The organism is Pseudomonas sp. HY13-MNA-CIBAN-0226 (assembly GCF_040310305.1).
Lineage (GTDB): Bacteria > Pseudomonadota > Gammaproteobacteria > Pseudomonadales > Pseudomonadaceae > Aquipseudomonas > Aquipseudomonas gregormendelii.
This window is the reverse complement of record NZ_JBEOPS010000004.1, coordinates 115,122-226,158: the sequence shown is the minus strand read 5'-3', so window position 1 is coordinate 226,158 and position 111,037 is coordinate 115,122. Positions and strand designations below refer to the sequence as shown.

The following is a 111,037-nucleotide window of genomic DNA, read 5'->3' as shown; positions in this document are numbered from 1 at the left end:
AAGTGGAGTTGGCTTTGGCGACTTCGGCGAAGTCTGCGCCGCCCTCGATCTGGGTTTTCAGTTCGTTGCACTTGGCTTCGCTGGCAACGAGGATGTGACGGGCAGTAGCTTTAGGCATGGGAAAAACTCCAATCAATGTTCAGTAAAGTGGTGAGCCTACCGGATTCAGTGGCCCAATTCTTCTCAAAGTTCCATCGGTTCTATGAGGCGGCCTTGCGCAGGCAGTCCGCCGGTTCGGAGCTGTGGTTAGATTCGTTACGGCGAAAATGGGTGTGTGGGCATGTAAAGACGCAGGGTCAAAAGATCGCAGCCTCGTTTCACTCGTCAGCTCCTACTCAGCTCCTACTCAGCTCCTACGCAGCTTTTGCGCCGCCTCGCGCAGCAATTGCTCGGTTGCACTCCAGCCCAGGCACCCATCCGTGACCGACACGCCATAACGCAGGGACGCGCCCAGTGGCTGGCAGCCTTCGAACAAATGGCTTTCGATCATCATGCCAATCAGCGAGCGGTCGCCTTGCAGGCGTTGTTCGAGCACATCATTGAACACCGCCGGTTGCCGTAGCGGATCCTTGGCGCTGTTAGCGTGGCTGCAGTCGACCATGATCCGGGTCGGGATCTTCAAGCGACTGAGGTCACTGTTCACCTGGGCCACGCTGGTGCGATCGTAATTCGGGCCGCTATGGCCCCCACGCAACACCAGATGAGTGTCCGGATTGCCCGGGGTCTGGATGATTGCCGGGTGCCCCTGGCTGTCAACGCCGAAATGGCGGTGCGGGTGGGCGGCTGAGCGCATCGCGTCGCTGGCGACGCCGACGCCGCCATCGGTGCCGTTCTTGAAACCGACCGGCATGCTCAGGCCGCTGGCCATTTCCCGGTGTATCTGCGACTCAGTGGTCCGCGCGCCTATGGCCACCCAGCTCAGCAGGTCTTCGAAGTAGCCTGCCGCCATCGGTTGCAGCAACTCGGTGGCGACCGGCAAACCGAGCCGAAGCATTTCGCGCATCAATTCCCGCGACAGCGCCAGGCCGCCGGCCATGTCGTCGCTGCCATCCAGTTCCGGATCGTAGGCCAGGCCTTTCCAGCCAACGGTCGTACGTGGTTTTTCGACGTAGGCGCGCATGACCAGCAGCATCTCGTCACTGACTTCCGTGGCGAGGCGTGCAAGGTGGGCGGCGTATTCGAGGGCCGATTGCGGGTCATGGATCGAGCAGGGACCGACGATCACCAGCAAACGGGAGTCTTCACCGTTGAGGATCGCCCGGACTGCGTCGCGATGGGCGGCGACTTGCTGCGTCAGGGTGTTGCTGAGGGGCAATTGCTGTTTGAGTTGCAATGAGCTCGGCAGGCGCAGTGTCAGCGCTTCGTTGGCAGGGCTCAGGGTGGACAGCGGCATGGCGGAGACGGACGAGTTCATATTCAGGCTTCCTGGACGAGGGGCGGGTTCGTTCCCGCGCGCTCGGCCCTACTGGGGTGTTCGACAATTAGCCGGATTGGCTGCGTGTGTGTGCTTGCCACCTGTGGGTGACCGATCGGAGGCGGCAGGCTGTCCCGAGCGGAGGCTGGTAAATCGCCAGGCGGTAAAAATGTCGTAACGGTAATAAGTGGCGTAGTTCATCGGGTAATCCTCGTGGTGTCTGGTATGACGCTAAAAAATGTGTGGAGCTGAAAAAACAAAACCCCCGGTCGGGAGGCCGACCGGGGGTTGAGAAATCTCTGGTGGCGACCCGTTTCAAGTGGGCGCCGTGTGGGTATCAGGCGCGCCAGTGGCTAAACCAATACCCAAAATAAAAGCTGACCGGAGCGCAGGCGTCATTCACCCGGGCAGCCGCAACCGAGCGCAGGGCGCTGGCGGTACGAAGCTGTGCAAGGGTGTTTGTCATGGTCTGTCTCCGATGGATGCAGGGAGCTTACTAGAGGCGGGCAGGCGGTTTCAATCAGAAATTGCGCGCGGTCGCAGGATTCGCTGAAACGCGCAGACGACAAGCCTCCCAAGACGAATTGAAACTTTTTAGTTGGCGCTTGGCGCTAGGTCTGGGAGTCGCTTTTTGCTAAGGTGTCCGGCAACCAATAAGACCATTGCGTGAGGTGTCTGCTTGATTAGGGTGCTAGTAGTCGATGACCATGATCTCGTTCGTACAGGCATTACACGAATGCTGGCTGACATCGATGGCCTGCAAGTAGTCGGCCAGGCCGAGTCAGGGGAAGAGTCCCTGCTCAAGGCGCGCGAGTTGAAACCCGATGTGGTCCTAATGGACGTCAAGATGCCAGGTATCGGCGGCCTTGAAGCCACGCGCAAGCTGTTGCGCAGCCATCCCGACATCAAGGTGGTCGCGGTGACCGTGTGCGAGGAAGATCCGTTCCCTACCCGGTTGTTGCAGGCCGGGGCGGCGGGGTACCTGACTAAGGGTGCCGGGCTGCCGGAAATGGTCCAGGCCATCCGCCTGGTGTTTGCCGGGCAGCGCTACATCAGTCCGCAAATTGCCCAGCAACTGGCGATCAAATCGTTCCAGCCCACCAGCGATTCACCGTTCGACGCCTTGTCCGAGCGGGAAATCCAGATTGCGCTGATGATTGTCGGGTGCCAGAAGGTGCAGATCATCTCCGATAAATTGTGCCTGTCCCCGAAAACCGTTAACACCTACCGATACCGCATTTTCGAAAAGCTTTCGATCAGCAGTGACGTCGAGTTGACGCTGTTGGCGGTTCGTCACGGCATGGTCGATGCCAGCCTCTGAAATGACTGAAACTTTCGATCCCAGCGCTTTTCTGTCCACGGTCAGTGGGCGCCCCGGTGTCTATCGCATGTTCGACAGCGATGCGCGCCTGCTCTACGTCGGCAAAGCCAAGAACCTCAAGAGTCGGCTGTCGAGCTACTTTCGCAAGTCGGGGCTCGCACCAAAGACGGCCGCGCTGGTCGCGCGTATTGCCCAGGTCGAGACGACCATCACGGCCAACGAAACCGAGGCGCTGTTGCTCGAGCAGACGTTGATCAAGGAATGGCGACCGCCCTACAACATTCTGATGCGCGACGATAAGTCCTATCCGTATGTGTTCCTTTCGGATGGCCAGTTTCCAAGGCTCAGCATTCATCGCGGCGCAAAAAAAGCCAAGGGCAAGTACTTCGGTCCTTACCCCAGCGCTGGTGCCATCCGCGAAAGCCTGAGTTTGCTGCAGAAGACCTTTTTTGTTCGCCAGTGTGAAGACAGCTACTACAAGAACCGTACGCGACCATGCCTGCAGTACCAGATCAAGCGCTGCAAGGCACCGTGTGTCGGCCTGGTGGAGCCCGATGTGTATGCCGAAGACGTCAGGCACTCGGTCATGTTCCTGGAGGGGCGCAGCAATGCGCTGACCGATGAATTGTCCGCGGGCATGGAAGAAGCCGCGATCAATCTCGAATTCGAGCGCGCGGCTGAGCTGCGCGACCAGATCTCCCTGCTGCGCCGGGTTCAGGACCAGCAGAGCATGGAAGGCGGTACCGGCGACGTGGATGTCATCGCCGCGTTCGTCAACCCGGGCGGTGCTTGCGTGCACCTGATCAGCGTGCGCGGAGGCCGGGTCCTGGGCAGCAAGAATTTCTTTCCGCAGGTGGGTATCGACGAAGACGTTTCAGAAGTCATGGCCGCTTTTCTCGGGCACTACTTCATCAGCAGTCCCGAACGCGACTTGCCCAGCGAATTGATCGTCAACGTGGTTCACGAAGACTTTCCGACATTGATCGCCGCCATTGAAGAGCTGCGTGGTCGTGAGTTGTCCATCAGTCATCGGGTGCGTGGCACCCGAGCGCGCTGGCAGCAATTAGCGGTGACCAATGCCGAACAGGCCCTGGGCGCACGGCTGGCCAACCGGCAACATGTTGCAGCACGTTTCGATGCCTTGGCAGAAGTACTGAACCTGGACGAGCCGCCGCAACGCCTGGAGTGCTACGACATCAGCCACTCCAGCGGCGAAGCGACCGTGGCGTCTTGCGTGGTGTTCGGCCCCGAAGGGCCGATCAAGTCCGACTACCGACGCTACAACATTGAAGGCGTGACTGCAGGCGATGACTACGCGGCCATGCACCAGGCCCTGACCCGGCGCTTCAGCAAGCTGAAGGACGGGGACGGCAAGCTGCCGGACATCCTGCTGGTGGACGGGGGCAAGGGCCAGCTGTCGATGGCCCGGGACGTGCTCAATGAACTGGCGGTGCCGGACCTCATCCTGTTGGGCGTGGCCAAGGGCGCAACCCGCAAGGCAGGGTTTGAAACCCTGTACCTCAACGACGCCGCCCATGAGTTCACCCTGCGCGGCGATTCCCCCGCGCTGCACCTTATCCAGCAGATTCGCGACGAAGCCCACCGGTTTGCTATTACCGGTCACCGTGCCCGTCGTGGTAAAACCCGTCGGACGTCTACGCTGGAAGGCGTAGCCGGAGTCGGGCCAACCCGTCGTCGTGATTTGTTGAAACATTTTGGTGGATTGCAGGAGCTGTCTCGTGCCAGCATCGAAGAGATCGCCAAAGCACCCGGAATCAGTAAAAAGCTCGCAGAGTTGATTTATGCAAATCTGCACAGCGAGTAGAATGCCACCTCACCTCGTAGCCAGTTGTGCCGATGAATATCCCTAATCTGATTACCGTTCTACGCGTCCTGCTCATCCCGATCTTTATTTTGCTGTTCTACCTGCCTTACCAGTGGAGCTATATGGCCTCCGCGTCGGTGTTCGCATTTGCCGCCGCGACGGACTGGCTGGACGGGTATCTGGCCCGCCGTCTGGAGCAGAGCACACCGTTCGGGGCGTTTCTCGATCCCGTGGCCGACAAGCTGATGGTTGCTGTCGCGCTGGTGCTGCTGGTGCAAGAGCATGGCAATCTGTGGCTCACGCTGCCGGCAGCCGTGATCATCGGTCGTGAAATTGTCGTTTCGGCATTGCGCGAGTGGATGGCTGAACTCGGCGCCCGCGCTCATGTGGCGGTGTCGAACCTGGGCAAATGGAAAACCGCCGCGCAAATGCTCGCGCTGGTGATCCTGCTGGCCAATCCATCGGATTTCACCTTCTGGGTGCTGGTGGGTTACGCGCTGTTGCTGATATCTGCCGGCCTGACTTTGTGGTCGATGGTCCAGTACCTGCGGGCTGCCTGGCCACATCTGAAGACCGAGGTAGAAAAGAAATAAAACTTTTTTGAATCAAGGGGTTGACGGGGCTTCTGGATTCTATAGAATGCGCCACACCAAGACGCGGGAATAGCTCAGTTGGTAGAGCACGACCTTGCCAAGGTCGGGGTCGCGAGTTCGAGTCTCGTTTCCCGCTCCAAGTTTGTACACATTTGATGTTGCGCTACACGACACCAAATGTTTTGAGGCCGAGTAGCAAAATGGTTATGCAGTGGATTGCAAATCCACCTACGCCGGTTCGATTCCGACCTCGGCCTCCACTATTAAAAAACCCGTAACTCAGTGAGTTACGGGTTTTTTTTTGGCTTCCGGAAAGTGCGGTGGTTGAGCGTATCAGCCTTCCACGCCGCTTTTATGGCCCACCGTCCCCATGGGCAAGACCGGCGGTTGGCTGGGCAGCTTCCTTCTGTCGATTAACATGACCCGCAGCCAATGGGTCATTGGAAGCTCCACCAGGCGGTAAATACCGATTGCCACGATGCAGCACAGAGCGATACTTACGGGCGTCATCAGGTAGGCGAGGGCGCCAGGCTCGTCGAAAACATGGAATACCTTGTTGAAGACCTTCAGTACGTACGGGTGGAATAGATACAGGGAGTAACTGGCATCGCCGATCAATACCACCCACCCAGGCAAATTCAGCCCCGACAACCCGTGCACCAGTGTGAGAAATACAACTGCAGCCGGGATACCCCAGGCCAGCCCGCGTCCCAGCCAGTGGGTCAAGTCAACGGCAAAGGGCATGTACACCAGAGCAGCCAGGCCGATCAGGATGAGCACAGTGCGCGCGCCGTTAGTCGTGCCGTCGGCACGCCACGTGGCGGTGCGGGCGTAGAAAGCGTAGCAGCCCATGCCAAGGACGAACTCGGCGAGGATCTGCTGTGTGTAGAACTGGGCCACTAGCGCGTCAAGCGCCACCAGGTGGCCCGCCACCACTAAGGCCAGAAGCAGGGCCGAGCAAATGAGCAGGCGATAACGGTGGCTGATGGCCATGGAAGTGGCGAACAAGGCATAAAAGAACATTTCGTAGTTCAGAGTCCAGCCCAAGTACAACAGCGGCTGAACGTACTCGCCTTTCTGGTACGGAATGAAGAAGAGCGATTTAAGCAGCCCGACGCCATCGGCCGTAGTGTTGTCGAGCAAGCTCGGCAGCAACAAGGCAACTGCGAATACACCGAGGGTGCCGAGCCAATACAACGGAACGACACGGATAATTCTTTTAATAAAAAAGTGGCTGCCTGATTTAGCGGTGACCATGGCCATGATAAAACCGCTGATGACAAAAAAGATATCAACGCCCCAGTCGCCATTGCGAAACAACGGAATATGAAAAAACACCACGGCGAGTGCTGCGATAGCGCGCAGCATTTGAACGCTTTCGAGCTTGTCGGTTGGAGCCTGCAGCGAGGAATTCATGGCGAGACCCTGATCAGTGTGGCTCGGAAGGTGGCGTCGAATCAGAGGGGAAGGCGATATGGCTGGCGCAGTCTGATAATACAAATACGCTTGGCAGTAATACGTGCAAAGCAAACAATCGAAGAACCGAGCGTTAAACAGTTGCATAGCATCGAGTTGTCATAGACAACACGCCAACATGGCGGCTAATGATAGTTGCCATCCTCGAGATGACGACTTAACCAAATCGCGCGGCGTGATAACACGTTAGCAGCGCTCTTTGAAAGAGCAAGGCGGTTTGTGGAGTTGTGACGAATGGACGATCGACTCAATAATGACGCCAGAAAATAATCTCAGTACTCAGTACATCAATAGTGAGTGGTAAGTGCTACACCGGTGTTTCGTAAACAGCCACTATGCAATTTAAGCCCATCCGGTGCTTTTCGGCGCAATCAGCCGGGGGTGGAGCACACGTTGGAACCGTTGCAGGTCTCCCTCGCCAGCGCGCGACTGCACCTGCTGCTCGAGTATTGCGCTGTAGATCCATGATTTGCCAAGAGATTTAACCAGCGAGATTGCAAGATTTAGTCTCGAAAAAGAGGCTTGTGAACTTGCTTCACGCGGTCGGGATGTATATATTCCCACCTCTGCTGCACAAGCGTCGGATCTGCCAGGAGTGACTGGTGAAATTCAGGCTGCTTGACCGCGCTACCGCCCGAATGGCGAAACTGGTAGACGCATGGGACTTAAAATCCCCCGCTCGTAAGGGCGTGCCGGTTCGATTCCGGCTTCGGGCACCATATATATCAAGGGCTTGCATGAGATACTTCATGCAGGCCCTTTTTGTTGCGCCTCCATAAACACCTCGCCTTTCGCGTGAGGGTCGATGATCCAGGCCGGGCGAGGCGCAGCTGCTACTTGGCTTTCCAGCTGCCACCGCCGCTCTTGCAGTCGATTTTAGATTGCCGCAAATTCTCGGCTCCGTAATAGAACGGGGCTACCACGACACCTGGGCTCAGGCAGGCGAGCAAAAGCAGGATTTTTCTGTTACTCGGGATTGCCTCTGCGAAGCGTCCCAAAGCCAATTCGGGGGCATATGGAATTTGAAAAGCGCCTAACGGGCTCGTTCCATTGGATTGGGCGCCCACTGAATCCCAGGCAAAAAAATGACCCGCATGCGGGCGGGCCAAGGGGATTCATCAAAGGAGTGAATTCACTGTAGGGCACTCGATGTGAAAGAGGCGTGAAAAAACTGGCGCAAGACTCAGCGGTTAAACAGAGGTCAACCAAAATCGGGTAAGGACGCACACGGTGACGTCGCCGTTAATGCGTCCTGAATCAGAACAGCGCTTTCATCGGGGCGTCCAGTGCTTACTACCTGAAGCGCGGCAACGGCCTGTCAACCGGTCGCAGTGAGGACAGGGTGTTGCGGATCAGCGGCGTGTCTTTTTCAATGTCATTGAGCCGATCGCGGATTCGCAGGGCAGTTGGGTGCCCGCCTTGATGATCAACCCAGTCGGCAATTTCCTTGCACGCAGCCGCCAGTCGCGCCTGGCGTGAATCAAGCAGGGTAAGCAGGGTGGTGATGGACTCTTTTTCGGACATGACACACCTCCGTTCAAGAAACCTGGTAAATGGCAGCAAACAACCCGCAAGGTGCGAGCAGTCTGTCGATGGGTACGCCGCTCCGTCAGCGCTTCAAGTATAGACCCGTACTTCAGCCCTGTCGGACCGTCACACGGGACCTGTCGTTGAGACGCTGACATTCACGGCGCGCGTCTTCTTCCAGATCGAATCCGTCGCCGATGAAGCCGCGGGTGCGAGTGTCCGTCACCCTGTACCAGACCGAGGCATCGGGTGGCGCATGGCTGACTTCACCGGCTCGGCGTCCGTGGATGATGATCTTGTTGCACCGCTTGACGACGAATATGTCTTCCATGGCTCCACCGCGCAGATTCTTGTTCACATCAACTATAGAAGCCATTTGCAATCGTGCAAAAAATCCGCGGGGCCAAAGCTCTACGAGTCCGGCATATTCGGGGCCAGCAACCAGCCCTGCGGGTGCCATTTGAGGAGGTGGGTCGGCGCCAGCGCGGCGAGGAAATGTGCGTCATGGGAGGCTGCGACAATCGCGCCGGGAAAATTCTGCAGGGCTGTCTCAAAAGCTTCCACGGACTCAAGGTCAAGGTGGTTGGTAGGCTCATCGAGCAGTAGTAACTGCGCAGGCGTCTTGCCCCAGCACGCGATGGCGATGGCGGCCTTCAGGCGCTCGCCGCCGCTCAGCGAACAACTGGGTCGCGTGACTCGGTCGGCGTTCAGGTGTAAGTGCGCCAGGTGGTTACGCAGCCTGTCTTCTGGTATCGGGGTATCGAGCGCATGCAGTTGTTCCAGCACGCAGCGCTGGTCATCGAGTAGTGCCAGGTGCTGATCGAGCAAGGCGCTCGGGACGTGGGTCAGGCACTGACCGCTACGCGGGGCGATGTGCCCGGCCAGCGTGCGCAACAGGGTGGTTTTACCGCAACCGTTGGGCCCGCTGACTGCGATGCGTACCGGGCCTGCGATGGCCAAGGTCAGGCCGGCGGCCGTTCCTGCAGCGGCGTGGCCCATGTCCTCCACTGCGTATTGGGCAGTTCCGGCGTGGTTCAGGTGCACATCGACCAGTGTCAGTACCTGACGACCGGCCGGCACCCGGCTGCCGGGCAAGTTGACCAGGACACTTTCCTGGACCACAACGTTGGCGCTGGCATCGCGCACCCTGGCCGCCAGGCCGTCTTTGCGCGCTTGATGCCCCTGGCGAACCGGACCCATGGCATCCCTGGCCGCGCTCTTGATTTTCCCCCGCTCGAAGCCCGAGACGTTGGCGATGTCCGCTTTTCTTCGGGTGGCGGCAGCATGTCGCTGCACAGTGTCATGCTCGCGCTGCAGGCGGCTGGTCTCGCGTTTGCGCTCGGCGCGGGCCTGATCGAGCTCTGCGCGTGCCGCGGCTTGTTCAATCTCTCGCTGCGCCTGAAACTCGCGATAATTACCGCCAAAGAGCCTGGCGCCGAGTGGGCTGATTTCGACGATTCGGGCAAAACCGCTCAGCAGGTGTCGATCATGGCTGACCACGATCAGGCCGCCGCGCCACTGTGCAAACTGATTTGTCAGCCAACCGCGCCCCTGATCGTCCAGGTGGTTGGTGGGCTCATCCAGGACGATCAGCTGTGCCTCACCCAGAAACGCACCGATCAGAGCGACCCGCGCTCGTTGACCCCCGCTCAAGGTGTGGGTGGGCGTATCCGGGTTGACGTGGCAAAGCCCCGCCTCGTCGAGTTGCCTGCGCAGGCGGGCAGCCAAGTCCCAGCGCCCGGCCAGGGCTTGCAGGTCCGCCTCGTCGAAGTGCCCAAGCTCGACTCTGGCCAACGCTTGCAACACTTCACGAGTACCAGTGGCATCGGCGACGGTGTGTCCCGGTGCATCGGTAAACGATTGCGCCACATAGGCCACCTGACCCTGGACCGTCAGGGTGCCCGAGCAGGGTTGCAGCTGTCCGGCAATCAGGCGCGCCAGCACGCTCTTGCCACTGCCGTTGCGACCGACGATGGCCGTGTGGACGTGATCAAAGCTTAAATTGAGGTCGTGAAAAACTGTCTCGCCATCGGCGAATTGAAAGCCCAGTTGGTTCAGGGAAACGAGTGCAGGCAGACGCGTGACGTGAGTCATCGGCACCTCCGGAAAATGTCGAGAAGATCAACAAGCGCCGTGGGCGGCTTGTCGCGAACACATTTCTGGACGGCTTAGTTATTCACGTCAAAGGTCAACCTGAGAGAGCGGAGGTGGCTAGCCTACTCGCCCTTCGAGGGTTATCGCAAGTCGGCGTTCTGCGTGGCTTCGACCATTTTCTCCAGGAACATGGCCAATCCGACTTCCTCGGCTCGCAGCCCCTTGCGGGTTCTGGGCCTCGGCAGTTCAGCCAGGGCACCGAGGAGAAAATGCTCCAGTACCGCCGGATGGATGTAGCACTTACGGCACACCGCCGGGGTATTGCCCAGTTGTTTGGCGACATTTTTCACCATTTCAACCACGTGGCGCTTGGCGTCCGATTCCGGCTCCCAGTGCAATTCGCGCAACACCGACAACGCCAGCGCGCTGCCTGCCCAGGTGCGGTAATCCTTGGCGGTGAAGTCGGCGCCGGTGAGCGTTTGCAGGTAGGCGTTGACGTCTGAAGAACTCACCGTGTGGCGCTCACCGTTTTCGTCCAGATACTGGAACAGGTTCTGTCCGGGTATCTCCAGGCAGCGCTTGATGATTCGCGCCAGGCGCCGGTCCTTGACGGTGATCTGATGCTCTACGCCGCTCTTGCCGCGGAACTGGAACAGGATCGCACTGCCATTGACTTCAACATGGCGGCTGCGCAGGGTCGTCAGGCCGTAGGAGCGGTTGTCCCGGGCGTACTGGGTGTTACCGACGCGGATCAATGTCGCGTCAAGCAAGGTGATTACGGTGGCCATGACCTTGTCACGGCTGAAGCCGGGAGCCTCCAGCAGTGCTTCAAGTTGCTTGCGTAACTTGGGCAAAGCCAGGCCGAAATCTCTCAGGCGTGAGTATTTGTCGGCGTCGCGTACTTCGCGCCAGCGCGCATGATAACGATACTGCTTGCGACCCCGTGCATCACGTCCGGTCGCCTGCAGATGGCCGCGTGGATCGGCGCAGATCCACACGTCGGTGTAGGCCGGCGGCACCGCGAGGGCATTGATGCGTTTGACCTCGTCCGGATCGGTGATGCGCTGGCCGGTCGAGTCGAAGTAGCAGAACTTGCCGCGTAGTTTCCTGCGGGTGATTCCAGGTTGCGTGTCATCGACATAGTGCAGGTCGGGAGGCAACGCAACGGGCAGATCGGTATCGGGCATGGCGGTAGTCCTGGCTTGCAATCAATTGGCCGTTACAGCGATTGACCGCACGCAATCGCAGTGGTGCCGGCGAATTTAAGCCAGCACCGCCACCGCCTTGATCTGCGCCCACAATTGCTGGCCGGGGTACACACCCAACTGGTCCCGGGAGTAACGAGTGATGCGCGCCAGCAGCGGCGTGCCACCGGCTTCCAGGCGTATCAAAACGTGAGCGGCATTGTCTGCGGGCATTTCACTGATCACCGTGACGGGCAGGCGATTGAGAATGCTGCTGTGCTCGGCGGCGTTCAGGCTCAGGCTGACATCCCGCGCCTGCACCTTGCACCGCAGCGCCTGGCCCAGGGTCATTGGCGAGTGCGCCACGCGAATGTTCATGTCGCTGGCGGGCAGTTGCAGCGTCAGCAACTGGTAGTGGGCATCGTAGGCGCTGACCTGGCCCTCGATCACCACGCCAGCGTCGTCACCGAGTGCAAGCGGCAGGTCGAGACGCGCCAGGGTGGCGCCGATCGGGCCGCTGGCCAGGGCCTTGCCATCGCTTAGCAGAACAATATGATCGGCCAGGCGCGCCACTTCATCCTGAGAGTGGCTGACGTACAGCACGGGGATTTCCAGTTCGTCGTGCAAGCGCTGCAGGTACGGCAGGATCTCGTTCTTGCGCTGACTGTCGAGCGCCGCCAGCGGCTCGTCCATCAACAGCAGCCGGGGACTGGTGAGCAATGCGCGGGCTATGCCGATGCGCTGGCGCTCACCGCCCGACAGGTTGTGCGGATGACGATCGAGCAGATGGCCAATGCCCAGCAGATCGGTGGCGTGCGTCATATCAACCCGCCGCTGGGAGGCGGGAATGCGCTTGAGGCCGAACTGCAGATTGGCCAGCACCGACAGATGCGGAAACAGGCTCGCTTCCTGGAATACGTAGCCCAGGGCGCGCTTGTGTGCTGGCACGAAAATCCTCTTCGCGCTGTCTTGCCAGACTTCATCATTGACCTGGATAAAAGCCTGACCAGCCTTCTCCAGCCCGGCGATGCACCGCAGGCAGGTGGTCTTCCCGGAGCCGGAATGCCCGTACAGCGCCGTCACGCCACGGCCGGGCAATTGCAGGTCGACGTCCAGGGCAAACCCCGGATAGTCCAGTTTCAAGCGCATATCAATCATCGATCAGCTCCAGCCCGCACGGGTCTTGCGGCTGGAGTAGAGCGCCAGCAACACGGCAAACGAAAAGACCAGCATCGCCCCGGCCAGCCAATGGGCCTGGGCGTATTCCATGGCTTCGACATGGTCGTAGATTTGTACCGAGACCACCCGGGTTTTGTCCGGAATGTTGCCGCCGATCATCAGTACGACTCCGAACTCGCCGACCGTATGGGCAAAGCCCAGAATGGCTGCCGTGATGAAACCGGGACGTGCCAGGGGCAGGATCACGCTGAAAAAAGTGTCCCAGGGATTGGCCCGCAGCGTCGCGGCCACTTCCAGTGGCCGCGTACCGATAGCGGCAAAAGCATTCTGCAGGGGTTGCACCACGAATGGCATGGAATAGAGCACCGAGCCAATCACCAGGCCGGCAAAACTGAAGGTCAGGGTGCCGAGCCCGAGTGATTGGGTGAGCTGGCCGACAACGCCGTGGGGACCTAGCGCGATCAACAGGTAAAAACCAATCACCGTAGGGGGCAAGACCAGGGGCAGGGCGACGATCGCCCCGACCGGACCGCGTAGCCAGGAGGTGGTACGCGACAGCCACAACGCGATCGGAGTGCCGATCACCAACAGGATGACCGTCGTCAGCGACGCCAGTTTCAGGGTCAGCCAGATGGCAGCAAAATCGGCACTGGTCAGGCTCATTTAAAGTTGATAACCGTAGGATTTGATAACGGCAGCGGCTTTGGGCCCCTTGAGGTAGTCAACCAGCGCCTTGGCGGCTGGATTGTCCTTGCCCTTGTTGAGGATCACCGCGTCCTGCTTGATCGGGTCGTGCATGTCGCCCGGAACGATCCAGGCCGAGCCGCCGGACACTTTGCCGTTTTTGTAAACCTGCGACAAGGCGACGAAACCGAGCTCGGCGTTGCCGGTGGACACAAACTGGTAAGCCTGGGTGATGTTTTGGCCTTCGACGATCTTGGCTTTGACTTGATCGGTCAGGCCCAGCCGGGCCAGCACTTGGGTAGCTGCCAGCCCGTACGGCGCAGCTTTCGGGTTAGCGATGGCCAGATGCTGATACTGGTTATCGCTAAGGACCTTGCCCTGGTTGTCGACGTATCCGTCCTTGGCCGACCATAGCGCCAGGGTGCCAATGGCGTAAGTGAAACGTGAGCCCTTGACGGTATCGCCTTCGTTTTCAAGTTTCTGCGGCGTGCTGTCATCGGCTGACAGGAACACTTCGAAGGGCGCGCCATTCTTTATCTGGGCGTAGAACTGGCCGGTGGCACCGTAGGCAGCTATCAGCTTGTGACCGGTGTCTTTCTCGAAATCGGCAGCGATCGCCTGGAGGGGGGCGGTGAAATTGGCCGCGACCGCGACCTGGACTTCTTCGGCCTGGGCCGATCCAACCGTGCAGACAGCCACCAGGCTCATAAGGGCAGCAGGGGCAAAACGTGAGGCGCGAGGGGTCATGAACGGCTCCGTGACGGGCAGGTACAGCAGTGGGGACTAAACGCTATGTAGGGAAATATATAGCGAAAAACCCGCAAACGGAACTCGATTGTATACATGTTGCCCAGATCGACCCCGGTAGGAGCTGCCGCAGGCTGCGATCTTTTGATCTTGATCTTGATCTCTAAACCACGAGGATCAAAAGATCGCAGCCTGCGGCAGCTCCTACAGGGATGGCGGCGGCTTGAGGTCTAGTGGATCAGTTTCGCCAACCCTTCCTCTGCCAGTTTGCGGGTCAGCTCTGCCGTGCTCAGCTCCTTCCCGAGGGGAAACGCCTGACCTGCCCAGAGGTTGCTGAAGTCGGCTTCTCCCTTGGCGCGCAATGGCATCAACGCACCCCCGGCGAGCGGAAAGGCCGGGGCCTTGTCACTCATAGGCCCCAGCTCGCGCATCACTCGATTGAGAATGCCCCGTGCCGGGCGGCCGGTGAAAAGATTGGTCACGGCCGTGTCACTTTCCCTGGCGGTGCGCAATGCCTTGTGGTGAGAGGCGCTGACCTTGGCTTCCGGGGTGAACAGGTAGGCGGTACCGACCTGCACCGCGCTCGCTCCCAGCATGAACGCCGCCGCCACGCCACGGGCGTCACTGATGCCGCCTGCGGCGATCACCGGGATTTTCACGGCATCAACAATCTGCGGCACCAGGGCGAATGTACCCACCTGGCTACTCAGGTCGTCGCTGAGGAACATGCCGCGATGACCACCCGCTTCATTGCCCATGGCAATGATCGCGTCGCAACCGTTCTGCTCCAGCCAGATCGCTTCTTCGACCGTAGTAGCGGACGACAGCACTTTTGCGCCGGTCGCCTTGACGCGGTCGAGCAGTGACTTTTCCGGCAGGCCAAAATGAAAGCTCACCACTTGCGGGCGCAGTTCTTCAATGACTTCGCATGTCGCGCTATCAAACGGCGCGCGATTGGACACCGGCGTCGGCGCATCGAAGTCCACGCCCAGTTCGCGGTAATAAGGCTCCAGCAGATTCTTCCAGTCCCGGGCGCCTTGTTCGTTGGCCACGGGTGGTTGATGGCAGAAAAAATTCACGTTGATCGGGCGCTGGGTCTGCGCGCGAATGGCCTTCAGTTCTTCTCGCAGTTGGTCGGTGCTCAACAGGGCTGCGGGCATGGACCCCAGGCCTCCGGCGTTGCTCGCCGCGATCACCATGGCCGCACCCGTCGCGCCAGCCATGGGCGCCTGGATGATCGGCAGCTCGATGCCAAGCAGGTCAAGGATGCGGGTATCTGGCCATTGACTCATTTTGCGGGCTCTCCGGCGGGTAGGCAGGGCAGGGACAGTCGGGCTGGATTTGTACCAGCAATGGCGACGCCAAGGCCAGTGCTGGCGCAGCGCTCATTTCAAACAAGTCTCATGTCCAACAGCAGATTCGGGGCGTGCTTCGCGCTCCAGCAACTCTCGCTTGCGCTCCACGCCCCACCGATACCCCGACAGGTCGCCGTCACTGCGCACCACGCGATGACAAGGAATCGCCACTGCCAGATGATTTGCGCCACACGCCTGCGCTACCGCCCGGAAGGCTTTCGGGGCGCCGATCTGCCGGGCAATTTCAGCATAGCTGGCGGTGCTACCCGGCGGAATATCCCGCAGCGCCTGCCATACCCGCTCCTGAAACGCCGTGCCGCGCACATCCAGGGGCAAATCCAGGCCCAGGGCCGGGGCTTCGATGAAGCCGACGACCTTGGCAATCAACTGCTCGAACGCATGGTCAGCCCCCAGCAGGTTGGCCTGCCGAAATCGATCCTGCAGATCGCACACCAACTGATGCGGGTCGTCCCCCAGCAGGATCGCGCACACCCCGCGCTCGCTTTGCGCCACCAGGATCGCGCCGAGTGAGCACTGGCCCACGGCAAAAAAAATGTCGTTGTTCTGGCCGGCGGCACGGTAATCGGTTGGTTTCATGCCCAGTACACTATCCGCCGCTGCGTAGAAGCGGCTATTGGAGTTAAATCCGGCGTCGTAGAGCGCCTCAGTGACCGAGCCGCCATCGGCCAGGCGCTGGCGCACCTTGCGGGCACGATGGGCGGCGGCATAACCCTTGGGGGTCAGGCCAGTGATCGCCTTGAACACCCGATGGAAGTGAAAGCTGCTCATGCCTGCAGCCGAGGCGAGGTCAATGAGCACCGGCACTTGCTCGGCGGTTTCTATCTGGCGGCACGCCGCTGCTACAGTCGCGGCATGCTGCGCGGCGAGATCACTTTGATCCTTCGCCGCCCTTTTGCTTGGGCGATATCCTGCGGCCTGTGCTTGCTCTGCAGTATCGAAGAACTGCACATTCTGTGGATTGGGCAAGCGCGCCAGGCTACTGGGGCGGCAATAGACACCCGTGGTTTTCACCGCATAGACGAATTGCCCGTCTGCGCGCGGATCGCGCGCAACCACGGCAGCCCAGCGGGGATCGTCCTCGATGGGGCCAGTCGTCGAAGGAGTGGTCATGACTTCACCTGCATGGAAGGGTTTGATCCAGCTTAGGGGGTTGCGTCCTACGCAACACTCCGCGGCTTGCGATTGAACTCGAAAGGCTCACCGCGCCGCCCGGAAGGTGAAGTTGATGCGCTGCTCCCCCAACCGTGGATGCTGACCGTCCTTGATAGGCAATACCCCGTGATAGCGCAAGCGATCGACACCGCCCCATACCACCACATCGCCATGAAACAGCGACACCCTCTGGCATTTGTCACCGCGTTCGAATCCACCAAACAGGAAGACCGCCGGCAACCCGAGGGATACCGAGACGATTGGCGCTGCCATGGACGTCTCGTCCTTGTCCTGGTGCAATGACATTTTCGCGCCGGGGGGATACCGGTTGATCAGGCAGGAGTCGGGGACAAAGCCTGCAAACCCAGCTTCCAGGGCGGCTGCCTGGGCCAGGTGAAGAAACACCTCGGGCATTGGCGGCCAGGGCTTGCCGCTCGCTGGATCCTGGCGGCTGTAGTGATAGCCACTGCGGTCGGTGGTCCAGCCCCAGGTACCGCAGCTGCTCAGCGCGGCCGACATGGTGAAGCCCCCTGGGGTGACCATCTGCCGAAAAGGCGCGGCCGCGAGGACATCATCCAGCTCCGGCAGCAAGCGTTCAAGCCAGGGCAGGACGAAACCCCGCAGCACCCAGGATTGTTCGGCAATTTGCTCGCGCTTTGGCTGTTGCTCAGGTTCGTGGTCGGCGAACAGGTCCAGGGTGACAGAGCTCATAGGTGGTCACTCATCGAGACGATGATCAGCGATTCGGGAGATGCCGGCGTTACAGCGCCTTGCTCACGCTGATCTCGCTGATGACATCTTCGCCCTGGCCGTGAATCACGTCCAGCGCGGCCTTGGCTTCTTCGGCAGTGCCGTTTTCAAGCTGGGCGAACTCGAACCGGCGTTCGCCGTTGAGCTTGTATTTAATGACGTACTTGGTCGTCTGGGCCACGGTCATACCTGCAAGTCGGGAGGTGGAAATGCCACTCAGCTCAGTTTCGAGCTGGAGCGGCGGATGATCTTGATCGAGTGCGTGAGGGTCGGCTTGCGGGTCACGCTGATCGCCCGGTTGGTCACCGTGTCGATTGTGATGTTCCAGAAACCGGTGCTCGGTGCGGTGATGCGCGCCGGGAAAGTGTCGAACGCGCCGCCGTGGTACGTGTGGCGACCACCATTCTTGAAGCTGCGGAAGTTGGCGTCGTTCATCAAGCGGATGTTGCAGGTTTGCGAGCATTGAATGACGACGATGTCGTCTTCATTCAGGTGCTCGCGCTGGTGGATAAATTTCATGAGGCGCCTCCAGAAGGGCTTTTTCTACAAAATCAAAACGATAGCTGGGCAATTGGCGCAGTTTATCAGCCCGAACAGGTTATTATCCGGTCGCCTTGGTCCACTTTGGCAATAAATGCAGAATTTTGGACATCAATCAGCGATTAACGCAGGCAGCCTCGGAGAAAAACAGCATTTGTGCTGTCGGAGGGTCTTTATCGGAGGTTTTATATGAAGTGGGGTGTAGGGTTACTGCCGTTGGCGTTGGTGATCAGTGGTTGCGCAAGTGTTTCGGAGATCAATGAAACGCTGCCGACCATGAGCGTGATCTCCGGCAAGAAACCCCATGAATATGCGCAGTGCCTGACCGAAAAGCTTGCCAGCAGCCGTGGCGCCTTGCAGGTTGAGCCGCACAAGGATGGCGTGCGGGTTATCGTACCGCAGAAGTTTTCCTCGGGGCCGGCCGCCGTATTTGATATCGAGGACCGTTCCAGTGGCAGCAGCATCAAGCTGCACGAGCGCATTTCCAATGTGCCGTTGCGTCCCAAGGATGTGCGTAACGCTGCAACTGCCTGCATTTCCGGCTGATAGAATACCGCCGGTCAGCACTGATGCCGCCTCAGCGACGCTTTGGCGGCATTGTCATTTCTGGAGTCGAGCATGAAGCGAGAGCAAGTACGGGAACGTCACGCCGAAGGGAGTATTTCGGCCACCCATGTGATTCAGAATCCGGCGAACTCGGGAGAGTGGATCGTTTTTTTCAAGAAGAGCGCCGGGCGCAGTTACTTTCTGGTGGATGATAACGACGAAGTCGAGTCCTTCAGCCGTCTCGACGATCTGATCGAGACCGTTCGCGGCCTCGGGATCAAATTTGCGGAAATCCACATGTAGGGCAGGGTGCCTTACTTGCAGACCACCACCACACTGCGGTTTTTGAAGTTGCCGACGTCCACCCCAAGGGTCTTGTCGCTTTCCTTCAACGAAGGAGTGCCGTCGGTGCCGACGATCCGGTAGCCGGTGCCGGCGCAGGAGGCATCGGCTTTTTCATAGCAGGTGGCCCAGGAATTGGCCTCTCCGGAACAGTCGATGGCCAGGCCTTGTTCCCCGTTATTGAGGTAGGTGGTTTCAGAAGTGGCACAGCCGCTCAGGGCCAATACTGCAATCAGTGGCAAAAATTTATTCATGTCGTTGTCGTCGTCAGGATGATGGGGCTAAGCCTGTGACAGCGCTGGCATCAAAAGGTTATAGCCAAAGGCCACTTATTGCCGTCTTATCTAAAACAGGCGTCGCAAAAAAGCCCTGCGCGAGTCAGGGCTTGGGTGCGGCAGCTACTGATCAGCGTTTGTCTTTGCCACGTCGGCCAGTACTGGCGTGTTCCAGCTCCAGTACCGATGCTACCTCGATTGCCATTGCCTCGGTCGGAAAGGCCCCGGCGCCGACATCTTCACCGTTGGCACCCGCCACTCGCCATTCGCCAGGCTTGACTTGCTTGATCTGGTAACCGTTGACTATTTTTGCTTCCGACATGTATCTGCCTCGTTGGCTGGTTCAATTGGGCAATGATAACGCCAAATGCACTCACCGGGTGCTGATGGGCGTATGGTGGTGCGATTGCGCGCCGATTTTCCCCTCGGCGCACAGCGTCCAGCTTTTCTGCTATCTATTAGGAGGCGAACTGTTCTGGGGAACTATCCGACAGAATATTTCTCTATGATGGCATCGGTTAGCCAGTGCGGGGCATTGTAAGGTGCCCGCCGCCTGATTAGACTGCGCCGAAACTCGTACACACAGCCCTTACAAGGACTTTTATGATCAAGAAATGCTTGTTCCCAGCAGCCGGTTACGGTACTCGCTTCCTGCCAGCGACTAAAGCCATGCCCAAGGAAATGCTGCCGGTGGTAAACAAGCCACTGATCCAGTACGGCGTTGAAGAAGCCCTGGACGCTGGGTTGACCGAAATCTCCATCGTGACCGGTCGCGGCAAACGCGCGCTGGAAGACCACTTTGACATCAGCTACGAGCTGGAAAACCAGATCAAGGGCACCGACAAGGAAAAATACCTGGTCGGCATCCGCAAGTTGCTCGACAACTGCTCGTTCTCCTACACCCGCCAGACCGAAATGAAAGGCCTGGGCCACGCCATTCTGACCGGCCGTCCGCTGATCGGTGACGAACCCTTCGCCGTGGTACTGGCGGATGACTTGTGCGTGAACCTTGAAGGCGACGGCGTACTGACCCAGATGGTCAAGCTGTACAAGCAGTTCCGCTGCTCGATCGTGGCCATCCAGGAAGTTGATCCGCAAGAGACTCACAAATACGGCGTGATCGCCGGTGAGATGATCCGCGACGACATCTACCGCGTTCACAGCATGGTTGAAAAGCCAAAACCTGAAGATGCGCCGTCGAACCTTGCGATCATCGGTCGCTACATCCTGACTCCGGACATCTTCGATCTGATCGAACAAACCGAGCCAGGCAAGGGTGGTGAAATCCAGATCACCGACGCCCTGATGAAACAGGCACAAAACGGCTGCGTGATGGCCTACAAGTTCAAAGGCAAGCGTTTCGACTGCGGCGGTGCCGAAGGCTACATCGACGCAACCAACTTCTGCTTCGAGAACTTCTACAAGACTGGCAAGGCTTACTGATAGCCAGGCCTGCTTGTAATGAAAGCCACCTTCGGGTGGCTTTTTCTTTTTCAGCCCCCAAATAAAAGCCCAGTACTTGCCCAGCATGCGTGTGCAGGTATGCTGTTGACCTGCCGAGGAGATTGAAGATGGCCTACGATTTTGACCTTTATGTGATTGGCGCCGGTTCCGGTGGCGTACGGGCTGCGCGTTTCGCTGCCGGCTTTGGGGCCAGGGTGGCTGTGGCCGAGAGCCGTTATCTGGGGGGTACCTGTGTGAACGTCGGCTGCGTGCCGAAAAAGCTGCTGGTCTACGGCGCGCATTTTGCCGAGGACTTCGAGCAGTCGTCCGGTTTCGGCTGGACACTTGGGGAGGCGAAATTTGATTGGGCGACCCTGATTGCCAACAAGGACCGCGAGATCAATCGCCTCAACGGCATCTACCGTAACCTGCTGGTCAACAGCGGTGTGACCTTGCACGAGGGCCATGCCAAGATCGTTGATCCGCATACGGTCGAGATCAACGGCGAGCGCCACACCGCGGAGAACATCCTGATCGCTACCGGCGGCTGGCCGCAGGTCCCGGAAATCCCGGGGCACGAGCATGCCATCAGCTCCAACCAGGCATTCTTCCTGAAAGAGCTGCCAAAGCGCGTGCTGGTAGTCGGTGGCGGCTACATTGCCGTCGAGTTTGCCGGGATCTTCCACGGGCTGGGCGCCGACACCACCTTGCTGTATCGCGGTGACCTGTTCCTGCGTGGCTTCGACGGCGCGGTGCGCAAGCATTTGCAGGAAGAGCTGACCAAGCGCGGTATGGACCTGCAGTTCAACGCCGACATCGAGCGCATCGACAAGCAGGCCGATGGCAGTCTCAAGGCCACCCTCAAGGACGGTCGTGAGCTGGAAGCCGATTGCATTTTCTACGCCACGGGCCGCCGGCCGATGCTGGATAACCTTGGGCTGGAAAACACGGGCGTCAAGCTCGACCAGAAAGGCTTCGTCGAAGTTGACGAGCAATACCAGACCGCCGAGCCGTCGATCCTGGCGCTGGGTGATGTCATCGGTCGGGTCCAGCTGACGCCTGTTGCGCTGGCTGAGGGCATGGCGGTAGCGCGACGCCTGTTCAAGCCCGAGCAATACCGTCCGGTGGATTACAAAATGATCCCGACCGCGGTGTTCAGTTTGCCGAACATCGGTACTGTCGGCTTGACCGAGGAAGAGGCGCGGGACGCCGGGCATGAAGTGGTGATCTACGAAAGCCGTTTCCGCCCGATGAAGCTGACCTTGACCGAGTGTCAGGAGCGCACCCTGATGAAACTGGTGGTCGACGCGAAGTCCGACAAGGTGCTGGGTTGTCACATGGTCGGGCCCGATGCCGGTGAAATCGTTCAAGGTCTGGCGGTCGCACTGAAGGCCGGTGCGACCAAGCGCGACTTCGACGAAACCATCGGCGTCCATCCGACGGCCGCCGAAGAATTCGTCACCATGCGTACGCCGGTCGATCGTTAATCGGCTGTTGCAGCGTCTGGGGCTGTCGCAATGGCAGCCGCCAGGCGCATGCTTTCATCAAGGCTCGCCCGGGTCTTTTGCAGTTCTGTTTCCAATCCCTTGTTGAGCTGCGACTGATCTTCAACGCTCTGTTTAAGCGACTGGCTTTCCAGCAAAGCTGCGCGCAGGCGTTCCTGGAGGAGGGTGCGCTCGCTGTCGATGCGGTTGACTTGCTCCAGCAACTGATCCTGGCGGTTATGCGTGTGCTTGAGCTGTTCCTGCATCAGGCTCAGCTCACGCAGCGTGCCACGGTTCTCCGTCAGCAGGCGTTCATTGTCCCGATGCAGCTGCGTGATTTCGTCCTGGCGTATCAAGGCGCTCTGCTGGGCCTGGCGCAGCTCCATCTGAATTTGTTGTACCTGCCCTTCATGGCGGCGCTGCTCCTGCTCACGCTGTTCCTTGACCGCGTTGCGATAGTGCTCCAGCGCGTCGCGGGCGTGCAGGTGCTTTTCTTCCAGAGAGCGAATCTGCTCATCCTTGTCCTGCAAGCGCAATTCGAAATCTGCCAGCGCCTGGTTGAGTCCCGCGTTGCGTGTCTGCTCGGTCTGCAATAACGCGAGCGTGTTCTGCAGAGTGTCCGATTCCTGGGTGAGGGCCAGGGTTTGCACTTCGTATTGCTGTTGCAGCTCGGTATTGGCTTCCATCGCTTGGGCCAGCTGTGCATCCAGCGCCTTTTTCTGCTGATCGAACTGCGTGCGAGCCTGGTCAATGGGCTCCTGCGCCTGCTCTTTAAGCCGTTGGGCGAGGCGGGCTACCAGCCCTGCGAGTTCGTCATCGATCGGTTCGCTGGTCGCATCTACAGGCTCGGCAGCGTCGTCGAGCTCCTTCAAATATCGGTGAATAGTAGTCTTTGAGCCGGTATTGCCCATTTCTATGCGTACAGCGTCAATGCTCGGGTGTTCGCCCCGGGCAAGGATTGCCAGGCGTGCCGTTTGAACCACTGCTTTGTTAATGCCGCCGCGAGCCATGAGCTCTCCTACGATTTCGTACTGTGGTACATACCACTAAAAATCAATTGTACCATGATTCGATAATCAGAGATAATTCTTGAATACTCACATGGGATATATTGGTATTATCCCGTGTGATAAGCTTTTTCAGTAGTAAGCCGCCCCAAATCCGTACACAAAGCCCTGTAGGAGCGAGCTCGCTCGCGAAAACCCCGCAAGCGCCGCTGGCTAACTAACCCCCGCCATCGTTGACGACCATCGCGAGCAAGCTCGCTCCTACAGAAGCAGGCTCCATGAGCGTATTTTCCAGAAGGCAGGTTCCATGAGCGGGTTTGATCGTTCAGAAGGCAGGTCGCATGAGCGAGCTTGATCGTTACCTTAATGCCGCCACCCGCGACAACACCCGGCGTAGCTACCGCGCCGCCATCGAGCACTTCGAAGTCAGCTGGGGCGGCTTCCTGCCCGCGACCGCCGACAGCGTCGCGCGTTATCTGGTGGCGCATGCGGGCGTACTTTCGATCAACACCTTGAAGCTGCGCTTGTCGGCGCTGGCGCAGTGGCACAGCAGCCAGGGGTTTGCCGATCCCACCAAGGCGCCGGTGGTGCGCAAGGTGTTCAAGGGGATCCGCGCACTGCACCCGGCCCAGGAAAAGCAGGCCGAGCCGTTACAGCTGCAGCACCTGGAGCGGGTGATTGCCTGGCTTGAACGAGAGGCGCAGATCGCTCAGGCCGAACACGATCAACCGGGCTTGTTGCGCGCAAGGCGCGACACCGCGCTGATCCTCTTGGGATTCTGGCGAGGATTTCGCAGTGACGAGTTATGTCGCGTGCAGATCGAGCACGTCCAGGCCAGCGCCGGTGCCGGAATCAGCCTGTATTTGCCGCGCAGCAAGGGTGACCGTGACAACCTCGGCAAGACCTACCAGACGCCAGCGCTCCAGCGCTTGTGCCCGGTGCAGGCTTATATCGCCTGGATCAGCGCCGCCGCGTTGGTGCGGGGCCCGGTGTTCCGCGGTATCGACCGCTGGGGACATCTGAGCAAGGAGGGCTTGCACCCCAACAGCGTGATTCCACTATTGCGCCAGGCGTTACAACGCGCAGGCATCGCCGCCGAGCACTACACCAGCCATTCCCTGCGCCGGGGTTTTGCCACCTGGGCGCATCAGAGCGGCTGGGATCTGAAATCGCTGATGAGTTACGTCGGCTGGAAAGACGTGAAATCGGCGATGCGTTACGTCGAGGCCAGTCCGTTTCCCGGCATGACCCGCCTGGTCGAAAAGCCACTGGCGCCCTAGATTCCGTTTTCTTCTATTAATACTGTCGGCTAATAGCGAAAACCAATCAGTAGCATGAGCTTTGCCAATGAGCCATCGAGGGATTGGATAGGTAGGATTCATCTCATCAACTTTTCAACCCCTGACGGAGAGTCATCGATGCCTATCATCAACAGCCAAGTTAAACCGTTCAAAGCTGACGCCTTCAAAAATGGCGACTTCGTAAAAGTCTCGGACGCTGACCTGAAAGGCAAATGGTCGGTCGTATTCTTCTACCCGGCGGACTTCACCTTCGTTTGCCCAACCGAGCTGGAAGACCTGGCCGACAACTACGAAGCGTTCCAGAAGCTGGGCGTTGAAATCTACAGCGTTTCCACCGACACCCACTTTGCCCACGCTGCCTGGCACAACACTTCGCCAGCCATCGGCAAGATCCAGTACACCATGATCGGCGACCCGACCCACGCCATCTCCCGCAACTTCGACGTGCTGATCGAAGACGCTGGCCTGGCTGACCGTGGCACCTTCGTGATCAACCCTGAAGGCCAGATCAAGATCGTTGAACTGAACGATGGCGGCGTTGGCCGCGACGCTTCCGAGCTGCTGCGCAAAATCAAGGCTGCTCAGTACGTTGCTGCTCACCCAGGTCAGGTTTGCCCAGCCAAGTGGAAAGAAGGCGAGGCTACCCTGGCTCCGTCCCTGGACCTGGTCGGCAAGATCTAAGACTGTGAAAGCACTATCAGGGCGGGTTTCCGCACCTCAGTAAGCTGCAACCGCCCACTAAAAACGCCCGGGCGAGATTCGCTCGGGCGTTTTTTTATGCCTGCTTTATATGAATCCGAAAAAAGGAAATCGCCCGTATGTTGGACGCCAATCTTAAAGCCCAGTTGAAGTCATACCTGGAACGGGTCACCCAGCCGATCGAGATCGTTGCTTCCCTCGACGACGGTGCGAAATCCCAGGAGATGCTCGCGTTACTGAAAGACGTTGCCAGTCTTTCCAACCAGATTACCTTGCTCGATAACGGTGACGATGCACGCAAACCATCGTTCTCGATCAATCGCCCAGGTGCGGATATCAGCTTGCGGTTCGCCGGCATCCCGATGGGCCACGAATTCACCTCGTTGGTGCTGGCCTTGCTGCAAGTTGGCGGTCACCCTTCGAAAGCCAGTGTGGAAGTGATCGAACAGATCCGTTCGCTCAAAGGCGAGTTCAGTTTCGAGACCTACTTCTCGCTGTCCTGCCAGAACTGCCCGGACGTGGTCCAGGCGCTGAACCTGATGGCGGTGCTGAACCCGCATATTCGCCACGTGGCGATCGACGGCGCGCTGTTCCAGGCTGAAGTCGATGACCGTCAGATCATGGCGGTGCCGAGCATCTACCTCAACGGGGTCAACTTCGGTCAGGGCCGCATGGGCCTGGAAGAGATCCTCGCCAAGATCGACACCAGCGGTATCGAGCGTCAAGCCGAGAAAATCAGCGGCAAGGAAGCCTTTGACGTACTGGTCGTCGGCGGTGGCCCTGCCGGTGCGTCGGCCGCGATCTACGCTGCCCGCAAAGGCATTCGTACCGGTGTGGCGGCGGAGCGCTTTGGTGGGCAGGTGCTGGACACCATGGCCATCGAAAACTTCATCTCCGTGCAGGAAACCGAAGGGCCCAAGCTGGCCGTGGCCCTGGAAGAGCACGTCAAGCAATACGACGTCGACATCATGAACCTGCAACGTGCCGACAAACTGGTGCCGGGCAAGGAGGGGGAGTTGCACCAGATCCACTTCGCCAGCGGCGCCACCTTGAAAGCCAGGACCGTGATCCTGGCGACCGGTGCGCGGTGGCGTGAAATGAACGTCCCTGGCGAACAGCAGTACCGCAACAAAGGCGTGGCGTACTGCCCACACTGCGACGGTCCGCTGTTCAAGGGCAAGCGCGTGGCGGTGATCGGCGGCGGCAACTCGGGCGTCGAAGCGGCCATTGACCTCGCCGGTATCGTGTCCCACGTGACCTTGCTGGAGTTCGACGTACAGTTGCGTGCCGATGCAGTCTTGCAGCGCAAGTTGCACAGCCTGCCGAACGTAACAGTGATCACCAGTGCGCAAACCACCGAGGTGACCGGCGACGGGCAAAAGGTCAATGGACTGCGTTACAAGGATCGCAAGTCAGATGAACTTCGCACCGTCGAGCTGGAAGGTATTTTCGTGCAGATCGGTTTGCTGCCCAACACCGACTGGCTCAAAGGCACCATCGAGTTGTCGCCTCGCGGCGAGATCGTCGTTGATGCTCGCGGTGAGACGTCGATGCCGGGCGTGTTCGCTGCCGGCGACGTGACCACGGTGCCGTACAAGCAGATCGTGATTGCGGTAGGCGAGGGCGCCAAGGCTTCCTTGAGTGCATTCGATCACCTGATCCGCACCTCGGCCCCGGCATAAAAGCCGAGGGCTGAAAACACAAAAACCCCATGAGCGATCATGGGGTTTTTGCGTTTTGCACGAGCCAAATGTGGTTTGGTTTACATTGGGGCTGGCTGGATGATTTCCACCCAGTAGGCATCCGGATCCTTGATGAAGGCCAGGCTCTTCATGCGGCCATCGGTCAGGCGCTTCTGGAAGTCGCAGCCCAGTGCTTCAAAGCGCTCGCAGGCGGCGACGATGTCCGGGACCGAGATGCAGATATGACCAAAACCCCGCGGGTCGGTGTTGCCATTGTGGTAGGCAAACGCCGGATCATTCTCCGTGCCGTGGTTATGGGTCAGTTCCAGGATGCCTGGAATCGACTTCATCCATTCGGTGCGCGCAGCAGCGTCAGCCGGGATCTGGTCTTTGTCCACCAGCGCCAGGAAGTACAGGCTAAATTCCGCTTCCGGAAAATCGCGTTTTTCCACCAGTGAGAAACCGAGAATTCGCGTGTAGAAATCCAGCGACTTGGTGATGTCCTTGACCCGCAGCATGGTGTGGTTGAAGACAAACTTCTGCGTGGCAGTGTCAGGTTGGGCAGTGACGCCGGGGAAGGTATTCAAATCGTGCAGGCTCATGGGCCCTCCGGTCAATAAATGGGCTAGCGAATGGCAGCAATGATACGCAAGGGATCCGACATCACCAAACCCAAAGCGTCCGCTATTGCCTGACGGGCGGGGTGGGCCCAGACTTGTTGAATCAACCTTTGAGTACGACCTTGCGATGATTCGATTCTGTTTACTGATAAGCCTGCTGTCGGTAATCGCCGCCGCCCATGCAGAGCCCGCGCTGATCACCTGGCCCAGTGGCTGGGAAGTGGAGGCCGTGGCCCAGGCAGACGCTGCATCGAAAGTGTCGCGCCAACGTGCAGTAAAAAACGATGTGGGCGGTACCCCCGTGCTGGTGATGGAATTGACCATGACCCCAGTGGAACCCGGGCATCAGGTCAACCTGCAGGGCGTGTTGCTGGAGATGCGCAAGTCGCTGCAAAAGGACTTTTTCCAGGGCGGGTATCAAAGTGTTTGCAACAAGATCCACGACGCACGCTTGAGTGATTTGCAGGCGCTGGAGACAACTTGCACCGTCACCCAGAACGGACGACACGTGCTCTCTCAGACATTGGTCGCGGCCGTGGACGCGGATAACGCCTATGTACTTTCTTACGCCGGACAAGCCGAAGCGTACAAGGCCAGTCAGGACGAGATAGCTGCAGTTCGTAACAGTTTGAAACTTTAGTGGTGACTAAAAATTGGAGTAGGACAGCTCTAAAGAACTAAGCATAAAGTAGGTATCTAAACGTAAAAAAGCTATGCGTTGGCAGTAACACTGAAGGAGCGAGCTTGCTCGCGAAAAACGTCAACGATAACGCATGAGGCCTGACTAAGCGCGCTGTCTCTGAGTTCTTCGCGAGCAAGCTCGCTCCTGCAATGATCTTAGCCGCGAAGCCATGACTCAACCGTCGACGCCCCGTACTGTTCCTTCCATGATTTCAGGCCGCGGTGGTTGCCGCCCTTGGTTTCAATCAGTTCACCGGTGTGCGGGTTGTGATAGACCTTGAGCACGCGAGCGCGCCGGGTTTTCGGCGCAGACGCCCCCTGCAGGCCCGATTTTTCCGGGTTCGGATCGAGAATGGCGATCACATCCCGCAGGCTCTTGCCGTAGGTTTTCATCAGCCCCTGGAGCTTCTCTTCGAATTCCATTTCCTTCTTGAGTCCGGCGTCGTTCTTCAAGGTTTCCAGCTGCTTGAGCTGCTCCTGAAGGGCCTTTTCAGCTGCACGAAATTCAGCAAGTCTGGACAATATCTTCACTCCGATAGTTATGTGACTGATGCCAGCCGTAAATAAAGCTATAAGCCAGGCGCTTTGAAACGTCTCAGTGCTAATGGCTCGCTGGCGCATCTTTGTGCGAACAGTAAAAAGTGTAGTGGTTAATACGAAAAGAGTAAATCATGACTTTTTTACATGTAACAACAACCGCCTGTCGAAGTGTTCACGGGCGGCGTTCTTAGTATGCCGTTTGAGTCGATAAGTTAACGCCCTGTTAATGCGTTAATGAACTGTGCGCCCGGCATGGGTCGCGCAAACAGATAACCCTGCAGGAAGCCGACACCACGTGCGGTCAGATAATCACTCTGTTCTTCGGTTTCCACACCTTCTGCAACGATGTCCAGATTCAGCTTTACCGAGAGCTCGATGATGCTGTCGAGGATGTGCCGGGACAGCACGTCGGCGCCGATCATCGCGACGAAACTTTGATCGATCTTGAGGAAATCTACGTTGAACTGGCGCAGGTAGCCGAGGCTAGAATGGCCGGTGCCGAAGTCATCGATGGCGATTTTCACCCCCAGTTCATGCAGTTGTTCGAACAGCCTGTGAGTGATATCAGTGGGCTCGATCAGTTCTCGCTCCGTCAGTTCCAGCACCAGGCAGACTGAGCCCTGGGTGAAATGGCTGAGGAATTGGCGGCAATCGTTGATCAGTTGCAGGTCCTTGCAATGACGGGCGGTGATGTTGACGCTGATGCGCAAGGGTTGCTCGAATGCGCTGGCGATGGGCGCCAGCAGTTCGGCGGTTTGCTGCATCAGCGAGCGGGTCATGGGCACGATGAGCCCGGAGTGCTCGGCAAAGGGGATGAACAGGTCCGGCCGCACCAGGCCTTCTTTCGGATGGTTCCAGCGCATCAACACTTCGGCGCCAGACCACTGTTTACCGTCCCCCGACACGACCGGCTGGAAGTACGGAACAAACTCCCTGGCTTCCAGGGCCCGTTGCATCTCGACACTTGGCGACGTCGAGCGCTTCTGCAGAATGTGCCCGATCAGTCCGGACATCGCGCCAAAAAATATCAGCAGGCTGAACAGCGGAGGGTACTCGCTGCTGATGTAACGCCAGATCTCGCCTTCGCGCAAACCCGCAGTCACATGAAAGGCATAACGCTGCGAGTCCAGGGTGGTGTGCGCCACGGGCAGGACGGGCAGGGGGCCTTCGTGGATCTGCCCGTCGGCATCCAGCCATTGAGGACCTACTTGCAACAAAACGATGGTCTTGCGCCCGATCAGGCGCAGGATATTGCTCAGGTGGTAACCGTCCAGGATGCTCATCGCCCCCTGTTTGCCTTTGCTGAGTCGATACACCAGCAAAGCGGTATCAGGTGTCACCCGGTTGCCTTTCATCAGCAGTAACTGCCCGTGGCTATAATCACCCGGTGCTATTTTTTCGTGGGTTTCACCGAACAGCGAGCTGCAATAAATGGTGTCGTCCCACAACAGGTTCGTCGCGCGCACAAAGGGCCGGCGTGTGACTTGTTCGCGCAGGGCAAGATTGACGTCGGCACAGGGTTGCCCCGCCAGCGGCAGCAATTTTTCTGCGGCCTGGGCGGTGTTGTCGAGCATCAGGTCGAACTGGAGGACGGCTTCTTCGGCGGTCAGGCGCGAACCCTGTTCCAGAGTCCGCTGCGCTTGCAGGTAAAGAATGACGCCACCCAGCACGATGGGCAGCAGTGCGCTGAGCAGGGTCACGACAATCCGGGAGCTGCGTTTGCGGCGGGTCTTGGCGCTTAATGGCATTTTTGTAAACCCGGGTGACGGGATAGGGCTGTCAACGGCTGGCAGGACCATCACAGGCCCTCCAAAAGAGAGGCTGACAGCGGCCATGATAGTCGGCCTTTTGCCAGTCTGCCCGGAGGGATGCACCGCTTGCACAGCGGTGGTGAACAGGGATTTGATACACAGGGCGGACAAATATGTTTACGCTGTGTAGAATCGGGTTACGCATACAAGAATAATCGTCTTCTGGCAGCAGAAGCCTCGCCCGTCTTAACCTTGGGTCGACAATGAAGATATTTGGGTTTCAACTGATCTATGGTGACTTCCTCGCGCGCAGCGTGAGAGGTATCTCCTGCGCGCCGCCCGCCGACCTCAGCATCGCCAGCAACTAACATTTGTTAATTCTGAAAAGCATGATGAGGCGCCGACCATGGCAGATTTATACGAAAACCCAATGGGCCTGATGGGCTTTGAATTCATCGAATTCGCATCGCCAACCCCAAACACCTTGGAGCCGATCTTTGAGATCATGGGCTTCACCAAGGTGGCGACCCACCGTTCCAAGGACGTGCACCTGTATCGCCAGGGCGCAATCAACCTGATCCTCAACAATGAACCCAACAGCGTAGCCTCGTACTTCGCGGCCGAACACGGCCCGTCGGTGTGCGGCATGGCGTTCCGCGTCAAGGATTCGCAGAAAGCCTACAAGCGCGCGCTGGAACTTGGCGCCCAGCCGATCCACATCGAGACCGGCCCGATGGAGCTGCACCTGCCGGCCATCAAAGGTATTGGCGGCGCGCCGCTGTACTTGATCGACCGTTTCGGCGAGGGCAGTTCGATCTACGACATCGACTTCGTGTTCATCGAAGGCGTGGACCGCAATCCAGAAGGCGCGGGCCTGAAGATCATCGATCACCTGACTCACAACGTGTATCGCGGCCGCATGGCGTACTGGGCGAATTTCTACGAGAAGCTGTTCAACTTCCGCGAGATCCGCTACTTCGATATCAAGGGTGAATACACTGGCCTGACCTCCAAGGCCATGACCGCACCGGACGGCATGATCCGCATTCCGTTGAACGAAGAGTCGTCCAAGGGCGCCGGGCAGATCGAAGAATTCCTGATGCAGTTCAACGGCGAAGGCATCCAGCACGTGGCCTTCCTCAGCGACAACCTGATCGACACCTGGGACCGCCTGAAGAAGATTGGCATGCGCTTCATGACCGCGCCGCCTGAAACTTACTACGAGATGCTGGAAGGCCGTCTGCCGAACCATGGCGAGCCGGTTGATGAACTGCAAATGCGCGGGATCCTGCTCGACGGTTCGTCGGAGTCCGGCGACAAGCGCCTGCTGCTGCAGATCTTCTCGGAAACCCTGATGGGTCCGGTGTTCTTCGAATTCATCCAGCGCAAAGGCGATGATGGATTTGGCGAGGGCAACTTCAAGGCGCTGTTCGAATCGATCGAGCGTGATCAGGTTCGTCGTGGCGTGCTGTCCACTGACTGATTTGGTTTAGAACAAGAGATCGCAGCCTTCGGCAGCTCCTACAGGGTGAAAAAACCCATGTCGGAGCTGCCGAAGGCTGCGATCTTTTGCTTTCAAGGACGCCGCTGCCGCATCAAATGCTTGGACCCCTCAAACATCAACACCACCACTGCCAGCCAGATCGGTATGTAGGTCAGCCATTCCCCCTCCTTGATGCTTTCCCCCAGCAGCAACGCCACCCCCAGCAACAGCACCGGCTCAACATAACTGAGCAGCCCGAACAAGCTGAACGGCAACAACCGGCTGGCGATGATGTAGACCACCAGCGCCGACGCGCTGATAACCCCAAGCAGCGGAATCAGCAGCGACAACCACGGGTACTGATCAAACACCGCAAAGCCCTGATCGCCACTCTGCACAAACCAGAATGCCACCGGCAGGGTCAACGCCATGTCCAGCCACAGGCCGCCCAGGTTGTCTGACTTCAAGCGCTTTCGCAGGACAAAAAATGTCGGATAACCGACGCACACCAGCAGGGTAGCCCATGAAAAACCACCCACCTGGTACAGCTCGTTGATGACCCCGAGGCAGGCGAACACTACCGCGACTTTTTGCAGATAGGACAAGCGTTCGCCAAAGGCGATTCTTCCAGTGAGCACCATGGTCAGCGGCAACAGGAAGTACCCCAGCGAAACATCAAGGCTGTAGCCGTTGAGCGGCGCCCACATGAACAGCCACAGCTGCACGCCGAGCAGGGCAGAGGAGGCGACCAGGCCGGCAATAAGTTTCGGCTTGGCGATAAGTCGTCGCACCAGCTCGACCACCCGCTTCCACTCCCCGGACACCACCATGTACACAGTCATGCAGGGTACGGTCAGCAGCATCCGCCAGCCAAAAATCTCCACGCCGCTCAAGGGGGTGAGCAGCGAGGTGTAGTAATACATGACGGCAAACAGCACGGAGGCCGTGACCGATAGAGCGATACCTTTAGACAACGTGTCCTCGCGGCAGTGAAGGTATAACGGGGTATGGAGGATACGTGGTTTTCAGAATTTCTGTTGCCTGCCCCGATCGTCGATTTCACCACGGTACTGGCGCGTGGCGCGATTTGAGATAGGGTTGACTCAGGAACTCGCGCGATTGGAGAAATACATGCGCTATTCAGGCTTGACCCAACGCATCGCCGGTGAAGGCGCCGCGGCCTGGCAAATTCATAATCGCGCGCTGCAAATGCGCGAAGAGGGCGTCGACGTACTGCTGCTGTCGGTCGGCGACCCGGATTTCGATACACCCCGGCCCATCGTCCAGGCCGCCATCGACAGCTTGCTGGCGGGCGACACCCACTACTCGCAGGTGCGCGGCAGTCGGGGTTTGCGCGACAGCATTGCCCAGCGTCATCGGCGTCGAAGTGGACAGGTGGTGGACGCCGACCATGTGATCGTGATGCCCGGCGCGCAATGCGCGGTGTACTCGGTCGCGCAATGCCTGCTTGATCCGGGCGACGAAGTGATCGTCGCCGAGCCGATGTACGTGACGTATGAAGGGGTGTTCGGCGCGTGCGGGGCCACGGTGATGCCGGTGGCGGTGCGTCCGGAGAACGGCTTTCGGGTCGATCCGGCGGACGTGGCGGCCCGTATCACCCCCAGGACCCGGGCGCTGTTGCTCAACAGCCCGAACAACCCCTCCGGCGCCAGTCTGTCACTGATGATCTGGCAGGAACTGGCCTTGCTGTGTGTGCGACACGACCTTTGGTTGATCAGCGACGAGGTCTACGGTGATCTGCTGTACGAGGGTGAACATATCAGCCCGGCCAGTCTGCCGGGCATGGCCGAACGTACAGCGACCATCGGCAGCCTGTCCAAGTCCCACGCCATGACCGGCTGGCGAGTGGGTTGGGTGATCGGGCCCAAACTCTTGAACGATCATCTGGAGCATCTCTCGTTGAGCATGCTGTTTGGCATTCCGGAGTTCGTGCAAAAGGCGGCGCAACGGGCGCTGGATGAAGACCTTCCGGAGGTGGCGCTGATGCGCGATGAATATCGTCAGCGCCGCGACCTGGTGTGTACGAGCCTGAACCAATGCCCGGGTATCCGGGCCATTCAGCCCGATGGCGGAATGTTCGTGATGGTCGACGTGCGCGACACCGGGTTGTCCGCCCAGCATTTCGCCGAGCGGCTGCTGGAGGGGTATGGCGTATCGGTACTGGCGGGTGAGGCGTTCGGGCCGAGCGCGGCGGGGCATATCCGCATCGGGTTGGTGGTGGACCAGCGCAAGCTGGCGGATGCCTGTCGAAGGATTGCGCTGTGTGCAATCGACCTTCTGGAAGCGCGTCGGGCCTGAGAAAAGATCGCGGCCTGCGGCAGTTCCTGCAGGCGCTGCCGCAGGCTGCGATCGTTTGATCCTAATCTTTCCAGACCGAAGGATTCACCAGATTTGCCGGCCGCTCACCCGCCAAGGCGGCCAACAGATTGTCCACCGCACATCGAGCCATCGCCTCACGTGTCTCATGGGTCGCCGAGCCCATGTGCGGCGTTGCCACCACGTTATCCATCTGCAACAACGGCGAGTCCAGGTTCAGCGGCTCACGTTCAAACACATCCAGCCCCGCCGCGCGAATCCGCCCCGCACCCAATGCCTCGATCAACGCCGCTTCATCCACGACCTTGCCTCGGGAGATGTTGATGAAGATGCTTTGCGGGCGCATCAGGGCAAATTCCTCGGCGCCGATCAGTCGCTCGGTTTCAGCCGTCAGCGGCAGCGTCAGGCAGATGAAGTCCGCCTGTTGCAACAGCTCGCCCAGGCTGCGGTATTGCGCATTAAAACGCTGCTCTACCGCCGGTTTCGGCGAGTGGCTGTGGTAGATCACCGGCATGCCGAAACCGCAATGCCCACGCTGGGCCAGTGCCTCGCCGATGCGGCCCATGCCGATGATGCCCAGGGTTTTGCCGTGCACGTCGCTGCCAAAATGCGCGGGGCCGAGGTTACGACTCCATTGGCCTGCTCGAACCATGTTCGCCAGTTCCACTACGCGTCTGGCGGTCGCGAGAATCAACGCAAAACCGGTATCGGCGGTGGTTTCGGTGAGCACGTCTGGCGTGTTGCTCAGCAGGATGCGTCGCTCGGTCAGGTAGTCGATGTCGTAGTTGTCGACGCCCACCGAGACGCTGGCGATGGCTTCAAGGTCGGGCGCCAGATCCAGCAGCTCGGCATCCAGCTTCAGGCTGGCACCGAGCAAACCGTGGGCTCGGGGCAGGGCATCGCGCAATCGGGCGAGGCCATCGGCGTCGAGACTTTCAATCAGCGTCACTTCAGCCCGTTCGTGCAAACGAGCCATCAGCAGCGCCGAGAGTTTCTTGTATAGAACAACCTGCTTTTTCATTGTCGTCATCCAATCAGGAATGTGCGGCGGTGCGGGTTAATGCGACCGTGGGCCGCTCCCGGTCACTGGCGCCGGGCTTGAGGAAAATAGTCAGCACCACCGAGAGCATCAGCGCGCCGCTCATCAACAGGTAGGAAGCGCCGGGTGAACCCGTGGAACTGTTCAGATAGCCGACCAGGTAGGAACCGCCGAACGAACCGAGAGCACCCATGCTGTTGATCAGCGCCATCGCGCCGCCCGCCACGTTAGCCGGGAGGATTTCCGGGATGATCGCGAAGAATGGTCCGTAAGGCGCGTACATGCAGGCACCGGCAATCACCAGCAAGGTGTAGGACCACCAGAAATGTTCGGCGCCCAGGGCGTAGGATCCGTAGAAAGCGAACGAGGCGATCAGCAGTGGTGGCCAGACGAAGCGTTTACGTTTTTGCAGTTTGTCCGAGGCCCAGGACACCAGCAACATGCCGATGACGGCGGCCAGGTAGGGCAGCGCCGACAGCCAACCCGCTTCAATCATGTCCATTTGTGCACCGGCCTTGAGTATCGACGGCAGCCACAATACGAAGCCATAGACGCCGATGCTCCAGCAGAAGAACTGCAACGCGAGGATGATCACCCTTGGCGAGCGAAAGGCTTCGGCATAGTTTTTCACCGCCTTGATGCCGACTTGCTCGGCAGCCAAGGCGCTTTCCAGGTCGTGTTTTTCCTGGTCACTGAGCCATTTGGCCTGGGCCGGACGATCGTCGGCCAGGCGCCACCAGATGAAGGCCCACAGCACCGCAGGCAAGCCCTCGATGATGAACATCCAACGCCAGCTGTAGTGCTGGACCAGATACCCTGAGACCACCGACATCCACAGCATGGTCACCGGGTTGCCGAGGATCAGGAAGGTGTTGGCTCGCGAGCGTTCGGCGCGGGTGAACCAGTGGCACAGATAGATCAGCATCGCCGGCATCACCGCCGCCTCGACCACGCCGAGCATAAAGCGGATGACGATCAACCAATAGGCATTGGAGACGATTCCGGTCAGGGTCGCCAGGCCGCCCCAGAGGATCAGGCTGACGAAAATCAGTTTCTTCACGCTGTGTTTCTGCGCATAGATCGCCCCCGGCACCTGGAAGAAAAAGTAGCCGAGGAAGAACAGGGCGCCGAGCAGTGAGGACAGGCCCGGGGTAATCATCAGGTCGGCGGCCATGCCGGAGGCGGCGGCGAAGCCGTAATTGGCGCGATCCAGATACGCCAGACTGTAGGTGATGAACACGATGGGCATGATGTACCACCAGCGGCGGGCGGCGAGGGTTGCGGTTTTCATGGTGGTGCTCCTGAGCTTGTTGTTTTTGTCGCAGCAGGTAACGAATTCGAAATCTTCAGTGAATGGTCAGGCCTTATCGCGAGCAGGCTCGCTCCCACAGGGCATTTGGGTTGGAACCCGATCTTGTGTGGGAGCGAGCCCGCTTGCGTTGGCGGCCTCTAACTCAGCGCTCATCTCGGCCCGGGTAGGCAACCCCTCCATATCCCCCCGACTCTGCACCGCCCGGCTGCCAACCCAGTTGGCCCGCTTCACGGCCTCGGCAAAGCTGTGGTTTTCCAGCAAGGCGCTGATCATGCCCACAGCAAAGCCGTCACCGGCACCCACCGTGTCGACCACTGCCTGCACCGGCACGCCGGCGACAAAACCCTGATCCTGATGAGTTCGGTAATAGGCACCGTGCGGGCCCAGCTTGATCGCCACAGCCTCTACACCCTGGTCGAGGTAAAAAGCAGCGATATCGGCAGGGTCTTCGAAGCCGGTCAGCAACTGGCCTTCGCTCAAGCCCGGCAGCACCCAATGGGCGAGGGCTGCCAGGCGGTTGGTTTCGGTGACCATCTGTTGCGTGCTGGCCCACAGGCTCGGCCGCAGATTGGGGTCGAACGATACGCTGCGTCCTGCATCGCGCATGCGTGTCATCAATTCCAGCGACAGTTGCCGTGCGCTTGCCGACAGGGCCGCAGGAATACCGGTGGCGTGCAGGTGCCGGGCGTTCAGCAATTGGGGGACAATTGACTGCGGGGACAGGTGACTGGCGGCCGAACCACGGCGGAAATACTCCACTACCGGATCGCTGCCGTCCTCGGTGCGGGACTTGAGCTGGAATCCAGTTGGGTGCGCGGTATCAATGTCGACATGACGGCAGTCCAGTCCTTCCTTTTCAAGCGTGTCGATCACGAACCTGCCAAGTGAATCGGCACCGACCCTGCTAAGCCAGGCCACTTTGAATCCAAGCCGCGACAGGCCGATGGCGACGTTGCTGTCAGCCCCGGCGATGCGCTTGTGGAACCGGGTGATGCTGGCCAGGTCTCCGGGCTCTTCGGCGACAAACATCGCCATGGTCTCGCCAAACGACAGGATATCGATCTCAGACATGAGCGCTCTCCAGTCGCGATTGACCCAGGCGGGCGAGGGCGTCGACGTGTTCGCCGGTAAGTTGCGCGAGGTCGTCGCCCTGCAGTGGATACTCCACCGCCCGCATGACGCCTTGGGGCATGTGGCGCAGCAGTTGTTCCCATTGCTGCAGATCTGTTGCGGCGGGCGGTGTGGCAATCAGTTTGCCATCGGCCCGGCGCGTCACGGCCTTGCAGTGCACATAGCCGACGTGACGACCGAGCATTCGAGCGGCGCTTGCGGCGCACTGGTCCTGCCAGTGCCAGTTGCCGATATCGAAGGTCATTCTGATGGGCAGTTGGTGTTGCTCCACTTCGCCGAAAAAGCGCTGAAAGGGTTCGATGCGGCCACCGTGCAGGGTCTGGTCGTTTTCTACCAGCAGTTGCACGCCGCAGTGGCCCAGGGTACGGGCCAGACCTTGCAGGTCATTGTTATCAGTGAAATAACCCAGCGAGACTTTCAGCCATTTGGCTCCAAAGGCCTGGGCGCTGTGCAGGGCTGCCGTCAAAGCGGGATTAGGGTTTGAATGGCCCGCCAGCCATAGCTCCATGGGTGAGGAGTAGATGCTTTCCAGGCCATGGTTGGAGGTGGCTTGGGCCAGTTGCGTGGCGTGTTCGTGGGTCAGCAATTCCTCACGCCATTCAATGAGGGAAGCACCGGCGGCGGCGAGGATTTCGATGAAACTGCCTTGGCCTCGCTGGCGTACCAGTTCGGCGCCGTAGCTGGAAAGGCTGATGGAGACGGGTGATTTTTTCATTGTTATTTACCTCTGAAACCGGTTTCATTTTTGTACAAAAAAATAGTTTCTGGTGGGTGTTGCTGCAGGCTCCATCACCGGGAACTCCCGAGCGTCGAGCCCCGCACGATCAACTGCGCCGAAAAATCCAGCGTTCGAACCGGCCCAGCCTGCCCACGCAGTCGCTTGAGCAGGCACTCGAATGCACTTGCTCCAATTTGCGCGGTCGGCTGCGCAAGGGCGGTAATGCCACTGCCCACCAGCGGGTACCAATCCAGGTCGTCCAGGGCAATCAAGCCCACATTCGCAAACAGATCGCACTGCAGTTCCCGCAGTGCGTGGGTGCTGGCCAGTGCCGCAATGCCGTTGGCGCAGAAGAGCGCTTTCGGGCCGGGGCCAGGAGCGTCCAGGAAAGCCTTGAGATGAGCCGTGAGTTGGCTGCCGGTTTCGATAATTGCGCCTCGCAGTGAAGGCCGCTGGGCGACCTGCGATTTGAAACTGCTGACGCGCTCGATACGCGAACTGGTGCCGTCATATGGCTCGGTCACCAACAGTACATCGCGATAGCCCTGAGCTTCGAGGTGCTCGATGGCCATCTCGACCGCCTTCGAGTTATCCAGCCCGACCATGTCGCTTTCCAGGTGCTCGACCTTGCGATCCACCAGCACCAGGGGCATTTCCCGATGCAGTTCGTGCAATTCGTCGCGGTGATGGCCCAGGGTGTTAACGATCAAGCCTTCGATGTTGTACGAACGTAACAGGGCAAGGTGTTGGCGCTCCTGTTCGTCATCGCGATCGGTATTGCACACCACCAGGCTGTAGCCGTGCTGACGGCAGGCGGTTTCCACCCCGTGCATCACGGCAATCGAATAAGGGTTGCGGATGTCGGCCACCAGCATGCCGATGAGGCGCGTGCGTCCGCGCTTCAAGCCACGGGCCATCTGGTTTGGGCGGTAGCCCAGCTCGGCAATCGACTGCTCGATGCGCAACGCAATGGCATCGGAGAGCAAGCCGCGGTCTTCGCCAATGAATCGCGACACACTGGCCTTGGAAACCCTGGCGTGTTCAGCGACATCAAGCATGGTCACGCGGCTGCGCTGGGCGGCGGAAAAGTCGTTCACGGGTTGAAACCTTGTTATTGGATTTATAAGGCTGGGGCTTGGCGCTGAAACCGGTTTCAGGAAACACCAGGAATATGCCCTGCGTCAAGCCCCGGGCAAAATGTTCGTCGCCTTTTACCCAAACAATCCCGCCGCGATATTGATCGAAAAGCCCAATATCGCCGTATTAAATACAAATCCGACCAACGACTGCGCCAGCACGATCTTGCGCATATCGCGGGTGGCGACACCCACATCGGCGGTCTGCACCGCCACGCCGATGGTGAACGAGAAGTACAGGAAATCCCAATAGTTGGGCGTGGTCAGGCCCTCGGCGAATCGCAGTGCCGGGTCCTTGCCGCGCCAGGTGTAGAACAGGCGCGCGTAATGCACGCTGAATATCACGCCGATCAGCAGCCATGAGCCAATCACGGTCAGCGCAGTGAAGCCGTAGTGCAGCAGTCTGGTCGTGGTGTCCAGTTGCTTGCTGCCAGCCAGTTCGAAGGCGATGGTGGCCAGGCTGGCGATGGCGGCGATGCACACCACGAGCAGCACCAGACCGGCGTTTTCGTCTTCGACTTCAGCGATGCGCTTTACGTCAGGCGCTTTGGCGCGAGCGGTGAGCCAGAGCATCAGCACCAGGTAAGTCCAGACCCCGGCATTCCAGCCAAAGAGAATTTTGCTGATGATCGAATCGGCGGGAGCCAGGATGCCCACCGCAATGCCAAGGGTGGCGGCGGCGGACAGGCGCGGGTGGGTGCGGGCGAGGAAGGGCATAGCGGCTCACTGTAACAGGACGTCAGTGCACCATAGCGCGGTCCTGTTGCAGGAGCGAGCTTGCTCGCGATGGTCGTTAACGATGACGCTGGGAGCCTGACACCCAGCAGCGTTCTTGCGTTCATCGCGAGCAAGCTCGCTCCTACAACGGGGGGCGGCTATAGGTCCTTATGGCGCTTGCGCACCAGCTTCATCACCACCACAAAAAACACCGGCACAAACAACACCGCCAGGGTCGCGGTGATCATGCCGCCGATGACTCCGGTGCCGATCGCTTGCTGGCTGGCCGAGCTGGCGCCGGTGGCGATGGCCAACGGCACGACGCCGAGGATGAACGCCAGGGAGGTCATCACGATCGGCCGCAATCGCAGGCGTGCGGCTTGCAGGGTCGCGTCGATCAGGTCGTGACCTTCGTCATACAGGCTCTTGGCGAACTCGATGATCAGGATCGCGTTCTTCGCCGACAGGCCGATGATAGTGATCAACCCGACCTTGAAAAACACGTCGTTAGGCATTCCGCGCAACGTCACGGCCAGTACCGCGCCCAGCACGCCGAGCGGTACGACCAGGAGCACTGAAGTCGGAATCGACCAGCTCTCGTACAAGGCCGCCAGGCACAGGAACACGATCAGCAAGGACAATCCTAAAAGGATCGGCGCCTGGCTTCCGGACAGCCGTTCCTGCAGCGACAAGCCGGTCCATTCCTGGCCCAAACCCGCAGGTCCCAGCGCTACCAGGCGCTCGATCTCGGCCATGGCTTCGCCGGTGCTGTGCCCCGGCTTCGGTTCACCGGAAATGCTGATCGCCGGGTAGCCGTTGTAACGGGTCAGTTGCGCCGGGCCCTGTGTCCATTTGGCCTCGACGAAGGCCGACAGCGGCACCATTTTTCCGGCGTTGTTGCGCACGTGCATTTGCAACAGGTCCGCCACCTGGCTGCGCTGATCGCCTTCGGCCTGGACCACCACCCGTTGCATGCGCCCCTGATTGGGAAAATCGTTGACGTAGCTGGAGCCGACGGCGGTGGACAATACATTGCCGATTTCGGCGAACGACACGCCCAGGGCGTTGGCCTGCTTGCGGTCGACGATCAATTGAACCTGCGGTGCCTCGGCCAGGGTGCTTTCGCGCACGTTCATCAGGATTGGGCTTTTCTCTGCTGCCTCCAGCAACTCGGTGCGTGCCTGCATCAGCGTGGCATGACCGAGGCCGCCACGATCCTGCAGGCGGAACTCGAAACCACTGGAAGTGCCCAGGCCATCCACCGGTGGGGGCAGCACCGAGAACGCCACGGCGTCCTTGATCTGGCTCAGGGCGATGTTGGCCCGGTCGGCAATCGAGCTCGCCGAATCGTCGCTGCCGCGTTCGGACCAGTCTTTCAACGTGGTGAATGCCAGCGCCGCGTTCTGCCCGCTGCCGGAAAAACTGAAGCCGAGGATCACCGTACTGTCGCCCACTCCGGGCTCCTTGGCGTTATGCGCTTCGATCTGCTCGACCACTGCGACTGTACGGTTCTTGCTCGCACCCGGCGGCAGTTGTACGTCGGTGATGGTGTAGCCCTGGTCCTCCACCGGGAGGAACGAGGAGGGCAGGCGTACGAAGCAAATACCCAGGGCGATCAGCAGCACGCCGTAGATCAGCAGATAGCGCCCTGTACGTTTGAGCGCGTAAGCGACCCAGGCTTGATAACGTTCGGTCAGTTGCTCGAAACGTCGATTGAACCAGCCGAAGAAACCGCGCTTTTCATGATGCTCACCCTTGGCGATCGGCTTGAGCAAGGTCGCGCACAGGGCCGGGGTCAAGGTCAGGGCGAGGAACGCCGAGAACAGGATCGAGGTGGCCATCGACAGGGAGAACTGCCGGTAGATCACCCCGACCGAGCCCTGCATGAACGCCATCGGAATGAACACGGCCACCAGCACCAGGGTGATGCCGATGATCGCCCCGGTGATCTGCTGCATCGCCTTGCGCGTCGCTTCCTTGGGCGACAGGCCCTCGGTGACCATGATGCGCTCGACGTTCTCCACCACTACGATGGCGTCATCCACCAGTATGCCGATGGCCAGCACCATGCCGAACATGGTTAGCACGTTGATCGAGAAGCCCAAAGCCAACATGGTGGCGAAGGTACCCATCAGTGCGACCGGCACTACCAGGGTCGGGATCAGCGTGTAGCGAATGTTCTGCAGGAACAGGAACATCACCGCAAACACCAGCACCATGGCTTCGACCAGGGTGTAGACGACCTTGGTGATCGAGACCTTGACGAAGGGTGAGGTGTCGTAAGGGATCTTGTATTCAACGCCTGCCGGGAAATACCGCGCCAGCTCATCCATCTTGGCCCGCACCAGGGTCGCGGTTTTCAGGGCGTTGGCGCTCGGCGCCAGCTGCACGCTGACGGCGGTCGACGGCTTGCCGTTCAGGCGGGTGCCGAACTGGTATTCCTGGCTGCCGATTTCCACCCGGGCGACATCACCGATGCGCACGGTGGAGCCGTCGGGATTGGCCTTGAGCACGATGTCGGCGAATTCTTCCGGGGTCGAGAGCTGGCCTTTGACCAGAATGGTCGCAGTGATTTCCTGGGTGCTGCGGGTTGGCAAGTCGCCAATGCTGCCGGCCGAGACCTGGGCATTCTGTGCAACGATGGCAGCGTTGACGTCAGCTGGGGTCAGGTTGAAACCGATCAGCTTCTGCGGGTCGATCCAGATACGCATGGCTCGCTCGGAACCGTATAGCTGCGCCTTGCCGACGCCGTCCAGGCGCTTGATTTCGTTCATCACGTTGCGCGCCAGGTAATCGCTGAGCGCAGTCTGGTCGAGCTTGCCGTCGCTGGAGGTCAGGGTGATCAACAGCAAAAAGCCGGAGGACACTTTTTCTACCTGCAAACCCTGCTGGTTCACTGCCTGGGGCAGTCGCGACTCGACCACTTTCAAGCGGTTCTGCACGTCGACCTGGGCCAGCTCCGGGTTGGTGCCGGGCTGGAAAGTGGCCTTGATCGTCGCACTGCCCAAGTTGCTCTGGGACTCGAAATACAGCAGATTGTCAGCGCCGTTGAGCTCTTCCTCGATCAGGCTGACCACGCTCTCGTCGATGGTCTGCGCCGATGCTCCGGGGTAAACGGCATAGATTTCCACCTGCGGCGGCGCGACATCGGGGTACTGCGCCACCGGCAACTGCGGGATGGCCAGGGCGCCCGCCAGCAGAATGAACAGGGCGACTACCCAGGCGAAAATCGGGCGGTCGATAAAGAACTGCGGCATAAAAAAGCGTCCTGCTTACTGGCCAGAAACCTGGGCAAGTGGAAGAGGGGTGTCGTCGATCTGGACTTTCTCACCGGTACGGGCGTGCTGCAGGCCTTCGATGACGATGCGGTCGCCCGGCTTCAGGCCACCGGTGACGATCCAGCGATCGTTCTGCACGGCCCCCAGTTCAACCGGCTGCTGGCCGACGCGCTGTTCGCCATCGAGCAACAACACCTGGGCCACGCCGGCGCTGTCGCGCTGGATGGCCCGCTGCGGCACGCTGATGCCCTGCTGGTCGATGGCCTGTTCCAGGCGCACCCGCACGAAACTACCGGGCAACAAATCGAGATCCGGGTTGGGGAATTCGCTGCGCAGGGTGATCTGGCCGGTGCCCGGGTCCACCGTGATATCGGTGAACAGAAGCTTGCCCGGCAGCGGGTAGAGGCTGCCGTCGTCCTGGATCAGCGTAGCCTTGGCCTGGCCCTGACCTACCTGCTGCAACTGACCGGAGCGAAACGCACGGCGCAGGTCGTTGAGCTCGCGGGTCGATTGCGTCAGGTCGGCATGGATCGGGTTGAGCTGCTGGATCAATGCCAGGGGCGTGGTTTCGTTCTGCCCCACCAGGGCGCCTTCCGTGACCAGGGCGCGGCCGATGCGACCGGAAATCGGTGCAGTGACTGTGGCGTAGCCGAGGTTGAGGCGGGCGCGCTCGACCGCGGCCTTGTTGCCGGCGACGTCGGCAGCAGTTTGTCGCACGGCGGCCCGGGCGTTGTCGTAATCCTGGCCGCTGATAGCGTTGCCATCCACCAGCTGGGCGTAGCGCTGCTCCTGCAAGCGCGCCTGGAACGCGTTGGCCTCGGCCTTGCGCAGCGCAGCCTCGGCGCTATCGAGGTCAGCCTTGAACGGCGCCGGGTCGATACGAAACAGTACGTCCCCCTGCTTGACGTCGCTGCCTTCGCGAAAGGTCCGTTGCAACACCACGCCAGGGACCCGGGCGCGGACTTCGGCCATGCGCGGCGCGGCAATCCGCCCGCTCAGTTCGCTGGTAATCGACAGTGGCCGCGCCTCGATGGTTTCAATGCGCACGGTAGCCAGTGGCGCCGTCTCTTCGGCGATCGACGACTTGTCACAGGCGCACAGCGTCAGCGCAAGTGCAATCAGACTGAGCCTGGCGAGCAGTTTCTTTGACATGTATTACCCCAATAGTGACCCCCCGGCATCCTACGGGGAGGGGGCGAGAGTAGCGGTGAAGCTTTGTACGTGCAGTGTGAAATTGTGTAAGGGTTTTACTCAGGAGTGGGTGATGGCGTATATCCTGCAGGCCTTGATTCCTATTGCGTCTGTCATGCCGCTTTCGCGAGCAAGCCCGCTCCCGCAGTGGATCTGTGGTGTACACAGGATTTGTGTCCAACGAGAATCCCTGGGAGCAAGGCTTGCCCGCGATCGCAATTTCACAGTCGCCATCGCACTTTCTGGAAACACCCCATGCCCAACATCCTCCTGGTCGAAGACGACACCGCGCTCGCCGAGCTGATTGCCAGCTATCTGGAACGTAATGGCTACTCCGTCAGCGTGATCAGCCGTGGTGATCATGTGCGCGAGCGCGCGCGGCTCAATCCGCCGGATCTGGTGATCCTTGACCTGATGCTGCCGGGGCTCGATGGCTTGCAGGTCTGCCGCCTGCTGCGCGCCGACTCGGCGACCTTGCCGATCCTGATGCTCACCGCCCGGGACGACAGCCACGACCAGGTCCTGGGCCTGGAAATGGGCGCCGACGATTATGTCACCAAGCCCTGCGAGCCCCGGGTGCTGCTGGCCCGGGTGCGCACGCTGTTGCGCCGCAGCAGCCTGGGCGAGCCGCAGACCGCCAACGACCGGATCCTCATGGGCAACCTGTGCATCGACCTGTCCGAGCGCACCGTGACCTGGCGTGGGCAACTCGTGGAACTGTCCAGCGGCGAGTACAACCTGCTGGTGGTACTGGCCCGGCACGCGGGCGAAGTGTTGAGCCGCGACCAGATCCTGCAACGTCTGCGTGGCATCGAGTTCAACGGCACCGACCGTTCGGTGGACGTGGCGATTTCCAAGCTGCGGCGCAAGTTCGACGACACCGCCGCCGAGGCGCGCAAGATCAAGACGGTGTGGGGCAAGGGCTACCTGTTCAGCCGCTCCGAGTGGGAATGCTGAAGCCATGTTCAGAATCCTGTTCCGCCTGTACCTGGTCACGATCGTCTCCTACAGCGCGGCGATTTACCTGGTACCGGACCTGGTGATCAAACTGTTTCACGAGCGCTTTGTCAGCTACAACCTCGACTATTCCCGCGGCCTGCAAAGCCTGATCGTCAAGCAGTTTCATGGCGTGCCGCAGGAGCAGTGGCCTGGCCTGGCCGAACAGATGGACAAGGAGTTCGCGCCGCTGCACATCGTACTGTCACCCATCGACGACGCTGATTTCTCTCCGGCGGAGCGCCAACGCCTGCAGCGCGGCGAGAAGGTTGTGCGCATCGGTGACTGGGGCTGGCGCACCCTGGCGGTGGCGCCTCTGAACGAGCAAACCGTGGTCAAGATGGTGGTGCCGCCGGATCCGCTGGACGTCAACCTGTTGTACTGGAGCATTAACCTCCTGATAGGCGCGACCATGCTCGCCTGCCTGTTACTGTGGCTGCGCGCGCACTGGCGTGATCTGGAGCGCCTCAAGGGTACCGCCGAACGTTTCGGCAAAGGACAACTGAGTGAGCGCACGAATATTTCGCCGCGCTCCAACATCGGCAGCCTGGCGAACGTGTTTGACACCATGGCCAGTGACATCGAAAGCCTGCTCAACCAGCAGCGAGACCTGCTCAATGCCGTCTCTCACGAACTGCGCACGCCCCTCACACGCCTGGATTTCGGCCTGGCGCTGGCACTCTCCGATGATTTGCCAGCGGCCACTCGCGAGCGCTTGCAAGGCTTGGTGGCACACATTCGCGAACTGGATGAACTGGTGCTGGAGTTGCTGTCCTACAGCCGCCTGCAAAATCCTGCGCGTCTGCCTGAGCAAGTCGAGGTCTCGCTGGATGAGTTCATCGACAGCGTGCTGGGCAGTGTCGACGAAGAGCTGGAGTCGCCGGACATCGTCATCGATGTGTGGCTGCATGGCCAGCTTGAGCGCTTCAGCCTCGACCCACGCCTCACCGCGCGGGCGCTGCAGAACCTATTGCGCAATGCCATGCGCTATTGCGAGAAACGTATCCAGGTCAGCGTGCAGGTGCTGGCGCACGGTTGCGAGATCTGGGTGGATGACGACGGGATCGGAATCCCTGACGACGAACGTGAGCGAATTTTCGAACCCTTCTACCGGCTTGATCGCAGCCGCGATCGCGCCACCGGAGGCTTTGGGCTGGGCCTGGCCATCAGCCGTCGAGCCCTGGAGGCCCAAAGCGGCACACTTACGGTGGAGGCTTCGCCCCTGGGCGGCGCCCGGTTCAGGTTGTGGTTGCCGAACGTAGCATGAGATGGACGAACGGCCCCGCCAAGGGCCAGGGCCTGGTGCTGATTCAGCCTGCGGCGTCGCTGCCGTTTCAGGTTTTCGATGAGGCGTTGATCGCCTCGGCCAGATCCTGATAGGCCTCGCAGCGGGTGTTGCCGCAGATGGACTTGATCTGCTGCAACTGTTCCTGTGCCAGGTCCAGTCGGCCCTTGATCACATAGGCTTCGCCTAGGTATTCGCGGACCTGTGCATACTGCGGGTCAAGTTTGACCGACTGCAGGTAATAGCCGATGCCTTCGTCGGTGCGCCCCAGTTTGCGCGTGGCGTACCCGCGATAGTTCAGTGCCTTGGCGGTGTTGGGTTGTTTCAGCGTGTCGAGCAGCGCCAGGGCTTCTTCGTAGCGACCATCCTTGGCCAGGCGATAGGCGTAAGTGGTGCGGTCGGCGTCAGGCAGCAGGCTGCTGTCTTGCATCAGGCATTTTTGCTGCTTGCTGTCCCAGACCTGGCCTTTGGGACAATTGGGCTTGGCCGGCTCCTCGTCTTCGTCAGCGTTGGCGAAGGCAAGGGAGCTGGATAGCGCAGCGGCCAGCAGCAGGGGGGAGCACCAGGCAAGACGAGTATTCATGAGCCAATCCTCAGGGGTGATACTTATAGAACATCGCCGCGCCGGCAAATGTTCATTTCTTTGCAGCGCTCCCTGTAAGCAAAGCTCAAATGATGGTGTCCTGCCTGACTGCTGATCAGGTCAGCAGGCGGATCGGTGCTCCCGTTGCCCAGGCCTGGATGTCTTCAATCATCTGAGAAAAGAACAGCTGATAGTTCTGCCGGCTCACGTAGCCCACATGCGGTGTTGCCAACACAGTGTCGAGTGTTCGGAACGGGTGATGGGCTGGCAAGGGTTCTTGTTCGAACACATCCAGGGCCGCGCCGCCCAATTGCTGTTTTTGCAACGCCTTGATCAGCGCCGCCTCGTCCACGATCGGTCCGCGTGCGGTATTGACCAGCAGCGAGTGGGGCTGCATCCACCCCAGCGCCTCGGCGTCCACCAGCCCACGGCTGCGCTCGCTGAGTACCAGATGCACCGACAGTACGTCGGCCTGCTCGAACAACTGCTGCTTGCTGACATGAGTCACGCCGACGGCCGCCGCTCGCTCGGGGGTCAGGTTTTCGCTCCAGGCGATCACCCGCATGCCGAAGGCCTGGCCGAAACCGGCGACTTTCTGGCCGATGCTGCCGAGGCCCAGAATGCCCAAGGTCTTGCCGTGCAGATCGCCCCCCAGGCCTTGCTGCCAGTGGCCGGCCCGCAGGGCGTTGGCTTCGGCGAGCAGATTGCGCGTGGCCGCCATGATCAACGCCCAGGTCAACTCCGGTGCGGCGTGCTTGTAACTGTCGCTGCCGCAGACCTGAATTCCCAGGGCTGCCGCGGCCTTGAGGTCCAGGGCCGCATTGCGCATGCCCCCGGTCACCAGCAGCTTGAGGTTGGGCAGGCGGCGCAGCAGGTCTTCATCGAAGCGCGTGCGCTCACGCATCACGCAGATCACCTGGAAGGCCTGCAGGCGCTGAGCGAGGGTGGCGTTATCGGCCGGGAAGTCGTGAAGGAAACTCACCAGGCCAATGGCGTCCAGTGCTGTCCAGTCCACCACGTCGCGCGCCACGTCCTGCCAGTCATCGAGCACCGCAATCTGCACAGCCATTGGCCTTACCTCATCAAGGAACGGAGTTGGTCTTGCTTAACCAGGCGAGCAAGGCCTGATGAAATTTTTCCGGTTCTTCCATTTGCGGTGCATGGCCCATGCCGGGGAATTCCACCAGGGTCGACTGTGGAATCAGTTTGGCCACTTCTTTGCCCAGCACTTCGTAATGGCCGATTTTCGCCTTGACCTGCGGCGGTGCGATGTCCTTGCCGATGGCCGTGGTATCGGACGTGCCTATCAGCAACAGGGTGGGCACCTTAAGGTCCTTGAATTCGTAGTACACCGGCTGGGTGAAGATCATGTCGTAGATCAGCGCCGAATTCCACGCCACCTGGGTCTTGCCCGGCCCTTTGGCCAGGCCTGCATACATGTCGACCCAACGGTCGTATTCAGGCTTCCAGCGCCCGTCATAGTAGGTGCTGCGCTCGTAGTCGCGAATGCCTTGTGCGGTTACTTTCAGCTCACGCTCATACCATTGGTCCACGGTGCGATAGGGCACGCCGAGGGCTTTCCAGTCTTCAAGGCCAATGGGGTTCACCATGGCCAGTTGATCGACCTGTTCGGGGTATTGCAGCGCGTAGCGGGTGGCGAGCATGCCGCCGGTGGAATGCCCCAGCAGGGTCGCCTTCTGGATGCCCAGGGCCTTGAGCAGTTGCTGGGTATTGGTCGCCAGTTGCTGGAAGCTGTACTGATAATGTGCTGGCTTGCTTGAGGTGCAGAAGCCAATCTGGTCCGGTGCGATGACCCGGTACCCGGCTTTGCTCAGCGCCTTGATCGAGGTGTCCCAGGTCGCGCCGCAGAAGTTCTTGCCATGCATCAGCACCACGCTGCGGCCGTTGGCCTTGCCTTCGGCGGCGACGTCCATGTAGCCCATCTGCAGGGATTCACCTTGGGACTCAAAGGCAAAATGCTTCACCGTGTAGGGGTACTCGAAGCCCTGCAATTGCGGGCCATATTCCGGACCTTCGGCGTAGGCAAGAGCCGGCAGCGCAGCGCTCAACAGCAGGCCGGGCAGCCAGCGGGAAAAGGCGAGGGACATGGGTGAACTCCTTGGTAATCGACCGATCCTGGGACGGCCTCATTAGGGCAACATTAAACAGGCAATACGCGGGGCCGATCGTTCAACCGGCCAAGCCCAGGGTCGCCACGGCCACTACACCGTAACGCGCGCCCTTGGCGAAAGTGACAATCAGCAGGAATCGGCCCAATGGCTCACGCATTACGCCAGCCACCAGGGTCAGCGGGTCGCCGATAATCGGCAGCCAACTGAGCAGCAGCGACCAATGGCCATAACGCTGGTAGTGCACCCGGGCTTTTTCCAGGTGTCGGGGGCTCACCGGAAACCAGCGACGATCACGAAAGCGCTCGATACCGCGCCCCAGCCACCAGTTCACCAATGACCCCAGGACGTTGCCCAGGGTCGCGACCGCCAGCAGCACCCAAAGCCAGTACTTGCCGCTGAGCAGCAAACTCACCAGCAGGGCTTCCGATTGCAACGGCAGCAAGGTGGCGGCGCCGAACGCGGCGAGGAAAAGCCCCAGGTAGGCGCCGACAATCACTTGGCCGGATAGTCCGCCACCACCACGTCAGCGCCAGCCTTGTTCAGGCCGATCACCTGATAGGCGTCGCTCATGCCGTCCATTTCCATTCCGGGCGAACCCATGGGCATGCCGGGGGCGGCCACGCCCAGCAAATCGTCGCGCTTGCTCAAGGCCAGCACCTGATCGGCCGGCACGTGGCCCTCGACAAATTTGCCATTGATGAGCCCGGTGTGGCAGGACGCCAGGCGTGGCGGAACGCCGTGTTTCTGTTTGAACGCGCTCATGTCGGCCTCAACATGGTCCTCGACCTTGAAACCATTGGCTTCCAGGTGGCTGATCCACTTTTTGCAGCAGCCGCAGTTGGCGTCACGATGGACCTCGATTGGGATGAGGTCGGCGGCCTGGGCCAGGGAAGAAATGAACAAGGCGCTCAAGGCAGCCAGTCGCAGGTGGGTTCGCATGGGGAGTCTCGTCTCGAATTGCGGCCGGGAACATGCATTTTGACCTTTTTCGACGGCCAGGCCTTCAATGAGTGTTTCCAAGTGCTACAAAATGCGCAGGAAGGATCAAGGCGGATCCATCCTGAGGCAAAACCTGGGGTGCAACTGCACCGCAAACCATCGGTGCCGGCTGGAATCGAGTCCTGTAACATGATGACCCGCCTGTACCCCGACAGGCAGGCGGCTATATTTTCACGTTCAGGAATTACCCATGACCCAGTCACAACGTTTGAAGTATTCGATTTTGATCTCGCTGATAGTGCTGGCGATCATGTTTGGCTTGTCTTATCTGCAGAACACCGGCGTCATCGGCGAAAAAACCTTCCAGTACATCGCCATTGGCGTGGCGGTGCTGGTGGTGGTGATCAACGGCGTGATGCGTCGCAAGGTCAAGCCCTGAACGGCGCACACCGGATGCTTATTCGCCGTGCAATGCGGCGAATGCCTGGGGATTGAGGCTGTAGCTCTTGTCCGGGTTGAGGTTGATAACCCCTTCGCTGCACAAGCGTTTCAACACTTCGCGCACGCTGAGAAAGGACAGGGGGATATCCAGGTCCAGCAGTTGGCTGTGCACCCCGCGCACGCCCAGGGAACGCTCCTGTTCGGCGGCGCTCAACAGGGCGTCGATGACTTTGAGGCGGATCAGGCTGGTGCGCAGGCCGAAGCTCTTGAGCAGGACCCTGATGCGTTCGTTGCCATGGCGATCGGTACGTTGATCGAAAACGCCGGCACCAATGGATGTTCCCATTGGCGCAATGCTACCGTCCGTTGGCAGTTGCGAGTTGTACATGCAAAAACTCCTTTTCCGAGCTTTGTCCGGTAAATGATGGGTGCTCTCATTTAATAAGACGGATGAGATGGCCAAATCATGAAGGCTCAAATGTAGAAATTTTGTCGACGCCATGTCGGCAAGGTGTGAGCGGCCTTGAAGACGGGGTTGCAGGCGCTAAATTTTTGCCCGGGATTTTCGTTCTTGGGGGAAGGCCAGTCGCGTACGTACAGTCAATGACTGGCATTTTCGATCAGGAGCGAGCGTGATTATTTCCCGGCAGTTGACCCGATTGAGCCTTGCGGGTGTATTGGCAGCGGTGAACGTTGCGGCAAGCGCGCAGCCGAACGAGGCCACCGCAGATATCCGGCGCACCAGTTTTGGCGTACCGCACATTCGCGCCGACAACGAGCGCGGCCTGGGCTACGGCATCGGTTATGCCTATGCGCAAGATAATCTGTGCTTGCTGGCGAACGAGATTGTCACGGTCAATGGCGAGCGCTCGCGCTACTTCGGCCCGACCCAGTTGACCGTGGAAGAGCGGGAGAACCAGGTCAGCGACGTGTTTTTCACCTGGCTCAACACGCCCCAGGCGGTTGCCGCATTCTGGCAGGCGCAAACGCCCCCCGTGCGCGACCTGGTGGAAGGTTATGTGGCAGGCTTCAACCGTTCCCTGAAAGAAACCCGGGCCAAGGGCCTGCCCCCGCAGTGCCAGGGCGAATGGGTGCGCGACATCACCACGCAGGATCTGGTCAAGCTGACCCGGCGCTTGCTAGTCGAGGGAGGGGTTGGTCAGTTTGCCGAAGCACTGGCGGGTGCCTCGCCGCCCCAGGCAGGCGCTGCACAGGCCGGCCCGCCGGCTTCGTTCCAGGTGGCGTCCACGCGCCTGCAGCGTTTTGCCCTGGATCGCGGCAGTAACGCCGTGGCCGTGGGTAGCGAGCGTTCCTTCAACGGGCGCGGGATGTTGCTGGCCAACCCGCACTTTCCCTGGGTCGGCGGCATGCGCTTCTACCAGATGCACCTGACCATTCCCGGCCAGCTGGACGTGATGGGCGCCGCGTTGCCTGGGCTGCCGATGATCAACATCGGTTTCAACCAGCACCTGGCCTGGACCCACACGGTGGATTCGTCCAAACACTTTACCTTGTACCGCCTGCAGCTCGATCCCAAGAACCCGACCCGCTATTTGCTGGATGGCAACTCGCTGCCGATGACCCGGCAGACCGTGACGGTAAAGGCAAAAACTGCGGACGGTCAGGTGCAGCCGATGACACGCGAAGTCTACAGCTCGCGATTCGGCCCCGTGGTGCAATGGCCCGGCAAGCTGGACTGGGATTCGCAGTTCGCCTACAGCCTGCGCGATGCCAACCTGGAAAACGATCGGGTGTTACAGCAGTGGTACTCGATGAACCGCGCAACCAGCCTTGGCCAGTTGCAAGCGTCAGTGCACAAGATCCAGGGTATCCCCTGGGTCAACACTCTGGCCGCCGATGATCAGGGCCAGACGCTCTACATGAACCTTTCGGTCGTGCCCAACGTGAATGCCGCGAAACTGGCGGCGTGCAGCGACCCGCGCGCCGGCCTGCAGATGATCGTGCTCGATGGTTCTCGCAGCGAATGCGCGTGGGACATCGATCCCCAGGCTGTGCAACCCGGTATTTATGCCGCTGCCGACTTACCGCAACTGCTGCGAAAGGACTTCGTGCAGCACGCCAACGACTCGGCGTGGATGGTCAACCCGGCGCAACCGCTGACTGGATTCTCCCCGTTGATCAGCCAGCAGGAGCAGCCGCTGGGGCTGCGTTCGCGCTTCGCGCTGGAGCGCCTGCAGGCCTTGGCACAGGGGCGTATTGGCGCCGCCGACCTGCAACGCATGGTGCTGGATGATGAGGTCTACCTCGCCGGCCTGGTGATGCCGGATATGCTGCAGCTATGCGCTTCAGGCCAAGGGGCTGATGAGCAGCAACTCGCCGCGGTATGCAGTAGCCTCAAAGTCTGGGACCGCAGGGCGAATCTGGACAGTGGTATCGGATTTGTGCACTTCCAGAACCTGATGCAGGCGCTGCAGGAGTCGCCTGATGCATGGCGTGTGGGTTTCGATCCACAAGACCCGCAGCACACGCCGCGCGGGCTGCGGGTGGATGAGCCGCAGGTTGCCGAAACGATTCGTGGAGCGATGTTGGGGTCGTTGGAGCAGACGGCCAAAATGGGCTTGAACGAGCACAGTCGCTGGGGCGACATTCAGGTGGCCAGCAGTGGCGGGCAGCAGACGCCGATCCATGGCGGGCCAGGCACCTTGGGTGTGTACAACGCGATACAGAGCGTGCCCAGGAGTGACGGCCGGCTCGAGGTGGTCAGCGGCACCAGTTACCTGCAGGTGGTGACCTTCGATGAAAAGGGGCCACACGCCCAGGGACTGCTGGCGTTTTCGCTGTCCAGCGATCCCCAGTCAAAGCATTCGCGGGATCAGACCGAGGCGTTTTCCCGGAAGAAGCTCAGCGTCTTGCCGTTTACCCAACAGCAGATCGAGGCAGATCCGCAGTATCGGGTCGAGCGGATCAGTGAGGGGGATGGCCGGTAGGCGCGACCCTGTGAGAGCGAGTCTTTGCACATGAGCCTTTGGGAAACACTACGTGGGAGCGAGCCTGCTCGCGATAGCGGACTCACAGGCAGCAATGATGCCGAACCCGACAGCCTAATCGCGAGCCTGGTCGCTCCGGCAGGGGGCAAGTATCAGATTTTTGGGGCCTGTTGCGGCATGGCGTTGAGCACCGGGTTACCGTCCTTGTTGCGGGTCACGTACACCGGCAGCACCTTGGGCAGCGAGGCCACCAAAGAATTGAGCTCCTTGATGTTGTAGATTCCGCCGATCCGCAGCGCACCGGTGTTGTGGTCGGCGACCGCCAGGGGTTTGCTTAGATAGCGGTTGATCAAGGGCAGGGCGTTGCTCAGCGTCAGGTCATCGAGCACCAGCTTGCCGCTGCGCCAGGCCAGCGAGTTGTCGTTGTCGTAGGTCTGGCTGATGCGCGCAGTGTAGTCTCCGCGACCATAGCTGGCCTGCATGGCAGGACCCAGGCGCAGGCCATCACCTGGAAGGTCATCGTTACTGCTGACCAGCACCGAACCCTCGACCAGGTTCACCCGTACCTGATTCTCATACATCCAGACATTGAATTGAGTCCCGGTGACCCGAATCCGCCCGTCAGCGGCCTTCACGATGAACGGGTGGCTCGTGTCGTGGCTGACTTTGAAAAAGGCCTCACCCTTGTTCAAGGTAACGCGGCGCTGATCCTTGTAGTTGGTGAAAGTCAGGTTACTGCCCAGGTTCAGCTCGACTTCGCTGCCATCACTGAGGGTCACATGGCGCACCGTATCGCCCGCTTCAATGTGCTCGTAGGCATTGGGCAGCCAACCGAGGTTCCAGCCGCTGTAGGCGGCCAACGGTAGCGCCACCGCACAGACCGCTGCTGCAATACCGAAGGTTCGCCAAGGGGAGGCAGGCTTGAAGGGGAGGGCAGCCGCACCTTCGGTGGCCGGACGCGGCAGGTCACCAGCGACTTCCCAGATCTCCAGCATCGCTTCGTACTCAACCGCGTGCAGCGGATGAGCATCCCGCCACTGCTCAAACGCCAGGCGCTCTTGCGCGGTGCAGTCGATGGCATGCAGACGCATGCACCAGTGCGCCGCGGCATCGGTAATGGCGTCATATTCGGCTTGCGGAAGGGGGGTGTTGGTCATTGACTCATCCTGATTTCGTGCATTCTAACCTTTGCAGGAAGTCGGCGAGAACACCGTCATGGCAATTACCCATCAAACAGCAATGTTTTTCATTTAAACCTGCCGTTCAAAGGGCCGCCTGGTAAATAGTTATCGCCAAATTCCCCGCCGGGTCGGTTACATTAATCCGGTTGAACGCCGCCCGGTCGAAAGATTGACAGGCCGTGCAGCTCGCTTTGTTTAATCGGTTTGTTTGTCATTACACGCTGTTGCCCCCTCCAATAATTAATCTGGAGCTTCAGATGTCCGCGCCACACGAACTTGCCACGCCTACGGCTTCGCAAAATCTGTCTTTTGATGAATTGACCCAGTTACTGGAAAAGATCTTCCTGCGCCATGGCACCAGCGCCGACGTCGCCCGCACCCTGGCCCTCAACTGCGCGGGCGCCGAACGGGACGGCGCACACAGCCATGGCGTGTTCCGCATTCCCGGGTATGTATCGACCCTGCAAAGTGGCTGGGTCAACGGCCAGGCCATCCCGCTGGTAGAAGACGTAGCCTCAGGCTTCGTCCGGGTCGATGCCGGCAACGGGTTTGCCCAGCCTGCGCTGGCGGCAGCGCGCGCTTTGCTGGTGGAGAAGGCCCGCAGTGCGGGCATCGCAGTGCTGGCAATCCGCAACTCCCATCACTTTGCCGCGTTGTGGCCCGATGTTGAACCCTTTGCCTACGAAGGGCTGGTGGCTTTGAGCGTGGTCAACAGCATGACCTGCGTGGTGCCTCATGGTGCCGACCGGCCGCTGTTTGGCACTAACCCGATTGCCTTCGCCGCGCCACGCGCCGACGGCGATCCCATCGTCTTTGATCTGGCCACCAGCGCGATTGCCCATGGTGACGTGCAGATCGCCGCGCGCAAGGGCGAGCGTCTGCCAGCGGGCATGGGCGTCGACAGCCTTGGCCAGCCGACCCAGGACCCAAAGGCCATACTTGAGGGCGGCGCTTTGCTGCCGTTTGGCGGGCACAAGGGCTCAGCACTGTCGATGATGGTGGAGTTGCTGGCGGCAGCGTTGACAGGTGGTAATTTTTCTTTCGAGTTCGACTGGTCCAACCACCCCGGAGCCAAGACCCCGTGGACCGGACAGTTGCTGATTGTGATCGACCCGAGCAAGGCCGCCGGGCAGAGTTTTGCTGAGCGCAGCCAGGAACTGGTGCGGCAGATGCATGGTGCAGGGCTTAAACGCTTGCCGGGGGACCGCCGTCATCAACAACGGACCAAGTCAGCGGCTGGAGGTATCGAGCTGGATGCGCAGACATTGGACAATCTGCGGGCGCTTGCGGGGGACTAGAACTGCCTTAGGCTGAAACGCCGAAGCAGCTGGCAACGCCAGCCGCTTCGGAGGTTGCGCTTGAATCAGCGGCGGCCGAGCAGCAGTCCCACCACCAGGCCGAAACCTGCGGAGATCGCCACGGTCTGCCACGGATGGCCCCCGATGTAGGTCTCGGTGGCTTCTACGGCAGGCTTGGTCCGATCGCGCACGCTGCTGACCGAGTCCATGGCTTGCTGGAGTTTTTGGGCTACCTGTCCGCGAAGGGTTTCTGCCTCCTCACCGACCAGTGATGCGCTGCTCTTGAGCAGTTTGTCCGACTCTTCGATCAACGCTTGCAACTCGCTGAACGCTTGATCCTTGATTTGATCTTCGGCGATTTGCGCGGCAGTTTTCCGGGCCATTGAAGTACTCCTTGCTGATGGATGGACAGTGAACAATGGAGTGTAGAGCGGCAGGAAAAGTTGCAGGGATTTAGCGCGAAAATGTGGTCCTTGAGAAAATCCAGCGCAGGACATTTCCTACCAGGGTGTAAGATGTCGCCAATTTACACAGCAGGTAAACCCCATGAGCTTCAATCTGGCCGACAAACCCCTTTCCGAGCGCGCCGCGCTTGAAGATGAAAAATCCCGTCTGTTCGATCTCTGGCAAAGCAACCTGGGCAAAGCCAAGGGCGAGGCCGCACGGTTGTTTGGCGAGCGCGCCAAACGCAAAGGTAAATGGGCCGAGTGGGTCCGTTCCGAGCTCGACGCCATGTCGCCCCCGGAATTTGCCAACATGGTGCGCAGTGAAGTCAATCGCTTGATGGCTGCCAAGTAGCCAACCCGGCGCCATGGGGTAGCGCTGATCGCCGTGGACTTGGGCGAATCTCATTGCCTAGAGCGGCTGCGGACTACGATGACCCCAAGAGTTTTCTGACTTCGGCAATGATCAAGTCGATGTTGAATGGCTTCGCCAATACCGCATCAACCAAATCCGACTTGTGCATTCCAATATGTGCCTGAGCACCGTTCATCAGGATGATCGGCAACTGATCAGCGCAAGGAAGGCTCCGGACGGCTGTGGCGAATTCCAGGCCGTCCATGACCGGCCTCATAAAGTCGGTGATGATCAAGGCAGGCTGTTCTCTACCCAGAACCTCGAGCCCTTTTCGACCATTGCTGGCCGTAACCACCATGAACCCTCATCCTCCAGCGCGATGCTGAGAGTGTCGGCGATCAAATCCTCGTCGTCGACGACCAGGAGGGATCGTAAGAGCTGTCTCTTACTTTAAGAATGGATAGCGAGCGAGCATCTGGGGCAGGTAGCTCATCGTGGCTTCACCGCTGTAGAGTTGCCAGTTGCCAGTTGCCAGTTGGTATTGGTGACGAAACATCACGGTGGTCAGCCAAAGGCCAAGAGGCCAGGCCAGAATGCCGAGTATCAGCAGCAAAGCCCCAAGCAGGACCCAGGCTTGAATAGTCACAGGAAGTCCTCCGGAAACAGCAGCGCACAGCCGCGCGCCACCCCCACCAGGCTCATAAATAGCGCTCCGAATACTAAAAAGATGAAGTCCATGGCATTCCCGCCAATAATGAAGGAAGCCTGGTTTGATAAATAGTAAATTGTTAAAAGGATTGGGGGCGAAAGAATAAAGATCTTATAAAAATTAAAAGTAGCGTGGTTGGATCAGGGTAGGTTTTTAGTAATGGGTATTTTTCTTTGGCCGGGCTTCAGTTTGTCGCTTTTCCATGGAGGATTTCTGATAGTTGGTTTTGGTTGAGCGGTTACGGCTCAAATGCTCAAAAACAAAAGATGCCAATCCGAACAATCCGATAATTGAAATGATCATGATTCCCAGATCTGAGTTGCTCATAATATTCTTCCGTCGAAATGTGTTCCGGAGGATAAAATATCTATGGCGGAACTCAAGGTGATCTACGATTTCTTTACGATATTTTTGCTATTGCGCAGCCATCGCCAGTGATGGTCACTTTCGTGAAATAAGGAACATGCCAGGCTGACTGCGTCCATTAATGAGCCGGCTGCTCGTGGGCCTTGCACATTAAGGCAGCGTCCACAAAGACGCTGCCTTATGGCGGACTTGAGCGCGCTATTACATACGGAAAACAACCGCCCGAAGTGGACGGTTTTTTGCTACTCGCGTTACTTAATGGTCAAGCGCGACGGCCGTATGTTTTCCATCGACCAGGCGCTGGATGCCCAGCGGATTGGCGTCTTGCAGGGCTTCGGGCAAGAGGGCGTCGGGGTAGTTCTGGAAGCAAACCGGGCGCAGGAAGCGATCAATCGCCAATGTGCCCACCGAGGTCCCTCGCGCGTCCGACGTCGCCGGGTACGGCCCGCCATGCACCATGGTCTCGGTAACCTCTACCCCGGTTGGATAGCCATTCAACAGAATCCGACCGACCTTCTCTTGCAACAGCTCGGTCATCCAGCTGTATTCCAGCAGCTCGCCAGCTTCACCAAGGACGGTTGCCGTCAACTGCCCGCGCAGACCATTGAGCGCCGCGACCAGTTGCGCCTGGTCGGCGACTTCAATGACGATGGTGGCCGGCCCGAATACCTCTTCCTGGAGCAGTTCGTCACCGTTGAGCAGCAAGCTGACGTCGGCTTTGAACAATTGCGGTTGAGCCTGTTTACCCTGTTGCGGACTGCCCGCCAGATGTTCCACGCCCGGGTGAGCGAGCAGGTGTTGCAGACCCTTGCCATAGCTGGCCAGGGCTCCGACGTTGAGCATGGTCTGCGCCGGTTGATCTTTCATTTGCGCGGTGAAGTGCTGTAAAAACGCCGTGAAATCTGCCGACTGCACGCCGATGATCAGTCCGGGATTGGTGCAAAACTGCCCGCAACCCAAGGTGACCGAGCTGGCGAGTTCGTTGGCGATGGTTTCGCCACGCACCTTGAGTGCCTGGGGAAGAATGATCACCGGGTTGATGCTCGACATCTCGGCGAACACCGGAATCGGCTGGGGACGTTCCGCAGCCATCTTGCACAATGCGTTGCCACCTTTGAGAGAGCCGGTGAACCCCACGGCTTGAATCGACGGATGCTTTACCAACCACTCACCGACGCCCCCGCCGTAGATCATGTTGAAAACACCGGCGGGCATACCGGTGCGCTCCGCTGCACGCACGATGGCGTCCGCGACCCATTCGGCGGTAGCCATATGGCCGCTGTGGGCCTTGAACACTACCGGGCAGCCAGCGGCTAAAGCAGAGGCGGTGTCGCCCCCGGCAGTGGAAAATGCCAACGGGAAGTTGCTCGCGCCGAACACCGCGACCGGGCCCACGGCAATCCGGAACTGGCGCAAATCAGGGCGGGGCAGGGGCGTGCGATCCGGCAGGGCGCGATCAATGCGCGCGCCGTAAAAGTCACCGCGACGCAGCACCTTGGCGAACAGGCGCATTTGCCCGCTGGTGCGGCCACGCTCGCCCTGGATACGCCCGGCAGGCAACGCCGTCTCACGGCAGACGGTGCTGACGAAATCGTCGCCCAAGGCATCCAGTTCGTCGGCGATAGCATCCAGAAATTCAGCGCGGCGGGATGCTGGCAAATTGCGGTAAACCGTGTACGCGGCGCTGGCTGCTTTGGCTGCCGCGTCGACCTCGTCTTGCGTGGCCTGGATGAAATGGCCTGGTAGCGCTTCGCCTGTTGTCGCATCGAAACTTTGCAGATGCACACTACCCGCGCCGAGTCGCTGACCACCGATGTAGTTCTGACCGAGAATCTGAGTCATGTCAGGCTTCCTGATTGGATGATTAAAGAAAATTCGAGGCTCGACACCCGCTAAATCAAGCGGCTCCGCATCGTGCTGGACGACGGGAGCCGGAGTGCCGAAGTGAATGAAAGGTCTTAAGTGATCGCACCGATCTGCCACGGCACGAACTCGTTCTGGCCGTAGCCATGCTGTTCGCTTTTGCTTTTGTCACCCGAGGCGATGCGCAGCATCATGCGAAAGATGTATTCGCCGCGCTCCTCAATGGTCATGGTGCCGTCGGCAATCCCGCCGCAGTTGACGTCCATGTCTTCTTCCTGAGTTTCCCAAAGACGGCTGTTGGTGGCGAGTTTGATAGACGGCGAGGGCGCACAGCCATATGCCGAACCGCGACCCGTGGTGAAGGCAATCAGGTTGGCCCCGCCAGCTACTTGGCCAGTTGCAGAGATCGGGTCGTAGCCGGGGGTGTCCATGAACACCAGGCCGTGTGCCCTGACCGTTTCAGCGTATTCGTAGACATCGACAAGATCGGTGGAGCCTGCCTTGGCTACGGCACCCAGCGATTTTTCCAGAATGGTGGTCAAGCCTCCGGCTTTGTTGCCCGCTGAAGGATTGTTGTTCAGCTCGGCATCCATGCGCTTGCAGTAGGCTTCCCACCAATGAATACGTGCGATGAGTTTTTCACCGACTTTCTGGCTCACGGCGCGGCGAGTCAACAAGTGCTCGGCGCCGTATACCTCCGGCGTCTCCGACAGAATGGCGGTGCCGCCGGCCGCCACCAGGCGATCTACTGCATTGCCCAACGCAGGGTTGGCTGTGATGCCCGAGTAACCGTCGGAGCCGCCACATTGCAGGCCGATGATCAGGTGCTTGGCGCTGACGGGTTCCCGTTTGACTCTGTTGGCTTCTGCGAGCAGTGACTTGACTTGCGCGATGCCACTGGCAATGGTTTTCGAAGTGCCACCCGTGCCCTGGATGGTGAAAGTGCGCAGCGAATCGCTGCTTGTCAGACCCTGGGCCGCCAGCAGATCGGGAATCTGGTTGGTCTCGCAACCCAGGCCGATCAAGAGTACCGAGGCAAAGTTCGGGTGCACGGCATAACCCCCCAGAGTCCTGCGCAGCATGGCCAGTGCCTCGCCGCCCGGGTCGACTGCGCAGCCCACACCGTGGGTGAGTGCGACTACTCCGTCAACGTTGGGGTACTCAATCAGTGCCTCAGGGTGAATGTCGCGGCGAAAATAGTCAGCAATCGCCCGCGCCACAGTGGCCGAGCAATTGACCGACGTCAGAATGCCGATGTAGTTGCGCGTAGCCACACGACCATCGGAGCGCACGATGCCCATGAACGTTTCCGCCGTGGGCGCGGGATTGCCCTTGGCATCGATGCCAAACGCATAGTCCCGAGAGAAATCGCCCATCGCCACGTTGTGGACATGCACGTGTTGCCCCGCCTCGATGGGTTGGCTCGCGAAGCCGATAATCTGCCCGTAGCGACGTACCGGTTGGCCCACGTCGATATGACGCGCCGCGACCTTGTGTCCAGAGGGCACGGGCTCAAGCACCTGGATACCTTCGGCTTTAAGCTCCAGGCCTTTGATGAGCGGTTGCCGCGCGATCAACACATCGTCCAGCACGTTGAGTCTAATCACGGAATTAGCAGCGGTTTCACTGCCTGTTGTCGTTATGAGTTGCATGACGGTTCCCTCTGTTTTTCAGGTAGCGCAATGAATCGGACTGGGCAGGTCAAGCCAATCCACGCTCGCGATAATCAATCAGGCTGGAGAACAGCATCAGTCCGGACGCCATCACTACGAAGAAGATAAGCGCCAAGAAGTATGAGCCGGTGTATTGCACGATCAGGCCGATCAGGATTGGCACGATTACGCCAACCATATTGCCGCAGAAGTTCATGCTTCCCCCCAGTACACCCGCTTTGGACTGGCCACCGAGGATGGCTGGCAGGCACCAGTACATGCCGCACCAGCGAATGAAGAACAAGGCTACACAGAGCAGCGAGATGACAACGACCGCATCACCGCTGTAAGCCACGGCCAGAATACAGATGGCGGCAATGGCTGCGGAGCCTGCGAACATACTGCGCATGACTGTGTTGGGTTGACCGCCTGCAGCTTTCCACTTATCGGACAGCCAGCCACCAAACAGCTCGCCAATGAACCCACACATGAAGATAAGAAATGTCGCGCCACCCATGGCCTTGATGTCCAGGTTATGGGCTTTGTGCAGGTAGCTTGGCATCCAGGTCAGCAGGCCGTAGAACACGCTGTTGTAGCAAGCGTAGCCGGCGAACATTGCCAACACCGAACGGCTCTTGAGCAGTTCCTTAAGGATTGCCTTACGCCCACCGGTGGCTTTTCTGGCCGCTTCATTGGCATCAGTGATGTAAGCCAGCTCTGCAGCATTCACTTTAGGATGTTCGCTTGGATGGTTTCTGATGTACCACCATGCCCATATGCCTACGACCATGGTGCCAACGCCCGCGATGACGAAAGCGATTCGCCAGGAGTCAAACCAGGTGATCAACCCCGCGATGAGAATTGCCCCAAGTGCAGTACCCAGAGGGGCGCCGCCATCGACAAGCGTCGCTCCGCGACCGCGTTCATTGGGCGTCAGCCAGGCACCGTTGAGCTTGGCGCCGGCCGGCATGATCGGCGACTCTGCGACACCCAGCCCGATCCGTGTGATGAGCAAAGTGATCCAGTTGTGCGCGCCGCCGGCCAAGGCCTGAAAGAGGCCCCAGCCAACGGTGGCAATGCCAACGATGTTGCGGGTCTGAAAACGGTCGAGCAGCATGCCGCCAGGAATCTGCATCAGCGCGTACGACCAGAAGAACGCACTCAGCATCAAACCTTCCAGTGCCGGCGTCATGTTGAAATCAGCAGAAATCAGTGGCAGTGCAACTGACAGCGAAGCCCGGTCGATGTAATTGATGGCCGAGAGCAACAGCAGGAGCAGGAAAATCCTCCAACGCACAGTGGTTGGACGGGCGTTTGCGGCGGCAGCCGATGCAGTAGCAGTGACGACCTGTACATTGCCAGTGGTCATGTTCATCTCACTCTTATGTTTATTATGAAATGCATCCATTTCTAATGGCCCTGTTAAGGGCCTAACCCGTCACAGCGATTGTATTTCTCCAATGTTGAACGCTGCTGCGGCGACTTCGATGGTATTGCACAGCGGTGCTCCGAACTCGCTCATGCTGACTTCGAAACGATCGCCCGGTTGAGTCTTGATATTGTCTGCGACAGAGAGGGTGGCAGTGCCGAAGAAGTGCACATGCACATCGCCAGGGCGCAAGAACTGGGTGTACTTGAAATGGTGGTACTCAAGATTCTCCAGGCTGTGGCACATATTGTCTTCGCCACTGAGGAACTCTTTCTCCCACAGTACTTGGCCGTCGCGCCAGATGCGGCTGGTACCTGCCAGGTGCCGGGGCAGTTCACCGACGCGAAGCTCTGGCCCATAGGAGCAGTTGCGCAGCTTGGAGTGTGCCAGATACAGGTAATTGCGACGTTCCATGACATGGTCAGAGAACTCGTTGCCCAAGGCGAAGCCCACGCGGTACGGCTTGCCGTCTTCGCCGATCACGTACAGACCGGTCAGCTCGGGTTCTTCGCCGGCATCTTCTGCGAACCCCGGCGACTGGAAAGCCTGGTTCGGACGTACCACAATCGAACCATCACCCTTGTAGAACCATTCTGGTTGAGCTCCCACTGTACCCGCTGCGGGACGACCGCCGTCGATTCCCCACTGGAACATCCGGGCGGTGTCGGTTAGCGCGGCCTGATCGTCGAGTTTTTGCTGGTGCATCTTGTCCCGAGTCGAAGCGCTACCCAGGTGGGTTAGGCCAGTGCCGCTGATCAGGCAGTGGGCCGGGTCTTCATGGTCGAGTGGTGGCAGGACTCGGCAGGCTTCCAGCAGCTCGATGTAACTCTCGGCACCGAGTGCGGTGCCAACGGCCTGTACTTCCTGCAGCAGGCTGCGGCCATTGGCAATGGCGGCCAGGGCAAGGGCGCGTGTACTGCATGTGCCGTTGACCACCTGAATCGAGTCGCCCTCTACAACGCCGACACGACGCTGGCCTGCAGTGTCTTCAAACTGGATTAAACGCATGGTTGGGTCTCGGCTTGTTGTTATCGTTAAAGCCACTTTAAATTTCCAGGCTCTTGCTGCCTAATGAGAGTTACGACCCAAGCGATAACTTTCAGGTATACCCATGCTTCCGTCCTTTTCATCCATCGTCTCTCGCCTGCGGCTCAAGCAACTGCGGCTGTTGATCGCCCTCGACGAGCATGGCTCGGTTCGCAAGGCTTCCGAGATCATGGCGTTGTCCCAACCGGGCGCAACCAAGGCATTGCAGGAAATTGAGACAATCTTCGGCTCAAGCCTCTTCGAGCGCACGAGCAAGGGTTTGGAGGCCAACGACCTGGGGCGCTGTGTGATTCGTTATGCGCGCCTGATTCACACCGACCTCGAGCACCTTCGTGAAGAAATGGTCGGAATTCTCAAAGGGCACGGCGGACGCCTTGCGGTGGGCACCATCATGGGCGCCGTGCCGGCATTGGTGGACAGCCTCGCGCGCCTGCGCGATAAACAGCCGGAGCTGTCTATTGCCATTGTTGAAGACACCAGTTCGCGCTTGTTGAGCTTGTTGGACCAGGGGCGATTGGATGTAGCAATCTGTCGAACCAGCGTAAGCCCACGGCCGACCGCTTATCAAACCCGCTTCCGCGCACAGGAACCACTGGTAGTGGTGGCCAATCCGCGGCACCGACTTGCAGGAGCAGCGGCGCTGAGGCTCGCCGACCTGATGGACAGTCGCTGGGTAGTGTTCCCGGTCAATATGCCCATGCGCTTGACGTTAGAGCGTGAGTTTCGCCAGTTGGGATTGAGTTTTCCGCTCTACGCTATCGAAACCTCTTCGACATTTACTACGTTGTCCCTGTTACTGAAAGATCCGAACCTGGTTGCCGTCATGCCGAATGATGTTGCTCAGATGGCACTGGATCACGGTATGTTGGTCAAGCTGGCGCTGACCATCCAATCGACTAGCGAGCCCTATGAAATCGTCACTCGGCCGGATGTAGAGTACACGGCACCTATGGTTTTGCTGATCGACGAGCTGACCGGCGTAAGCGCTGATTCGGCAGCGCCTGTGACATAACGCAAGCTTCCGTGCCGGCGGAGTATCTGCTATCAAGCCGAGTCGCTCTGCCAGAGCAAATGAAAGGCAATTCGCCTCCGACTCTTGGCCAGGCGCAATACCACGACCTTCGATTACTCAGGGGGCTGATGCCCTTTCGTCATGCAACTGTCTTTGCCTGCCAACTCAGCTGACGTGCAAGATCAACGCTTGTTTGTCCACCGCACACAGAATTCAGCTGTCCGATTATCGATATTTGACGATATTTTGAAGAATGAGCGGGCCGCCTAGCCCTAACGTCGGTTGATGCTCGATCACCGAGTTCCTTGAGAGGCACTCCATAAGTATTCATCGCATCGATGACGATTTTATCGTTCCAGCACGCCATCTTCCGACCGATGTCCCGATGAGCGCTGAAAGGGATGGCCAGAATCACAATGTCCGCGCTCAAGGCCTGTTCGAGGGGCTGCGCAACGATGCTGTCGCCCAGCTCGACCAGCACCTTGCCCGGCCCAGCCGGGCGGTGGTTGATAGATCGGATAAAAATCAGTCCGATTGGCTAGCGTTCCAGCTTCGATTAAAAATGATTTTGTGAATTCGATCGGAGAAGAACTCAGCACGCTGCAGGCATGTGAAAAATTGCCTACAACAGGTTTGGAACGGATTGCTGTTCTCTTATAATGTTGATCAGTGTATGTAGTGCTGGGTGATTGTATCTACGACTACCGTAATATATATGGAATGGATCTTCCGCGGATGCGTGCTGTGGAAGTATCAATCTCAGTGTTTCAGACTTTAATTCCGGTGTTATTCGTGCTTCAAGCACATAGGCGATGCCCACGCCCGCTTTAGCGGCAGAGATAGTTGTGGCTGTATCATTGATGGTCACCAATCCTGGAACACGAATTTTCCTGCGCTCACCCTCAACCTGCAGCTCCCAGCGAAAGCTCGAGTTATCTCCCAAAAGTAGTTGAAGACAGGTGTGATGCTCCAGATCTTCTATGGTCATCGGCGCTCCGTGTTGCTCGACATAGCCTGGCGAGGCCACCAAAACCCAGCGCTGAGGCCCGCTCAACGGTAATGCGACCATGTCTTTCGGAACATGATGACCGTAGCGTATACCCGCGTCGTATCCCTCGGCCACAATATCAATGGGCCTGTTATCGACCACTACCGTAAGACGCACGCCTGGACAGCGTCGGACGAATTCAGGGAGTGCTGGTGCGATCAGCAGATCGGCAGCATCTGCAAATACATTGAGACGAATCTCACCAAGATTGCCAACGCCTGGCGCTTCAAACGTTTCAAGCGCGGCGCCGATCTTGTTGAAGCCATCTTCCAGACGCTCCGCTAAATCCAGCCCCAAAAAAGTGGGCGATACGGCACGACTTGTCCTGTTCAGTAACTTTGCGCCCAAGCGGTCTTCGAGCCGCCGTATGGCATGGCTCAAAGCCGAAGGAGTCAGGCCCAATTCTTTAGCTGCTGATTTGAAACTTCCCCATCGGACGATGGACAGGAAAACCTTCAGGTCTGCGAAATCGATGCGATTTTTCTGGGTCATGGATGAATAGGTTTCAAGGAGTTGATGAGCTGCTTTCAGTTTAGCCTGTGCGAATATCAGCACCCCGTCAACGACCTGATGACATCGCCAAACTACCGGGTGATCGGGAATATTCGCCAGTGGCGTCATGTAGGGCTAAGAGAAGAGGAAGCAGATATGCATCACCGAGTCATTGGACGCACGGGCAGAAAAGTCTCCGAAATTGGATTTGGTGCATGGGCCATCGGTGGAGCCTGGGGTGAGGTTTCAGAGTCTGATGCTAAAGCGGCACTTCACGGGGCATTGGACCAAGGCACAACGTTCATCGATACCGCGGACGTCTACGGTGACGGACGATCAGAGCGCATCATTGCAGATGTGATGAAAGAGCGAGGCGGGGAGCGGCCTTTTATCGCGACAAAAGCTGGAAGGAGGTTAAATCCTCATGTGGCTGAAGGCTACACGCGAGCGAATCTGAACGATTTCGTAGACCGCTCCCTGCGAAACCTGCAAACAGATTGTCTCGACCTTGTTCAACTTCATTGCCCACCTACCGAAATTTACTATCAACCCGATGTCTTTCAGGTAATGGAGGACATGATTACCGCAGGGAAAATACGTCACTACGGCGTTTCGGTGGAAAAGGTCGAAGAGGCTTTGAAGGCTATCGAATACCCTGGTGTCGTTTCGGTTCAGATGATCTACAACATCTTCCGTCAGCGGCCCGCTTCTCTTTTCATGCAAGAGGCTAAAAAACGTGGAGTTGGGGTTATCGTTCGCGTGCCTTTGGCTTCCGGTTTGCTAAGTGGGAAAATGACGAACGCTACTACTTTCGCTGCGGATGATCATCGCTTGTTCAATCGAAATGGGGAGGCGTTCGATAAAGGCGAAACCTTCGCCGGCGTACCGTTTGATGTAGCGCTGGAAGCCGTCGAGCGACTTTGGCCCTTAGTGCCGCAGGGCGTGACAATGGCGCAGTTTGCATTGCGCTGGATTTTGATGGAGTCCGGGGTGACGACTGTCATCCCGGGGGCCAAGAATCCACAGCAAGCCAAAGCCAATAGTGATTCGAGTGACTTGGCGCCGATTTCTGACGAGTCGATGCAAGCGGTTCGTGACCTGTATGAATCGAAAATCGCCTCTCATGTGCATCACCAATGGTAATTCATTGACTTGAAACCTCATTGGTCTTGAAAGGAGCGGCGGGCATTAACTCAGTAGACGCAGTCAGGCTTAGCGTCGCAATTGCGCCAATTGTTCCTTTAATCGTGCGACTTCACTTTCAAGTTCACGGACTCGCTCGCGAGCCTCAACCTCAACGCTGACGTCCTTCTGGATACCGATGAAGTACGTCAGTTGATCTGCGTCGTTAAACACAGGGGTAATCGACAGTTCGTTCCAGAAAGCGCTGCCATCCTTGCGATAGTTGCGAATGATTTGCCGGCAGGGGTGAAAGTTCTTTATCGCCTCCCGGATTGTTGCCAGGCCGCTTTGGTCGCGGTCATTACCCTGCAGAAAGCGACAGTCCTGGTAAAGGATGTCGTCAACACCGTAGCCCGTCAGGCGCTGGAAGGCGGGGTTGGCGTAGATCAGTATGTTCTCGTCGCCTTCCTGCTCTGCTACCACGATGCCATCGTTGGATGCTTCAACCATCAGTTGAAGCAGTTCTGCATTGATCATTTTCTGAGCCCCAGTGAATGTCACATCATTTTAGGACAACTTGGGGTTTCAAAATGCTTTCGACACAATTCGACAGCATTCCTATGACTGACCAAGGCGCCGCCAGCGAGAAAGGTATGCGCGGACAGGCGCGACCTTTGGTGTCAAGCTGGTCGCCCGATCAGTTGCAGGAACTCGTGGCGCGTAGCGGACGACTCGCGAAAGGCGCCCAGCATCACTGATGAGGTCATCACCGAGTTTTGCTTCTCCACGCCTCGCATCATCATGCACATGTGCTTGGCCTCTATGACCACAGCCACGCCGGCGGCATCGGTGATGTGCTGAATGGCGTCGGCGATTTGTTTTGTGAGGTTTTCCTGAATCTGTAAGCGGCGGGCAAACATATCAACCACCCGTGCGACCTTCGACAGCCCCAGTACTCTTCCGGTGGGGATGTATGCGACGTGAGCCTTGCCGATGAAGGGCAGCATGTGATGCTCACACAATGAATACAGTTCGATATCACGCACGATGACCATTTCATCATTTAGCGATTCGAACAGTGCACCGTTGATCACTTCTTCCAGGCTCATCGTGTAGCCGTTGCACAGGTATTGCATCGCCTTGGCTGCGCGTTTGGGCGTGTCCAGCAATCCTTCACGCTCAGGGTTCTCGCCTACGCTGACAAGAATTTCACGGTAGTGGTCGGCTAATGATGGGTTCATTTCTATTCCTCGCAGCCATGCTGCGGTTCATGTGACGGCCATCCTTGGCTTTAGGGGCGTTTGGGCTGCGTAAGATCTGACTCAGGAACACGAGCTTCGCCCTGTCACCTGTCGCTCAGGTTCTTCCTCAGGCCGTACCTGAGCGAAGCATCCTAGGGCTGCTTAGTTTTGCAGGTGAGATGCTCGCCAGGTACGGGTTTTGATTCCGGCACTGTGCAAGAGCTGTCGACACATCGACGGCGACCCTCTGGATGAGGCAACCAGGCCAAATGGGGGCGTAAGCGGCAGAAGAGGCGATAGCCTGCGGCGAGCAGCGGCCGGACTGCACGCCATGTCAGTGGCGTTGCCCAGAACCCCAGGCCGGCGGCTCGCCAACTCCATAGAGTGGCGTCCAGTCCGGTTACCCAGCGGCCATCGGCAAAACGGGCATGCAGCGAGGACTGCATTTGCTCGAGCGTAAACCCGAGTGTCCTTGCGTCGAAGGCATCACTGCTGATGTCTACAAACAGCAGTCGACTCCCTGCGGCGTGTCGGCGCAGGATCTTGATTTCACGCGCGCACAGCGGGCATGTACCGTCAAAGTACAGCGTCAGTGGCCAATGCTCTTTATTGTACATTGATGTCTATCTTGTATAGGTTCTGTACAAGATAAGCCTAAAAAAACCAACTGACAATCATGGTCATTCGTTTGCCGTGAAAATGATCCGCCCGCCCGCCGGGCAGCGTTCAAAGTAGAGATCACAAGAGCAGCAATAGCGCTGCGCGCGGCGGGCTGCACAGTCCTGCTCGGTTCAACTTCAAGCGCGGATCATCAAGCCACTCGCCGCAGTGCCGCGGCCATGCCGCCGCCTATCGCAGCCATGCCAACAACCAAACAGGGGAATGACACCCACCAAGGTATGGCGGCGGTCATCATGCTGAACTCCGACATGCCGCCAATGCTTGCGATCAGGTTGAGTGGAAGGAAAACCACGTTTATCAGGGTCAGGTTGCGCAGCGCCAGGTTCATGCCATTGTTCGCCAGATTGCCACGTGCCTCTATCAGATTCGCAAACACCTTGGCGTGGATCCTTGCCTGTTGGTAGCTCTGCTCGTTCTCGATAATCAGATCGTTGAGCGAGTCCAGTTGACTTGGGCCGAACCCGTGGCGCTGGCCATGGCTTCGAAGCAGGGCGAGTACTGCGCCATTGCTCTGAATGGCGTTCACGTAGTACACAAGGCTTTCGCTCAAATTGTACATCTGCACCAGTTGCTGGTTATCCATTGTGCGGCTGACTTGTTGCTGCACCTCGCGGGCCATCTGCTTGACAACACGCAAGTGGCCCAAATAGTGATGCACACTTTCAGCCAGCAGCGCCATCAGCACATCCAGAGGGCCGCTCAGCGCTGAGTCGCTCTCCAAACCTGCTAGAAGTGAGTTGCTCGCGCAGATCACCACCAACCTCTGCTCGCTCAACACCACTCCGAACGACGACACATTGAACGCTCGGCCATCGAAGCTCTCCGGTCGCTTCCAGATCAGGAACAGATGGTCTGGCTTGATCTCGATGCGCGCTACTTCGTCCGGGTCCAGGGATGACTCCAGCGCCTGGGCGCCGATCCCCAATTGTTCCCGGAGCAGCAACTGCTCGCCGGCATCCGGTGCGACGCACAGCCAGACACTGGCTTGATCGTCGGGCGCCTGGCACAGGTTACCTTCCTGAATGCTGTAGGCTTCGATCATCGCTTACCACGCCTGGCCGCGATGTTTGAGTTCCAGCCTCTGGATAAATGCTTGAAGCACCCGCCGATACAGCTCATCGCCTAATACGGCGTCTTCGGTTCCCGCATCCAGGTTAGGGTTGTCGTTGACTTCAATCACCAACACCCGGTCACCGGCTTGTTTAAGGTCGACGCCGTAAAGGCCATTGCCGATCAGCCGTGCGGTGTCGACTGCAAGTTGCACAACCTCTGGCGGCGCTTGCTCGATCGGGACGGCCTTGCACATGCCGTTTATTTCACCAGGCACGGCTTTGTGGTTGTAGATTTGCCAATGCCCCTTGGACATGAAGTATTGACAGGCATAAAGGTCTTCGCCGTTAAGCACGCCTACGCGCCAGTCATACTCCGTGTAGCAGTATTCCTGAGCGAGCAGCAGCACCGAATGCTCGAACAATTCCTGTGCTGCCGACGACAGCGCCTGCGCATCGGCGACTTTGATGACACCCCGCGAGAAGCAGCCGTCGGGAATTTTCAGTACAAGAGGAAAGCCCAACCGACGGCCTGCCTGCTCCAGTTCCTGAGGTCGATCCTTGTAGAGGATTTCCGTCGCTGGCATTCCCAGGCCGCGTCGCTTGAGCAGGTCAGTCAGGTACACCTTGTTGGTGCAACGAAGGATGGAAGATGGATCATCGATGACCACCAGACCTTCACTCTCGGCTCTTTTGGCAAAACGGTAGGTGTGGTCGTCTACGCGGGTAGTCTCGCGAATGAACAACGCGTCGAATTCTGCCAGGCGCGCATAGTCTTTTTTCTCGATAAGTTCGACATCGATACCAAGCTGTTTGCCGGTTTCAACAAATCGCTCCAGCGCCAATGAATTGGAAGGTGGCAGCGCCTCTGCGGGATCTTGCAATATTGCCAGGTCGTATCGAGCCATACGCTTGGACGCCGGTTGTCGCCATGTGCGCCGATTGAAGGCATCCAAGGCGTTGGCAAAAGCATGCTGTTGCTCATCACGCAGTTTGTGCAATGCACCGGGTTTGATTCCGGCAATCTGCCACGTCTCACCACGGCGAAATTCCACCAGCAAAATAGGGCAGGGGAACGCCTCAAAGAGCTGACGGCCGATCTCTTGCAGTGACTCAATGGTGGCTTTGCCAAAATACAATGACAGGGTAAAGGCTTCGGTATTGCCATAAGGATGGTTGGCCAGCGCCCGCTCCAGGGTGCGCTCAAGATCATCCAGACCCACCCCGTACAGCGCCTTGCGCGACAGCTCGCTGATGATGCGCACCGACGGGAACACCTTGTGCCCGCGCGCTTCGGCAAGCAAAGAGCAGTAGTAGCCTTGGCCCAGGTACTTGTAGTTGCGGCAGAGGTTGATCACCTGCGTGCGACCGGGGAGGTCGTCGCTGTGCTCAAGGTAATCCTGGGCGAGCATCAGGCTTTCACTGGGGAGGTAGCTGGCCCAGTCTTCCTTGCGTTCGACGAGGATCAGCAACTGGCTGCCTGAACGCCCCGTGCTGGGAGGCTCCTCGACGAGAGATATTGTGGAACGTTCCGATTTGTCCAATACTTCGTTCACGTTGGTTTGCACCGCTGACATGAGTAATCGATCCCTATTGAAGAACACGCCGCTTCAATAAATCACGGACATCCGGGTCTGTCCCGGTTCGTTACTCAAACATTACGGTGCCACCATGCTTTTTAACTTTCGCGTTGCAGCGACGGACGATATCGACGAATTGGTCGCGTTGGAACAGGAGTGTTTTACGCTTGATCGGTTGAGCCAGCGCAATTTTCATTGGATGGTCAGCCGTGCCAATAGTTGTTTGATTGTCGCCGAATGCCAGGAAGAACTGGCGGGATATGCCCTGTTGCTCTTTCATCGTGGCACATCACTCGCACGCCTGTATTCAATCGCTGTCAGTCAGGCATGGCGAGGCCATGGCCTCGGCCAGAGTCTGCTGGAAGAGGCACAAACGCGTGCGCTTTCCCGGAACTGCGCATGGTTGCGTTTGGAGGTCAGAGCCGATAATCCCGCGGCCATCAGCCTGTATGAGGCCAATGGATACCAGCGCTTCGCAGTCGTCGAAGACTACTACGAAGATCATGCCGAAGCGCTGCGTTACGAGAAGCGAATCCTCCATCAAGCTCCGTCGCCGACACGTCAAGTACCCTATTATCAACAGACCACCGAATTCACATGCGGCGCGGCCTGTCTGCTGATGGCTATGGCTGCCATCGAGACGAGCCGGCCAATGAGCCGCAAGGAGGAAATTCAGCTCTGGCGCGAGGCGACTACCATCTTCATGACCGCAGGACACGGTGGCTGCAGTCCTCAGGGCTTGGCTTTAGCTGCCTGTCGGCGCGGTTTTGAGGTGCGTCTGGTGGTTAGCCAACTTGGCTCGCTGTTTCTGGAGGGCGTACGCAGTCCGGAAAAAAAGGCCATCATGAAGCTGGTAGAAGACAGCTTCGCTGAGGATTTGGTGCAAGCGGGTGTCATACAGGAGCAGGCTTCCAATTTTGATATCCGCGCAGCAATTGTGGCTGGATTCAAACCCGTGGTACTGATCAGTAACTACCGGTTCACCCGGTTGAAGGCCCCTCATTGGGTACTGATAACAGGTTGCGACGACGAGTTTGTGTATCTGCACGATCCGGATGTGGATCACAGCCGCCACCGTCAGAGCATCGATTGCCAGCACCTGCCAGTGAGTCACGAGGAGTTTATGCGCATGAGCACGTTTGGCTCTCGCCGAGTACGGGCTGCCGTCATGCTGCGCGCACGCTAAAGGGGCGCTCGCTGGGTGTCGAAACGTTAGCGTTTTCGCTGGCCGAGTGATTGTTGTTTGAAGACATCACTCGCACCCTCCATGCTGCGCGGGGTCTTTGGCTAGCAAACTGTAATCTGATATTTAATGGGCTGCTCGTTGTTCAGGCGTAAGTACAGATACTGGATAGACCGCGGTGAATGTCCCAGCGTCGACACTCAATGCGCGGCAATCGACGCCATAGACGTGCGCAAGGTTTTCCGGTGTCAACGTGGCGCCTGTCGAACCGCTGCAATGCACATGGCCCTGGTGCAGCATCATTGTGTCGTCGGCATAGCGACTGGCCAAATTCATGTCGTGGAAAATCGCCAGCGTGACGATGTTATGTTTGCGTGTATAGCTGCTGACAGCATCAAGTATCTGTAACTGATTGGCCAGATCCAGCGCAGAAGTCGGCTCGTCCAGTAGCAATAACCGGGGACTGCGAACAAAGGCCAAGGCTATGGGAATAAATCTCATTCGTGTATTAAGAATGTTTCATGCAGCTTGTTTTGATGGATGGGGTTGGGAAATGTGTGCTCGAAGACTTTTCGCCAGATGAGCCTCCCTCGGCGACATCTGGCCCGTCCTCGCTGACCACCGTCGTCCGACAAACACATACTGGCAGTCGGCCATCTCAGCTAAACTCACGATCAGAGCTATTTCCAGCGGCGCCTTGTGAGACTCCATGATTGCCCATACCCCCACGCTTTTTGCCTGTGTCGCGTTAGTCGCGACGATCATGGCGTTTTGTCTGATTCTGGTCGGCCAGTTCAACCAGCGTGACGGTCTGCTCACCATTGGCTTTGGTTTATTGGCCCATGCCTTGGCCTACGTTGGCTACACCTTTTACGGTCATGCTCCAATATGGTTGACCTATGGTGCCGCCAATACATTACTCGCGGTGGCGCTGGCCTTCTATGGTGCCAGCTTGTTCCGGATTATCGAGTTGCCAGTGGCTTGGTGGCGGGTTTTCGCGCCGGCTGTACTGATGCTGACGTTGATGGCAAGCCTGATCGAAACCCTGGAGCCGAGAATGCTCGCTGCCACTGGGGTGTTGATGGTGCAGTGCGCATTGATCATCTACTGGACTCGCCGCTACATTCCCGCTCAGGGCCGTGCACGGATGCTGTTGATCATTGGGGCGAGTATCAGCCTGATTGGCCTGGGCATGCGGGTGGTGGCTGTGCTCGGCGGGGGGGCTGCCGAGATGCGCTACGATGTCAGCAACCTCAAGCAGACTATCTCGGTCAGTATCGGTACGTTTACCGCGATGATGATCTCTCTCGGGCTTGTGCTGCTGTCCAAGGAGCGCAGTGAGTCATTACTCCAGCAGATGGCGCTGCGGGACGTTCTGACAGGCATTCTCAATCGTCGAGCTATCCTTGAGCAGTTTTCCAAAGACCTGGAACGTTCACGCCGAGAGAATGCTTATCTTGCTGTGGCCATGGTCGATATAGACCACTTCAAACAGATCAATGACGTCCATGGTCATCTGGCGGGTGATGAAGTGATTTGCCACTGCGTTAACCATCTGACCGAGCGTCTTCGTCATTCAGACAGTATTGGTCGTTATGGAGGCGAAGAATTCCTGGTGCTGCTGCCTGGTACGAGCCCCGAAGGCGCCGTTGCTGTGCTTGATAAACTGCGTGCCTCTTTGGCCGAGACACCTGCGCAGTTCGGTGACGCAAGCATTCCGGTGCGCATCAGTATCGGTGTTTGCTCTGTGATGCCAGATGACGGCGATACCACCGCCAGCCTGCTAGCCTGGGCGGATGCGGCGCTTTATGAGGCTAAGGGCTTGGGGCGCAATACCTTGCGACTGGCGCAGCCTTGTCGCCTGCGCAGTGCTGCGCCGTTCAGTGACACTCCACAAACGACTGAAGCGTCGTGATTCCACGCGTGACGTTTCCATAAATACATAGGTTTATCGGCGTGAAATAAGGGTAAGTGTCTAAGTTATAAACGTTTTTGATTTCGTTATATTGTTTTCAGGAGTGAAAATCGTGTAGTTATCAGTAGGGGAGAGCCGTTATGCAAATAAACTGCTACAATCAAATCTCCTGGGCAGTCCTTGCCCTCTCGAAAGTTAATCTCGTATTTATTCAACTGCTCAAAGTTTGTTAGATCAGCCGTGATGAAAATGGTAGTTGATGTTTGGAGCCCCACGTGAAAATTTTTCCTGGCTTATCAACTTTGTCGGATGTATGCCAAGGTTGCAAAAACACTCGCGAACTGGATCTGGAATTTTCTTTCGCTTTTCAGCCAATTGTGGAGGTGAGCGAGGGTGGGCTGGTGGGGGCGCTTTAGATGCTGAGCAGTGGTAGAGGCGGGTCGTATTGATTTATGAGGTGTTCACTTTTTATAAGAATAATCTACCGTCAGAGAAATGTTCTCATTAAATGCCAAAGGGGAGGGCGCTATCGCTACGCGGTTGTGTAGGAAGTGCTGGACGCCCAAGGCGTTTTAAAATTAATATTTAATTTTGCGAGTGAGTAAAAAATGAATCTGACGTTTGAAGAGGCTTCAATTGGATCATTATTAGACGCGCCTGATGAACTGGATACTCTGAACTTCGGGATTATTGGCTTTGATGACGCTGCAAAAGTAGTGATTTACAATGCTTTTGAGGCCTCAAGCGCGGCCCTGCGCCAGGAACGTGTCTTAGGTAAAAATTTATTCTTGGAAATTGCTCCATGCTTGAATAATGCCATGGTCGCTCAAAGATTTGAGAATGAACCTGAACTGGACGTGATCATTTCTTACGTTCTGGCACTTAGAATGCGGCCAATCCCCGTTCGAATGAGACTACTCAAAAAAATGGATAACAGCACCCGCTTCCTACTGATTGAGTGGGCAAAAAAATGAATAGTATTGAGCCGGGGGCTGACTCAATCGAGTCAGAATACGAAGCATTACTCTCATTCATGTATCTATCACCTGTCGGATTGGTAAGGACCAATCCCAGTGGTGTCATTGATATGCTTAATCCCATGGCAACACAATTGTTGATGCCATTGGTCAAGCTCACTGGACTAGAAAATCTGTTTGAAACGCTTTCTTCCGTGGCGCCGGAGTTACGTAACATGGTAACAAGTTTTCGAGAGTCGTGCGGGTCAATATGTGTAGGTCACAGAATTCACGTGTCGCCTGCATCGGAAGGGGGTATTGTTCTGACGTGTACAATTGTGAAGATCAATAACGAGGTTCTGATAACGGTTTTGACTGATATCTCTTGCCAGGTGGCGACTGAAAGGCGACTAAGGCAGACCGACTCATGGCTGGATGCGATCTATACCATAGTAAATGATTTCGCAGTGCTCGGTTTGACTAAACAGGGAGTCATTAATAGCTGGAGCCCTTCGGCAGAGCGTTTAACAGGTTACACGGAATCCGAGGCTATCGGAGAGACGTTGCGCCGATTCTGTAACTTGCCAGACGTGGATGTTGATGTCTTTGATGAGCATCTCACATTCGCGCGCGAAGAAGGTTGGCATTCACGAGACTATCTTTGCCAACACAAATCAGGACACACCTTTTTTGCTCAAACCATGATCGCTGTTCTGCGCGAAGAGGATGACGAGTTTTCTGGCTATACCGTTGTGTGCCGAGATATCACCGAGCGGAAGGTGTCGAGTGATAACCTGGCCAATTTACTCACCAAAGACCATCTCACGGGCGCAGTTAATCGCGCTCATTTTTTCAATTTGGCAGAGAAAGAGTTTGCTCGGGCAAATCGATACGGCCAATCAATATCGATCATCATGCTGGACGCCGATCACTTCAAACAAGTGAATGATAGTTGGGGGCATCCCATGGGTGACGAGGTTCTCAAGTCTATCGTTAAAATTGCTGAGGGCGTTCTTCGGCCCGGAGATACTATCGCCAGGTTTGGGGGCGAAGAATTTGCGGTTATGTTGCCTAAGAGCAATGGCCTCGAGGCTTCAGTTGTTGCGGAGCGACTCAGGAGCAGCATTGAAGCATCCAGTGTAAGCTCCGCCGGTGGGGAAATAAAAATCACTGTCAGTATTGGTTGTGCCTCGATGAGTGAATCGCGATCCACTCTCAAGCAGTTGCTGGTCTGCGCAGATGCCGCGCTCTACCACGCAAAATCCAAGGGTAGAAACTGTATAGTCGATATTGATGACTTCTGATCGTTGGAATCATGTTTCTCCACACCGCGATCTTCGCCACGGTGTGTTTGAGCTGTCGGTGGATGATCAGGTGAAGGTGGGTGCGGCATCCATGTTAATCGAGCTCCTGAGTCAACGTTACCAGGTGCCGGATGTCGTCCCCGGCAAACTGAGCTTGCCACTATCGACGAACCGCATGGTGCCGAACAAGCCTGCGGCGAGTTTTCCACGTAGTACGTACGGCAGGTTGTTGAGGGTCTGCGTCTGGCTCAGTCCCAGGGTCTGGCGCAACACCGAGAACGCCGAAACGCTGACCGGAACCGTCAGCACGGTTTCCGAAAAGCGCGGGATCGAGCCCGACTGATCGCTGACTCCCGAGGCGAGCGGTTGGCCGTTGACCTCGAGGTCCAGGGCCACGCCGTTGTAATCAATGGGGGTCTCATTGGGGTTCTGCACACGGATCTTCAGCGCAAACCGTACCTCCATGTCCTGGCCCTGCAGGGGCTCGATGCCGACCACGTTGATGTTGACCGGGTCGCGATTGGGAAAGAGCGCGCAGGCGCTCAGGGAGAGCATCAGCAAGGACAGGATAACGGCGTGGATACTGCGCATGACAGGCTCTCTTCAAGTAAAGGGCTGAACCGCTGCCGACGCAGCCCTCAAGCCGTGTCAGCGGTTCAACTGTGCGACCGCCGCAACGGTTACCGGTTCACCCTTGGCCGCAACATCGGGGTTTTCCATGACCTGGAGGATCGAGGCTTCCGGGTCGAAATCGTCTTCTTCCAGCTCGATGAATTCTTCCGGCAGGAAGATGTTCAGCACGATAGCGCACAACGCGCCGACAGTGATCGGCGATTCGAAGATGTTGTGCAGCGCCATGGGCAGCTCGCGCAACACTTCGGGGACGGCCGCGACGCCAAGGCCCATGCCCAGGGAAATCGCCACGATCAACATATTGCGCCGGTGCAGGCCAGCCTCGGCGAGGATCTTGATACCGGCCACCGCCACGGTTCCGAACATCACCAACTCAGCGCCGCCGAGCACTGGCTTGGGCATTAACTGCAACACCGCGCCGATCATCGGGAACAATCCGAGCACTACCAGGAGGCCGGCAATGAAAAACGCGACATAGCGGCTGGCCACGCCAGTGAGCTGAATCACCCCGTTGTTCTGGGCGAAGGTCACCATGGGCATGCTGTTGAACACCGCGGCCATGGCCGAGTTGAGGCCATCGGCAAGCAGGCCGGACTTGATTCGCCGGATGTACACCGGGCCTTTGACCGGTTGCCGGGAAATCATCGAGTTGGCCGTGAGGTCACCGGCCGCTTCCAGCGGCGACACGAGGAAGATCACCGCCACTGGGACGAACGCGACCCAATCGAAATTGAAACCATATTTGAACGGCACCGGCACGCTCATCAGGGGCACGTCGGGCATGTTCGAGAAACTGACGTCACCCATCATCCAGGCCACGAAATAGCCAAGGGTCAGGCCGATGACGATGGCCCCCAGACGCAGGAATGGCACGTCGACCCGGTTCAGCACGATGATGGTGCCCAGCACCAGAGCGGCGAGCGCCAGGTGATGGGCACCGCCCAGGTCGGTGGCGCCGAAGCCGCCAGCGATATCGGTCATCGCCACCTTGATCAGCGACAGCCCCATGAGCGTGATGATGGTGCCGGTGACCACCGGGGTGATCAGCATCCGCAGTTTGCCGATGAACTGGCTCAAAACCACTTCGATGAAGGCGGCAAAAAAGCACACGCCGAAGATCGTCGAAAGGATCTCATCGGTGCCGCCGCCACGGGCCTTGACCATGAAACCGGCGCTGAGAATCACGCTGATGAACGAGAAACTGGTGCCTTGCAGGCACAACAACCCGGAACCGATAGGCCCGAAGCGTCGCGCCTGGACGAACGTGCCGAGCCCGGAAACGAACAGCGCCATGCTGATCAGGTAGGGCACTTCGCTTTGCAGGCCCAAGGCGCTGCCCATGATCAGGGTGGGGGTGATGATGCCGACAAAACTCGCCAGAACGTGCTGCAAGGCGGCGAAGACGGTGGCGGTGAGATGAGGGCGATCGTTGAGGCCGTAGATCAGATCGTTGTTGCGCGCAGCAGAGGCTTTTTCGGAGGCGGTCATGGTGATATGCGTGCCAAAAGGCGGGCCGGGTCAGAAAATGGAGGCGCAGGATGCCAGAAAGCTGGGAAAACAGTAACCAAGGGTTACAGAAATCCTGCTGCGGCGCTGCCAGGAACCTCAAGTGCCGGGCTTGAAAGCTGCCAGCAGATCCTCTTCGAACGCCTTTTGCGCATCCCCTGGCGACTGGGCGCGATGGCGGGCGAGCTGGAATGCCACTTCGAAACGGGTTCCATCATGCCGTACCGCGCGTAACAAGCCTTTTTCCTCCCAGCTTCGGGCGTAGTGGCCGGGTAGATAACCGATATGCCGGCCCGACAGAATGAACGCGAGCGTGCCTTCCACTTGCTCCGACCGCGCCGAACAAGGGGTCCCTTGAAAGGGGTCGTCGCGGCGCAGGAAGCGGTAGGGGTGGTCTACGCGATCACTGGCCTGCAGCGTTTGGTCGAGCGGCGCGTCGGTGCTGAAGAGTGGGTGGCCCGGGGCGCAGTACAGCTGCTGGCTCTCCCTGAACAGTTCACGGTAGTCAAACGCGTGCTGCGCCAGGGAGAAATAGCCGATGGCTAGATCCAGGCGTTGTTGCAACAGCAGCCTTTCCATTTCGCCGGGCATCGCGCTGATCAGTTCGATGCGCACCGACTCGTCGCGCTGGCGAAAGCGCCGTATCGCCTCGGCCACCCGTTGCAGCACCGATTGATCGAGCGCTTCGGACAACCCGACTCGCACTTCACCTATCAAGCGCCCGGCCACGCCATTGGATTGATGGCGGAAGGTTTCGATGGACTCGAACAGGGTGCGGATTGCGCCGAGCAGTTCCGCGCCCTTGGGCGTGACGTTAAATCCGCCTTTGCCACGACTGCATAACCGGTAGCCGAGCCGGGTTTCAAGCTTGGCCATCTGCTGACTGATGCTCGACTGGCTCAAGCCAAGTTCGCCTTGGGCGGCACTGAAACCACCGCACTCGACCACGCGTACAAACAAACGCAGAAGCTGCAGGTCCAGGTCGTGAAGTTGGCCAAGCATCAAACATTACTCCGTGATAATGCCAGGATAACAAAGTTGGTATTTTGCCAATGTATCCGACCGCGCATTGTGGCGTCACTCCGTAGATGTCAAACCAAGGAATATGCGATGGACGCCCCAATGCTGAACGATCAAGCCATGACCCGCGACAGCCTCTACGGTACTGCTGCGGAAAGCACCTACGCCGGCATCACCAGTTTCATGCGTCGTCGCTACAGCCGCGACCTGTGCGGAGTCGACGTGGCAGTCAGCGGCGTGCCGTTCGATACCGCAACCAGCAACCGTCCCGGTGCGCGTTTCGGTCCACGGGGCATTCGTGCAGCGTCGGCCGGGATCGCCTGGGAGCGCCACTGGCCGTGGACGTTCGATCCGTTCGACCACCTGGCGGTGGTCGATTTCGGTGATTGCACATTCGACTATGGCGCGCCGCACTCGATACCCCACAGCATCGAGGCCCACGCGGAACATATCCTTGCGGCCGGCAGCGCGATGCTGACCTTGGGTGGCGATCATTTCGTCACCTATCCACTGCTCAAGGCCCATGCGCGTAAACATGGCCCGCTGTCGCTGATCCATTTCGACGCCCACAGCGATACCTGGCCGGACGAGGCGGGCAAGCGGGTCGACCATGGCACGATGTTCTGGCACGCCGCACGCGAGGGCCTGGTGGAACCGTCGCGCTCGGTGCAGATCGGCTTGCGCACGACCAATGACGATGCCATGGGCTTTGCGATACTCGATGCACGCCAGGTGCATCGACGCGGCTGCGAGTCGATCGTCGAGGCCATCCGCGCCCGGGTGGGGGATAATCCGGTGTACCTGACGTTCGATATCGACTGCCTGGATCCGGCATTCGCCCCCGGCACCGGAACCCCCGTATGTGGAGGCTTGAGCACGGTACAGGCGCTGGAAATCCTGGGTGGTTTGCGCGGCATCAATCTGGTGGGCATGGACGTGGTGGAAGTTGCTCCGGCCTACGACAGCGCCGAGATCACTTCCCTCGCAGCAGCGACTTTGGCGATGGAAATGCTTTGCCTGTATGCGGCCAGACACAAGGTCGACCGTTGAAGCAATACCCTGCAGGAGCAAGGCTTGCCCGCGATGGCGATAGTGCGTTCACCAGCGCTTCGCGAGCAAGCCGGTCAAGCAGTGGTTCGGTCAGGCGACCGGAATCTTCGGCAGGTCCAGGATCCGGTCGCCGCTGAAGCGCGAAAAGGAGCCCGCCAGGGTTTCATGCGGCACGCCCTTGGGCACGTCGCTCACTTCATCCAGCCGCGCCATTTGCCCGGCATCCAATTCCACCGCCAGCGCCCCCAGGGTCGAGTCCAGCTGTTCACGGGTACGCGAACCCAGGATCGGAATCAACGTGGTCGTCGACTGCCGGGCTTTTTCCCGCAGCCATGCGATCGCCACATGGGTCGGGCTGGCAGCCAGTTCCCCGGCTACGGCGAGCAGCGTATCGAGCAGGGCGGTCTCGCGGGCGCCTTTTTCCGCGTGGATCAGCATGCCCAACTTGGCTGCGCGGTTATCCCCGTCGCTATTGCGGTACTTGCCCGTGAGGAACCCGCCACCCAGGGGCGACCACAAGGTCGCGGCGAGGCCCAGGGCCTCGGCCATTGGCAGCTGCTCACGTTCGACGCTGCGTTCGGCCAGGCTGTATTCGACCTGGAGTGCGACAATCGGCGCAAACCCGCGAACCTCGGCCAGCAGATCGGCCCGGGCAATGCGCCACGCCGGGAAATTCGACAGCCCCGCGTAGTGAATCTTGCCGGCACGCACCAGGTCGTCAAAACCTCGCAGAATCTCCTCCATTGGCGTGACGCCGTCGCTCATGTGCGCCCAGAACAGGTCAAGACGATCGGTTTTGAGGCGGGTCAGGCTCTCCTCGACAGCCCGGACCATATTCTTGCGATTGTTACCCGTGTGTGAAATGCCGTCTGCCGGAGTGGTACCCAAGGTGTATTTGCTGGCGATAACCAGCCGATCCCGCTCCGGCGCGATGAACTCGCTGAGCATGCTCTCAGACTGCCCGGCCTGATAACCATTGGCGGTATCGATGAAGTTGCCGCCGGCTTCCAGATAGCCGTCGAAAATGCGCATGGCCTCGTCGCGCTCCGCGCCGTGCCCCCAGCCCGTGCCAAAATTGCCGGCCCCCAGGGCCAGCTCCGAAACGCGCAAGCCGGTTTTACGGCCGAATACTTTGTAGTGCATGGCGGTGACTCCTGGAGCGAGCGGTGGGGGCTCGACATGAATGTTGTGCGATATTCGCTTAATATTACGTACGTAATATTAACCGTCAAGGTATTTTTCCACTGGCTGACGGCTAGCGCCCAAGCGCTCATGGCATACTGCCGCGCATGACCATCGACTCGCCGTTAAGCGCCTGGCAGCAGGCCATCGAACAGAAAGGTTTCGTCCAGGACGAAGCCCAGGAACATGCCGTGTGGGCCCTGCAGAAATGCTACGAGGCCCTGCACGAGGGGCGTCCGGGCGTGACCGGTGTCTATCTGTGGGGCCCCGTTGGGCGAGGCAAGACCTGGCTGATGGATCAGTTCTATCAAAGCCTGCGAGTCCCTGCCCGGCGCCAGCATTTCCATCATTTCATGGGCTGGGTGCACCAGCGGTCATTTCAGCTGACCGGTACCGCAGACCCGCTTAAAAGCCTGGCCCGGGAACTCGCCGAAGAAGTTCGGGTGCTGTGCTTCGATGAGCTGTTCGTCAATGACATTGGCGATGCGATCATCCTCGGGCGGTTGTTCCAGGTGATGTTCGAGCAGGGCGTGGTTGTGGTGTGCACTTCCAATCTGCCCCCTGACCAACTGTATGCCGACGGTTTCAACCGCGACCGGTTCGTGCCCGCCATCGAGGCGATCAAACAGCACATGCAGGTCATTGCAGTGGACGGCGCTGAAGACCATCGCCTGCATCCGGGCGCCGGGTTGCAGCGCTACTGGGTTGCAGAGCCCGGGCAGCCCAGTGCCTTGCACGAGGTGTTCTGGACATTGACCCTCGGCCAGTCGGTCTCCAGCGAGCCGATCGCGGTCGGTCACCGCTCGCTGCCGGTGGTACAGGCCAGCAAAAGCGTGCTCTGGTGCCGTTACGCCGACCTGTGCGAGCAACCCTTCGCCGCGATGGACTTCATGGTCCTGTGCGACACTTTCAAGGCTATCCTGTTGAGTGAAGTGCCGAACCTCAGCGCGCAAAAGCGTACCGGACGCATTGCCCGGGGCACTGAAGACGGGGTCGAGCGAGTGGCCGCTGGTGATCGCGAGTTACCTCAGTTGTCGGTGCATGATGACGGCGTGCGTCGATTCATCGCGCTGGTCGACGAATGTTACGATCGCAAGGTGCCGCTCTACCTTGAGGCCCAGGTATCCATGGCCGAGCTTTACACTGAGGGATATCTGGAATTTCCGTTCCGCCGCACCCTCAGTCGCTTGCAGGAAATGCAGCTGCAACGTTTTGCCGAGGTCTGACAACCGGGAAGCGAACCCATGTCTCACACGCTGTCGCATCATCTGCTGACCATGGCTTATCAGAACGCCTGGGCCAATCATCGGCTCGCCAAAGCATGGGGGCGTTTGGCCCCTGTGGAATTGGCGGCACCACGGGTCAGCTTCTTCCCCAGTCTCACAGCCACCTTGAATCACATCCTGACCTGCGACTGGTTCTACGTGGACGCGCTGGAGCGCGAGTTGCGCGGTGACGATCCGCATCCCGATTGCCAGGTGTTCTTCAGCCTGGATGAGCCCTGTACCACGGCTGCCGATCTGCAGCGCGAGCAGGCGCTGGTGGACCGGCGGCTGATCGCTTATTGCGAGCAGATGCGCGATAGCGATCTGGGCAAGATCGTGACCATTGCCCGTGACACGCCGCAGCATGACTGCCGATTGCGCATGCTCTCGCACTCGTTCGAACATCAGATTCACCATCGCGGGCAGGTCCATGCAATGCTCAGCTCAACCTCGGTGCAGCCGCCGCAGCTGGACGAGTTTTTTTGCGTGGGGGAGGCGGGCTTACGGGCTGAGGATTTTGCCGAGCTGGGATGGACCGAGGGATTGATCTGGGGGCATTGATCGGCAGGCTGGTATTCAATGCTTTGGGCGCAAAATGGGCTGCATTGCTGTTGATTTGTGATCGCGCTTGATAGATTCAGCGGCAGTTACTTCACGTGTGATCGAGGATGGAAATGGAATCCGCAGAAATTCTGGTACTTCAGGCCAGCTACACCAATGCCCTGCATGCCGAGGCCATCAGCCTGGTATTGAACCACTATGCAGAAGACCCGATGGGAGGCGGACATTCGCTGCCGGTCGATGTATTGGAAAACCTTGCGGGCGAACTGGCGAAGCGGCCACACGCCTTCAGCGTCCTGGCTTTCGTCAACGGCGAGCCGGCCGGTCTGGTCAATTGCTTTGAGGGTTTTTCGACGTTTGCCTGCAAGCCGCTGGTCAATGTGCACGACGTCGCCGTCGTGAAGAAATTTCGCGGTTTGGGGTTGAGTCAGAAGATGCTGCAAAAGGTTGAGGACATCGCCCGCCAGCGTGGCTGCTGCAAGATCACCCTGGAGGTTCTGGAGGGTAACGCCATTGCCCAGGCGTCCTATGGAAAATTCGGATTTGCCGCCGGGATGTTCGATCCGGCCCACGGTCGCATGCTGTTCTGGACCAAGGCGCTGTAAGACCTGAACCAGGCGAGGCGGGGGAGCAGGCTCCCTCGCCACAGCCTTGAGCTCGTTATGGTTTGTAGTGCTCCGTCATTTGTGCGGTCTGATCGTCCGGAACCCGCACTTGCGGCGCTGGCTGTTGCTGATTCGCCTGCTGGCTCAATCGCAAAGTCTCGTAGTAATAGCGCATGCGTTCAGCGCCGCCTTCCGCCCAGGCGGCTGTCGTGCCCAGCATCATCAAACTGGCGAGGATCAGGGTTGTAGATTTCATGGTGTGCCTCCCACTACAGGTTTCGGGTGCCCTTTCTTCCATGAAGCAATGTTGAAAGGGCATTATCCGCCGATTCCGTTAATTGGGAACTAACAGCTTTTAAATCTTCCAATCGAGGCTCAGGGTCACGGTACGCGGGTCGCCCCAGTAGTTGCCGTTATAGAAGCCGACATTCTCGTAGTACTTCTTGTCGAGCAGGTTGTTCACGTTGAGCGACGCCGACAGGTGCTGGTCGAACTCGTAGCGCGACATCAGGTTGACCAGGGTGTAGGCGTCCTGGCTGATGTTGGTGCGCTGGGTGATGATATTGCCTGCAGCGTTGCGCCCCACCGGGCGACTCGCGGCGCGGTAGATCTCGCTTTGCCAGTTAAGCGCGCCGCCCACCGTCAGCGCATGCCAGTTGCCTGGAAGCCGATAGGCCGTGGACAGGCGGAACATGTTCAGGGGCGCGGTGGTGTTGGTGCGGTTCTTTTCGCCGTTGACCGAGTGGGTATAGGTGTAACCGGCGGTCATGTTCCAGTCGGCCATCACCTCGCCGGACAGTTCGGCTTCGAAACCCCGGACCTTGGTGCCCTTGCCATTGGCCTTGTAGAACTCCTCTCCGGTGACCGGATCCGGTGGCACCGAATCGTCGAGCTCGGCGACGTTGTCCTGATCACTCCAGAACAGCGCCGTAGCCAGGTTGAGGCGCTCCTGAAGCAGGCTGCCCTTGAGTCCCAATTCATAGTTGCTGCCCACCACCGGTTCGAGGTACTTGCGGTTGGCGTCGCGATTGGTTTGCGGCTTGAAGATGTCGGTGTAGCTGACGTAGGCGGTGTACTCGGGTGTGATGTCGTAGAGCAACCCGGCGTAAGGCGTCCACATGTCGTTGTGTTTCTGGCTGGTATCGTCCACTGCGCTCAACACCTGATTGGCGTCGTAACTATTGGTGGTGCTCGACGATTTCCAGCTGCCATAGCGGCTGCCAAGTACGGCGTGTAACTCATCGGTCAGGCTCAGGCGTGTGGCCAGGTAACCGGCTTTCTGCTCGGTGCTGCTGGTGGACCCGGTGAGGCTGGTCACCGTGTCGGAGAATTTGCCGATATCGCCCATGTACTTCCAGTCCGGCACGATCGCGTAGTCATCAGCCATCGGACCGTCGGTGTAAGGGTTTCTATCGCTGCGCTGCGCTTGGCCATAACCCATCATCAGTTCATGTTCGCGTCCCAGCAGCGAGTAGGGACCGGACACGTTGAAGTCGTAGGCTTTCATCTTCTGGGTGCCGATCATGTGACTGACGTTGGCCACCATGCCGCTGCGATCGGGCTCGGGGAAGCCGCCTCCGGCGTAGTAGATCTTGCCGTCGGTGTCACTCTCGCGGTGGGTGTAGGCGGCCTTGAGGTGCCAGCCTGCACCCAATTGATGGTCCAGGTTGGCGAAGGCGGTCTGGTCCTTGATCGGCCAGGAACTCCAGGACGTGGCCATGTTGGTCGAACGGCCAAGGTTGGCCTTGCTGCCGTCGGCATTCCAGTAAGGTACGGTGCCCCACGAAGTGCCCTGTACGTGTTTGTTCTGGTAGTCGTAACCCACCGCCAGGGTGGTGGCATCGGTCAGATCGGCTTCGAGCACGCCGTAGCCGACTTCCCGTTGCTGCTGGTATTTGTCGCGGAACGAGTCGCTGTCACGGTATGCCAGCACGCTGCGGCCGCGCAGGCGCCCATCGAAGGCCAATGGCCCGCCAACGTCCAGGTAGGTGTAGTAATTGTCATAGCTGCCGGCGCTGACACCGGTCTTGGCCTCCCATTGCGCAGTCGGGCGTTTGCGCACCATGTTGATGGTCGCGGATGGATCCCCGGCGCCCGTCGTCAGGCCGGTGGCGCCGCGCACGACTTCGATGCGGTCGTAGATGATGGTGTCGGAGTCGGACTTCATGTAACTGAAGGTGTTGAGCATCCCGTCAACCTGGAAGTTGTTGATCGAGTAGCCGCGCGAGGAATAGTTGACCCTGTCGGAGTCGTTGTGTTGCACCACAATGCCGGTGGTCTGGCGCATGGCTTCGGACAGCGAAGTGAGTTTGAAGTCGTCCATTTGCTGGCGCGTGACCACTGAAACCGACTGTGGGGTTTCCTTGATCGACAGGTTCAGGCGCGTGGCGCTGCTCATGGCGCCGGTGGTGTAGGACTGGGTGTTTTCGGTGTTATTGCCCAAGCCCTGGGCGGTGATACTGGTGGCGGTCAGCTCGAGGGCGCCGGCGACCGGAGCCTTTTCAATTTCGCTGTCGGCGAGCAGGTCCGGGCTCAGTGCAACGCTGCACAGGCCCAGGGTTAAAGTCATGGAACGGGTAATAGGCGCGAACATCGCAGCCGACTCCTTGTCGTTGAGGGAAAAATTCCGTTTGCTCAAAGACGAAGGAGGGCGGCGAATATTTAGTGGTAAACAATAATTATAGTATTTGCTGTGGGGTGCCTGGCAGCCTTAATGCTGCACGACTTCCACGGGTTTGGGTTTCATCAGGCTGAAGTCGATCAACGGCCGCTGCTGTTTTTCGTAGGGATTGCCGATCAGCAATGGGCGCGGCTTGAAGCTGTCGCTGACCAGGCTCTTGCTGCGATCGAGCTCATCGAAATTCAGCCCCGCCATGTCCGCCCAGGTGTGGATCAGGTGCGAGCTGCTGTAGGGGCGGCTCAGATCGCCAGCGAAGTTCCAGTCATGGGATTCACGCCATTTCGGCGAGGCCCAGGCCATGAAAGGAATGGTGTACATCGGCGCGGTTGGCTTGTTTTCGTTGCGGCCCAAGGTGCTATGGCCCGGCGAGTCGAAGACGTCTTCTCCATGGTCGGACAGGTACATCAGGAAGCCATTGGGGTCCGTTTTCGCGTAATCCTTGATCAGGCTCGAGACCACGAAGTCGTTATACAGGACCGCATTGTCGTAGCTGTTGTAGGTCGGCAATTGATCGTCACGTACGCCGGCCGGTACACCCTGGCGATCCTTGAACTTGTCGAAGGTCGAGGGGTAACGGTACTGGTAACTCATGTGCGTGCCCAGCAGGTGCACCACGATCAGCTTGCGCGGTGCCGCGTCGGCCAGGGCCTTGTTGAACGGCGCGATGACATCGCCGTCGTACTGGGCGGCGTTCTGGTTACGGTTGTTGTTGAGGTACACCTGCTCGTCGGCTTGCTCGGAGAAGGTCGTCAACATGGTGTTGCGCTTGGTCATGGTCTGCTGGTTGGTGATCCAGAAGGTCTTGTAGCCGGCCTGTTTCATCATGCTGACCAGCGACGGAGTCGACAGATACAACGCCGGGTTATCTTCGTCGGCGAATGTCAGCACCTGCTGCAGCGCTTCAATGGTGTAGGGGCGCGGGGTGATGACGTTGTCAAAGACCGATAACTGGTCCTTGAGCTTGTCCAGCTCAGGGGTGGTATTGCGCGGGTAGCCATACAGGCTCATGCGCTGGCGGTTGGTCGATTCGCCGATCACCAGTACCAGGGTCGCAGGCTGATTGGCTGCGGAGTCGGTAAGGTTTTTCAGCGGAGCGATCTTGCTCGCGCTGTGCAGCATGTCCTGCATGCCGGCGAGGGTATCGAGGTAGCGGTGGTAAGCCACGGCCATCTGCCATGGCACGGCAGGTTCGATGCGGGTTTCGAATTTCTCGAAGCCTTCTGCCAGGCTGCCGGTACGCAGGGTCTGCTTGACCAGCGGATAACCGATCACTGCCACCAGGATGGCCGTTGCTGCCAGGAAGGCCCGCCCGCGAGGCAGGTACACCGGACGCAAGCGGGTCCACAGGAAGTAGGCAAACAGCGTGTGGGCAAGAAAGGCCGCGACCATCCACCAGGCGAAATACTGGGTCATGTACTCGCCAGCTTCAGAGATGTTCGATTCGAACATGATGAAGATGACGCTCTGGGAAAACTCCTGCTGATAGATGAAGAAGTAGCCCAGGCTGGCCATCGAGCAGGCCCACAGCACCACACCGATACAGGCGGCGAGCACACGGGTCTGTCGGGGAAAGAGCAGCATGGGCGCGAGCCAGACCGCGCTCATGATGAAGGCTTGGCGGAAGCCGGTGAAACCCGAGGTGCCGGTCAGCTGGATCAGCAGTTGGGTGATGCCGGAAAAGTACCAGAAGAACACAAACAGCCAGGCAAGCCCGGCCCAGTCGAACCCTTTCGCAGTCGTGTTGCTGCGTTTGAACAAAGCCATTCAGCGCTCCAGCCTAGATAATCGTCGACCGCCGCCAGTGCAAACTGGTGGACGAACGGGCGCGGCACGCCTACCGAGCGGCCACAATGGCGCAGGAGTATCAATGAACGGGTGTGAAAAGTTTGTGAGTTGCAGGAGCGAGCTTGCTCGCCATTGGCGTGAACGATGACGCTGGGTGCCTGATGGCCCGCGGCGGCCTCTCGTTTTTCGCGAGCGAGCTCGCTCCTGCAGGGCGGTCAGGCGCGGTGGGTTACTGGCAGGGCCTGTGGCTGGTGGCCTTGGTTCAGCTGGCGCAATTGCGCAAGCTGCTGCTTCAGCAGGTCGTTCTCTTCTCTGAGCCGGCCCAGTTCATCACGACGGATCGTGACGTAGAGAGTTTGTGCTGGTCGTGCTGCTTGTACTGTGCCCATTGCTCACCTCGCAAATGGTGTTTCAACTGTGAACCTGCCCCCGACGTCGGGCGCTGATTAACTATCGGCTGCAATTTTGATTTCTTTTACCTGCGAAGGGAACTTTTTTATTTTTCGTGGTCGGTGTGTCTTCGCGACGATTCCCGACGTTATCAGTCTGGATCGGGCACAATGCACGGAAACTTCATGGCGACCTGTCTGACTAAGCTGAACAGGTCGCGTTGGGCTATAACCTTTGACACACATTATTTGCAGTAAGGAGCATCAGCACATGCAACTCGGGATTATTGGACTGGGCCGCATGGGCGGTAATATTGCGCGGCGCCTGATGCTCAACGGGCATTCCACCGTTGTCTACGACCGCAATACCGCTTTTGTCGACACCCTGGCCGCAGAAGGCGCCAAGGGCGTCATCGACCTGCCGGCCCTGGTGGCTGGCCTGGCCAAGCCACGTGCCGTCTGGGTCATGCTGCCGGCCGGCGCGCCGACCGAAGACACCATCGACACCCTGAGCACCTTGCTCGAAGCCGGTGACACCATCATCGACGGCGGCAACACCTTCTATAAGGACGACATTCGCCGGGCCAAGAGCTTGTCGGAAAAAGGTCTGCACTACATCGATGTGGGCACCTCCGGTGGCGTCTGGGGCCTTGAGCGGGGTTATTGCATGATGATCGGCGGCGAAGCCGAGGTGGTCAAACGCCTGGATCCGCTGTTCGAAAGCCTGGCCCCTGGCATCGGTGACATCCCGCGCACCAAGGACCGCAAGTCCGATGACGACCGTGCCGAGCGCGGTTACATCCACGCCGGCCCTGCAGGCTCGGGTCATTTCGTGAAGATGATCCACAACGGCATCGAGTACGGAATGATGCAGGCCTTCGCCGAAGGCTTCGATATTCTCAAGACCAAGGCCAGCGAAAACCTGCCTGAAGACCAGCGTTTTGACCTCAACGTCGCCGACATCGCCGAAGTCTGGCGTCGTGGCAGCGTGGTCTCGTCCTGGTTGCTCGACCTGACCGCAGACGCCTTGGCCAGCGATCCGAAACTCGACGGTTACTCGGGTTCCGTAGCTGACAGCGGTGAAGGTCGCTGGACCATCGAGGCGGCCATGGAACAGTCGGTACCGGTTCCCGTGCTGTCGAACTCGCTGTTCTCTCGCTACCGTTCACGCGGGCAGGGCACCTTTGGCGACAAGATTCTCTCGGCCCAGCGGTTCGGCTTCGGCGGCCATGTGGAGACTTCGAAAAAATGACTGGCCTGATCCGCAATAAATCCAAGGCTGAACCAGCACCACCCACCACGCTGTTCCTGTTCGGTGCACATGGTGACCTGGTCAAGCGGCTGCTGATGCCGGCGCTGTACAACCTGAGTCGCGATGGATTGCTGGGGGATGGATTGCGGATCATCGGCGTTGACCACAACGCCATCAGTGACGAAGCCTTTGCGCAGAAGCTCGAGGATTTCATTCGGGCGCAAGCGATGAGCAAAGTCGGCAAGGGCGATGACGCCCTTGACCCGGCGTTGTGGGCCACACTCGCCAAAGGCATCAGCTACGTCCAGGGCGACTTCCTGGACGACAGCACCTATTCAGCCCTGGCGGCGAAAATCGCCGCCAGCGGCACCGGCAATGCGGTGTTCTACCTGGCCACCGCGCCACGTTTCTTCAGCGAAGTGGTGCGTCGACTGGGCGCGGCGAAGCTGCTCGAAGAAACCCCCGAAGCGTTTCGCCGCGTCGTGATCGAAAAGCCTTTTGGCTCCGACCTGCAAACCGCAGAGGCCTTGAACGCGTGCCTGCTCAAGGTGATGTCGGAAAATCAGATCTACCGGATCGATCACTACCTGGGCAAGGAAACCGTACAGAACATTCTGATCAGCCGGTTTTCCAACAGCCTGTTCGAAGCGTTCTGGAACAACCACTACATCGACCATGTGCAGATCACTGCCGCCGAGACCGTCGGCGTGGAAACCCGGGGCAGCTTTTACGAGCACACCGGCGCGTTGCGCGACATGGTGCCCAACCACCTGTTCCAGTTACTGGCGATGGTCGCCATGGAGCCGCCTGCCGCTTTTGGTGCCGACGCGGTACGCGGCGAGAAGGCCAAGGTCGTCGGCGCGATTCGCCCCTGGTCGGTGGAAGAGGCCCGGGCCAACTCGGTGCGAGGCCAGTACACCAGCGGCGAAGTCGACGGCAAGGCATTGCCTGGTTATCGCCAGGAAGGCAACGTTGCGCCCGACAGCACCACCGAAACCTACGTCGCGCTCAAGGTGATGATCGACAACTGGCGCTGGGTCGGGGTGCCGTTCTATTTGCGCACCGGCAAGCGCATGAGCGTGCGCGACACGGAAATCGTCATCTGCTTCAAGCCGGCGCCCTATGCGCAATTTCGCGATACCGAAGTGGATGAACTGCAGCCAACGTATCTGCGCATCCAGATCCAGCCCAACGAAGGCATGTGGTTTGACTTGCTGGCCAAACGTCCTGGCCCGGCGCTGAAGATGGCCAATATCGAGCTGGGTTTTGCCTACAAGGACTACTTTGAAATGCAGCCGTCCACCGGCTATGAGACCTTGATCTACGACTGCCTGACCGGCGACCAGACGCTGTTCCAGCGCGCGGACAACATCGAGAACGGCTGGCGCGCCGTGCAACCCTTCCTCGACGCCTGGCAGCAAGATGCCAGCGTTGAGGGCTATGCCGCCGGTGAAGACGGCCCGCAGGCGGGCGCAGATCTGCTGACTCGCGACGGTCGCGTCTGGCACAGCCTCGGATGAGTGAATTGACCCGAGCGCCGATCCGCTTTTTGCTCAGCGACATGGACGGTACCTTGTTGCTGCCCGACCACAGTCTCAGCCGGCGCACCATCGAGGCCGTTCGCTCACTGCGTGAGGCGGGGGTGCTGTTCAGCCTGGCCACCGGGCGTCCGCCAAAAGCCATGTTGCAGCAGATCGAAGCCCTGGGCGTTGACCTGCCAACGGCGGCATTCAACGGTGGCACCCTGGTTAATCCTGACGGGAGTATTCTGGTTGCCCATTATTTGCCAGCCACCGCAGCGTTGACGGCATTGGCGTTGTTTGCCGATCGCAGCGACGTTGAAGTCTGGGTGTTCAGCGGTGGTGACTGGCTGCTCAAGGATCCCGACGGGCCGATGGTGCCCAGGGAGCAGCATGGGCTGGGTTACCCGCCCGTCGTGGTCGACAGCTTCGAACCCTATCTGGAACGCATCGACAAGATCGTCGCGACCAGCAACAACACCGATCTGTTGATTGAGCTCGAAGCGCTGTTATTGCCCAAGGTGCAAGAGCAGGCGCAGGTCTCGCGTTCGCAACCGGTTTACCTGGACGTCACGGCCATGCAGGCCAACAAGGGCGCGGCACTGGCGACACTGGCCGAGTTTCTTGGCGTGCCCCTGGAGCACACGGCGGCGCTGGGCGATGGCGGCAACGACCCGGCGATGTTTCACCAGGCCGGTTTGTCGATCGCGATGGGGCAGGCGGAAGAGGCGGTGAAGCGCCAGGCGGACGTCGTCACTGGTGCCAACACCGAAGACGGCGTTGCGCAGGCGATTGAGCAGTACATCCTCAACCACCCACACCGCGCCGCACTGTAGGAGCAAAGCTTGCTCGCGATGACGCCCTGTCAGGCGCCATTGATGCCAGATTCACGGCCTCATCTCGAGTAAGCCTTACTCTCGCAGGGGTGGCGTGGCCGCACAGGTTTCTGTGGTTACAACCAATAGCTGACCGCATACCACCCGAGCACGCCCATCACAACGGTGTACGGCAATGCCATCCACACCATCCGCCCATACGACAGGCGAATCAGCGGCGCGATTGCCGAGGTCAGCAGAAACAGGAATGCCGCCTGGCCATTAGGCGTCGCCACGCTCGGCAGGTTGGTGCCGGTGTTGATCGCAATCGCCAGGGCCTCGAAGTGCTCACGGCTCATATGGCCGGACACAAACGCCTGCTTGACCTCGGTGATGTAAATGGTTGCAACAAACACGTTGTCGCTGATGGCCGACAACAGGCCGTTGGCAATGAACAACATGCCCGGTTGCTGCTCTGCGGGGAGGGCCAGCACCCACTGAATCAACGGCGTGAACAACTGCTGATCGTGGATCACCGCAACCACTGCAAAGAACACCACCAGCAGCGCGGTGAAGGGCATGGCGTCCTTGAAGGCATTACCAATGCGATGTTCGTCGGTAATGCCGGTGAATGCCGTGATCAGCACAATCACCATCAACCCGATCAACCCCACCTCGGCCACATGGAAGGCCAGGCAGCCGATCAGGATCAGCGCCGCCAGGCCCTGGACGACCAGTGCAGCACGCTGGCGAGAAGTGCGCTCGGCGTTATCTTCTGCGGCATAGTTGGCCAGTACGGCGCGCACGTTGTCCGGCAACAGCGTGCCGTAGCCGAACCAGCGCAGCTTTTCCAGCAGCACGCAGGTCACCAGGCCCGCCACCAGCACCGGCAAGGAAACCGGGGCCACTTTGAGGAAGAACTCGGCGAAGTGCCAACCCATCTCGTGGCCAATCAGCAAGTTTTGCGGCTCGCCCACCAAGGTGCAAACACCGCCCAGTGCTGTGCCGACGGCACCGTGCATCAACAGGCTGCGCAAGAAGGCGCGAAATTGCTCGAGGTCATCGTGATGCAGTTGCGGCACATGACGGTCGTCGGAGAAAGCGCTGTCCAGGCGCGGGTCATGGCCCGAGGCCACGCGGTGGTACACCGAATAAAAGCCCACCGCTGCGCTGATGATCACGGCGGTCACGGTCAGGGCGTCGAGAAAGGCCGACAGAAACGCCGATAAAAAGCAGAACAGCAGCGCCAGCAATGCCTTGGACCGCACGCCGAGCAGCAGCCGGGAGAACAGGAACAGCAGCAAGTCTTTCATGAAGTAGATACCTGCCACCATGAACATCAGCAGCAGGATTACCGGAAAGTTGTGCACCAGTTCGTCATACAACGCCTGGGGTGTGGTCATCTTCAGCAGCAGCGCTTCAATCAGCAGCAGCCCCCCCGGCATCAGCGGATAGCATTTAAGCGCCATGGCCAGGGTAAAAATGAACTCCAGGACCAGCAACCAGCCCGCCACCACAGGGCCGACCGTCCATAACACCACAGCGTTGAGAATCAGAAAGCCGACGATGCTCGCCTTGTACCAGCGGGGAGAGTGCCCGAGAAAATTGTGCGCGAACGCCTGGGCCATTGAACCGGACATCGGCTGCTCCTTGTATTAAGAAGCGCGCAACTTGCCGTAAGACCAGCGGAATATCAAGTGCAGGAAAAGTCTCCGCGCGCCATTCACCCCAGGTAGCGCGCCACAATCGCCCGGTAATTGCCGTCGAGCGAATAACCCCCAACGACAATCGCGCCATCTGTTTGTGCAGTCAGTGAAGTCGCTGTGTCCAGGCTGCGACTCAGCCGGGTGCGGACCCAGCCGAGGCCATCACCGAACTGGTGATCCAGTTGCCCATCCGGCAGATACCGGGCCAGTATGAAGTCAGCCTCACAGCCTCCAAGCGTCGCACCAGCGGCCAGGGTGCAGCCGTCGGGCAAGGCCAGGGCCGCTGTCCATTGACAGCCACTGCGGCCGATCTCCAGCAGTCGCGGCTGACCGCCATGGCAATGACTGTCGGGACGCCCGTTGTTGTGCAACCGCAGGGACAGGCAATGCATGGGGTCCCGGCTGCTGCCTACGCACAGCAGGTCCTCGTTGTACTGCTGGACGATATGGCTGACGTGAGTGCTGCGGCCGGCACCATCGAAACTCATGAAACCGTCGACTGCGAAGTTGGTGTCCAGTTGCCCGTTGGCGTGGTAACGGGCGAGCAATCCTTCGGCGGGAAAGTTGATCGACCCACCCACCAGGATTCGACCATCTGCTTGCAGCAAGAGACTGCTGAGCCAGGTGTTCATCAGCAAGTGCCGGACGATCACAAATCCGCGGCCATTGAACGAGCTGTCCAGTGAGCCGTCACGGTTCAGGCAGATGAGCAGGCCGACATGATCGGCCAGTTCGAAATGATGATTGGCCAATAGCAGGATCCTGCCGTCCTCCTGCACCCGTAGATCGCAGGCTTCGGCGCCCGGAACGCCCGGTGGAAGCCAGGCATCACGCACGCCCACGGAAAGATTGCCGGGCAAGCGCACCACGCAGCGGCCATTCTCGCCGAAGCCCTGGACCGGTTGGCCACAGTGGTCAAACAACGCCAGGGCCGGGAGCGTGCGATGGCCGTTGAGATAGTGCAGCCCGGCCAGCAGGATGTTGCCGTTGGGCAGCACCGCGAGTTTGCCGGCCATGGCCTCGAAACCATTCTCGAACTGGCCGATGACGCTGCCTTGATCACCGAAAGACAGGTCCGCAGACCCATCGGCCAGGAGGCGTGCCAGGCCAAAGCGACTGCCCTCGGCCATTCCGACTTTGGCCGCGACGAGGATGCGCCCGCAGGCATCAATGGCGACGTCATGGGTCATGCTGCAGAGGCTGCCGGCGAAATACACCTGGGTGGTTCCGCGGGCGGCAAATGAGAGGTCGAGGCGACCGGCTTGGCTGAGTGTTGCGGGGGAGGCAAAGGCAACCTGGCTTGACATGCACGCATCTCCTTGCGAGTCGTCGTCCAGAAGTTGGCCTGGCGACCTTATAAGGAAGATATTCAAACCCTGAATGGCCAACCGTACAACTGGGAGAAATAACGGGCGGAGGGTCGCAGTGTGCCAGAAGAGTGTCTTTTTGAACCAGTGGCAAGCCTGCCAAGTAATTAGTACCTTCGCAGTACTGAACAGCCCACTGAAAGACTGGGAAGGGCGCGGATTACTGCCAGGTAATCCGCGCTGCTATCAGTGTGGCATCGACCATGATTCAAGGTTGTAACCGTCACGGCTGAGTTCTTCGCGGGCCTGTTTAAGCACACGCTCAAGTTGTGCCGGATCGGTATAGGCACTGCTTGGAATCTGTTTGCGACCAATGCTGCATTTGGTGCGGTCGATCACTGTCAGGCTGAGTTCACCGTTGCCATCTTGTAGAGACCAGGCCACACACTGGAAAGGCTGGAATGCGCGGTCTGCAATCAAAAGAGCTTCGTTGATACGGAGCGGGGCGTTCATTGGGGTTCTCTCTCTATATGCCCAATCAAGTGATCGGCCGACGGTCGGGCTTCCCGTGCGGCTGGTACTTGTACTGATGTCCTCAACCCGGCCTCGGGTCACACTGGAATCGAAGAAATTTCACCTTTCTTGCAAGAACTCGCTGTTCGGTGCTGTTTTGAAAGCTGAATGAAAGGTTGAAGTTCATTAGGTAACTAACCAAGTAGTCTTTTATAACTGTTTAGGCGAGCGCCTTATAGTCAATCGGTACAAGCAACTGTCAATTTCTTGCTAATGTTACAGCCAGGTCCGCCAAATGACTGTTTTTACTAATATTTAATCGAATTTGGCGCCAAGGAACAGTCATGAACGAAGCGCCTGCCCAACGACGTCTATTAGTGGTTGATCCTTGCGACGATTGCCATCGTTTACTGCCAGGATTGCGAGCTGTGGGCTGGGATGTCGAAAGCTGCACACTGGAAAATGCCGCCGACAAGACCTGTGATGTCGGCCTGTTGCGATTACAACCCTTTCATCTGGAACGCCCCGAGGCGGTCAAGGAACTGATTAGCCGCAGTGGCACCGAATGGATCGCCGTGCTTAACCAGGAAGTCCTGCGGCTGCAGAATGTCGGCGACTTTGTCTGCGAATGGTTTTTCGACTTCCACACCCTGCCGTTTGATGTTTCAAGAGTTCAGGTAACCCTGGGGCGCGCGTTCGGAATGGCGCGTTTGCGCGGTAAAGGCACCGTGCACATTGACCAGCCAGAACATGAGCTGCTCGGCGACAGCAAGCCGATCCGCGAGCTTCGCCGGCTGTTGAGCAAGCTGGCACCTACCGAGTCCCCGGTACTCATCCGCGGTGAAAGCGGCACGGGCAAAGAGCTGGTGGCCCGCACCCTGCACCGGCAATCCCAGCGGCACAACAAACCCTTCGTGGCCATCAACTGCGGCGCGATTCCCGAACACTTGATCCAGTCCGAGCTGTTTGGCCACGAGAAGGGTGCCTTCACCGGCGCCCACCAACGCAAAGTCGGCCGGATCGAAGCGGCGAACGGCGGCACACTGTTCCTCGATGAGATTGGTGACCTGCCGCTGGAGCTGCAAGCCAATCTGCTGCGCTTCCTGCAGGAAAAACATATCGAACATGTTGGCGGCAGCCAGCCGATACCGGTAGATGTGCGAGTTCTGGCGGCGACCCACGTCGACCTGGAAGCGGCGATCGAGAAGAAACGCTTCCGTGAGGATTTGTACTACCGCCTCAACGTGCTGCAAGTCGTCACCGCGCCATTGCGTGAACGGCATGGCGACTTGTCCATGCTGGCCAATCATTTCTCCCACTTCTACAGCCATGAAACCGGCCGCAGGCCACGCAGCTTCAGCGATGACGCGCTGATCGCGATGGGCAAGCATGATTGGCCGGGCAATGTGCGCGAATTGGCCAACCGGGTTCGTCGCGGCCTGGTGCTGGCCGAAGGTCGGCAGATCGAAGCCCGCGACTTGGGGCTGATCAGCCACCATACCGTGGTTGCGCCAATGGGCACGCTGGAGGATTACAAAACCCGGGCTGAGCGCCAGGCGTTGTGCGATGTGCTCAACCGTCACAGTGACAATCTGAGCATTGCAGCGAAGGTGCTGGGTATCTCGAGGCCGACATTTTATCGGTTGTTGCACAAGCATCAGATTCGTTAGATCCAGGAATGCAAAAGATCGCAGCCTCGTTGCACTCGGCAGCTCCTACATTGAATTGAAAATCTCTGTAGGAACTGTCGAATGCAACGAGACTGCGATCTTTTGTCTTATGTACCTCAGAAGTAGTAAGGGAATTTCAGGCTGAATGAAAAGTCCGGCGAATCGTCAGTCAGGCCAATAGCCAGGTTGGGCACGATCGTCAGCTTGTCGGTGGCCGCCAGGGTCATGCCGATGTTGAAGTTGGCCGCGTTGTAATCACTGTTGCTAATGGACTGCCAATCACCGCCATCGGGCTTGATCTTGCTTTTGCGAGCGAACTGGTCGGTGAACGAGAACGACATACTCATCTTCTCGTTCAAGGCGAACGCAATACCCGCGCCCACCTGCCAGGAGTCCCCCAGCTTCACATCGCCGCTGACCTTGGAGCCAACCTGAGGACTGATGTCGCTGAAAGAGTCCTGCATGTTGTAGGTGTACGCCAGGCTGCCGAACAGTACGGCCGGGTCAAACGTCTTGACCAGCGAGATACCCGGGGTGATCGCCCACACACCGTTACCGGTTGGCAGGTCCTCGGGTACCGAGAGGTTATCGTTGGTGGGGTCGCTGACCAGTTTGATGCCGTAGGGGTCCTTGCCGGTGGGTGCCTTGACCCGCAGCGTGACAACCGCGTCGGGGAGGTTGACCGACTCGTCCAGGAATTTGTAAGCCACGCCAACGTTTACATCGCCAATGGTCGGGTCGCGGGTGACGGTTGCATCCGACGTCACCGGGCCTGCACCACCAGCGCCGCCGGAGGAGTAAGTCGACTCTCGATAAACCACGGGAACGTTAATATCGAACTGCCAGCGTTGCGCCAGGTTGTAGCGAGCGGTCAAGTCCAGTGTCCAGTTATCCGCCTTGATACGGTCCAGGTTGATGTTGCCGAGAAAGATCGAGTCCAGCGCCAGGAAGCCATTGAGCGTCAATGCGCGAGTGTCGTAGTGGGTGTAGGTCAGGCCGGTTTCGACGCTGAACTTTCCGCCACCGAAGAAGCCACTGGCTTCGTCATACAGGTTGGAAACGCTGGGCGCTGGTTCCGAGTCTTCCTTGAGCGACTGGCCATAGGAACTGCCGGCGGTTCCCGGAGCGCCTGCAGCCACGGCCTGACCATTCCTGGTCGGGTCGGCCGGGGATTTGGTCAGGCGTCTGGGCGGCGCCGCCGCCGGGGTTTCTTCGACTTGGCGAACCCGTTGTTCGAGTACCATCAACGCGTTCTGTTGAGCTTGGTAACGCTGCTTCAACTCCATGAGTTCTTGTTTTAGTGCTTCAACCTGGGGGTCTGTCGCTGCATACAGCAGAGTGACCGGAGCCAGGCTACTCAAACAGACGATTGCTCTGAGCGTTAACGATCGGTGCATGGGTTAGCCGTCCCTTCTGACTACTTCTGATGAGACTGAGCGTAGATCAGAATCCGGCAGTGCGAAGACCTTTAAGCTGGTCCAGATTACCGGTCAATGACCCGCCTGTAGTCGCACTGTCACGCAGCACCACATTGAACGATGTGAGGTTGCGCACCTGGTTGCTACTTCCCAGCAAAGTCGTGTTCTGCGTCAGCCCACCCTGGGCCAGGCGTTGGATCGTACTGCCTTGATTGTTGTTGGCCACGATGTTGAGTTGCACACCTGTGCCGGATGAGGAAACGCTCAGGGAACCCGCGCCATTACTGCCCACCAGCGTGGTGCCTGCGGCCAGTGCCTGGCCCTGGGGTTGCATGACTGGCGCCTCGTTCGCCTTGGTAACGTTGATGTCGACATTGTTGTAGGCGGTGTTGTTGTCACCGGCCGCACGCACGACTTGAGTGACACCTTCGGTGGTGTTGAGGCCGCTGCCGCCGGTTACGGTGCCGGTGCCTGAACCCGTTGCCGCAACGGTTTGCTCGCCTGTGCCCGCAGCAGAGTTGGTGGTGCCTTGCGAACTGCTGGCACCCGGGGTTTTTTCATCGATCATCGACACATAGAACTGTGGCTTGATCGTTGATTTCTGGATCTGCATCGAGGAGGTGACCCCGATCAATTCTCCTTTGGCATTTTCCCAGGTGCTGGTCATGGCAACCCCGAAGCTGATGATCCTTCCGGGCATGACATAGCGGCCTCGCAGGCTCGCCAGCTCCTGATCCTTCAGTTCAATGGGTTTGAACGTCTGTGCCTGGGTTGGCAGGCTGGCAGCCAGGCAAACGACGGCCAGCCAGGTTGGAGTGTTCATTGGATGCTCCCGGAGCTTCATGCTCCCTTGTTATTAGAAGAAGTCGCTTTTTATGAACCCGAAATCCATCAGGTCTGCGTCTCGCACCGGGCTGAATGCATTGATACGGTTTTTGGCAGTGAGTGGTACGGGAGGGTCGAGCAAGGCGTTGTTTTTGTCGTAGCCCTGACCGATAACGGCAAAGATGATGCCGTTCCAGCCTTTGACAAAGTCTTCGACCTTGAATCGTTTATGACCCAGTACCGGATCTCCGATGTATACCCAGCCGTCGTGAACTCTTTGCATGACTACAAAGTGTTTGTAGCCACGAATGTCCAGCAGAACCACTACCGGGATTTTCACTTCGCTTAACGTCTCCGGTGCTACACGGTAGCCACGGGCGCGCATGCCGATACTTTCTACGTAACGCTTCATGTCCAGCATGGAAAAGCCCTGGACCCGGACCAGATCCTGGTCGGATTGGGCGAGCATGCCTTCGATGATCTGTTCTTCGTTCACGTCCAGCCAGTAGGCCTGGCGCAAGACGGTCGCCAGCGCAGCTGCGCCGCAACTGAAGTCGGTTTTCTGTTGTACCAGGTCGGCAAACTTGCGCTCGCGAATGCTCTGGATCGGCTTGTACACCACCGCTCCGCCGGGCAGGATCACGGACAGCGGCATTTGTGCCGCCTCGGTCATACCGGCCATGCCAAGCAAAAATGCCAAGGCGATGATGCGCATGGTTGGACGCCTTCTGGGTGTGCTGAAAAAGGCCCCCGTAAGGGGGCCTCCACAGACAACGATTAGAACGACTGGTTGGAAATCGCCAGCGAGTTGCTTTGTTGGTTGCCCACACCCGCAGCCACGTTGACGCCCAGGTTGCCGCTGCCACCGTTGACCGAACCACTGAGGGTTGCGGTGTTGGTTACAGGGTTGGCCCAGCCAGTTGGAGTCAGCACTTGATAGGAGTATGTAGTACTCAAGTCAAATGCACTGCTTTCAGCATAGCCTTTGGATTTGTCATACGCAGATTCGGACGATTTGCTGCCCGATTTTTCGTATGCAGAGGCCTGGGCTTTTTCGTAGGCCTTGTCATACGATTTTTCGAACGAAGAGTCGTGCGATTTGGTGTACGACTTGTCTACGCTGACGTCCAGCGATGCGTCGAGCGAAGCGTTAAGCGATGAACTGTTGGTCTCGCTGCCACTTTGCTCATGACGACCATAGTCACGGGTATATTCCCTGGCCGTTTCAGCAGCGGCGTCCAGAGTGGCGCTCAGTGTGGCAGTCAGAGAAGCATTCGAAGAACCGCTCGAATCGCTGCTGTGAGAGCCACTGGCATTCCAGCTGCTTGAGCCGCTGGCTGCAGAAGCCTGGGCGCCGGCCAGTTCAAAGCTCGAAGAAGCGCTTTGACTGCCATTGGCAACGGACGCATAGCCTTGAGAAGCACTACCGCTGGCCGAATTGGTGACGGTGATGGTATCCAGGCGATAAGTCCGATCAGCGTTGTTGTTCACTGTCAGGCCAGGACCGTTTTGAGTGGCGGAAGCAGTCGCGGTTGCGTTGCCCAGTGGAGCGTTGGCATTAGCAATGGCCATGGTGTTTTTCTGCTGGTTAAGGTCGCCACCAGCAATGTTGATACCCATGTTACCGCTGCCGCCATTACCCGAACCGGTCATCACGGCCGAAGAGGTGCTGCCGAAGTTGTTGACCGTGTTGTTGTTGCTGAACTGGTTGACGGTGGAGCTCGCGGAAGCAGTGCCGAACACGAAGCTGTTATCCAGACTGGAGTCCGATGCAGCGTTGGCGATTGCGGCCGCGTTGTCTTGCTGGTTGCCGTTACCAGCAGCCACGTTGACGCCGACGTTGCCGCTGGTGCCGGTAGCGGAGCTGGTCATTTCAGCTTCGTTCACGGTCCCTTCATTGCGGATGCTGTTGCCGGTGCTGCGTTGGTTGTCGATGGCATTGGCAGTAGCAAAGACAGGGATCATGGTTGGAGGAGGAGTTCTTGGGCCTCCGTTGCCGTTCCCATTGTTGCCATTATGGCCATTGTTATGACCATTGTTATGGCCATTGTCGTGGCCGTTGTTATCGTATTGCCCAGCTTGTACAGCAACAGCCATGACCGCAGCAATTGCGAAAACCAGAGGCTTTATTGCCATCGAAGGTTTCATGGTGATTCTCCGTACTTATTTTAGGTTAAGTGTTGTTATTACCTGTTTGGGTCAATCCGCGACCCGTATGCTCAGGGTGTTTCCCATTCGATTTCCCACCCCGGCACTCTGATTCAACTGAATTACCCCGCGGCTACCGGTGAAGGCCTGGTCACTGGTAGTGACCTGGCGATAGCCTGGTGCAGAGTCAGTTGGATCGGAGTTGTTGAGCAGCGCCACGTTCTGTTGCATGAGGACGCTGTCGTCGATACTTTGCGGCTGGTCACTGACGCTGATGCGCAGTGCGTTCGCCTGTTGGTTGCTGGCACCGGAGCTCTGGTTGACACCCAGTGCGCCGTTGCCGCGACTGAATGAGTTGCCCTGGATGCTGGAACTGGCATCCATTGCCGGGTCGCCACTGCTACCCAGCCGTTGGCGAATTTGCGTGGTCGCAGTGGCTCCATGGCCAATGGCGATGGCCCGGGCGTTGACCTGTTGCTGTTGATCACCGGCCGCCTGGTTGACCGTGAGGTTGCCCTGGTACTGCATGCCCGAATTATCGATCTCAGCGTTGTTGGTCACTGGAGATTGGGCAAAGGTCGATGCACTGCAAAACATGGCGATGACCAGCAGTGTGCGATTCATCCTAACGGCCTCCCGTTATGATGTTCAGAGTGCCCAGGCCTTTGGTCATACTCGAATTGACCATGTTGGCAATGCCACCGCCCGAGTTGCCCGAACGCCCGGCGGGCTGGTTCGACAGTTGGGTCTGATTGGACGTGTTGGCACCCAGGTTGTTGGTGTTCTGGGTCACCATGCGCGAGATGCTTGCACCACTGGCAACGTTGGCGAAATCGCCGTCGCTCAACTCATTCGTCTGTTTGAGAATTTGTTGCGAGGGATTGGCGTTGACTGTGGTGGGATTCGGATCGGGGATCAGCGGAGGAACGACCGCGTTGCGTGTTTGCACATCACGTTTGATCGTAATGATGCCATTGTCGGCATGTGCAGGCAGGGAGGCGCTGATTGCGAGTGCGCATCCGATCACCAACAGGCCATAGATGCGTTTATCAAATTTCCCCACGGCGGCAATTCCTTCTGTTAGTGAACGCTGGCCCTTATCAGCGTTGCGAGGGAGAGAGCAGAAGGCGTGCCGCTTTTAGATTTTCTTTAAAAAACAGCTAGTTGGATGAAAATTCAGAACTGAATAGTCGAAGGGTGTAACGTCACTGAGACAAAGTTGGGGGATATTCCCCGCCATTCAGGCAGCAGTGCTCGCTACCGGCGGTATTGGCAGGTTGTTTCAGTGACTTAACAGTTTTGCCTGCAGAACGCTGAGCCGCTTTAGCTCATGGGTTTACGCAGCACAATGTGTTTCAGGAATGGACACTTTCAGCAGAGAAGAGCAAGCGGGCCACGGCCTCGAACGCTGCATCCCTGCGCTGCTGCCAGTCTCCTTGCAGGACCTGGAAAGGCTGGTGGTGCAGCTCCAGCCACTGATGGGTGGCCTGGAAGAATGCCTGGCGTTGCGCCAGTTGCGGTTGGCAACGCTGCCCGTCATCGTGCCAGGCCACGACTTCGGGGCTGAGCAGCACATGCAGGTCATAGTGGCGTGCCAGCAAGGCCTGCTCGATCCAGGCCGGACACGCGCCGAACAATGTGTTGCTCCACAGGATGTTGCTCAAGAGGTGGGTGTCGAGAATCAACAGTGACGGTTGCTTCGCTCGAGCCTCGTCCTCCCAGGCCAGTTGGCCGTGGGCTATGGTCTCGATGTCTTGGTAGCAGGTGTCGCGGGCTTCACTGTCGATAAAATGCCGAACGTACTCGCCGACCAGCAGCCCACCAAAATGCGCCTGGATCTCGTGGGAAAGCCAGCTTTTGCCGCTGGATTCGGGACCTGTGAGCACCAGCACCTTCATGTTCGCAAGGCCAGGTCGGTGCGCCATTCACGCCAGCCCTGGATCGCGATCAGGGTAAACAGCGCGTAAAGTCCGGCCGTCAGGTACATGCCTTTATAGACGAACAGCCCGACGAAAATCACGTCCAGCAAGATCCACAGCGGCCAGCATTGCACGCGTTTCTGTGCCATCCATACCTGGGCCACCAGGCTGAAACCGGTGAGCCCGGCATCCAGCCAGGGTTGCGCGGCGTCGGTCCAGTGCGCCATGGCCGCGCCGAGAGCGAGGCTGCCAATGGCGCCCAGGGACAGACTCAAGGCGATCGGCGCCACCGCCAGCTGGCTGACCTGCCGCCCCAGCCGTTCATCACCTCCACGCGTCCATTGCCACCAGCCGTACAATTGCAACGCCGCGTAGATCACCTGAAGCAGCATGTCCGAGTAGAGCTTCACCTCGAAAAATACCCAGCTATAAAGCAATACCATGACCAGGCCAATCGGCCAGCACCAGGGATTCTGTTTGACCGTCAACCAGACGGCGATCACACCGAGGGCGGCGGCAAACAGTTCTAACCCGGACATGGAGGTTCCTTGAGGGTGGGGAGGGGAGCGGATTGTACCGGATGGGTGCGGATGTAAAAACTTCGGCTCGACACTGACGTAGAAAATTGTCGAGCCAGCAAGACTCCTGTAGGAGCGAGCTTGCTCGCGATGGTCCTGAGAGCACCGCGTTTCTCAGCAAGCACGCGTTAACGTTAACATCCATCGCAAGCAAGCTCGCTCGTGCAGGAGTTAGACGCGAAACTGCTTGAGCAACCCGTTCAACTGCTCACTCAGCCCCTTCAACCGCACACTGGCCACGCTCGATTGCTCGGCCGCCAGCGCCGTACTGTGGGACAGGCCTGCCGCCTGGGTCACGTTCTGGTTAATGTCTTCCACCACATGCGCCTGCTGCAGGGTGGCGCTGGCAATGGAGGCGTTGAGGCCGGTGAGGTTGCGCAAAGCCTGGCCTATGGCACTCAAGCTCGCGCCGGCCAGCCCTGCCTGTTCGATGGTCAGTTGCGAAGCGCGGCTGCTGTCGCCGATGACCTTGACCGCCGCTTCCGAATGATTCTGCAAGCGCTCGATCATCGACTGGATCTCGGCCGTGGATTTCTGCGTGCGCTGAGCCAGCAGCCTGACTTCATCGGCCACTACCGCAAAACCTCGGCCCTGTTCGCCGGCCCTGGCGGCTTCAATGGCGGCATTGAGGGCCAGCAGATTGGTCTGCTCGGCAATCGAACGGATCACTTCGAGCACCGTGCCGATCTGCGTACTCTCGGCGGCCAGTGTGCGGATCACTTGCACCGCCTGTTCGATGGTGCCGGACAATTTGCCGATCTGCTGCAAACTGCCATCGATATTGACCTGGCCCTGCTGCGCCTGCGACTCGGCATCGCGCATTTCACTGGCGGCATGCTCGGCATTCCTGGCCACGTCCTGCACCCCGTACGTGACCTCGTTGATCGCTGTCGCCACCAGTTCCATTTGTTGGGACTGCTGCTGGCTGCGTTGTTGAGCTTGGGCTGCGTCATTGCCCAAGGCGCTGGACGATTCACCGAGGTCGCTGGCCGAGACCTGCAATTGGCCGATCACCATGCGCAATTTGGCTGTGAACGCGTTGAAATATTGGGCCAGTTGCGTCACTTCATCGCGGCCATGGGTATCGAGGCTGCGTGTCAGGTCGCTCTCGCCGCTGGCGATATTGGCCATGGCGTTCACTGTTTCCTGCAGGGGACGCACAATGCTGCGGGCAATGAGGATCACGAGCAAGGCCATGATCGCTGCAATCACCAGGCCCACCAATGAGGCTTTCCACACCTGGCCGTAGAACTCGTCTTGCATGTCATCTATGTAGACGCCCGAGCCGATTACCCAGCCCCACGGCTCGAACAGCTTGACGTAGGATGTTTTCTCGACCGGCGCGCTGGCACCAGGCTTTGGCCAGCGATAGTTGACCATGCCGGCGCCCTTGCTCTTGGCCACCGCGACCATCTCGTTGAACAGGGCAAAGCCGTCCGGATCGCGGATCGCCGACAGGTTCTGGCCATCGAGTTTCGGATTGGCCGGGTGCATGACCATGACCGGTACCAGGTCGTTGATCCAGAAGTAATCGTCCTGGTCGTACCGCAGGCCACGAACCGCGGTCAGCGCCTGCTTCTGCGCCGCTTCGCGGGTCAGCACGCCGGTAGTCTCCAGGCCATGGTAATAGTTGAGGACACCGCTGGCGGTCTGCACCACGTGCCGGGTCTTCTGCGCCTTGGCGTGGTACAGGTCTGTGTGGATCTGCTTGAGCATCAATCCGCCCAGCGTCATCAGCATCATGACGGCCACAATCAGGATGAGCCACAGGCGGCGACTGATCGACATGGTGCGCAAGCTGTTCATAAGGCGGTTACTCCGGTTTCTTGTTCTTGTCATATAGGATCGCCAGCATTTCACCCCGGATGGCAGGCACGGGTTTGCAGTCAAGCCCAATACTTGGCAGCGTGAAACGGACTTGTCTGATAGGATTTCGGCCCCGCGCGCGAAAACCTGAATCCGGCATGAGCTTTCCACGCCAAGCCGTGGTTTAACCAGAGGTTCCAGCACGCGGCGCTACAGCCAGACTGACCGCAGTAAATGCATTGAAAATATTAACGGGGCATGCCGGCGCGCATCGCTTCTTGGGGGATTGATGGATCTTTGGACCGCCTTTCAGGCATTGATACTAGGCGTTGTAGAAGGGCTGACGGAGTTTCTGCCCATTTCCAGTACCGGACACCAGATTATCGTCGCGGACCTGCTCCACTTCGGTGGTGAGCGGGCCATGGCGTTCAATATCATCATCCAGCTCGGAGCGATCCTGGCGGTGGTGTGGGAATTTCGCCGCAAGATTCTCGACGTGGTCATCGGCTTGCCGACCCAGCCCAGCGCTCGACGCTTTACCGTCAACCTGTTGATCGCGTTCATGCCGGCGGTGGTATTGGGGGTGATTTTCGCCGACCTGATCCATCATTACCTGTTCAACGCAGTCACCGTGGCGTCCGCCTTGGTCATCGGCGGCATCATCATGTTGTGGGCCGAGCGCCGCGAGCATGAAGTGCATGCCGAGACCGTGGACGAAATCACCTGGAAAGATGCCTTGAAAGTCGGCTTTGCCCAGTGCCTGGCGATGATTCCTGGCACTTCGCGCTCGGGCTCGACCATCATCGGTGGCCTGCTGTTCGGCCTGTCACGCAAGACGGCTACCGAATTTTCGTTCTTCCTGGCCATGCCGACCATGGTCGGTGCCGCAGTGTATTCGGGCTATAAATACCGTGATCTGTTCGTCCCGGCGGATTTCCCGGTGTTTGCCGTCGGCTTCGTCACGGCGTTTATCTTCGCGATGATTGCGGTACGCGGGTTGCTCAAGTTCATCGCCAACCACAGCTATGCCGTGTTTGCCTGGTATCGCATCGCCTTCGGCCTGCTGATCCTGGCGACCTGGCAGTTCGGCTGGGTCGACTGGACCGCGGCCAAGCCATGATCGACCGCAGCGCGCGCCCCGCAAGGATTCAGAATCCACGACTCAAGTCGCTGGTGTTCGCCTTGGTGTGTGCGCTGCCGTTGGCCGGCTCGATGTTGATGTGGTTGCAGGGGATATCGTTGATTCCCCTGTCGGCCTACGGCATCGTCAGCGTGCTGGCGTTCTTCCTTTATTGGAGCGACAAGCGCAAGGCCCGTACCGAGCGCTGGCGTACCCCGGAGAATGTCCTGCACGCCGTGGAACTGGCCGGTGGCTGGCCTGGCGCTTTGGTGGCGCAGCAAGTGTTCCGGCACAAGACCCGCAAGGTTTCCTATCAGGTCCTGTTTTGGGCCATCGTGCTGTTGCACCAGGTGTTCTGGATCGACCAACTGTTCCTCGGCGCCCATCTGTTCGCCCTGTTCTAGAGCAGCAGTCCCACCTGGGTCCGTTTGGGCAGCTTGCTCGCCACCAACTGGTGGGAACGCTGCAATAAACCCTGCAGCTCTTCCGCGCCCAGAGGGTAGGGCACCTCCAGGATGATCCATTGGGCCCGAGCCAGATAAGGCGCCGGATGGATGCCAGGGCGGTCGCAGTGCCCCAGGAACAGGTCTTTGTCGACCTTGAACGCCAGGGAGTTACCGCGAAGTCCCTGCAGCGCAAACATCTTGTTTCCCGCGATCGAAAAAACCCGCACACCACCCCATTTGTAGTCTTCCCTGGCACCCGGCAATGCCAGGCAAAACTGCGCCACAGCGGCTTCGCTCATTCGTGCAGTGCTCATAACAGGCGCTCCCCGCGGGCGGTGAATGACTCAACCAGATGATCGATCCAGGTGCGTACCGCCTGCAGCCAGCCCCCAAGTAATGACCAGTCAGGCAGCAACTGCACCAGCGGCAAAACTATAAATGCCGTAACTGATTGATCCAAATTAGAAATTTCGATTTTCATGCTGGCAATCGTCAAAAGCGTACGCTCCTTTTGACAAAGCGGCTATCACGCTAAGAAGGGCAAGAGGTCAGGGCTGGAAAGCCGCAAGGTACTCAGCAATGGGAACTCCCACCATCACCTGCGATAATGCGTTCTGAACCCAGCCACCGGGCGAATCACTCCGTGTACGACTTCAATGATTTGTATTTCTTCGTCCAGGTTGTCGACCACAACGGATTCACCAGCGCGAGTAAAAAACTCGACATCCCCAAATCGAAGCTAAGCCGGCGTATCGCATCTCTGGAGGAGCGGCTTGGTGTACGCCTGATCCAGCGGTCAACCAGAAAGTTTACGGTCACAGAGATCGGCCAAGACTACTACCGTCATTGTGTAGCGATGCTCGTAGAGGCTGACGCGGCGGAGCAAGTGGTCGAGCATTCACGCTCCGAACCTCAAGGAATCGTGCGTATCAGTTGTCCACCTGCGTTAGGCGCCATGGGTGTGAGCGACATTATTGCGGAATTCATGGTGCTGCACCCCAAAGTCCAGGTGCACATAGACAGCACAAATCGCAGGGTTGATGTGCTGGGTGAGGGGTATGACATCGCGCTGAGAGTGCGTTTCCCGCCATTGGAAGACGACAACCTTGTGATGCGAGTACTAGGCGATAGCCACCAAAAGCTGGTTGCGCGGCCTTCCTTGATAGAAGGGTTGAAGCTCGAAACCCCAAATGACTTGGCGAGCTTGCCTAGCATGGATCTAGGACCACCAAACCGTGAGCACAGGTGGACCTTTTTAGGCACGAAAGAATATCGAATCGAGGTGGTTCACGCGCCCAGATTTGTCACCTCGGATCTTGATGCGTTACACCGCGCTGCAATACAAGGGGTAGGGGTCGTACAACTACCCGAAATCATGGTGCGGCACGCCATACATGATGGGCTATTGGTGGAGGTACTACCTGAGTTTGTGCTGCGTAGCGGGCTCATCCATGCGGTCTTCCCGTCCCGAAGAGGGCTGCTACCTTCAGTCC

110 protein-coding genes, 3 tRNA genes and 3 pseudogenes (2 of these 116 only partly in view) are annotated in these 111,037 nt (G+C 58.7%); 40 read left to right on the top strand and 76 right to left on the bottom strand.

Annotation, left to right across the window (positions count from 1 at the left end; genetic code table 11):
• Together AAEZ05_RS06440 and AAEZ05_RS06435 are read right to left on the bottom strand one after the other, a co-directional pair.
• Positions 1-118, bottom strand: the start of a protein-coding gene (locus AAEZ05_RS06440; protein WP_045058291.1) for a peptidylprolyl isomerase. The gene continues 164 nt to the left of window position 1, outside the view; the window shows 118 of its 282 coding nt (coding positions 1-118); the start codon lies at positions 116-118; the stop codon falls past the left edge of the window.
• Between the two features lie 228 nt (positions 119-346).
• On the bottom strand, positions 347-1,414 hold the full coding sequence (locus tag AAEZ05_RS06435; protein WP_205892835.1) for a 3-deoxy-7-phosphoheptulonate synthase: 1,068 nt from the start codon (positions 1,412-1,414) through the stop codon (positions 347-349).
• Between the two features lie 679 nt (positions 1,415-2,093).
• On the opposite strand from AAEZ05_RS06435, the gene gacA reads away from it, so the two are divergent.
• From gacA to AAEZ05_RS06410, 5 genes are all read left to right on the top strand, one after another.
• On the top strand, positions 2,094-2,735 hold the full coding sequence (gene gacA, locus AAEZ05_RS06430) for a response regulator transcription factor GacA (protein ID WP_082069126.1): 642 nt from the start codon (positions 2,094-2,096) through the stop codon (positions 2,733-2,735).
• Position 2,736: 1 nt separating this feature from the next.
• On the top strand, positions 2,737-4,560 hold the full coding sequence (gene uvrC / locus AAEZ05_RS06425) for an excinuclease ABC subunit UvrC (protein ID WP_045058351.1): 1,824 nt from the start codon (positions 2,737-2,739) through the stop codon (positions 4,558-4,560).
• Between the two features lie 32 nt (positions 4,561-4,592).
• On the top strand, positions 4,593-5,153 hold the full coding sequence (gene pgsA, locus AAEZ05_RS06420) for a CDP-diacylglycerol--glycerol-3-phosphate 3-phosphatidyltransferase (protein WP_045058294.1): 561 nt from the start codon (positions 4,593-4,595) through the stop codon (positions 5,151-5,153).
• A 63-nt stretch (positions 5,154-5,216) separates the two neighbouring features.
• Positions 5,217-5,292, top strand: a tRNA-Gly gene (locus AAEZ05_RS06415).
• A 47-nt stretch (positions 5,293-5,339) separates the two neighbouring features.
• Positions 5,340-5,413: transfer RNA gene (locus AAEZ05_RS06410), tRNA-Cys, on the top strand.
• A gap of 73 nt (positions 5,414-5,486) precedes the next feature.
• On the opposite strand, the gene AAEZ05_RS06405 is transcribed toward AAEZ05_RS06410, so the two are convergent.
• On the bottom strand, positions 5,487-6,716 hold the full coding sequence (locus tag AAEZ05_RS06405; protein ID WP_350646829.1) for an acyltransferase family protein: 1,230 nt from the start codon (positions 6,714-6,716) through the stop codon (positions 5,487-5,489).
• 545 nt (positions 6,717-7,261) lie between these two features.
• Here AAEZ05_RS06405 and AAEZ05_RS06400 point away from each other — a divergent pair.
• Positions 7,262-7,348 (top strand) — tRNA-Leu (locus AAEZ05_RS06400).
• 574 nt (positions 7,349-7,922) lie between these two features.
• On the opposite strand, the gene AAEZ05_RS06395 is transcribed toward AAEZ05_RS06400, so the two are convergent.
• From AAEZ05_RS06395 to AAEZ05_RS06340, 12 genes are all read right to left on the bottom strand, one after another.
• Positions 7,923-8,153, bottom strand: coding sequence for a hypothetical protein (locus tag AAEZ05_RS06395; RefSeq protein ID WP_045058296.1), 231 nt, complete (start codon positions 8,151-8,153; stop codon positions 7,923-7,925).
• A gap of 112 nt (positions 8,154-8,265) precedes the next feature.
• A complete protein-coding gene (locus AAEZ05_RS06390; RefSeq protein WP_082069131.1) occupies positions 8,266-8,523 on the bottom strand; it encodes a hypothetical protein in 258 nt (85 codons plus the stop codon).
• Positions 8,524-8,567: 44 nt separating this feature from the next.
• Positions 8,568-10,250, bottom strand: coding sequence for an ABC-F family ATP-binding cassette domain-containing protein (locus tag AAEZ05_RS06385; RefSeq protein WP_045058298.1), 1,683 nt, complete (start codon positions 10,248-10,250; stop codon positions 8,568-8,570).
• Between the two features lie 140 nt (positions 10,251-10,390).
• Complete coding sequence (locus tag AAEZ05_RS06380) at positions 10,391-11,437, bottom strand: DNA topoisomerase IB (RefSeq protein WP_350646828.1); 1,047 nt, start codon at positions 11,435-11,437, stop codon at positions 10,391-10,393.
• 75 nt (positions 11,438-11,512) lie between these two features.
• Positions 11,513-12,592: a molybdenum ABC transporter ATP-binding protein gene (modC, locus tag AAEZ05_RS06375; RefSeq protein WP_045058300.1), complete on the bottom strand. Its 1,080-nt coding sequence runs from the start codon at positions 12,590-12,592 to the stop codon at positions 11,513-11,515.
• Positions 12,593-12,595: 3 nt separating this feature from the next.
• Positions 12,596-13,276, bottom strand: coding sequence for a molybdate ABC transporter permease subunit (gene modB / locus AAEZ05_RS06370; protein WP_122840612.1), 681 nt, complete (start codon positions 13,274-13,276; stop codon positions 12,596-12,598).
• Positions 13,277-14,044, bottom strand: a complete 768-nt coding sequence (modA, locus tag AAEZ05_RS06365; protein WP_350646827.1) for a molybdate ABC transporter substrate-binding protein — start codon at positions 14,042-14,044, stop codon at positions 13,277-13,279. It lies immediately after the preceding gene.
• Positions 14,045-14,274: 230 nt separating this feature from the next.
• A complete protein-coding gene (locus tag AAEZ05_RS06360; RefSeq protein ID WP_045058303.1) occupies positions 14,275-15,336 on the bottom strand; it encodes an NAD(P)H-dependent flavin oxidoreductase in 1,062 nt (353 codons plus the stop codon).
• Positions 15,337-15,429: 93 nt separating this feature from the next.
• Complete coding sequence (ada, locus tag AAEZ05_RS06355) at positions 15,430-16,530, bottom strand: bifunctional DNA-binding transcriptional regulator/O6-methylguanine-DNA methyltransferase Ada (RefSeq protein WP_350646826.1); 1,101 nt, start codon at positions 16,528-16,530, stop codon at positions 15,430-15,432.
• A gap of 87 nt (positions 16,531-16,617) precedes the next feature.
• The gene (alkB, locus tag AAEZ05_RS06350) at positions 16,618-17,283 is read right to left on the bottom strand and encodes a DNA oxidative demethylase AlkB (RefSeq protein WP_045058305.1); all 666 of its coding nucleotides are present in this window, start codon (positions 17,281-17,283) and stop codon (positions 16,618-16,620) included.
• Positions 17,284-17,332: 49 nt separating this feature from the next.
• Positions 17,333-17,503 (bottom strand): hypothetical protein, encoded by a 171-nt coding sequence (locus tag AAEZ05_RS06345; protein WP_163019503.1) that lies wholly within the window; start codon positions 17,501-17,503, stop codon positions 17,333-17,335.
• Positions 17,504-17,538: 35 nt separating this feature from the next.
• On the bottom strand, positions 17,539-17,841 hold the full coding sequence (locus tag AAEZ05_RS06340; RefSeq protein ID WP_045058306.1) for a DUF1883 domain-containing protein: 303 nt from the start codon (positions 17,839-17,841) through the stop codon (positions 17,539-17,541).
• A gap of 210 nt (positions 17,842-18,051) precedes the next feature.
• Here AAEZ05_RS06340 and AAEZ05_RS06335 point away from each other — a divergent pair, with 210 nt between their 5' ends.
• Together AAEZ05_RS06335 and AAEZ05_RS06330 are read left to right on the top strand one after the other, a co-directional pair.
• Positions 18,052-18,408, top strand: a complete 357-nt coding sequence (locus AAEZ05_RS06335) for a hypothetical protein (RefSeq protein ID WP_045058307.1) — start codon at positions 18,052-18,054, stop codon at positions 18,406-18,408.
• Positions 18,409-18,480: 72 nt separating this feature from the next.
• Entirely contained in the window at positions 18,481-18,711 is a 231-nt protein-coding gene (locus AAEZ05_RS06330; protein WP_045058308.1) for a hypothetical protein, read from the top strand.
• An 11-nt stretch (positions 18,712-18,722) separates the two neighbouring features.
• Here the strand turns inward: AAEZ05_RS06330 and AAEZ05_RS06325 are convergent, their stop codons facing one another.
• On the bottom strand, positions 18,723-19,004 hold the full coding sequence (locus AAEZ05_RS06325) for a lipoprotein (protein ID WP_045058309.1): 282 nt from the start codon (positions 19,002-19,004) through the stop codon (positions 18,723-18,725).
• A 151-nt stretch (positions 19,005-19,155) separates the two neighbouring features.
• Positions 19,156-19,347: a hypothetical protein gene (locus AAEZ05_RS06320; RefSeq protein ID WP_045058310.1), complete on the bottom strand. Its 192-nt coding sequence runs from the start codon at positions 19,345-19,347 to the stop codon at positions 19,156-19,158.
• A 281-nt stretch (positions 19,348-19,628) separates the two neighbouring features.
• On the opposite strand from AAEZ05_RS06320, the gene galU reads away from it, so the two are divergent.
• Both galU and gorA read left to right on the top strand, forming a co-directional pair.
• Positions 19,629-20,468, top strand: a complete 840-nt coding sequence (gene galU, locus AAEZ05_RS06315) for a UTP--glucose-1-phosphate uridylyltransferase GalU (RefSeq protein WP_010460715.1) — start codon at positions 19,629-19,631, stop codon at positions 20,466-20,468.
• 128 nt (positions 20,469-20,596) lie between these two features.
• Positions 20,597-21,955, top strand: coding sequence for a glutathione-disulfide reductase (gene gorA, locus AAEZ05_RS06310; RefSeq protein ID WP_045058311.1), 1,359 nt, complete (start codon positions 20,597-20,599; stop codon positions 21,953-21,955).
• Here the strand turns inward: gorA and AAEZ05_RS06305 are convergent.
• Positions 21,952-22,962, bottom strand: a complete 1,011-nt coding sequence (locus AAEZ05_RS06305; protein WP_045058312.1) for a DNA-binding protein — start codon at positions 22,960-22,962, stop codon at positions 21,952-21,954. The genes gorA and AAEZ05_RS06305 overlap by 4 nt on opposite strands.
• Before the next feature lie 338 nt (positions 22,963-23,300).
• On the opposite strand from AAEZ05_RS06305, the gene AAEZ05_RS06300 reads away from it, so the two are divergent.
• The 3 genes from AAEZ05_RS06300 (at position 23,301) to ahpF (ending at position 26,641) form a co-directional block, all read left to right on the top strand.
• Positions 23,301-24,239 (top strand): site-specific integrase, encoded by a 939-nt coding sequence (locus AAEZ05_RS06300; protein WP_240888306.1) that lies wholly within the window; start codon positions 23,301-23,303, stop codon positions 24,237-24,239.
• 138 nt (positions 24,240-24,377) lie between these two features.
• Positions 24,378-24,941: an alkyl hydroperoxide reductase subunit C gene (gene ahpC / locus AAEZ05_RS06295; protein WP_045058314.1), complete on the top strand. Its 564-nt coding sequence runs from the start codon at positions 24,378-24,380 to the stop codon at positions 24,939-24,941.
• Between the two features lie 137 nt (positions 24,942-25,078).
• Positions 25,079-26,641, top strand: coding sequence for an alkyl hydroperoxide reductase subunit F (gene ahpF, locus AAEZ05_RS06290; protein WP_205893653.1), 1,563 nt, complete (start codon positions 25,079-25,081; stop codon positions 26,639-26,641).
• Positions 26,642-26,721: 80 nt separating this feature from the next.
• On the opposite strand, the gene gloA is transcribed toward ahpF, so the two are convergent.
• Positions 26,722-27,243, bottom strand: coding sequence for a lactoylglutathione lyase (gene gloA, locus AAEZ05_RS06285; RefSeq protein WP_205893654.1), 522 nt, complete (start codon positions 27,241-27,243; stop codon positions 26,722-26,724).
• Between the two features lie 145 nt (positions 27,244-27,388).
• On the opposite strand from gloA, the gene AAEZ05_RS06280 reads away from it, so the two are divergent.
• Positions 27,389-27,901 carry a DUF4946 domain-containing protein gene (locus AAEZ05_RS06280; RefSeq protein ID WP_205893655.1) on the top strand — a complete coding sequence of 171 codons (513 nt, stop codon included), beginning with the start codon at positions 27,389-27,391 and terminating at the stop codon, positions 27,899-27,901.
• Between the two features lie 197 nt (positions 27,902-28,098).
• On the opposite strand, the gene AAEZ05_RS06275 is transcribed toward AAEZ05_RS06280, so the two are convergent.
• Both AAEZ05_RS06275 and AAEZ05_RS06270 read right to left on the bottom strand, forming a co-directional pair.
• The gene (locus tag AAEZ05_RS06275) at positions 28,099-28,464 is read right to left on the bottom strand and encodes a histone-like nucleoid-structuring protein, MvaT/MvaU family (protein WP_350646825.1); all 366 of its coding nucleotides are present in this window, start codon (positions 28,462-28,464) and stop codon (positions 28,099-28,101) included.
• Between the two features lie 230 nt (positions 28,465-28,694).
• The gene (locus AAEZ05_RS06270) at positions 28,695-30,230 is read right to left on the bottom strand and encodes an EAL domain-containing protein (protein WP_350646824.1); all 1,536 of its coding nucleotides are present in this window, start codon (positions 30,228-30,230) and stop codon (positions 28,695-28,697) included.
• A gap of 409 nt (positions 30,231-30,639) precedes the next feature.
• Here AAEZ05_RS06270 and hppD point away from each other — a divergent pair, with 409 nt between their 5' ends.
• Positions 30,640-31,716 (top strand): 4-hydroxyphenylpyruvate dioxygenase, encoded by a 1,077-nt coding sequence (gene hppD, locus AAEZ05_RS06265; protein ID WP_045058320.1) that lies wholly within the window; start codon positions 30,640-30,642, stop codon positions 31,714-31,716.
• Positions 31,717-31,808: 92 nt separating this feature from the next.
• Here hppD and rarD read toward each other — a convergent pair whose 3' ends face one another.
• The gene (gene rarD, locus AAEZ05_RS06260) at positions 31,809-32,690 is read right to left on the bottom strand and encodes an EamA family transporter RarD (protein ID WP_350646823.1); all 882 of its coding nucleotides are present in this window, start codon (positions 32,688-32,690) and stop codon (positions 31,809-31,811) included.
• Between the two features lie 157 nt (positions 32,691-32,847).
• Between rarD and AAEZ05_RS06255 the strand changes: the two genes are divergently transcribed.
• The gene (locus AAEZ05_RS06255) at positions 32,848-34,035 is read left to right on the top strand and encodes a pyridoxal phosphate-dependent aminotransferase (RefSeq protein ID WP_045058322.1); all 1,188 of its coding nucleotides are present in this window, start codon (positions 32,848-32,850) and stop codon (positions 34,033-34,035) included.
• 61 nt (positions 34,036-34,096) lie between these two features.
• Here AAEZ05_RS06255 and AAEZ05_RS06250 read toward each other — a convergent pair whose 3' ends face one another.
• From AAEZ05_RS06250 to AAEZ05_RS06215, 8 genes are all read right to left on the bottom strand, one after another.
• Positions 34,097-35,074, bottom strand: a complete 978-nt coding sequence (locus AAEZ05_RS06250) for a 2-hydroxyacid dehydrogenase (protein WP_045058323.1) — start codon at positions 35,072-35,074, stop codon at positions 34,097-34,099.
• 13 nt (positions 35,075-35,087) lie between these two features.
• A complete protein-coding gene (locus tag AAEZ05_RS06245; protein WP_045058324.1) occupies positions 35,088-36,383 on the bottom strand; it encodes an MFS transporter in 1,296 nt (431 codons plus the stop codon).
• 66 nt (positions 36,384-36,449) lie between these two features.
• Positions 36,450-37,475, bottom strand: coding sequence for a sugar kinase (locus AAEZ05_RS06240; RefSeq protein ID WP_045058325.1), 1,026 nt, complete (start codon positions 37,473-37,475; stop codon positions 36,450-36,452).
• Complete coding sequence (locus AAEZ05_RS06235) at positions 37,468-38,250, bottom strand: sugar phosphate isomerase/epimerase family protein (RefSeq protein ID WP_350646822.1); 783 nt, start codon at positions 38,248-38,250, stop codon at positions 37,468-37,470. The genes AAEZ05_RS06240 and AAEZ05_RS06235 overlap by 8 nt, the downstream gene beginning before the upstream one ends.
• 74 nt (positions 38,251-38,324) lie before the next feature.
• Entirely contained in the window at positions 38,325-39,350 is a 1,026-nt protein-coding gene (locus tag AAEZ05_RS06230) for a LacI family DNA-binding transcriptional regulator (RefSeq protein WP_045058327.1), read from the bottom strand.
• A 114-nt stretch (positions 39,351-39,464) separates the two neighbouring features.
• The gene (locus AAEZ05_RS06225; protein ID WP_045058328.1) at positions 39,465-40,106 is read right to left on the bottom strand and encodes a DUF1345 domain-containing protein; all 642 of its coding nucleotides are present in this window, start codon (positions 40,104-40,106) and stop codon (positions 39,465-39,467) included.
• A 158-nt stretch (positions 40,107-40,264) separates the two neighbouring features.
• Positions 40,265-43,363, bottom strand: a complete 3,099-nt coding sequence (locus AAEZ05_RS06220; protein ID WP_045058329.1) for a multidrug efflux RND transporter permease subunit — start codon at positions 43,361-43,363, stop codon at positions 40,265-40,267.
• Between the two features lie 15 nt (positions 43,364-43,378).
• Positions 43,379-44,536: an efflux RND transporter periplasmic adaptor subunit gene (locus tag AAEZ05_RS06215; RefSeq protein ID WP_205893663.1), complete on the bottom strand. Its 1,158-nt coding sequence runs from the start codon at positions 44,534-44,536 to the stop codon at positions 43,379-43,381.
• 294 nt (positions 44,537-44,830) lie between these two features.
• Between AAEZ05_RS06215 and AAEZ05_RS06210 the strand changes: the two genes are divergently transcribed.
• Both AAEZ05_RS06210 and AAEZ05_RS06205 read left to right on the top strand, forming a co-directional pair.
• Entirely contained in the window at positions 44,831-45,532 is a 702-nt protein-coding gene (locus AAEZ05_RS06210; RefSeq protein WP_045058331.1) for a response regulator, read from the top strand.
• A gap of 4 nt (positions 45,533-45,536) precedes the next feature.
• Positions 45,537-46,838: an ATP-binding protein gene (locus AAEZ05_RS06205; RefSeq protein WP_045058332.1), complete on the top strand. Its 1,302-nt coding sequence runs from the start codon at positions 45,537-45,539 to the stop codon at positions 46,836-46,838.
• A gap of 67 nt (positions 46,839-46,905) precedes the next feature.
• Here the strand turns inward: AAEZ05_RS06205 and AAEZ05_RS06200 are convergent, their stop codons facing one another.
• The 5 genes from AAEZ05_RS06200 to AAEZ05_RS06180 all read right to left on the bottom strand — a co-directional run bounded on the left by AAEZ05_RS06200 (position 46,906) and on the right by AAEZ05_RS06180 (position 50,510).
• Positions 46,906-47,439 carry a tetratricopeptide repeat protein gene (locus AAEZ05_RS06200; RefSeq protein ID WP_350646821.1) on the bottom strand — a complete coding sequence of 178 codons (534 nt, stop codon included), beginning with the start codon at positions 47,437-47,439 and terminating at the stop codon, positions 46,906-46,908.
• Positions 47,440-47,554: 115 nt separating this feature from the next.
• Entirely contained in the window at positions 47,555-48,508 is a 954-nt protein-coding gene (locus AAEZ05_RS06195; protein ID WP_350646820.1) for a D-2-hydroxyacid dehydrogenase family protein, read from the bottom strand.
• Positions 48,509-48,521: 13 nt separating this feature from the next.
• On the bottom strand, positions 48,522-49,547 hold the full coding sequence (locus AAEZ05_RS06190; protein ID WP_350601094.1) for an alpha/beta fold hydrolase: 1,026 nt from the start codon (positions 49,545-49,547) through the stop codon (positions 48,522-48,524).
• A gap of 82 nt (positions 49,548-49,629) precedes the next feature.
• Positions 49,630-50,064, bottom strand: coding sequence for a YqaA family protein (locus tag AAEZ05_RS06185; protein WP_045058352.1), 435 nt, complete (start codon positions 50,062-50,064; stop codon positions 49,630-49,632).
• Complete coding sequence (locus AAEZ05_RS06180; RefSeq protein ID WP_045058336.1) at positions 50,064-50,510, bottom strand: DUF411 domain-containing protein; 447 nt, start codon at positions 50,508-50,510, stop codon at positions 50,064-50,066. The genes AAEZ05_RS06185 and AAEZ05_RS06180 overlap by 1 nt, the downstream gene beginning before the upstream one ends.
• Before the next feature lie 250 nt (positions 50,511-50,760).
• On the opposite strand from AAEZ05_RS06180, the gene AAEZ05_RS06175 reads away from it, so the two are divergent.
• Positions 50,761-50,949 carry a hypothetical protein gene (locus AAEZ05_RS06175; RefSeq protein ID WP_350646819.1) on the top strand — a complete coding sequence of 63 codons (189 nt, stop codon included), beginning with the start codon at positions 50,761-50,763 and terminating at the stop codon, positions 50,947-50,949.
• Between the two features lie 18 nt (positions 50,950-50,967).
• On the opposite strand, the gene AAEZ05_RS06170 is transcribed toward AAEZ05_RS06175, so the two are convergent.
• Positions 50,968-51,339 (bottom strand): fe2+ zn2+ uptake regulation protein, encoded by a 372-nt coding sequence (locus tag AAEZ05_RS06170; protein WP_045058338.1) that lies wholly within the window; start codon positions 51,337-51,339, stop codon positions 50,968-50,970.
• A 244-nt stretch (positions 51,340-51,583) separates the two neighbouring features.
• Between AAEZ05_RS06170 and pvdQ the strand changes: the two genes are divergently transcribed.
• Positions 51,584-53,899 (top strand): bifunctional acylase PvdQ, encoded by a 2,316-nt coding sequence (gene pvdQ, locus AAEZ05_RS06165; protein WP_350646818.1) that lies wholly within the window; start codon positions 51,584-51,586, stop codon positions 53,897-53,899.
• Between the two features lie 152 nt (positions 53,900-54,051).
• Here the strand turns inward: pvdQ and AAEZ05_RS06160 are convergent, their stop codons facing one another.
• Positions 54,052-55,056: a FecR family protein gene (locus AAEZ05_RS06160; RefSeq protein WP_350646817.1), complete on the bottom strand. Its 1,005-nt coding sequence runs from the start codon at positions 55,054-55,056 to the stop codon at positions 54,052-54,054.
• Between the two features lie 281 nt (positions 55,057-55,337).
• On the opposite strand from AAEZ05_RS06160, the gene AAEZ05_RS06155 reads away from it, so the two are divergent.
• On the top strand, positions 55,338-56,378 hold the full coding sequence (locus AAEZ05_RS06155) for an Ldh family oxidoreductase (RefSeq protein WP_350646816.1): 1,041 nt from the start codon (positions 55,338-55,340) through the stop codon (positions 56,376-56,378).
• 65 nt (positions 56,379-56,443) lie between these two features.
• Here the strand turns inward: AAEZ05_RS06155 and AAEZ05_RS06150 are convergent, their stop codons facing one another.
• Positions 56,444-56,761, bottom strand: a complete 318-nt coding sequence (locus AAEZ05_RS06150) for an ElaB/YgaM/YqjD family protein (protein WP_045058342.1) — start codon at positions 56,759-56,761, stop codon at positions 56,444-56,446.
• Between the two features lie 163 nt (positions 56,762-56,924).
• Here AAEZ05_RS06150 and AAEZ05_RS06145 point away from each other — a divergent pair, with 163 nt between their 5' ends.
• Positions 56,925-57,176, top strand: a complete 252-nt coding sequence (locus AAEZ05_RS06145; RefSeq protein ID WP_045058343.1) for a hypothetical protein — start codon at positions 56,925-56,927, stop codon at positions 57,174-57,176.
• A 73-nt stretch (positions 57,177-57,249) separates the two neighbouring features.
• On the opposite strand, the pseudogene AAEZ05_RS06140 reads toward AAEZ05_RS06145, so the two are convergent.
• From AAEZ05_RS06140 to araD1, 7 genes and pseudogenes are all read right to left on the bottom strand, one after another.
• Positions 57,250-57,599: pseudogene (locus tag AAEZ05_RS06140) on the bottom strand (response regulator).
• A gap of 22 nt (positions 57,600-57,621) precedes the next feature.
• Complete coding sequence (locus AAEZ05_RS06135; protein ID WP_350646815.1) at positions 57,622-57,822, bottom strand: hypothetical protein; 201 nt, start codon at positions 57,820-57,822, stop codon at positions 57,622-57,624.
• Between the two features lie 216 nt (positions 57,823-58,038).
• Entirely contained in the window at positions 58,039-58,212 is a 174-nt protein-coding gene (locus AAEZ05_RS06130) for a hypothetical protein (protein ID WP_350646814.1), read from the bottom strand.
• 294 nt (positions 58,213-58,506) lie between these two features.
• Positions 58,507-60,093 carry an aldehyde dehydrogenase (NADP(+)) gene (locus AAEZ05_RS06125; protein ID WP_350601088.1) on the bottom strand — a complete coding sequence of 529 codons (1,587 nt, stop codon included), beginning with the start codon at positions 60,091-60,093 and terminating at the stop codon, positions 58,507-58,509.
• Between the two features lie 116 nt (positions 60,094-60,209).
• Positions 60,210-61,766 (bottom strand): UxaA family hydrolase, encoded by a 1,557-nt coding sequence (locus AAEZ05_RS06120; protein WP_350646813.1) that lies wholly within the window; start codon positions 61,764-61,766, stop codon positions 60,210-60,212.
• 49 nt (positions 61,767-61,815) lie between these two features.
• Complete coding sequence (locus AAEZ05_RS06115; protein ID WP_350601085.1) at positions 61,816-63,135, bottom strand: MFS transporter; 1,320 nt, start codon at positions 63,133-63,135, stop codon at positions 61,816-61,818.
• A gap of 69 nt (positions 63,136-63,204) precedes the next feature.
• Positions 63,205-64,203, bottom strand: coding sequence for an AraD1 family protein (gene araD1 / locus AAEZ05_RS06110; RefSeq protein ID WP_350601084.1), 999 nt, complete (start codon positions 64,201-64,203; stop codon positions 63,205-63,207).
• A 103-nt stretch (positions 64,204-64,306) separates the two neighbouring features.
• Here araD1 and AAEZ05_RS06105 point away from each other — a divergent pair, with 103 nt between their 5' ends.
• The gene (locus tag AAEZ05_RS06105; RefSeq protein WP_350601082.1) at positions 64,307-65,254 is read left to right on the top strand and encodes a LysR family transcriptional regulator; all 948 of its coding nucleotides are present in this window, start codon (positions 64,307-64,309) and stop codon (positions 65,252-65,254) included.
• A 139-nt stretch (positions 65,255-65,393) separates the two neighbouring features.
• Here the strand turns inward: AAEZ05_RS06105 and AAEZ05_RS06100 are convergent, their stop codons facing one another.
• A complete protein-coding gene (locus AAEZ05_RS06100) occupies positions 65,394-65,669 on the bottom strand; it encodes a hypothetical protein (RefSeq protein WP_350646843.1) in 276 nt (91 codons plus the stop codon).
• Here AAEZ05_RS06100 and AAEZ05_RS06095 point away from each other — a divergent pair.
• Positions 65,640-65,828: a hypothetical protein gene (locus AAEZ05_RS06095; protein WP_350601105.1), complete on the top strand. Its 189-nt coding sequence runs from the start codon at positions 65,640-65,642 to the stop codon at positions 65,826-65,828. The two genes, AAEZ05_RS06100 and AAEZ05_RS06095, sit on opposite strands and share 30 nt — an antisense overlap.
• A 48-nt stretch (positions 65,829-65,876) precedes the next feature.
• Here the strand turns inward: AAEZ05_RS06095 and AAEZ05_RS06090 are convergent, their stop codons facing one another.
• Positions 65,877-66,857: a LysR family transcriptional regulator gene (locus tag AAEZ05_RS06090; protein ID WP_350646812.1), complete on the bottom strand. Its 981-nt coding sequence runs from the start codon at positions 66,855-66,857 to the stop codon at positions 65,877-65,879.
• Between AAEZ05_RS06090 and AAEZ05_RS06085 the strand changes: the two genes are divergently transcribed.
• The gene (locus AAEZ05_RS06085; RefSeq protein ID WP_201777866.1) at positions 66,819-67,937 is read left to right on the top strand and encodes an aldo/keto reductase; all 1,119 of its coding nucleotides are present in this window, start codon (positions 66,819-66,821) and stop codon (positions 67,935-67,937) included. The genes AAEZ05_RS06090 and AAEZ05_RS06085 overlap by 39 nt on opposite strands.
• Before the next feature lie 69 nt (positions 67,938-68,006).
• Here the strand turns inward: AAEZ05_RS06085 and AAEZ05_RS06080 are convergent, their stop codons facing one another.
• The 5 genes from AAEZ05_RS06080 to AAEZ05_RS06060 all read right to left on the bottom strand — a co-directional run bounded on the left by AAEZ05_RS06080 (position 68,007) and on the right by AAEZ05_RS06060 (position 72,464).
• Positions 68,007-68,453 (bottom strand): PAS sensor domain-containing protein, encoded by a 447-nt coding sequence (locus tag AAEZ05_RS06080; RefSeq protein WP_045058345.1) that lies wholly within the window; start codon positions 68,451-68,453, stop codon positions 68,007-68,009.
• A gap of 143 nt (positions 68,454-68,596) precedes the next feature.
• Entirely contained in the window at positions 68,597-69,157 is a 561-nt protein-coding gene (gene folE / locus AAEZ05_RS06075) for a GTP cyclohydrolase I FolE (protein WP_045058346.1), read from the bottom strand.
• Between the two features lie 152 nt (positions 69,158-69,309).
• Positions 69,310-69,774, bottom strand: a complete 465-nt coding sequence (locus tag AAEZ05_RS06070) for a thiol-disulfide oxidoreductase DCC family protein (RefSeq protein ID WP_205893678.1) — start codon at positions 69,772-69,774, stop codon at positions 69,310-69,312.
• A 194-nt stretch (positions 69,775-69,968) separates the two neighbouring features.
• Entirely contained in the window at positions 69,969-70,880 is a 912-nt protein-coding gene (locus AAEZ05_RS06065; RefSeq protein ID WP_350646811.1) for a magnesium transporter CorA family protein, read from the bottom strand.
• Between the two features lie 3 nt (positions 70,881-70,883).
• Positions 70,884-72,464: a RimK family ATP-grasp domain-containing protein gene (locus AAEZ05_RS06060; protein ID WP_350646810.1), complete on the bottom strand. Its 1,581-nt coding sequence runs from the start codon at positions 72,462-72,464 to the stop codon at positions 70,884-70,886.
• A 94-nt stretch (positions 72,465-72,558) separates the two neighbouring features.
• Between AAEZ05_RS06060 and AAEZ05_RS06055 the strand changes: the two genes are divergently transcribed.
• Complete coding sequence (locus AAEZ05_RS06055) at positions 72,559-73,653, top strand: GNAT family N-acetyltransferase/peptidase C39 family protein (RefSeq protein WP_045058349.1); 1,095 nt, start codon at positions 72,559-72,561, stop codon at positions 73,651-73,653.
• 123 nt (positions 73,654-73,776) lie between these two features.
• Here AAEZ05_RS06055 and AAEZ05_RS06050 read toward each other — a convergent pair whose 3' ends face one another.
• On the bottom strand, positions 73,777-74,151 hold the full coding sequence (locus tag AAEZ05_RS06050; RefSeq protein ID WP_350646809.1) for an ATP-binding cassette domain-containing protein: 375 nt from the start codon (positions 74,149-74,151) through the stop codon (positions 73,777-73,779).
• Between the two features lie 208 nt (positions 74,152-74,359).
• Here AAEZ05_RS06050 and AAEZ05_RS06045 point away from each other — a divergent pair, with 208 nt between their 5' ends.
• From AAEZ05_RS06045 to AAEZ05_RS06035, 3 genes are all read left to right on the top strand, one after another.
• Positions 74,360-75,565 carry a GGDEF domain-containing protein gene (locus tag AAEZ05_RS06045; protein WP_350646808.1) on the top strand — a complete coding sequence of 402 codons (1,206 nt, stop codon included), beginning with the start codon at positions 74,360-74,362 and terminating at the stop codon, positions 75,563-75,565.
• Positions 75,566-76,173: 608 nt separating this feature from the next.
• Positions 76,174-76,539, top strand: coding sequence for a PAS domain-containing protein (locus tag AAEZ05_RS06040; protein ID WP_350601071.1), 366 nt, complete (start codon positions 76,174-76,176; stop codon positions 76,537-76,539).
• Positions 76,536-77,825: a sensor domain-containing diguanylate cyclase gene (locus AAEZ05_RS06035; RefSeq protein ID WP_350646807.1), complete on the top strand. Its 1,290-nt coding sequence runs from the start codon at positions 76,536-76,538 to the stop codon at positions 77,823-77,825. Before AAEZ05_RS06040 ends, AAEZ05_RS06035 begins: the two co-directional genes overlap by 4 nt.
• A 117-nt stretch (positions 77,826-77,942) precedes the next feature.
• On the opposite strand, the gene AAEZ05_RS06030 is transcribed toward AAEZ05_RS06035, so the two are convergent.
• The 3 genes from AAEZ05_RS06030 to AAEZ05_RS06020 form a co-directional block, all read right to left on the bottom strand.
• A complete protein-coding gene (locus AAEZ05_RS06030; RefSeq protein ID WP_045061105.1) occupies positions 77,943-78,416 on the bottom strand; it encodes an LEA/WHy family protein in 474 nt (157 codons plus the stop codon).
• 57 nt (positions 78,417-78,473) lie between these two features.
• Complete coding sequence (locus tag AAEZ05_RS06025) at positions 78,474-79,946, bottom strand: nucleobase:cation symporter-2 family protein (RefSeq protein ID WP_350646806.1); 1,473 nt, start codon at positions 79,944-79,946, stop codon at positions 78,474-78,476.
• A gap of 117 nt (positions 79,947-80,063) precedes the next feature.
• A complete protein-coding gene (locus tag AAEZ05_RS06020) occupies positions 80,064-80,966 on the bottom strand; it encodes a LysR family transcriptional regulator (RefSeq protein WP_350646805.1) in 903 nt (300 codons plus the stop codon).
• A gap of 108 nt (positions 80,967-81,074) precedes the next feature.
• On the opposite strand from AAEZ05_RS06020, the gene speB reads away from it, so the two are divergent.
• Positions 81,075-82,034, top strand: a complete 960-nt coding sequence (gene speB / locus AAEZ05_RS06015; RefSeq protein WP_350646804.1) for an agmatinase — start codon at positions 81,075-81,077, stop codon at positions 82,032-82,034.
• A 90-nt stretch (positions 82,035-82,124) separates the two neighbouring features.
• Here speB and AAEZ05_RS06010 read toward each other — a convergent pair whose 3' ends face one another.
• Positions 82,125-83,177 (bottom strand): aldo/keto reductase, encoded by a 1,053-nt coding sequence (locus tag AAEZ05_RS06010; RefSeq protein ID WP_045061109.1) that lies wholly within the window; start codon positions 83,175-83,177, stop codon positions 82,125-82,127.
• A gap of 146 nt (positions 83,178-83,323) precedes the next feature.
• Here AAEZ05_RS06010 and zapE point away from each other — a divergent pair, with 146 nt between their 5' ends.
• From zapE to AAEZ05_RS05995, 3 genes are all read left to right on the top strand, one after another.
• Entirely contained in the window at positions 83,324-84,442 is a 1,119-nt protein-coding gene (gene zapE / locus AAEZ05_RS06005; protein WP_045061110.1) for a cell division protein ZapE, read from the top strand.
• 18 nt (positions 84,443-84,460) lie between these two features.
• The gene (locus tag AAEZ05_RS06000) at positions 84,461-85,042 is read left to right on the top strand and encodes a DinB family protein (RefSeq protein ID WP_350646803.1); all 582 of its coding nucleotides are present in this window, start codon (positions 84,461-84,463) and stop codon (positions 85,040-85,042) included.
• Between the two features lie 113 nt (positions 85,043-85,155).
• A complete protein-coding gene (locus AAEZ05_RS05995; protein WP_045061112.1) occupies positions 85,156-85,647 on the top strand; it encodes a GNAT family N-acetyltransferase in 492 nt (163 codons plus the stop codon).
• A gap of 55 nt (positions 85,648-85,702) precedes the next feature.
• Here the strand turns inward: AAEZ05_RS05995 and AAEZ05_RS05990 are convergent, their stop codons facing one another.
• The 4 genes from AAEZ05_RS05990 to AAEZ05_RS05975 all read right to left on the bottom strand — a co-directional run bounded on the left by AAEZ05_RS05990 (position 85,703) and on the right by AAEZ05_RS05975 (position 90,501).
• Complete coding sequence (locus AAEZ05_RS05990; protein WP_045061113.1) at positions 85,703-85,903, bottom strand: hypothetical protein; 201 nt, start codon at positions 85,901-85,903, stop codon at positions 85,703-85,705.
• A gap of 99 nt (positions 85,904-86,002) precedes the next feature.
• Entirely contained in the window at positions 86,003-88,240 is a 2,238-nt protein-coding gene (locus tag AAEZ05_RS05985) for a TonB-dependent siderophore receptor (protein ID WP_350646802.1), read from the bottom strand.
• Positions 88,241-88,357: 117 nt separating this feature from the next.
• The gene (locus tag AAEZ05_RS05980) at positions 88,358-90,091 is read right to left on the bottom strand and encodes a phosphoethanolamine transferase CptA (protein WP_045061115.1); all 1,734 of its coding nucleotides are present in this window, start codon (positions 90,089-90,091) and stop codon (positions 88,358-88,360) included.
• A 236-nt stretch (positions 90,092-90,327) separates the two neighbouring features.
• A complete protein-coding gene (locus AAEZ05_RS05975) occupies positions 90,328-90,501 on the bottom strand; it encodes a DUF6026 family protein (RefSeq protein WP_205893896.1) in 174 nt (57 codons plus the stop codon).
• Between the two features lie 271 nt (positions 90,502-90,772).
• On the opposite strand from AAEZ05_RS05975, the gene gnd reads away from it, so the two are divergent.
• From gnd to AAEZ05_RS05960, 3 genes are read left to right on the top strand one after another with little or no spacing between them, the layout of a single operon-like run.
• Positions 90,773-91,753, top strand: coding sequence for a phosphogluconate dehydrogenase (NAD(+)-dependent, decarboxylating) (gene gnd, locus AAEZ05_RS05970; protein ID WP_045061117.1), 981 nt, complete (start codon positions 90,773-90,775; stop codon positions 91,751-91,753).
• A complete protein-coding gene (zwf, locus tag AAEZ05_RS05965) occupies positions 91,750-93,273 on the top strand; it encodes a glucose-6-phosphate dehydrogenase (RefSeq protein WP_045061118.1) in 1,524 nt (507 codons plus the stop codon). The genes gnd and zwf overlap by 4 nt, the downstream gene beginning before the upstream one ends.
• The gene (locus AAEZ05_RS05960) at positions 93,270-94,109 is read left to right on the top strand and encodes an HAD family hydrolase (RefSeq protein WP_350646801.1); all 840 of its coding nucleotides are present in this window, start codon (positions 93,270-93,272) and stop codon (positions 94,107-94,109) included. Before zwf ends, AAEZ05_RS05960 begins: the two co-directional genes overlap by 4 nt.
• A gap of 116 nt (positions 94,110-94,225) precedes the next feature.
• Here the strand turns inward: AAEZ05_RS05960 and nhaB are convergent, their stop codons facing one another.
• The 3 genes from nhaB to AAEZ05_RS05945 all read right to left on the bottom strand — a co-directional run bounded on the left by nhaB (position 94,226) and on the right by AAEZ05_RS05945 (position 97,614).
• Positions 94,226-95,728: a sodium/proton antiporter NhaB gene (gene nhaB, locus AAEZ05_RS05955; protein WP_045061120.1), complete on the bottom strand. Its 1,503-nt coding sequence runs from the start codon at positions 95,726-95,728 to the stop codon at positions 94,226-94,228.
• 83 nt (positions 95,729-95,811) lie between these two features.
• A complete protein-coding gene (locus AAEZ05_RS05950) occupies positions 95,812-97,101 on the bottom strand; it encodes a delta-60 repeat domain-containing protein (RefSeq protein ID WP_350646800.1) in 1,290 nt (429 codons plus the stop codon).
• A 246-nt stretch (positions 97,102-97,347) separates the two neighbouring features.
• Positions 97,348-97,614: a hypothetical protein gene (locus AAEZ05_RS05945; protein WP_045061122.1), complete on the bottom strand. Its 267-nt coding sequence runs from the start codon at positions 97,612-97,614 to the stop codon at positions 97,348-97,350.
• Between the two features lie 344 nt (positions 97,615-97,958).
• Between AAEZ05_RS05945 and AAEZ05_RS05940 the strand changes: the two genes are divergently transcribed.
• On the top strand, positions 97,959-99,284 hold the full coding sequence (locus tag AAEZ05_RS05940) for a sigma-54 dependent transcriptional regulator (protein WP_045061123.1): 1,326 nt from the start codon (positions 97,959-97,961) through the stop codon (positions 99,282-99,284).
• Positions 99,285-99,400: 116 nt separating this feature from the next.
• On the opposite strand, the gene fapF is transcribed toward AAEZ05_RS05940, so the two are convergent.
• The 10 genes and pseudogenes from fapF to AAEZ05_RS30655 form a co-directional block, all read right to left on the bottom strand.
• Complete coding sequence (gene fapF / locus AAEZ05_RS05935; RefSeq protein ID WP_205893899.1) at positions 99,401-100,681, bottom strand: fibril amyloid transporter FapF; 1,281 nt, start codon at positions 100,679-100,681, stop codon at positions 99,401-99,403.
• Between the two features lie 46 nt (positions 100,682-100,727).
• Positions 100,728-101,525, bottom strand: a complete 798-nt coding sequence (gene fapE / locus AAEZ05_RS05930; protein ID WP_045061125.1) for a fibril amyloid subunit FapE — start codon at positions 101,523-101,525, stop codon at positions 100,728-100,730.
• Positions 101,526-101,558: 33 nt separating this feature from the next.
• Entirely contained in the window at positions 101,559-102,242 is a 684-nt protein-coding gene (gene fapD / locus AAEZ05_RS05925; RefSeq protein WP_045061126.1) for a fibril amyloid maturation endopeptidase FapD, read from the bottom strand.
• A gap of 62 nt (positions 102,243-102,304) precedes the next feature.
• The gene (fapC, locus tag AAEZ05_RS05920; RefSeq protein WP_350646799.1) at positions 102,305-103,675 is read right to left on the bottom strand and encodes an amyloid-like fimbrin subunit FapC; all 1,371 of its coding nucleotides are present in this window, start codon (positions 103,673-103,675) and stop codon (positions 102,305-102,307) included.
• Between the two features lie 51 nt (positions 103,676-103,726).
• Positions 103,727-104,299: a fibril amyloid subunit FapB gene (fapB, locus tag AAEZ05_RS05915; RefSeq protein WP_350646798.1), complete on the bottom strand. Its 573-nt coding sequence runs from the start codon at positions 104,297-104,299 to the stop codon at positions 103,727-103,729.
• A 1-nt stretch (position 104,300) separates the two neighbouring features.
• The gene (fapA, locus tag AAEZ05_RS05910) at positions 104,301-104,738 is read right to left on the bottom strand and encodes a functional amyloid chaperone FapA (RefSeq protein ID WP_045061129.1); all 438 of its coding nucleotides are present in this window, start codon (positions 104,736-104,738) and stop codon (positions 104,301-104,303) included.
• A 292-nt stretch (positions 104,739-105,030) separates the two neighbouring features.
• A complete protein-coding gene (locus AAEZ05_RS05905) occupies positions 105,031-105,573 on the bottom strand; it encodes an AAA family ATPase (protein WP_350601102.1) in 543 nt (180 codons plus the stop codon).
• Positions 105,570-106,133, bottom strand: coding sequence for a nicotinamide riboside transporter PnuC (pnuC, locus tag AAEZ05_RS05900; RefSeq protein ID WP_350646797.1), 564 nt, complete (start codon positions 106,131-106,133; stop codon positions 105,570-105,572). The genes AAEZ05_RS05905 and pnuC overlap by 4 nt, the downstream gene beginning before the upstream one ends.
• 210 nt (positions 106,134-106,343) lie before the next feature.
• The gene (locus tag AAEZ05_RS30660; protein ID WP_502947757.1) at positions 106,344-107,078 is read right to left on the bottom strand and encodes a methyl-accepting chemotaxis protein; all 735 of its coding nucleotides are present in this window, start codon (positions 107,076-107,078) and stop codon (positions 106,344-106,346) included.
• A gap of 123 nt (positions 107,079-107,201) precedes the next feature.
• A pseudogene (locus AAEZ05_RS30655) lies at positions 107,202-107,888 on the bottom strand (cache domain-containing protein); the annotation flags it as partial.
• Positions 107,889-108,267: 379 nt separating this feature from the next.
• Between AAEZ05_RS30655 and AAEZ05_RS05890 the strand changes: the two are divergent.
• Together AAEZ05_RS05890 and AAEZ05_RS05885 are read left to right on the top strand one after the other, a co-directional pair.
• The gene (locus AAEZ05_RS05890) at positions 108,268-109,098 is read left to right on the top strand and encodes an undecaprenyl-diphosphate phosphatase (protein ID WP_045061133.1); all 831 of its coding nucleotides are present in this window, start codon (positions 108,268-108,270) and stop codon (positions 109,096-109,098) included.
• Positions 109,095-109,502 carry a DUF1294 domain-containing protein gene (locus AAEZ05_RS05885; RefSeq protein ID WP_205893902.1) on the top strand — a complete coding sequence of 136 codons (408 nt, stop codon included), beginning with the start codon at positions 109,095-109,097 and terminating at the stop codon, positions 109,500-109,502. Before AAEZ05_RS05890 ends, AAEZ05_RS05885 begins: the two co-directional genes overlap by 4 nt.
• Here AAEZ05_RS05885 and AAEZ05_RS05880 read toward each other — a convergent pair.
• Positions 109,499-109,858: an MmcQ/YjbR family DNA-binding protein gene (locus AAEZ05_RS05880; RefSeq protein WP_045061135.1), complete on the bottom strand. Its 360-nt coding sequence runs from the start codon at positions 109,856-109,858 to the stop codon at positions 109,499-109,501. The genes AAEZ05_RS05885 and AAEZ05_RS05880 overlap by 4 nt on opposite strands.
• Positions 109,855-109,968, bottom strand: a pseudogene (locus tag AAEZ05_RS05875) (LysR family transcriptional regulator); the annotation flags it as partial. The gene AAEZ05_RS05880 and the pseudogene AAEZ05_RS05875, both read right to left, overlap by 4 nt.
• Before the next feature lie 219 nt (positions 109,969-110,187).
• Between AAEZ05_RS05875 and AAEZ05_RS05870 the strand changes: the two are divergent.
• On the top strand, positions 110,188-111,037 hold the 5' portion of the coding sequence (locus tag AAEZ05_RS05870; protein ID WP_045061172.1) for a LysR substrate-binding domain-containing protein. Its footprint extends 101 nt past the window's final position; only the first 850 of its 951 coding nucleotides appear in the window; it begins with the start codon at positions 110,188-110,190; the stop codon falls past the right edge of the window.

What these genes read in the sequence shown, in the direction of transcription:
- AAEZ05_RS06050 (WP_350646809.1), bottom strand. Translation starts at nt 74,151, where the DNA reads ATGAGATTTATTCCCATAGCCTTGGCCTTTGTTCGCAGTCCCCGGTTA.
- AAEZ05_RS06380 (WP_350646828.1), bottom strand. Translation starts at nt 11,437, where the DNA reads ATGCCCGATACCGATCTGCCCGTTGCGTTGCCTCCCGACCTGCACTAT.
- fapD (WP_045061126.1), bottom strand. Translation starts at nt 102,242, where the DNA reads ATGCGCATCATCGCCTTGGCATTTTTGCTTGGCATGGCCGGTATGACC.
- AAEZ05_RS06175 (WP_350646819.1), top strand. Translation starts at nt 50,761, where the DNA reads ATGACCCAGTCACAACGTTTGAAGTATTCGATTTTGATCTCGCTGATA.
- AAEZ05_RS05885 (WP_205893902.1), top strand. Translation starts at nt 109,095, where the DNA reads ATGATCGACCGCAGCGCGCGCCCCGCAAGGATTCAGAATCCACGACTC.
- AAEZ05_RS06000 (WP_350646803.1), top strand. Translation starts at nt 84,461, where the DNA reads ATGTCTCACACGCTGTCGCATCATCTGCTGACCATGGCTTATCAGAAC.
- AAEZ05_RS06125 (WP_350601088.1), bottom strand. Translation starts at nt 60,093, where the DNA reads ATGACTCAGATTCTCGGTCAGAACTACATCGGTGGTCAGCGACTCGGC.
- AAEZ05_RS06055 (WP_045058349.1), top strand. Translation starts at nt 72,559, where the DNA reads ATGCTTTTTAACTTTCGCGTTGCAGCGACGGACGATATCGACGAATTG.
- AAEZ05_RS06040 (WP_350601071.1), top strand. Translation starts at nt 76,174, where the DNA reads ATGAATCTGACGTTTGAAGAGGCTTCAATTGGATCATTATTAGACGCG.
- AAEZ05_RS06025 (WP_350646806.1), bottom strand. Translation starts at nt 79,946, where the DNA reads ATGACCGCCTCCGAAAAAGCCTCTGCTGCGCGCAACAACGATCTGATC.
- ada (WP_350646826.1), bottom strand. Translation starts at nt 16,530, where the DNA reads ATGACCACTCCTTCGACGACTGGCCCCATCGAGGACGATCCCCGCTGG.
- AAEZ05_RS05960 (WP_350646801.1), top strand. Translation starts at nt 93,270, where the DNA reads ATGAGTGAATTGACCCGAGCGCCGATCCGCTTTTTGCTCAGCGACATG.
- speB (WP_350646804.1), top strand. Translation starts at nt 81,075, where the DNA reads ATGGACGCCCCAATGCTGAACGATCAAGCCATGACCCGCGACAGCCTC.
- AAEZ05_RS06070 (WP_205893678.1), bottom strand. Translation starts at nt 69,774, where the DNA reads ATGTACAATAAAGAGCATTGGCCACTGACGCTGTACTTTGACGGTACA.
- hppD (WP_045058320.1), top strand. Translation starts at nt 30,640, where the DNA reads ATGGCAGATTTATACGAAAACCCAATGGGCCTGATGGGCTTTGAATTC.
- fapC (WP_350646799.1), bottom strand. Translation starts at nt 103,675, where the DNA reads ATGAAACCTTCGATGGCAATAAAGCCTCTGGTTTTCGCAATTGCTGCG.
- modA (WP_350646827.1), bottom strand. Translation starts at nt 14,044, where the DNA reads ATGACCCCTCGCGCCTCACGTTTTGCCCCTGCTGCCCTTATGAGCCTG.
- AAEZ05_RS05940 (WP_045061123.1), top strand. Translation starts at nt 97,959, where the DNA reads ATGAACGAAGCGCCTGCCCAACGACGTCTATTAGTGGTTGATCCTTGC.
- AAEZ05_RS06300 (WP_240888306.1), top strand. Translation starts at nt 23,301, where the DNA reads ATGAGCGAGCTTGATCGTTACCTTAATGCCGCCACCCGCGACAACACC.
- AAEZ05_RS06190 (WP_350601094.1), bottom strand. Translation starts at nt 49,547, where the DNA reads ATGTCCCTCGCCTTTTCCCGCTGGCTGCCCGGCCTGCTGTTGAGCGCT.
- fapB (WP_350646798.1), bottom strand. Translation starts at nt 104,299, where the DNA reads ATGAATCGCACACTGCTGGTCATCGCCATGTTTTGCAGTGCATCGACC.
- pgsA (WP_045058294.1), top strand. Translation starts at nt 4,593, where the DNA reads ATGAATATCCCTAATCTGATTACCGTTCTACGCGTCCTGCTCATCCCG.
- AAEZ05_RS06085 (WP_201777866.1), top strand. Translation starts at nt 66,819, where the DNA reads ATGAGCTGCTTTCAGTTTAGCCTGTGCGAATATCAGCACCCCGTCAAC.
- AAEZ05_RS06150 (WP_045058342.1), bottom strand. Translation starts at nt 56,761, where the DNA reads ATGGCCCGGAAAACTGCCGCGCAAATCGCCGAAGATCAAATCAAGGAT.
- nhaB (WP_045061120.1), bottom strand. Translation starts at nt 95,728, where the DNA reads ATGTCCGGTTCAATGGCCCAGGCGTTCGCGCACAATTTTCTCGGGCAC.
- zapE (WP_045061110.1), top strand. Translation starts at nt 83,324, where the DNA reads ATGACCATCGACTCGCCGTTAAGCGCCTGGCAGCAGGCCATCGAACAG.
- zwf (WP_045061118.1), top strand. Translation starts at nt 91,750, where the DNA reads ATGACTGGCCTGATCCGCAATAAATCCAAGGCTGAACCAGCACCACCC.
- AAEZ05_RS06205 (WP_045058332.1), top strand. Translation starts at nt 45,537, where the DNA reads ATGTTCAGAATCCTGTTCCGCCTGTACCTGGTCACGATCGTCTCCTAC.
- AAEZ05_RS05905 (WP_350601102.1), bottom strand. Translation starts at nt 105,573, where the DNA reads ATGAAGGTGCTGGTGCTCACAGGTCCCGAATCCAGCGGCAAAAGCTGG.
- AAEZ05_RS06210 (WP_045058331.1), top strand. Translation starts at nt 44,831, where the DNA reads ATGCCCAACATCCTCCTGGTCGAAGACGACACCGCGCTCGCCGAGCTG.
- ahpF (WP_205893653.1), top strand. Translation starts at nt 25,079, where the DNA reads ATGTTGGACGCCAATCTTAAAGCCCAGTTGAAGTCATACCTGGAACGG.
- AAEZ05_RS30660 (WP_502947757.1), bottom strand. Translation starts at nt 107,078, where the DNA reads ATGGAACTGGTGGCGACAGCGATCAACGAGGTCACGTACGGGGTGCAG.
- AAEZ05_RS05995 (WP_045061112.1), top strand. Translation starts at nt 85,156, where the DNA reads ATGGAATCCGCAGAAATTCTGGTACTTCAGGCCAGCTACACCAATGCC.
- AAEZ05_RS06105 (WP_350601082.1), top strand. Translation starts at nt 64,307, where the DNA reads ATGCTTCCGTCCTTTTCATCCATCGTCTCTCGCCTGCGGCTCAAGCAA.
- AAEZ05_RS06385 (WP_045058298.1), bottom strand. Translation starts at nt 10,250, where the DNA reads ATGACTCACGTCACGCGTCTGCCTGCACTCGTTTCCCTGAACCAACTG.
- AAEZ05_RS06330 (WP_045058308.1), top strand. Translation starts at nt 18,481, where the DNA reads ATGAAGCGAGAGCAAGTACGGGAACGTCACGCCGAAGGGAGTATTTCG.
- ahpC (WP_045058314.1), top strand. Translation starts at nt 24,378, where the DNA reads ATGCCTATCATCAACAGCCAAGTTAAACCGTTCAAAGCTGACGCCTTC.
- araD1 (WP_350601084.1), bottom strand. Translation starts at nt 64,203, where the DNA reads ATGCGTTTAATCCAGTTTGAAGACACTGCAGGCCAGCGTCGTGTCGGC.
- AAEZ05_RS06115 (WP_350601085.1), bottom strand. Translation starts at nt 63,135, where the DNA reads ATGACCACTGGCAATGTACAGGTCGTCACTGCTACTGCATCGGCTGCC.
- fapF (WP_205893899.1), bottom strand. Translation starts at nt 100,681, where the DNA reads ATGCACCGATCGTTAACGCTCAGAGCAATCGTCTGTTTGAGTAGCCTG.
- AAEZ05_RS05890 (WP_045061133.1), top strand. Translation starts at nt 108,268, where the DNA reads ATGGATCTTTGGACCGCCTTTCAGGCATTGATACTAGGCGTTGTAGAA.
- AAEZ05_RS06180 (WP_045058336.1), bottom strand. Translation starts at nt 50,510, where the DNA reads ATGCGAACCCACCTGCGACTGGCTGCCTTGAGCGCCTTGTTCATTTCT.
- AAEZ05_RS06325 (WP_045058309.1), bottom strand. Translation starts at nt 19,004, where the DNA reads ATGAATAAATTTTTGCCACTGATTGCAGTATTGGCCCTGAGCGGCTGT.
- AAEZ05_RS06435 (WP_205892835.1), bottom strand. Translation starts at nt 1,414, where the DNA reads ATGAACTCGTCCGTCTCCGCCATGCCGCTGTCCACCCTGAGCCCTGCC.
- modC (WP_045058300.1), bottom strand. Translation starts at nt 12,592, where the DNA reads ATGATTGATATGCGCTTGAAACTGGACTATCCGGGGTTTGCCCTGGAC.
- AAEZ05_RS06360 (WP_045058303.1), bottom strand. Translation starts at nt 15,336, where the DNA reads ATGAGTCAATGGCCAGATACCCGCATCCTTGACCTGCTTGGCATCGAG.
- uvrC (WP_045058351.1), top strand. Translation starts at nt 2,737, where the DNA reads ATGACTGAAACTTTCGATCCCAGCGCTTTTCTGTCCACGGTCAGTGGG.
- AAEZ05_RS06035 (WP_350646807.1), top strand. Translation starts at nt 76,536, where the DNA reads ATGAATAGTATTGAGCCGGGGGCTGACTCAATCGAGTCAGAATACGAA.
- AAEZ05_RS06060 (WP_350646810.1), bottom strand. Translation starts at nt 72,464, where the DNA reads ATGTCAGCGGTGCAAACCAACGTGAACGAAGTATTGGACAAATCGGAA.
- AAEZ05_RS06340 (WP_045058306.1), bottom strand. Translation starts at nt 17,841, where the DNA reads ATGAAATTTATCCACCAGCGCGAGCACCTGAATGAAGACGACATCGTC.
- galU (WP_010460715.1), top strand. Translation starts at nt 19,629, where the DNA reads ATGATCAAGAAATGCTTGTTCCCAGCAGCCGGTTACGGTACTCGCTTC.
- AAEZ05_RS06220 (WP_045058329.1), bottom strand. Translation starts at nt 43,363, where the DNA reads ATGCCGCAGTTCTTTATCGACCGCCCGATTTTCGCCTGGGTAGTCGCC.
- modB (WP_122840612.1), bottom strand. Translation starts at nt 13,276, where the DNA reads ATGAGCCTGACCAGTGCCGATTTTGCTGCCATCTGGCTGACCCTGAAA.
- AAEZ05_RS06270 (WP_350646824.1), bottom strand. Translation starts at nt 30,230, where the DNA reads ATGCCATTAAGCGCCAAGACCCGCCGCAAACGCAGCTCCCGGATTGTC.
- AAEZ05_RS06170 (WP_045058338.1), bottom strand. Translation starts at nt 51,339, where the DNA reads ATGTACAACTCGCAACTGCCAACGGACGGTAGCATTGCGCCAATGGGA.
- AAEZ05_RS06320 (WP_045058310.1), bottom strand. Translation starts at nt 19,347, where the DNA reads ATGTCGGAAGCAAAAATAGTCAACGGTTACCAGATCAAGCAAGTCAAG.
- gorA (WP_045058311.1), top strand. Translation starts at nt 20,597, where the DNA reads ATGGCCTACGATTTTGACCTTTATGTGATTGGCGCCGGTTCCGGTGGC.
- gnd (WP_045061117.1), top strand. Translation starts at nt 90,773, where the DNA reads ATGCAACTCGGGATTATTGGACTGGGCCGCATGGGCGGTAATATTGCG.
- AAEZ05_RS06250 (WP_045058323.1), bottom strand. Translation starts at nt 35,074, where the DNA reads ATGAAAAAGCAGGTTGTTCTATACAAGAAACTCTCGGCGCTGCTGATG.
- AAEZ05_RS06255 (WP_045058322.1), top strand. Translation starts at nt 32,848, where the DNA reads ATGCGCTATTCAGGCTTGACCCAACGCATCGCCGGTGAAGGCGCCGCG.
- pnuC (WP_350646797.1), bottom strand. Translation starts at nt 106,133, where the DNA reads ATGTCCGGGTTAGAACTGTTTGCCGCCGCCCTCGGTGTGATCGCCGTC.
- AAEZ05_RS06335 (WP_045058307.1), top strand. Translation starts at nt 18,052, where the DNA reads ATGAAGTGGGGTGTAGGGTTACTGCCGTTGGCGTTGGTGATCAGTGGT.
- AAEZ05_RS06305 (WP_045058312.1), bottom strand. Translation starts at nt 22,962, where the DNA reads ATGGCTCGCGGCGGCATTAACAAAGCAGTGGTTCAAACGGCACGCCTG.
- AAEZ05_RS06405 (WP_350646829.1), bottom strand. Translation starts at nt 6,716, where the DNA reads ATGCAACTGTTTAACGCTCGGTTCTTCGATTGTTTGCTTTGCACGTAT.
- AAEZ05_RS06395 (WP_045058296.1), bottom strand. Translation starts at nt 8,153, where the DNA reads ATGTCCGAAAAAGAGTCCATCACCACCCTGCTTACCCTGCTTGATTCA.
- AAEZ05_RS06130 (WP_350646814.1), bottom strand. Translation starts at nt 58,212, where the DNA reads ATGAGCAACTCAGATCTGGGAATCATGATCATTTCAATTATCGGATTG.
- AAEZ05_RS06225 (WP_045058328.1), bottom strand. Translation starts at nt 40,106, where the DNA reads ATGCCCTTCCTCGCCCGCACCCACCCGCGCCTGTCCGCCGCCGCCACC.
- AAEZ05_RS06010 (WP_045061109.1), bottom strand. Translation starts at nt 83,177, where the DNA reads ATGCACTACAAAGTATTCGGCCGTAAAACCGGCTTGCGCGTTTCGGAG.
- AAEZ05_RS06280 (WP_205893655.1), top strand. Translation starts at nt 27,389, where the DNA reads ATGATTCGATTCTGTTTACTGATAAGCCTGCTGTCGGTAATCGCCGCC.
- folE (WP_045058346.1), bottom strand. Translation starts at nt 69,157, where the DNA reads ATGAACCCATCATTAGCCGACCACTACCGTGAAATTCTTGTCAGCGTA.
- AAEZ05_RS05985 (WP_350646802.1), bottom strand. Translation starts at nt 88,240, where the DNA reads ATGTTCGCGCCTATTACCCGTTCCATGACTTTAACCCTGGGCCTGTGC.
- AAEZ05_RS06240 (WP_045058325.1), bottom strand. Translation starts at nt 37,475, where the DNA reads ATGTCTGAGATCGATATCCTGTCGTTTGGCGAGACCATGGCGATGTTT.
- AAEZ05_RS05945 (WP_045061122.1), bottom strand. Translation starts at nt 97,614, where the DNA reads ATGAACGCCCCGCTCCGTATCAACGAAGCTCTTTTGATTGCAGACCGC.
- AAEZ05_RS06080 (WP_045058345.1), bottom strand. Translation starts at nt 68,453, where the DNA reads ATGATCAATGCAGAACTGCTTCAACTGATGGTTGAAGCATCCAACGAT.
- AAEZ05_RS06160 (WP_350646817.1), bottom strand. Translation starts at nt 55,056, where the DNA reads ATGACCAACACCCCCCTTCCGCAAGCCGAATATGACGCCATTACCGAT.
- AAEZ05_RS06200 (WP_350646821.1), bottom strand. Translation starts at nt 47,439, where the DNA reads ATGAATACTCGTCTTGCCTGGTGCTCCCCCCTGCTGCTGGCCGCTGCG.
- AAEZ05_RS05975 (WP_205893896.1), bottom strand. Translation starts at nt 90,501, where the DNA reads ATGGGCACAGTACAAGCAGCACGACCAGCACAAACTCTCTACGTCACG.
- AAEZ05_RS06120 (WP_350646813.1), bottom strand. Translation starts at nt 61,766, where the DNA reads ATGCAACTCATAACGACAACAGGCAGTGAAACCGCTGCTAATTCCGTG.
- AAEZ05_RS05990 (WP_045061113.1), bottom strand. Translation starts at nt 85,903, where the DNA reads ATGAAATCTACAACCCTGATCCTCGCCAGTTTGATGATGCTGGGCACG.
- AAEZ05_RS06145 (WP_045058343.1), top strand. Translation starts at nt 56,925, where the DNA reads ATGAGCTTCAATCTGGCCGACAAACCCCTTTCCGAGCGCGCCGCGCTT.
- AAEZ05_RS06030 (WP_045061105.1), bottom strand. Translation starts at nt 78,416, where the DNA reads ATGCGCAGTATCCACGCCGTTATCCTGTCCTTGCTGATGCTCTCCCTG.
- AAEZ05_RS06215 (WP_205893663.1), bottom strand. Translation starts at nt 44,536, where the DNA reads ATGTCAAAGAAACTGCTCGCCAGGCTCAGTCTGATTGCACTTGCGCTG.
- AAEZ05_RS05880 (WP_045061135.1), bottom strand. Translation starts at nt 109,858, where the DNA reads ATGAGCACTGCACGAATGAGCGAAGCCGCTGTGGCGCAGTTTTGCCTG.
- AAEZ05_RS06020 (WP_350646805.1), bottom strand. Translation starts at nt 80,966, where the DNA reads ATGCTTGGCCAACTTCACGACCTGGACCTGCAGCTTCTGCGTTTGTTT.
- AAEZ05_RS06195 (WP_350646820.1), bottom strand. Translation starts at nt 48,508, where the DNA reads ATGGCTGTGCAGATTGCGGTGCTCGATGACTGGCAGGACGTGGCGCGC.
- gloA (WP_205893654.1), bottom strand. Translation starts at nt 27,243, where the DNA reads ATGAGCCTGCACGATTTGAATACCTTCCCCGGCGTCACTGCCCAACCT.
- AAEZ05_RS06045 (WP_350646808.1), top strand. Translation starts at nt 74,360, where the DNA reads ATGATTGCCCATACCCCCACGCTTTTTGCCTGTGTCGCGTTAGTCGCG.
- AAEZ05_RS06155 (WP_350646816.1), top strand. Translation starts at nt 55,338, where the DNA reads ATGTCCGCGCCACACGAACTTGCCACGCCTACGGCTTCGCAAAATCTG.
- AAEZ05_RS06065 (WP_350646811.1), bottom strand. Translation starts at nt 70,880, where the DNA reads ATGATCGAAGCCTACAGCATTCAGGAAGGTAACCTGTGCCAGGCGCCC.
- AAEZ05_RS06095 (WP_350601105.1), top strand. Translation starts at nt 65,640, where the DNA reads ATGAGCGCTGAAAGGGATGGCCAGAATCACAATGTCCGCGCTCAAGGC.
- alkB (WP_045058305.1), bottom strand. Translation starts at nt 17,283, where the DNA reads ATGAGCTCTGTCACCCTGGACCTGTTCGCCGACCACGAACCTGAGCAA.
- AAEZ05_RS06245 (WP_045058324.1), bottom strand. Translation starts at nt 36,383, where the DNA reads ATGAAAACCGCAACCCTCGCCGCCCGCCGCTGGTGGTACATCATGCCC.
- AAEZ05_RS06235 (WP_350646822.1), bottom strand. Translation starts at nt 38,250, where the DNA reads ATGAAAAAATCACCCGTCTCCATCAGCCTTTCCAGCTACGGCGCCGAA.
- AAEZ05_RS05950 (WP_350646800.1), bottom strand. Translation starts at nt 97,101, where the DNA reads ATGTCAAGCCAGGTTGCCTTTGCCTCCCCCGCAACACTCAGCCAAGCC.
- fapE (WP_045061125.1), bottom strand. Translation starts at nt 101,525, where the DNA reads ATGAACACTCCAACCTGGCTGGCCGTCGTTTGCCTGGCTGCCAGCCTG.
- AAEZ05_RS05980 (WP_045061115.1), bottom strand. Translation starts at nt 90,091, where the DNA reads ATGGCTTTGTTCAAACGCAGCAACACGACTGCGAAAGGGTTCGACTGG.